Source organism: Stieleria maiorica (assembly GCF_008035925.1).
Classification (GTDB): Bacteria; Planctomycetota; Planctomycetia; order Pirellulales; family Pirellulaceae; genus Stieleria; species Stieleria maiorica.
Genome location: NZ_CP036264.1, coordinates 6,739,697 through 6,855,039, shown reverse-complemented (window position 1 = coordinate 6,855,039; position 115,343 = coordinate 6,739,697). Strand labels below are relative to the sequence as shown.

The 115,343-nt window shown below is 58.7% G+C and carries 91 protein-coding genes (1 of these 91 cut by a window edge); 40 read left to right on the top strand and 51 right to left on the bottom strand.

The genetic code is table 11. The annotated features are described in order from the left end of the window. Window positions 1-377: 377 nt before the first annotated feature. Window positions 378-1,742: an SGNH/GDSL hydrolase family protein gene (locus tag Mal15_RS23400; protein WP_147869979.1), complete on the bottom strand. Its 1,365-nt coding sequence runs from the start codon at window positions 1,740-1,742 to the stop codon at window positions 378-380. Between the two features lie 221 nt (window positions 1,743-1,963). Between Mal15_RS23400 and Mal15_RS23395 the strand changes: the two genes are divergently transcribed. From Mal15_RS23395 to Mal15_RS23380, 4 genes are all read left to right on the top strand, one after another. Continuing rightward, window positions 1,964-4,345 carry a DUF1592 domain-containing protein gene (locus Mal15_RS23395; protein WP_147869978.1) on the top strand — a complete coding sequence of 794 codons (2,382 nt, stop codon included), beginning with the start codon at window positions 1,964-1,966 and terminating at the stop codon, window positions 4,343-4,345. Continuing rightward, window positions 4,342-5,598, top strand: a complete 1,257-nt coding sequence (locus Mal15_RS23390; protein ID WP_147869977.1) for a DUF1552 domain-containing protein — start codon at window positions 4,342-4,344, stop codon at window positions 5,596-5,598. The genes Mal15_RS23395 and Mal15_RS23390 overlap by 4 nt, the downstream gene beginning before the upstream one ends. Window positions 5,599-5,616: 18 nt before the next feature. Continuing rightward, window positions 5,617-6,843: a two-component system sensor histidine kinase NtrB gene (locus Mal15_RS23385; RefSeq protein ID WP_147869976.1), complete on the top strand. Its 1,227-nt coding sequence runs from the start codon at window positions 5,617-5,619 to the stop codon at window positions 6,841-6,843. Window positions 6,844-7,058: 215 nt separating this feature from the next. Further along, the gene (locus tag Mal15_RS23380; protein WP_390623397.1) at window positions 7,059-8,447 is read left to right on the top strand and encodes a sigma-54-dependent transcriptional regulator; all 1,389 of its coding nucleotides are present in this window, start codon (window positions 7,059-7,061) and stop codon (window positions 8,445-8,447) included. A gap of 356 nt (window positions 8,448-8,803) precedes the next feature. Here Mal15_RS23380 and Mal15_RS23375 read toward each other — a convergent pair whose 3' ends face one another. Continuing rightward, window positions 8,804-9,430, bottom strand: coding sequence for a DUF3124 domain-containing protein (locus tag Mal15_RS23375; RefSeq protein ID WP_233902978.1), 627 nt, complete (start codon window positions 9,428-9,430; stop codon window positions 8,804-8,806). A gap of 180 nt (window positions 9,431-9,610) precedes the next feature. On the opposite strand from Mal15_RS23375, the gene Mal15_RS23370 reads away from it, so the two are divergent. After that, entirely contained in the window at window positions 9,611-10,198 is a 588-nt protein-coding gene (locus Mal15_RS23370; protein ID WP_233902977.1) for a peroxiredoxin family protein, read from the top strand. Between the two features lie 11 nt (window positions 10,199-10,209). Further along, on the top strand, window positions 10,210-10,521 hold the full coding sequence (gene sugE, locus Mal15_RS23365) for a quaternary ammonium compound efflux SMR transporter SugE (protein WP_147869973.1): 312 nt from the start codon (window positions 10,210-10,212) through the stop codon (window positions 10,519-10,521). A 15-nt stretch (window positions 10,522-10,536) separates the two neighbouring features. Here sugE and rnk read toward each other — a convergent pair whose 3' ends face one another. The 3 genes from rnk to Mal15_RS23350 all read right to left on the bottom strand — a co-directional run bounded on the left by rnk (window position 10,537) and on the right by Mal15_RS23350 (window position 11,785). Then, window positions 10,537-10,959: a nucleoside diphosphate kinase regulator gene (gene rnk / locus Mal15_RS23360; RefSeq protein WP_147869972.1), complete on the bottom strand. Its 423-nt coding sequence runs from the start codon at window positions 10,957-10,959 to the stop codon at window positions 10,537-10,539. A 196-nt stretch (window positions 10,960-11,155) separates the two neighbouring features. Continuing rightward, window positions 11,156-11,401, bottom strand: a complete 246-nt coding sequence (locus Mal15_RS23355; protein WP_147869971.1) for a hypothetical protein — start codon at window positions 11,399-11,401, stop codon at window positions 11,156-11,158. A gap of 171 nt (window positions 11,402-11,572) precedes the next feature. Further along, the gene (locus tag Mal15_RS23350) at window positions 11,573-11,785 is read right to left on the bottom strand and encodes a hypothetical protein (RefSeq protein WP_147869970.1); all 213 of its coding nucleotides are present in this window, start codon (window positions 11,783-11,785) and stop codon (window positions 11,573-11,575) included. Between the two features lie 193 nt (window positions 11,786-11,978). Between Mal15_RS23350 and Mal15_RS23345 the strand changes: the two genes are divergently transcribed. From Mal15_RS23345 to Mal15_RS23300, 10 genes are all read left to right on the top strand, one after another. Continuing rightward, window positions 11,979-12,248, top strand: coding sequence for a hypothetical protein (locus Mal15_RS23345; RefSeq protein WP_147869969.1), 270 nt, complete (start codon window positions 11,979-11,981; stop codon window positions 12,246-12,248). A gap of 142 nt (window positions 12,249-12,390) precedes the next feature. Then, complete coding sequence (locus tag Mal15_RS23340; protein ID WP_147869968.1) at window positions 12,391-12,870, top strand: hypothetical protein; 480 nt, start codon at window positions 12,391-12,393, stop codon at window positions 12,868-12,870. Window positions 12,871-13,566: 696 nt separating this feature from the next. After that, window positions 13,567-14,073: a hypothetical protein gene (locus Mal15_RS23335; protein ID WP_147869967.1), complete on the top strand. Its 507-nt coding sequence runs from the start codon at window positions 13,567-13,569 to the stop codon at window positions 14,071-14,073. 180 nt (window positions 14,074-14,253) lie between these two features. Beyond that, window positions 14,254-14,757 carry a hypothetical protein gene (locus Mal15_RS23330; protein WP_147869966.1) on the top strand — a complete coding sequence of 168 codons (504 nt, stop codon included), beginning with the start codon at window positions 14,254-14,256 and terminating at the stop codon, window positions 14,755-14,757. A gap of 310 nt (window positions 14,758-15,067) precedes the next feature. Then, window positions 15,068-15,649 carry a hypothetical protein gene (locus Mal15_RS23325; RefSeq protein WP_147869965.1) on the top strand — a complete coding sequence of 194 codons (582 nt, stop codon included), beginning with the start codon at window positions 15,068-15,070 and terminating at the stop codon, window positions 15,647-15,649. A 135-nt stretch (window positions 15,650-15,784) separates the two neighbouring features. After that, window positions 15,785-17,011, top strand: coding sequence for a caspase family protein (locus Mal15_RS23320; RefSeq protein ID WP_147869964.1), 1,227 nt, complete (start codon window positions 15,785-15,787; stop codon window positions 17,009-17,011). Then, on the top strand, window positions 17,008-18,861 hold the full coding sequence (locus Mal15_RS23315) for a hypothetical protein (RefSeq protein ID WP_147869963.1): 1,854 nt from the start codon (window positions 17,008-17,010) through the stop codon (window positions 18,859-18,861). Before Mal15_RS23320 ends, Mal15_RS23315 begins: the two co-directional genes overlap by 4 nt. A 24-nt stretch (window positions 18,862-18,885) precedes the next feature. Next, window positions 18,886-20,271, top strand: coding sequence for a hypothetical protein (locus Mal15_RS23310; RefSeq protein ID WP_147869962.1), 1,386 nt, complete (start codon window positions 18,886-18,888; stop codon window positions 20,269-20,271). Window position 20,272: 1 nt separating this feature from the next. After that, entirely contained in the window at window positions 20,273-22,690 is a 2,418-nt protein-coding gene (locus Mal15_RS23305; protein WP_233902976.1) for a caspase family protein, read from the top strand. Between the two features lie 113 nt (window positions 22,691-22,803). Next, the gene (locus Mal15_RS23300; RefSeq protein WP_147869960.1) at window positions 22,804-24,072 is read left to right on the top strand and encodes a hypothetical protein; all 1,269 of its coding nucleotides are present in this window, start codon (window positions 22,804-22,806) and stop codon (window positions 24,070-24,072) included. 163 nt (window positions 24,073-24,235) lie between these two features. Here the strand turns inward: Mal15_RS23300 and Mal15_RS23295 are convergent, their stop codons facing one another. From Mal15_RS23295 to Mal15_RS34740, 16 genes are all read right to left on the bottom strand, one after another. Further along, complete coding sequence (locus Mal15_RS23295) at window positions 24,236-27,487, bottom strand: WD40 repeat domain-containing serine/threonine protein kinase (RefSeq protein WP_147869959.1); 3,252 nt, start codon at window positions 27,485-27,487, stop codon at window positions 24,236-24,238. 27 nt (window positions 27,488-27,514) lie between these two features. After that, the gene (locus Mal15_RS23290) at window positions 27,515-28,105 is read right to left on the bottom strand and encodes an RNA polymerase sigma factor (RefSeq protein ID WP_147869958.1); all 591 of its coding nucleotides are present in this window, start codon (window positions 28,103-28,105) and stop codon (window positions 27,515-27,517) included. Window positions 28,106-28,367: 262 nt separating this feature from the next. Continuing rightward, a complete protein-coding gene (locus tag Mal15_RS23285) occupies window positions 28,368-29,504 on the bottom strand; it encodes a sodium ion-translocating decarboxylase subunit beta (RefSeq protein ID WP_167547005.1) in 1,137 nt (378 codons plus the stop codon). Between the two features lie 5 nt (window positions 29,505-29,509). Continuing rightward, entirely contained in the window at window positions 29,510-29,896 is a 387-nt protein-coding gene (locus tag Mal15_RS23280; RefSeq protein WP_147869957.1) for an OadG family protein, read from the bottom strand. A gap of 3 nt (window positions 29,897-29,899) precedes the next feature. After that, window positions 29,900-30,289 (bottom strand): biotin/lipoyl-containing protein, encoded by a 390-nt coding sequence (locus Mal15_RS23275; protein WP_147869956.1) that lies wholly within the window; start codon window positions 30,287-30,289, stop codon window positions 29,900-29,902. Next, window positions 30,286-31,839: an acyl-CoA carboxylase subunit beta gene (locus tag Mal15_RS23270; protein ID WP_147869955.1), complete on the bottom strand. Its 1,554-nt coding sequence runs from the start codon at window positions 31,837-31,839 to the stop codon at window positions 30,286-30,288. The genes Mal15_RS23275 and Mal15_RS23270 overlap by 4 nt, the downstream gene beginning before the upstream one ends. A gap of 83 nt (window positions 31,840-31,922) precedes the next feature. Continuing rightward, window positions 31,923-32,930 (bottom strand): methylmalonyl Co-A mutase-associated GTPase MeaB, encoded by a 1,008-nt coding sequence (meaB, locus tag Mal15_RS23265; RefSeq protein ID WP_147869954.1) that lies wholly within the window; start codon window positions 32,928-32,930, stop codon window positions 31,923-31,925. 12 nt (window positions 32,931-32,942) lie between these two features. Further along, a complete protein-coding gene (gene scpA, locus Mal15_RS23260) occupies window positions 32,943-35,144 on the bottom strand; it encodes a methylmalonyl-CoA mutase (RefSeq protein WP_147869953.1) in 2,202 nt (733 codons plus the stop codon). Then, the gene (locus Mal15_RS23255; RefSeq protein WP_147869952.1) at window positions 35,141-37,276 is read right to left on the bottom strand and encodes a methylmalonyl-CoA mutase family protein; all 2,136 of its coding nucleotides are present in this window, start codon (window positions 37,274-37,276) and stop codon (window positions 35,141-35,143) included. Before Mal15_RS23255 ends, scpA begins: the two co-directional genes overlap by 4 nt. A gap of 23 nt (window positions 37,277-37,299) precedes the next feature. Continuing rightward, window positions 37,300-37,713: a methylmalonyl-CoA epimerase gene (gene mce, locus Mal15_RS23250; RefSeq protein WP_147869951.1), complete on the bottom strand. Its 414-nt coding sequence runs from the start codon at window positions 37,711-37,713 to the stop codon at window positions 37,300-37,302. 16 nt (window positions 37,714-37,729) lie between these two features. After that, a complete protein-coding gene (locus Mal15_RS23245; protein ID WP_147869950.1) occupies window positions 37,730-39,241 on the bottom strand; it encodes an AarF/UbiB family protein in 1,512 nt (503 codons plus the stop codon). A 1-nt stretch (window position 39,242) separates the two neighbouring features. Further along, window positions 39,243-40,352, bottom strand: coding sequence for an alpha/beta fold hydrolase (locus Mal15_RS23240; RefSeq protein WP_199773720.1), 1,110 nt, complete (start codon window positions 40,350-40,352; stop codon window positions 39,243-39,245). A gap of 11 nt (window positions 40,353-40,363) precedes the next feature. After that, window positions 40,364-40,720, bottom strand: a complete 357-nt coding sequence (locus Mal15_RS23235; protein WP_147869949.1) for a hypothetical protein — start codon at window positions 40,718-40,720, stop codon at window positions 40,364-40,366. Between the two features lie 83 nt (window positions 40,721-40,803). After that, window positions 40,804-41,547: a 3-oxoacyl-ACP reductase family protein gene (locus Mal15_RS23230; protein WP_147869948.1), complete on the bottom strand. Its 744-nt coding sequence runs from the start codon at window positions 41,545-41,547 to the stop codon at window positions 40,804-40,806. Window positions 41,548-41,601: 54 nt separating this feature from the next. Continuing rightward, complete coding sequence (gene bktB / locus Mal15_RS23225) at window positions 41,602-42,783, bottom strand: beta-ketothiolase BktB (protein ID WP_147869947.1); 1,182 nt, start codon at window positions 42,781-42,783, stop codon at window positions 41,602-41,604. 180 nt (window positions 42,784-42,963) lie between these two features. Next, window positions 42,964-43,194, bottom strand: coding sequence for a hypothetical protein (locus tag Mal15_RS34740; RefSeq protein WP_147869946.1), 231 nt, complete (start codon window positions 43,192-43,194; stop codon window positions 42,964-42,966). 448 nt (window positions 43,195-43,642) lie between these two features. Between Mal15_RS34740 and Mal15_RS23215 the strand changes: the two genes are divergently transcribed. After that, entirely contained in the window at window positions 43,643-44,707 is a 1,065-nt protein-coding gene (locus Mal15_RS23215; protein WP_199773719.1) for an SDR family NAD(P)-dependent oxidoreductase, read from the top strand. Here the strand turns inward: Mal15_RS23215 and Mal15_RS23210 are convergent. Continuing rightward, window positions 44,704-45,201: a polyhydroxyalkanoate synthesis regulator DNA-binding domain-containing protein gene (locus Mal15_RS23210; RefSeq protein WP_167547004.1), complete on the bottom strand. Its 498-nt coding sequence runs from the start codon at window positions 45,199-45,201 to the stop codon at window positions 44,704-44,706. The two genes, Mal15_RS23215 and Mal15_RS23210, sit on opposite strands and share 4 nt — an antisense overlap. A gap of 133 nt (window positions 45,202-45,334) precedes the next feature. On the opposite strand from Mal15_RS23210, the gene Mal15_RS23205 reads away from it, so the two are divergent. The 6 genes from Mal15_RS23205 (at window position 45,335) to Mal15_RS23180 (ending at window position 52,256) form a co-directional block, all read left to right on the top strand. Next, the gene (locus tag Mal15_RS23205; RefSeq protein ID WP_147869944.1) at window positions 45,335-45,766 is read left to right on the top strand and encodes a hypothetical protein; all 432 of its coding nucleotides are present in this window, start codon (window positions 45,335-45,337) and stop codon (window positions 45,764-45,766) included. Window positions 45,767-45,971: 205 nt separating this feature from the next. After that, window positions 45,972-46,772 carry a biotin--[acetyl-CoA-carboxylase] ligase gene (locus Mal15_RS23200; protein WP_167547003.1) on the top strand — a complete coding sequence of 267 codons (801 nt, stop codon included), beginning with the start codon at window positions 45,972-45,974 and terminating at the stop codon, window positions 46,770-46,772. A gap of 62 nt (window positions 46,773-46,834) precedes the next feature. Beyond that, the gene (gene phaC / locus Mal15_RS23195) at window positions 46,835-48,247 is read left to right on the top strand and encodes a class III poly(R)-hydroxyalkanoic acid synthase subunit PhaC (protein ID WP_167547002.1); all 1,413 of its coding nucleotides are present in this window, start codon (window positions 46,835-46,837) and stop codon (window positions 48,245-48,247) included. 56 nt (window positions 48,248-48,303) lie between these two features. After that, window positions 48,304-49,836, top strand: coding sequence for an acyl-CoA carboxylase subunit beta (locus Mal15_RS23190; protein ID WP_147869941.1), 1,533 nt, complete (start codon window positions 48,304-48,306; stop codon window positions 49,834-49,836). Window positions 49,837-49,857: 21 nt separating this feature from the next. Beyond that, entirely contained in the window at window positions 49,858-51,855 is a 1,998-nt protein-coding gene (locus Mal15_RS23185; protein WP_147869940.1) for an acetyl-CoA carboxylase biotin carboxylase subunit, read from the top strand. 83 nt (window positions 51,856-51,938) lie between these two features. After that, complete coding sequence (locus Mal15_RS23180; RefSeq protein ID WP_147869939.1) at window positions 51,939-52,256, top strand: hypothetical protein; 318 nt, start codon at window positions 51,939-51,941, stop codon at window positions 52,254-52,256. 1,048 nt (window positions 52,257-53,304) lie between these two features. Here the strand turns inward: Mal15_RS23180 and Mal15_RS23175 are convergent. The 9 genes from Mal15_RS23175 to Mal15_RS23135 form a co-directional block, all read right to left on the bottom strand. Continuing rightward, window positions 53,305-53,571 (bottom strand): hypothetical protein, encoded by a 267-nt coding sequence (locus Mal15_RS23175; RefSeq protein ID WP_147869938.1) that lies wholly within the window; start codon window positions 53,569-53,571, stop codon window positions 53,305-53,307. Between the two features lie 12 nt (window positions 53,572-53,583). Then, window positions 53,584-54,189 (bottom strand): hypothetical protein, encoded by a 606-nt coding sequence (locus Mal15_RS23170; protein WP_147869937.1) that lies wholly within the window; start codon window positions 54,187-54,189, stop codon window positions 53,584-53,586. 137 nt (window positions 54,190-54,326) lie between these two features. Further along, window positions 54,327-54,917 carry a transglutaminase-like domain-containing protein gene (locus Mal15_RS23165; RefSeq protein ID WP_147869936.1) on the bottom strand — a complete coding sequence of 197 codons (591 nt, stop codon included), beginning with the start codon at window positions 54,915-54,917 and terminating at the stop codon, window positions 54,327-54,329. Between the two features lie 754 nt (window positions 54,918-55,671). Next, window positions 55,672-56,151, bottom strand: coding sequence for a hypothetical protein (locus Mal15_RS23160; protein WP_147869935.1), 480 nt, complete (start codon window positions 56,149-56,151; stop codon window positions 55,672-55,674). Between the two features lie 90 nt (window positions 56,152-56,241). Further along, a complete protein-coding gene (locus tag Mal15_RS23155; protein WP_147869934.1) occupies window positions 56,242-56,502 on the bottom strand; it encodes a hypothetical protein in 261 nt (86 codons plus the stop codon). Between the two features lie 16 nt (window positions 56,503-56,518). Beyond that, window positions 56,519-57,076, bottom strand: coding sequence for a leucine-rich repeat domain-containing protein (locus Mal15_RS23150; RefSeq protein ID WP_147869933.1), 558 nt, complete (start codon window positions 57,074-57,076; stop codon window positions 56,519-56,521). A gap of 620 nt (window positions 57,077-57,696) precedes the next feature. Beyond that, window positions 57,697-58,575 carry a hypothetical protein gene (locus Mal15_RS23145; RefSeq protein ID WP_147869932.1) on the bottom strand — a complete coding sequence of 293 codons (879 nt, stop codon included), beginning with the start codon at window positions 58,573-58,575 and terminating at the stop codon, window positions 57,697-57,699. Window positions 58,576-59,236: 661 nt separating this feature from the next. Further along, a complete protein-coding gene (locus Mal15_RS23140; protein WP_147869931.1) occupies window positions 59,237-59,632 on the bottom strand; it encodes a hypothetical protein in 396 nt (131 codons plus the stop codon). Window positions 59,633-61,040: 1,408 nt separating this feature from the next. Further along, window positions 61,041-62,582 (bottom strand): hypothetical protein, encoded by a 1,542-nt coding sequence (locus tag Mal15_RS23135; RefSeq protein WP_147867301.1) that lies wholly within the window; start codon window positions 62,580-62,582, stop codon window positions 61,041-61,043. A gap of 234 nt (window positions 62,583-62,816) precedes the next feature. On the opposite strand from Mal15_RS23135, the gene Mal15_RS23130 reads away from it, so the two are divergent. Then, a protein-coding gene (locus tag Mal15_RS23130; protein ID WP_147869930.1) for an IS3 family transposase occupies window positions 62,817-64,240 on the top strand; the annotation gives its coding sequence in 2 pieces (ribosomal slippage) (window positions 62,817-63,171 and window positions 63,171-64,240; 1,425 coding nt in all). 645 nt (window positions 64,241-64,885) lie between these two features. On the opposite strand, the gene Mal15_RS23125 is transcribed toward Mal15_RS23130, so the two are convergent. From Mal15_RS23125 to Mal15_RS23110, 4 genes are all read right to left on the bottom strand, one after another. After that, a complete protein-coding gene (locus Mal15_RS23125) occupies window positions 64,886-65,323 on the bottom strand; it encodes a DUF4279 domain-containing protein (protein WP_167547001.1) in 438 nt (145 codons plus the stop codon). Between the two features lie 1,132 nt (window positions 65,324-66,455). Beyond that, window positions 66,456-67,142, bottom strand: a complete 687-nt coding sequence (locus Mal15_RS23120) for a class I SAM-dependent methyltransferase (protein ID WP_147869928.1) — start codon at window positions 67,140-67,142, stop codon at window positions 66,456-66,458. 230 nt (window positions 67,143-67,372) lie between these two features. Continuing rightward, window positions 67,373-67,588 carry a hypothetical protein gene (locus tag Mal15_RS23115; RefSeq protein ID WP_147869927.1) on the bottom strand — a complete coding sequence of 72 codons (216 nt, stop codon included), beginning with the start codon at window positions 67,586-67,588 and terminating at the stop codon, window positions 67,373-67,375. 135 nt (window positions 67,589-67,723) lie between these two features. Further along, a complete protein-coding gene (locus tag Mal15_RS23110; protein WP_147869926.1) occupies window positions 67,724-68,242 on the bottom strand; it encodes a four helix bundle protein in 519 nt (172 codons plus the stop codon). A gap of 102 nt (window positions 68,243-68,344) precedes the next feature. Here Mal15_RS23110 and tnpA point away from each other — a divergent pair, with 102 nt between their 5' ends. The 4 genes from tnpA to Mal15_RS23090 all read left to right on the top strand — a co-directional run bounded on the left by tnpA (window position 68,345) and on the right by Mal15_RS23090 (window position 71,074). Then, window positions 68,345-68,710, top strand: a complete 366-nt coding sequence (tnpA, locus tag Mal15_RS23105; protein ID WP_147866581.1) for an IS66 family insertion sequence element accessory protein TnpA — start codon at window positions 68,345-68,347, stop codon at window positions 68,708-68,710. Further along, on the top strand, window positions 68,707-69,069 hold the full coding sequence (tnpB, locus tag Mal15_RS23100; protein WP_147869925.1) for an IS66 family insertion sequence element accessory protein TnpB: 363 nt from the start codon (window positions 68,707-68,709) through the stop codon (window positions 69,067-69,069). Before tnpA ends, tnpB begins: the two co-directional genes overlap by 4 nt. An 86-nt stretch (window positions 69,070-69,155) precedes the next feature. Then, window positions 69,156-70,784: an IS66 family transposase gene (tnpC, locus tag Mal15_RS23095; RefSeq protein WP_147869924.1), complete on the top strand. Its 1,629-nt coding sequence runs from the start codon at window positions 69,156-69,158 to the stop codon at window positions 70,782-70,784. Continuing rightward, window positions 70,784-71,074 (top strand): hypothetical protein, encoded by a 291-nt coding sequence (locus Mal15_RS23090; RefSeq protein WP_147866578.1) that lies wholly within the window; start codon window positions 70,784-70,786, stop codon window positions 71,072-71,074. Before tnpC ends, Mal15_RS23090 begins: the two co-directional genes overlap by 1 nt. Window positions 71,075-71,643: 569 nt before the next feature. Here Mal15_RS23090 and Mal15_RS23085 read toward each other — a convergent pair. The 5 genes from Mal15_RS23085 to Mal15_RS23065 form a co-directional block, all read right to left on the bottom strand. Next, on the bottom strand, window positions 71,644-72,243 hold the full coding sequence (locus Mal15_RS23085) for a hypothetical protein (protein ID WP_147869923.1): 600 nt from the start codon (window positions 72,241-72,243) through the stop codon (window positions 71,644-71,646). Between the two features lie 132 nt (window positions 72,244-72,375). After that, window positions 72,376-72,819: an SMI1/KNR4 family protein gene (locus Mal15_RS23080; protein ID WP_147869922.1), complete on the bottom strand. Its 444-nt coding sequence runs from the start codon at window positions 72,817-72,819 to the stop codon at window positions 72,376-72,378. A 119-nt stretch (window positions 72,820-72,938) separates the two neighbouring features. Continuing rightward, window positions 72,939-73,343, bottom strand: a complete 405-nt coding sequence (locus Mal15_RS23075) for an SMI1/KNR4 family protein (RefSeq protein WP_147869921.1) — start codon at window positions 73,341-73,343, stop codon at window positions 72,939-72,941. A gap of 136 nt (window positions 73,344-73,479) precedes the next feature. After that, entirely contained in the window at window positions 73,480-74,307 is an 828-nt protein-coding gene (locus tag Mal15_RS23070) for a hypothetical protein (protein WP_147869920.1), read from the bottom strand. Window positions 74,308-74,425: 118 nt separating this feature from the next. Then, window positions 74,426-75,103 carry a hypothetical protein gene (locus Mal15_RS23065; protein ID WP_147869919.1) on the bottom strand — a complete coding sequence of 226 codons (678 nt, stop codon included), beginning with the start codon at window positions 75,101-75,103 and terminating at the stop codon, window positions 74,426-74,428. A gap of 720 nt (window positions 75,104-75,823) precedes the next feature. On the opposite strand from Mal15_RS23065, the gene Mal15_RS23060 reads away from it, so the two are divergent. The 5 genes from Mal15_RS23060 (at window position 75,824) to Mal15_RS23040 (ending at window position 84,811) form a co-directional block, all read left to right on the top strand. Continuing rightward, window positions 75,824-77,488, top strand: coding sequence for an integron integrase (locus Mal15_RS23060; RefSeq protein ID WP_147869918.1), 1,665 nt, complete (start codon window positions 75,824-75,826; stop codon window positions 77,486-77,488). A 398-nt stretch (window positions 77,489-77,886) separates the two neighbouring features. Beyond that, the gene (locus Mal15_RS23055; RefSeq protein ID WP_233902975.1) at window positions 77,887-78,450 is read left to right on the top strand and encodes a sigma-70 family RNA polymerase sigma factor; all 564 of its coding nucleotides are present in this window, start codon (window positions 77,887-77,889) and stop codon (window positions 78,448-78,450) included. Then, a complete protein-coding gene (locus Mal15_RS23050) occupies window positions 78,447-80,108 on the top strand; it encodes a LamG-like jellyroll fold domain-containing protein (RefSeq protein ID WP_147869916.1) in 1,662 nt (553 codons plus the stop codon). The genes Mal15_RS23055 and Mal15_RS23050 overlap by 4 nt, the downstream gene beginning before the upstream one ends. A 10-nt stretch (window positions 80,109-80,118) precedes the next feature. Further along, on the top strand, window positions 80,119-83,127 hold the full coding sequence (locus tag Mal15_RS23045; RefSeq protein ID WP_147869915.1) for a PSD1 and planctomycete cytochrome C domain-containing protein: 3,009 nt from the start codon (window positions 80,119-80,121) through the stop codon (window positions 83,125-83,127). Between the two features lie 277 nt (window positions 83,128-83,404). Beyond that, window positions 83,405-84,811 carry a DUF1501 domain-containing protein gene (locus Mal15_RS23040; RefSeq protein WP_147869914.1) on the top strand — a complete coding sequence of 469 codons (1,407 nt, stop codon included), beginning with the start codon at window positions 83,405-83,407 and terminating at the stop codon, window positions 84,809-84,811. 313 nt (window positions 84,812-85,124) lie between these two features. On the opposite strand, the gene Mal15_RS23035 is transcribed toward Mal15_RS23040, so the two are convergent. Beyond that, window positions 85,125-87,719 carry a sodium:solute symporter family transporter gene (locus Mal15_RS23035; protein ID WP_147869913.1) on the bottom strand — a complete coding sequence of 865 codons (2,595 nt, stop codon included), beginning with the start codon at window positions 87,717-87,719 and terminating at the stop codon, window positions 85,125-85,127. Between the two features lie 59 nt (window positions 87,720-87,778). Here Mal15_RS23035 and Mal15_RS23030 point away from each other — a divergent pair, with 59 nt between their 5' ends. The 4 genes from Mal15_RS23030 (at window position 87,779) to Mal15_RS23015 (ending at window position 91,848) form a co-directional block, all read left to right on the top strand. After that, window positions 87,779-88,441 (top strand): Uma2 family endonuclease, encoded by a 663-nt coding sequence (locus tag Mal15_RS23030; protein ID WP_147869912.1) that lies wholly within the window; start codon window positions 87,779-87,781, stop codon window positions 88,439-88,441. A 351-nt stretch (window positions 88,442-88,792) separates the two neighbouring features. Then, a complete protein-coding gene (locus tag Mal15_RS23025; RefSeq protein WP_147869911.1) occupies window positions 88,793-90,184 on the top strand; it encodes a sulfatase family protein in 1,392 nt (463 codons plus the stop codon). A 181-nt stretch (window positions 90,185-90,365) separates the two neighbouring features. Beyond that, on the top strand, window positions 90,366-91,211 hold the full coding sequence (locus Mal15_RS23020; protein ID WP_147869910.1) for a fumarylacetoacetate hydrolase family protein: 846 nt from the start codon (window positions 90,366-90,368) through the stop codon (window positions 91,209-91,211). Window positions 91,212-91,386: 175 nt separating this feature from the next. Then, window positions 91,387-91,848: a DUF1569 domain-containing protein gene (locus Mal15_RS23015; RefSeq protein WP_147869909.1), complete on the top strand. Its 462-nt coding sequence runs from the start codon at window positions 91,387-91,389 to the stop codon at window positions 91,846-91,848. 11 nt (window positions 91,849-91,859) lie between these two features. Here Mal15_RS23015 and Mal15_RS23010 read toward each other — a convergent pair whose 3' ends face one another. After that, a complete protein-coding gene (locus Mal15_RS23010; RefSeq protein ID WP_233902974.1) occupies window positions 91,860-93,389 on the bottom strand; it encodes a glycoside hydrolase family protein in 1,530 nt (509 codons plus the stop codon). Between the two features lie 326 nt (window positions 93,390-93,715). Between Mal15_RS23010 and Mal15_RS23005 the strand changes: the two genes are divergently transcribed. Beyond that, on the top strand, window positions 93,716-94,747 hold the full coding sequence (locus Mal15_RS23005) for an NAD(P)H-dependent flavin oxidoreductase (protein ID WP_147869908.1): 1,032 nt from the start codon (window positions 93,716-93,718) through the stop codon (window positions 94,745-94,747). Window positions 94,748-94,780: 33 nt separating this feature from the next. On the opposite strand, the gene Mal15_RS23000 is transcribed toward Mal15_RS23005, so the two are convergent. From Mal15_RS23000 to Mal15_RS22980, 5 genes are all read right to left on the bottom strand, one after another. Further along, the gene (locus tag Mal15_RS23000; protein WP_147869907.1) at window positions 94,781-96,403 is read right to left on the bottom strand and encodes a cation:proton antiporter domain-containing protein; all 1,623 of its coding nucleotides are present in this window, start codon (window positions 96,401-96,403) and stop codon (window positions 94,781-94,783) included. A gap of 345 nt (window positions 96,404-96,748) precedes the next feature. After that, the gene (locus Mal15_RS22995) at window positions 96,749-98,650 is read right to left on the bottom strand and encodes an adenylate/guanylate cyclase domain-containing protein (protein ID WP_147869906.1); all 1,902 of its coding nucleotides are present in this window, start codon (window positions 98,648-98,650) and stop codon (window positions 96,749-96,751) included. 222 nt (window positions 98,651-98,872) lie between these two features. Further along, entirely contained in the window at window positions 98,873-100,489 is a 1,617-nt protein-coding gene (locus Mal15_RS22990; RefSeq protein ID WP_147869905.1) for a PQQ-dependent sugar dehydrogenase, read from the bottom strand. Between the two features lie 307 nt (window positions 100,490-100,796). Next, window positions 100,797-103,088, bottom strand: coding sequence for a hypothetical protein (locus Mal15_RS22985; RefSeq protein ID WP_147869904.1), 2,292 nt, complete (start codon window positions 103,086-103,088; stop codon window positions 100,797-100,799). A gap of 180 nt (window positions 103,089-103,268) precedes the next feature. After that, on the bottom strand, window positions 103,269-105,533 hold the full coding sequence (locus Mal15_RS22980) for a leucine-rich repeat domain-containing protein (protein ID WP_147869903.1): 2,265 nt from the start codon (window positions 105,531-105,533) through the stop codon (window positions 103,269-103,271). A gap of 292 nt (window positions 105,534-105,825) precedes the next feature. Here Mal15_RS22980 and pyk point away from each other — a divergent pair, with 292 nt between their 5' ends. Continuing rightward, window positions 105,826-107,265 carry a pyruvate kinase gene (gene pyk, locus Mal15_RS22975; protein WP_147869902.1) on the top strand — a complete coding sequence of 480 codons (1,440 nt, stop codon included), beginning with the start codon at window positions 105,826-105,828 and terminating at the stop codon, window positions 107,263-107,265. 43 nt (window positions 107,266-107,308) lie between these two features. Here the strand turns inward: pyk and Mal15_RS22970 are convergent, their stop codons facing one another. The 4 genes from Mal15_RS22970 to Mal15_RS22955 are packed head-to-tail and all read right to left on the bottom strand — an operon-like array spanning window position 107,309 to window position 113,580. Beyond that, the gene (locus Mal15_RS22970) at window positions 107,309-110,665 is read right to left on the bottom strand and encodes an efflux RND transporter permease subunit (RefSeq protein WP_147869901.1); all 3,357 of its coding nucleotides are present in this window, start codon (window positions 110,663-110,665) and stop codon (window positions 107,309-107,311) included. Then, window positions 110,652-111,839 carry an efflux RND transporter periplasmic adaptor subunit gene (locus tag Mal15_RS22965; RefSeq protein WP_147869900.1) on the bottom strand — a complete coding sequence of 396 codons (1,188 nt, stop codon included), beginning with the start codon at window positions 111,837-111,839 and terminating at the stop codon, window positions 110,652-110,654. Before Mal15_RS22965 ends, Mal15_RS22970 begins: the two co-directional genes overlap by 14 nt. After that, window positions 111,824-113,047 carry an FAD-dependent oxidoreductase gene (locus Mal15_RS22960; protein WP_167546999.1) on the bottom strand — a complete coding sequence of 408 codons (1,224 nt, stop codon included), beginning with the start codon at window positions 113,045-113,047 and terminating at the stop codon, window positions 111,824-111,826. The genes Mal15_RS22965 and Mal15_RS22960 overlap by 16 nt, the downstream gene beginning before the upstream one ends. Then, window positions 113,044-113,580 (bottom strand): rhodanese-like domain-containing protein, encoded by a 537-nt coding sequence (locus tag Mal15_RS22955; protein WP_147869899.1) that lies wholly within the window; start codon window positions 113,578-113,580, stop codon window positions 113,044-113,046. The genes Mal15_RS22960 and Mal15_RS22955 overlap by 4 nt, the downstream gene beginning before the upstream one ends. Window positions 113,581-114,151: 571 nt before the next feature. On the opposite strand from Mal15_RS22955, the gene Mal15_RS22950 reads away from it, so the two are divergent. Beyond that, window positions 114,152-115,343, top strand: partial view of a hypothetical protein gene (locus Mal15_RS22950; protein WP_147869898.1) — the 5' portion only. 341 nt of this gene lie beyond the right edge of the window; the window shows 1,192 of its 1,533 coding nt (coding positions 1-1,192); its start codon is at window positions 114,152-114,154; its stop codon lies off the right edge, out of view.

Genomic DNA, 115,343 nt, shown 5'->3' with positions numbered 1-115,343 from the left:
TAATCTTTATTTAAGCAAACCGTGAATCGCGGATGGCAGTCTGTTGGGGCAATCGCAGGTAACCTTAATGCACCTCGGTTGCTAGTCACGCCCACCGATTAAAGCGATTTGGCGTCTTAGTGCCAGAGAACGCCGTCCACAGAGGGGATGCACCACCCTTCGCAACGGCATCGATCGGGGCCAGTGCGGATCGATGATAAGAAGGCGGAGGTCGCCAGCATTCACTCCGGCGACGACAGCTCTTTCGCGACCGGTAGCACTCTGTTCCGCGACGGCCCGGAAGGGACCGTCGTACAGTGTGTCTTTGCGACGGCCCGGAAGGGACCGTCGTACAGTGTGTCTTTGCGACGGCCCGGAAGGGACCGTCGTACTATAGTTTATTGGACAGGATGCAATTCTATGGTGTGGGTCACGGGCTGCATCGCGTCGGCGATCGCGTCGGCCAGTGGCCGGCGAATCGCCTCGGTTTGCGCCACAGCGGCATCAAAGTCCGCCTTTCCTTCTTGCCCATGGAAGACTTTCTTCACTTGCTGCGTCTCATAGGCTTGTTTTTTTGCCACGGCATCATCGACGCGATCAAAGGCATCACCAAAAGGATTCTCGGGAAAGTCCCAGGCGAGATTGATGCCTGCGGCGAGCTCCTCGGCGGTGTAAGTCTTTGTCTCCGCCCCCCACTTCACCTGCCAACCTGTCCCGGCTGGGACATTCGCTTTCAGCAAGAAGCGGTTCAGGTCATCAGCAAACGGCACCAACGTCATTCCTGAGCGAATGGAGTTGTGATCATTCAGATCACCGCGGGCGCAGAACGGGTAACGTGAACTGGTGATCGTCAACATGTGGTTTTTATAGGAATCCACCAGATGCCCCTCGGTCGCCGTGGCCTTGCCCAGACCAGGATCGACCGTGATGGTTCCGATCTGCCCGTCCAGCCCCATCGCACGCAACATCGCCCACGCCATGATCACGTGTCCGGCCCAACCGGGGTGAATGCCGTCTTGCCCGGCGACCAGGTAGGGCTTTTCAGGCGTCGCCTGATGCTGCGCGGGCGCGAAAACCTGTGCCTGGAACATCGGCCAAAAAATGTCGGCGAATCGGACCTGGTGCTCCTGGGCAACATCGATCGCGATGTCACGCAGGGCGCACAAATGCAGGTTGTGCTGCTGCAACGTACCGGATCGGCTTTTCACCCAACTGGCGATCTTGCCCGCGCACCCCGGTGACCCGACGACCACGCGCACGTCATGCTCTTTAAACTGACTCACGATCGCCGAGTAATGGTCTTCATACCATCGGCCGTTGGTGACATCAAACGGCCGATAGCGTGAATCGTTCATACCATAGGCGAGTGTTGCAACGGTGGGTTGAAATGTCAGACAGTCCTTTTCCATGCGACGCAGGAAACCGTCTGTTTTCTCACCACTCCAACCATATTGCCTGGCCGTGACTCGCAATTGAGGCACGCAAACGGTCAGGTAGGTTTCGATGATCCGCGAGTACATTTTCTGTTCGGTGATCGAATCACCACAGACCGCCAACCGATCTCCCTCGCGGAGCAACAGATCACCGACCGGCGGTGCCAGACTCGGATTGAATGAAACGAACGCCTCATGATCAGGCTTGGTCTCATACAGGTACGGTCCGAGCGTCTTTGTCGGAGCGTGTTGCCCGACCGCGGGGCGATGAAATGTGGCGGTGATCAAGGCGATAAACAGTAGTGTCCAAGTCGGGCGATACAGATGCATGGCTGCGTTAATGTTAGGTGGGACAGAATCGATCAATGCGTGAGACGCAAGTATAGCCACCGCCGCTCGCCCCCCGCAGTCTGGTTCGCTCCACCAAAGCCTGCTCCGCAACCGCCGAGATCGTCACCTGGCCCAGGTTTTATTCGCCTGTCGAAACTGGAGTATGATGTGCGATCTGCGACTCAATTCTCGGAAGAACCAATTCCTGATAGCCCCTCCCCATGAAACCAATACAGGTAGCCGTCGCGTTTCTCGCCTGGTCACTGATTGTCGGCATGGCACTCGGTGAAACGCCGACGGACCAGGGTGAAACGCCGGCCGTCCTGTCCACGTTCATCGACACCTATTGCATCGATTGCCATCGCGGCGACGATCCCGAAGGCGGTTTGGGATTGGATGCTTTGGACTTTAACCTCTCCGACCCGGAAACCGCGCGGCGTTGGATCGGTGTGCACGATCGCGTGTCTGGCGGAGAGATGCCGCCACCGGAGGAAACCCAGCCGGCCGGGGAACGATCCACAGCATTTTTGGCCGCGTTGTCGAGCCGATTGATGGAGGCAGAATCCGATCGCCGTGATGTGGTCCTACGCCGACTCAATCGCCACGAGTACCAAAACACGGTTCGGGATCTATTTCACACCGCGGTGACGATCAACGGGTTGCCGGAGGATTCGTCGACCGACGGTTTCGACACGGTCGGTGAAGGGCTGGCGGTGTCGGCCGAAGCGATGGCGGCCTACTTGGACGCGGCCGATCAAGTGCTGGACGCCGTCTTCGGAAGCGAGCAACCGCCCCAGCAGATTCGTCATGAAACGAACTTGCTGGACCAAGTCGACTGGCGGGGACGGCCGCAGTTGGACAACCAGATCGGGAAGATGTTTCGCCGCACCGAGGACGGACTGGTGATCTTTCAATCGGGTTATTGCCCCACCAACCTGGTGAATTTCGCCCGCTTGCGGGCTCCCGCCGGGACCTATCGTGGCACGCTTCGAGTCCGTGCGGTGCAAAGTGACCAACCGGTCACGCTGCGAATTTATGGGGGCGACACGATCGTCAATCGTGGTGAACGTCATCTGGTCGGCTACTACGACGTGCCGCCGGGCCGATGGACGACGATCCAGTTCACCGATCGATTGGTCGAAGCCGGGGGGACGTTCCAGCCCAAGTGCTACGGCACACGCGACACGCGCAAAGACGCCGACACCTGGTCCGAGCCGGGCATCGAGATCGGCGACATCGTGATCGAAGGCCCCTTGGAAAGCTGGCCGCCGCCCGGACGGATCCACCTGCTCGGCGAGTTGGATCTTCAAACGGCCGACCAAGACGATGCCCGCACGATCATCGGACGCTTATTGCCCCGCGCGTTTCGCCGACCGGTCCAGTCCAGCGAAGCCGATGCCTACGTCAATTTATTCGCATCGGCCGTCGCCGCCGGGCGGTCCTTTGAATCCGCCTTGCGAGTCAGTTTGAAGGCGATCCTGTGCTCACCCGACTTCCTGTTTCGTAACGAACCGGGCGCCTCGCAGATCAGCCCGCATGCGTTGGCGACGCGGCTGTCCTATTTCCTGTGCAGCACGATGCCCGATGACGAATTGACAGGGTTGGCAATCGACGGATCGCTTCGCCGGCCCGACGTGCTGCGACAGCAGGTGGAGCGGTTGCTGGACTCCCCCCGATCGTCTGCCTTTACGAAAAACTTCACCGGCCAATGGCTCGACCTGCGCGACATCGATTTCACCGAACCGGACGCGAACCTGTACCCGGAGTTTGACGAGTTGCTGCGGATCTCGATGGTGCAGGAGACCGAAATGTTTTTCGATGAAATCCTGCGAGAGAACCTCAGCCTGGTCAACTTCGTGGACTCCGACTTCACGTTTCTCAACGGTCGTCTGGCCCGTCACTATGGCATCGACGGCGTCGACGGCCAGGCGTTTCGCAAAGTTTCCTTGCCGCCTGACGGTTTGCGTGGGGGGCTGTTGACGCACGCAAGTGTTTTGAAGGTGACCGCCAATGGGACGTACACGTCGCCGGTGCTGCGCGGCGTTTGGATCCTGGAAAATATCTTGGGGCAACCCACATCACCGCCTCCGGACAACGTGGGGTCGGTCGAGCCAGACATCCGCGGCGCGACCACCATACGAGAACAACTGGCCAAACACCGGGACATCCCTTCGTGCGCCGCCTGTCATCGCCAGATTGATCCGCCGGGATTCGTGCTGGAGTGTTTCGACCCGATCGGGGGTTACCGCGATCGCTACCGAACGATGTCAACGGAAGGACAACGACCGGGGATCAAGCAGGCACCGTTCACCTACGCCTGGGTGCGTTATCGGATCGGATTGCCCGTTGATGCGACCGCACAGATGGACGACGGGCGATCGATCGACGACATCCGAGAATTCAAAAAGGTTCTCGCCGCCGCCCCCGACCAGTTGGCACGCAATCTGACCGTTAAACTGATGACGTATGCCCTGGGGCGTAAGGTCGGTTTTTCGGACCGGGCGACGGTCGACCAGATCGTGCGTCAAACGCGTCAACACGACTACGGTTTCCGCTCGCTGATCCATGCGATCGTTCAACACCCCGCCTTTCAAAAACCATGACACGATTTCAACGCAGAACGCTGCTCCGCGGTTGCGGCGTGGCGTTGGCCCTGCCGTTCTTTGAATCCACCGCTTCGGCCTCGAAGACGATCGCCCGGCGACGACGCATCGTCGCGATCGACATCGGACTGGGTCTGCATGCCCCCAACATCATCCCACAACAGGCCGGACGTGATTATGAATTGCCGACGTACCTGAAGTTGTTGGCGGAGTTTCGTGACCAATTCACCGTGATCTCCGGGGCGTCGCATCCCGAAGTCGGTGGCGGACACGCTTCTTACAAATCCTATCTGACCTGTGCCCCGCATCCCAACAGCGCGGGTTTTCGCAACACGATTTCGCTGGACCAGTTGGCGGCGGCCGAATTCGGCAGTGAAACACGCTTCGCATCGTTGTCGCTTAGCAGTTCCGGCCCGGGGCTCTCCTGGTCGCGTAGCGGCGTGGAGATCCCCACGTTGACGCGTCCGTCGGTTGTGTTTCGCAAACTGTTTCTGGCGGGCAAGGCCGATGAACAAGCACTTCAGATGCAGCGGTTGCAAGACGGACAAAGCGTTTTGGACGTCGTAATGGACCAAACGCGTCGGCTGCAACGAAGCCTGACCTCGCGCGACCGTGAAAAGCTGGACCAGTATTTCGAAGCCGTCCGCGAAGCCGAACGGCGATTGGCCAAAGCGGAAGCTTGGCAACAAAAGCCCAAGTCGACGGTCGATGTCGATCCGCCACGTGACGAGCCGGACAGCAAAAGGATCGTCCAGTGCATGCGGCTGATGTACGACGTCATGCACTTGGCGATCCAAACCGATTCGACACGCTTCCTGACCTACAACATCGCCGGGATGAACGCGGTTCCGGTCATCCCCGGTGTCGACGCCGACTATCACAACCTGTCACACCACGGCAAAGACCCAGACAAGATCGCTCAATTGACGCTGATCGAGTCGGCCTTGATCGAGGAGTTTCGCGGTTTCCTTGCCAAATTGCAGGCCAGCAGCGAGGCGGAAGGATCGCTGCTTGATTCGACCATGGTGCTGTTCGGATCGAACTTGGGAAATGCCAGCAGCCACGACACCAAGAACATGCCGATGCTGTTGGCCGGCGGCGGATTCCGTCATGGCCAACACCTGGCGTTTGACCGCAACAACAACTACCCGCTGCCCAATTTATTTGTTTCCATGCTGCAACGTTTGGGCATGGAAACCGATCGCTTCGGGACCGGGCACGGCACAATGACCGGGCTGGATCCGATCGGGTGACAACGAAGAGCAAACGCATTGAAGGATCCCAAACCCCACCCGCTTGATCCCCCGCTTCCGCGCCGCGGCCAGCCGATCCCGGCGGAATACTTCCGGGCGATCGCCGACTGCACCTACGACTGGGAAGCGTGGCACGACGCGCAGGGCGAACTGCTGTGGGTCAACCCGGCCGTCGAACGATTCACGGGCTATTCGGCCGCGGAATGTTTGCAGATGGACGACTATCCGCTGCCCTTGTTTGACCCGCAGGACCAAGCCCGGCTGGCCGGCTATTTGAAAGAGATGGCCGAGGGCAGTACAGGCAACCACATCGAGTTCAAAGTCGCACGCCGCGACGGGACCAGCCGCTGGGTCGCCGTGTCGTGGCAACCGATGACCGACCAAGCCGGCCGATCACTCGGGTTTCGCGTCAGCATCCGCGACATCGAAGACCGTCGTGCGATGCGCGAGCAACTGCGACTGCACAACGAGCATCTGGAACAACTGGTCCAGGAACGCACCGCGCAGGTGGCGGAGTTGGAAAAGCACCGCGCGAAAATGCAGCAGCTTGCCGCACTCGGTGAGTTGGCCGCCGGGGTCGCCCACGAGATCAACAATCCGTTGGCCGGTATCCGCAACGCGTTGTTATTGATCAAACGAAAACTGCCGCCGGAGATCGGGCACGCCGACAAGTTCGAAATGATCGACCGCGAGATCGATCGGATCAGCGGTATCACGCACCAGATGTACCAGCTGTACCGCCCCAGCCGACAAGCCGCCACACAGTTTTCGATTCGGCGGACGATCGACGTGGTCGTCTCACTCGCACGCCCGCTAGCGCGAAAGACCAACGTCGCCACGAAAGTCGACTGCACGACATTGCAGGCCATCGCGGGCCTGGATCCGGATGAAGTCGTGTTGCGCGAAGGCGAATTGAAACAGGTGCTGTTGAATCTGGTGCACAACGCGATTCAGGCGTCACAGCCCGGGCAATCGGTCGTGATCAGCGCCGAGACCGACGCCGACTCGCTGACCGTCACCGTCACCGACCAGGGGTGTGGGATCTCCCTCGAGCACATCGACCAGATTTTTGACCCGTTCTTCAGCACCAAGACCGAAACGGTCGGCCAAGGCATGGGGCTCGGGTTGTCGGTCACGCACAGTCTGGTCGAGGCCATGAAGGGAACGATTGATGTCGTCAGCGCCCCCGGCCAAGGCAGTCGCTTTCGCGTGCGGCTGCCGAGACGCTTGGACGACAAGACCTAGTGCTTTGTCAATTGCGCTTGCGCGAACCGGCTGATGTCAAATGTATATCAGCCGTTTGGCGCTAGCCTACGGGCCCATACATGATGAAAACGACGCTTGACTTAGCGGGGTAGGGCGAACGCCTGCACACCAACACCTGGGTCCATGCCATTCATTGGTGCCTCCCTTTTCGCCGCCTGACGCGTTCCGGTTTTCGTGAGTTCCGCTAAGATTCGTTGATGAGCCAGCCCAAACATCGCATCCTGATCGCCGACGACGAACCGCTGTATCGCAACACGACGGCCGAACTACTTCGCGACGAAGGGTACGAATGCGTCTGCGTGGAAAATGCCGATGACGCGATCACCGTCCTGGCAGAACATGCGTTTGATCTGATCCTGACGGACCTGAACATGCCCGGCAACTTCCAGCTGGAGCTTCTGAAACAGGGGCGAACGACCTATTCGCATGTTCCGATGATCGTCGTGACCGGTGTGCCCTCGGTCCCGAGTGCGATCGAGAGTGTTCGTCTTGGGATCGCCGACTACCTGCTGAAACCCGTCAAGTTCGACGAACTGTTGGCGGCGATCGACCGGGCCATCCGCGGGCGACCGGCTACGCCCACGCCATCGGCCGGTACCGTCAGTGCCGCCGAGTCAAACACACGCGGCGGCACCATCATCGGCCAAAGTGCTCCGATGCTGGAAGTCCTGGACATCGTCGACCGCGTCGCGGCAAGCAACACCAACGTGCTGATCACCGGTGAAAGCGGAACCGGCAAGGAGGTCATTGCCAAGGCGATTCACGATGGAAGCGGCCGCCGCGAACACGCGTTTCAAATCGTTGATTGCACCGCGATCCCGGAATCGTTGTTCGAGTCCGTCTTATTCGGTCACGTCAAGGGATCCTTTACCGGAGCGATCAAAGACCAACAGGGATTGCTGCGTCACTGCGACGGGGGGACGGCATTCTTTGACGAACTCGGCGAGTTACCGGCCGCCTCGCAGGCGAAATTGTTGCGGGTGATCCAAGAACAAACCTTCACACCGGTCGGTGAAAACAAATCGATCAAAGTCGACACGCGTTTCATCGGCGCGACCAACCGCGATCTGCACGCCGAAGTCGACGCGGGACGGTTTCGCCAAGACTTGTATTATCGGCTGGCTGTGATTCACATCGAATTGAGCCCGCTGCGTCAGCGGGGCAACGACGTTCTGCTGCTGGCCGAGCATTTTTTGAAACAATTGCGGCCCAAGGGATCGACCCTGAACCGTTTCTCTGCCGAAACACTGGAGTGCTTTCGACGCTACCACTGGCCGGGAAACATTCGCGAACTTCGCAACGTCGTCGAACGCGCCGTGACCCTGGCCCGCGGTGATCAGATCGAAGTCGCGGACCTGCCTGCTCAGATCCTTGATTGTGAACCGTCGCTGACCGGTGAAGCTGAGTTGGCCGAAATCTCCCGCGATGAAGCCCTCGATCATGCCGATCGGGCTTATCTATCTGCGCTGCTGAAAAAACACGAAGGCGTCATCGCCAGGGCGGCGCGACAGGCCGGGCTGTCACGCCAGGGGTTGAACAAGTTGCTCAAGCGACACCAGATCAGCGCCGACGAGTTTCGCTAGTGCCGCGTTTTTTTGGTATCTCATAGGTATCAAGCGATGAAGCAACCCTCCCTTCCAGTGCGTTGGTGTCTACACAAATCGGTCCGCAATTTAGAGCATGGCTCCCCTCTCCCTAAAACAGATCGCGCAAACAGAATTTGATCGCGGAAGGATGATGACCGCGATCGGTTTTGGGGAGAGGGGAGCCATTGTACGTTGTGTTGACTGTACGTTGTGTTGACATCAATGCTTCCAAAGTGGGTTTCGTCTTAACTTGATGCCTATGGGGTCGAGCGCAGCGAGGGGAGGGTGTCTTCTATGGCTTCGCATTTTCTGTACCTGTCCGCTTTTCGATTGGCTGTGAAAACAAACGCGCCTCATTGATCTGCCGCAACCGGCGCGATCTCTCGAATCGCCGTGCCCGCGCGGGCGAATGAAATCCCTTGCTGGCCCTCGGTGTCAATCATGACGGCTTCGATGATCGGTTCTGAAACGCGTTGTTGGGCCACCCAATCGACCAGGAAGTTCGCGCCACTGCCGCCCGAACTGTCATCTCGCTCGATCAAGAACTCCGTCGTTCCCAGCGGCGCCAGTGTGAGCGGTTGCTTCAGGTACGACTTCACCTGCTGTCCCCGTGTGTCAAAATAACGCACGCTGCGGACGACGATTTCACGTTCGTCACTCGTGTTGCGAATACTCAGCGTGATCGTCAACAAATGCGGGTTCCCGTCCTCGTGATACACGTGGGAATACGCCGGGACGTAGACGACTTGCCCGGACGTGGCCGCCAGCGGAACTTGTTCCGCATCGTCGACGTCAGCAATCGAACCGTTTGGTTGGGGGAATTGGTAACGCAGCGAATCCTCAAATTGATCCATGCGTTTGCCCATGTACACCGCATAGAGCAACAGCGGCAGAAAAAACACCACGACGGCCACGCCGATGAAGACCTTGAATTGGAACATGAAGGAGTCGACTTCTTCGGCGGTGATCTTCTTGGACATGCTATCGGCGTTTGATGCGATGGAATGGTTTTTCGTCGGACGTCTTGTGTCGGAAATGGATCTTCCGGTGGCGGACAGGAGCTCGGTTTGGCGATCTCCGCAAATCACGGCGTTTGTTTCCGTTGCAAGACAGACTCGCCCTGTTCCAATTCGATAACACTGAGGTATAAGATGATCCCGATGATTCGGCAACTAGGTTTCGGTTGCGTCGTTCTCTCGCTGGCAATCGCGGTTCCGGCGATGGCCCAATCGCAGACGCCGAAGGGCGTGGAAATGGCCAAGCGGGCGCTCGCCGAGGGAGAAACGGCCAAGGACTTCCGGTTGCAAGCGATTGCCGGCGAGCTGTCGGGCCCCGTGCAGCTGAGCCGGGTGAATGCGAAGGGCCCGGTCGTGATCGTCGTCTTGCGCGGATTTCCAGGGTCGCAATGTCCCGCGTGCACCGCCCAGGTCGGCGACTTTGTCAAGAACGCCGAACGATTTGCGGCCAAAAACGCGCGGGTTCTGCTGATCTATCCCGGTCCGCGATCGCAGCTGGACCGGCATGCCGACGATTTCCTGCATGGCACGACGTTGCCCCAACCGCTAACCTTCCTGCTTGATCCGGGCTATTCGTTTACCGATGCCTACGGATTGCGATGGGACGCTCCGAACGAGACGGCGTATCCGTCGACGATCGTCCTGGATGAATCGGGCAAGATCACTTACGTCAAGATCAGCGAAACACACCGCGGTCGATCAACGGCCGACGAGATACTAAAAACCCTATAGCGTCATTATTCATGGCATGGATCTATTTGCTGATCGCCGGCTGTTTAGAAATCGGCTGGGCGATCGGATTAAAGTACACCGATGGCTGGTCACGTTTTTGGCCCAGTCTGGCGACCATCGTGACGATGGTCGCCAGCTTCTATTGCTTGGCGCTCGCGGTCAAAGAAATTCCGATCGGTACCAGCTACGCGATCTGGACCGGGATCGGTGCGGTCGGCACGGCCACCTTGGGAATCGTGCTGTTCGCCGAACCCGCGTCCGCAACGCGGATCGCGTGCATGGGATTGATCGTCGCCGGAATCGTGGGCTTGAAATTGGCGTAGGCCGGTAAGGAGGCACTACGAAGGGCACGCGGCGATGCCGTCACGTTCGGGTTGGTACAACAATTCTTCGACGCGCCAGCAGCCCTTTCCGCTGGGCACCTTCCAACGCACCAAATCGCCGACGCGATAGCCCAAGATCGCCGTCCCCAGCGGGGCCAGGATCGATAGCTTGCTGTCCACAATGTTGGCTTCGTCTGGATACACCAACGTGAACGTTTCGACTTCGTCGGTCTTCATGTCCTTTAGCCGAACGATCGAGTTCATCGTGATCACGTCGCCGGGAACCTCCTCCGGGGCGACGATCGACGCGCGGTCCAGTTCACCACGCAGGTCGTTCAGGTAGGGCTTGTTGCGAAACACCGCCGCCAACGTGCTTTTGAACAAGTCCTCCAGACGTTCACGATCTTTGTTGGTGATGATGATTCTTTTCTTGGGCATGACGATAATGATCTCGACAGAAAGGGATGGGGGAAACCTGCATTGGTCGGCAGACCAGTGGCTCGCTGGACAGTTCCAGTTTGACGTAGGGACGCGTGTTAGAGCGTGGAAAGCGCTGAGGACCAGCCTTCTGGCGAAGGCTGCTACAGTTGCACAGCGATTCCCGATGTCTCTCGAACAACGTGGCGCTGTCCGACTACGCGAGCGTCCTCAGCAAGATCGCAAGACAAAACAATGCGATCAAAGCGAGTTGTCCGAACAACATCTGGTGACGCGGCTCGATGGCGAAAGGTTCGTCGGTCGGCGGCCGATCGCCCCGCAGATCGTCAACTCGTGTGTGATCCCTCCGCGTGTAGACGACGGACTCGTGACGAACCGATTTTTCTGGGTTGCGCATCAACATCGTTTTGACTTCCGGCAATAAGGAAAGACGAGGCACCATCGTGGCATCACATGAGTGAGAAGCAATCGCTATGCCAATCACGGTCTCCCGCTCACCCGGAAAACTCCGGACGTCGTTTACAATTCAACGTAGCGACCTTCGCCAGAAGGCTGGTCCCCAGCGCTTTCCACGCTCTGGCGAGCGTCGCGACATTCGAGCGGCGCAAGCCAGCTATCCTGCATCGAGGTCCTGCGAGCGGTCGCCCGCAACCGCCTCCCGCAGACGTTCCAACACTTCGGTCGGGCTCAGCCCCTGATGGATGCACACGTAGCGCAGCGACTTGCCGGCGCAACTGGTGTCCAACCGCATCGCGTTAAACACGCGCGTCGTTTCCGGATGCTCAATGATCCATTCGGGGATGCTGGTGTCGAGATCACAATTCATCAACGGATTGTAGCACGACCACGGGAGAATCCGGACGCCTCGAATTTCGAGTCACGTACCGGAAACCGGGGTTTCCGCTTCGTCAACTGGAGTTGACGGATTTGCCCTCTCCAACCGCGATCCATCCGGGATCGACGCCACTGGCCCGTCGCTTGCACGTGTGTTGCGATTGACCCACACCGAGGCAACGACAATGTTTCACGCACTCATCGCCAACACACATTCCAAATCCAAACCGCCGAATCCGGCGGTGACCGCGACGCCATCTTTTGATCCGGCGACGACACGCACGAGTTTCGAATCCGAGGATCGCAACGATCGCCTGCTCAGCCAAGAGGAGCGGCGCATCGTGATGTGGTTGCTGCCGCTACTGATCTTATCGATTTCCCCTCCGATCCTGCTGGTCGTTTTGCATTGGTTCTTCCCGCACGTGATGTTGCTGGACACCGTCCAGGGGCCATGACCCGTATCGATTCAGCTTGCCCCAAAGATTTTTCGCCAGAATCCTTGGCTTCGTGAAATGATCTCGCATCAGGTCGTCTTTCTTTGGCAATGGCGTCAGCCATGACGCCAACGACTTCACCCCCAAGACCAAGGACAAGACGATGAACATTGCCAAGAAGATCACTTTGGGCCTGCTGATGATCGCTCCCGCCGCCGCGGCACGAGCGGAGTATCCGATTCACAGCCCGTCGCCACGATCGATTCACCGCACGGTTCAATCCGTTCCGGCCTATCGGCTGGCCCGGCCCCAGATCACCACCGGCACCCGCATCACGATGTTCGCCAACTTTTTGCAACAAGATCCCGGCGTCGTGTTGCTGGAAATCGGCGGCACCACGACCCGTTGCGAATTGCTCGAGTGGTGTTCCAGCTCGGTCACCGTGCAACTGCCCAGTTTTGGCGTCGCGGGCCCCCAAGATGCTGGGATCCGGATCGTGCTTCCCAATGGCCGAGTGGCGAAATCCGTGTCCGTGATGCTGGTCCCCCAGCCCAGCATGATCGTTCACGAGGAAACGATTCCCCAGCCGATGCCCACCGCAGACACGCCGAAGCCGGCGATCTACGCCGATTCGGAAGAGTAGTGTCAGCCGAAACGCTCGGTTTTGCCCTCGTTCCAAGGCTCCGCCTTGAAACGCACTGCAGGTGTGGCTCCCGCCACACACACACTCCGCGCAACCAGAGGCGGAGCCTCTGGAAATCCCCGTTCCCAGGCGGAGCCCGGGAACGAGGCATGAAACCGAACCATCAAGAATGAGCGAATGCCTTACCGGCATCCGCTTTTCTGGTGTCTCTCGTTATCCCTCGTTGCCCCTCGTTCCAAGGCTCCGCCTTGGAACGCACTGCAGGTGTGGCTCCCGCCACACACACACTCCGCGCAACCAGAGGCGGAGCCTCTGGAAATCCCCGTTCCCAGGCGGAGCCCGGGAACGAGGCGTGAAACCGAACCATCACGAAAGAGCGGATGCCTTACCGGCATCCGCTTTTCTGGTGTCTCTCGTTATCCCTCGTTGCCCCTCGTTCCAAGGCTCCGCCTTGGAACGCACTGCAGGTGTGGCTCCAGCCACACACACACTCCGTGCAACCAGAGGCGGAGCCTCTGAAAATGCCCGTTCCCAGGCGGAGCCCGGGAACGAGGCGTGAAACCGAACCATCACGAAAGAGCGGATGCCGAAATTCTTTTCCATTTGCTGAAACACTCAGACCGCATCCCGTCTTTCCCTTGCATCGGCCGCTGAGCCAATTGTCACATTTCCACCCCGTTTTCGAGGACCTAGCAGATGAATCTCACCGTCAAAACCACCTTCGCCGCTTTGTTGATGACCGCCGGAATGATCGGATCGGCCCATGCCGACCAGCCGACCGATGGCTACTCGACGCTGGCCGATTGGACCCGGCAAATCTCTCGGGCGATGGAGCGCCCCGTTCAGTCCCAACCGGCCTATTCGCTGAGCCGACCGGAAGTGGTCAGCGGGACTCGGATGACCGTCTTTGCGGGATTCCTGGAACACCAGACGGGCGTGGTTCTGTTGGAGGTCGGTGGCACCGTCGCCCAGTGCCGAATCGTTGATTGGCGATCGAATTCGGTCACGTTCTACCTTCCCATGCTGGGCATGGCAGGAGGGCGTGATGCGAAGCTTCGAGTCGTCAAACCCGGCGGTCGCATCGCCAAAACGCTCGACGTCCGGCTGGTGCCACAACCGGAGATCGTGATCCACGGTGAAACGGTGGGCCAACCGGGCCCCGTCGCGGGATACGTCGGCGTGGCGACCTACGCCGGACACTGAACCGACCACCAGACCGCCAGACGATCGAGACCGCCAACGGGACCGTTGGCGGTTTTTTGCTGCGCACCGAACGAAAAGAAATTTCAAAAAGAGTGAAACGAAACCGGTCGCAAACGTCTTTCTTTGATAACCGCGTCACAACGACGCTCGAATCGAAACGACACCCAATGAGAAAACACAATGACCAGCCCACAAAAAATCGCTTTGACCGTCCTGATGTTCCTCCCGGGCGCTGCTGCCTTGGGGGAGTCTCCCCAGCCGAGCAGCGGCCCCACGGCCGTCTACCGCATGGTGCAATCTGCTCCGGCCTATCAGCTGCGTCGACCGCAAATCACCACCGGTGCCCGCATCAGCCTGTTCGCCAATTTCCTCCAGCACGATCCGGGCGTGGTTCTGCTGGACGTCGCGGGCACGACCTCCCAGTGTGACGTGCTGCAATGGAAGCCGAATTCGGTCACCGTGCAGCTGCCTCGATTGGGACTGGACGCACCGACCGACGCGAGGTTGCGGATCGTCAAACCCGACGGTCGTGTCGCCAAAACCATGGCGGTTCAACTGATCGCACAACCCGAAATCGTCGTGCATCAAGAAACGATCGCCCAACCGATGCCTGCCGTGGGAAGCGCCGAATCGGCCGTGTACGCCCAGCCCACCAGCGGCGGGATCACGTTCTACAGCGAATGATCCATCGCATACACGACAACCCTCCGACAAGGGCATCACAAACGTGATGCCCTTTTATTGTTTACTGAAACACTTTCACACAAACGCGTCTTTATCGAGCAGTGGCCAATCGGCCGAGACATTTCAAGACTCGATAAAAAGGTGTGTTGTGATGAACGAGCTCCTAAAACCTCCCTGGCTGGCCCTGCTGCTTTCTGCAGGAATCGTTGGCATGGCCAATGCGGGGCATCCCTGTGTGCGGCGACCGTGCGTCCGACTTCCCTGCCGCCCGCTTCCAACCGCTTGTGTCAATTGCTCTCGAACGCCCTGCGTGTGCATCTTCGTTGCTCCGGCGAATTCGCGATTGGCGCTGAAGGTGGATGTGACCGTGTTGCACGACACTCGACCGAGTCGTCTCAATGCGCCGCTCAACACACCCATCGACGGGGATTCGTCGCAGCATGGCTCCGGTGCCGGCGTGTTGCAAAATCCGGTGGGCCCCGATGGCTGCAGACCGAATCTCCCGTCCCCGGACTCGTCTTGGGATGGACGGAGCATTCCGGGGCCTTCGTGGCATGTGCCGCTCGGGCGACCCGACGTCGTCAGCGGGGCGCGAATGACGGTGCTGGCGAACTATCTCCAGCACGTGCCGGGGACGGTCCACTTGATCGTGGCCGGCACCACGTCATCGTGTCGCATCGCCGCCTGGAGCGACACCTCGGTCACCGTTGACCTGCCGAATCTGGGTCTGCGAGGGACGATGGATGCGGTGATTCGAGTGGTCCGGCCCGACGGACGCGTCGCCAAAACGGTCCCCGTGAATCTGATTCCGGCACCGACCGTGATCATGCACCACGGGGACGCGGTGCAACGGGTTTCGCACACCGTCGGGGCAGGGATCTACGCCGACTGATCACAGAAAGCCGCGATTTTCAAAGCCGCCGGCGCTGCCGGTGGCTGCGTGAAAATGACGCGGACGTGATTCGACCAAAACATCGAAACGCTCCGGCTATACTATCGAGAACCACCCCAGAAGACCTGCCCCATCATGCTTCGAATCCACCCGCTGTTTCTCGCACTGCTACCGGCGTTGCTGCCGGTCGTGACGTCGGCCCAACAACCAATCGAATCGACAGGGCGCTTGCACGCGATCCTGATCGGCGTGGACGATTACTATCGATCAACCGGTTTGAATTACGCCGGTTCGGACGTCCGATTGCTCAAGGAGACGCTGCAAACGCATTGCCGATGTGACAGCGTCTACGTGATGACGCAGCAGGGTTCGCCGCGGGACCAACCCGATTTTGCCAAGGTGCTCGGCGCCCTGCGAGACGAATTGCATCTGGCCAACAATGGCAACTACGACTCGCTGCTGGTTTTTTTCGCCGGGCACGGTTTGATTCATCCCGACGACGGCAGTCTGTTCCTTGCCCCCGGCGATTTTATTCCCGGCTTGGAGAAACAAACCTGCATCCCGATCGCCCTGGTCCGCGAGTTGTTGGCCCACTGCGATCACATCCGACGCAAAATACTGATCCTGGACAGCTGCCACGCCGGATCGAAAACCGACGACCGAGAGGAGTTGCGGTCTCAGCCCACCGGCGGCGATATCGCCCGGCAACTTGGAAACCCCGGCGGGTTGATCACGTTTGCCAGCTGCCGCAGCGAGCAGTCCAGTATCGAATGGCCACAACGACGACACGGACTGGTGACGTTTTGGATGTGTGTCGGACTGAGCGGATGGGCCGACCAAGAAATCGATGGCCGGCGAGACGGACAAATCCAGGTTGGGGAACTTCACCAGTTCGTCAGCGAAATGGTCGCGTCAACGCTCGACCTGTTCGCATTGCGAAAAGGTGTGCGTCATCCACAACAGCCCGACCTGATCGCCCCGGCATCGGAGCACCAAACGGTGATCGCTTCGGTCGACCATGATTCCGATTCCCAAGCGATCACGTCCTCGCTCGAAAAAGCCTCGCGCCTGATTAAGCTACTCCGGCCCGAAGACGCGATCGTAGAACTTGAGAATGCGATGAAACTGAAACCTTGGGATCCCGAGATTTGTGCTTGGAAGGCGAAGGCCCATCTGCATTTTTATGAAAAATCGAAACGAAGCGAACACCTGGAGACAGCGTTGGCGGATCTGGACACCGCGATCTTGCTGACCGAGTACCTGATCGAAAACCGAGGACGCCGCGAACTTTCATCGGATCTTCGGCAATACGAGATCCGACGCGAAGTGCTGATCGCCGATTATCCGAGGGTTGCACGATGATCCGGTCAGCCGCGTCAAAGTTTCTGGCTTGTTGCATCGTCGCCACCTTCCTAAGTGGCGGCGGTGCGTTCCGCGGCTGCCTGGCCGACGACTTGCGTTTGTGCCTGATCGATGCAGCCGATCGCGACGCCGCGGCGGACGATTTAAGTGTATCGCTCGTCCGTTCCTTCAGCCGCTGTGGTTTTTCCGTCGTTCGAGAATCCGTGCCGCGACGACTAGCTCGACAAGCGATGTCGGCCGAACGATTCGTAATTTATGTCCGAGGCCACGTGGCGATCAGCGAGGCAGACTGCCATCTCCACACCGATCAAACAGGAACCACCGTCTCGCTGGGCGAAATCGTCCGCTTGCTCAATCGCGTCGATCCGCCACCGAAACATGTGATCATTGTGGGCGACCTGAAATCCGACACCGATGCGGCAGAGCTTTACACCTGTTTGTCCACGTTGGTTTCTCGATCTGCTGTACCGATCGATTTTGTTGCACCACTAACCTCAGGCGACGATCAAGACGTGGGTCGGTCGGCGATGGAAACGCTCCACCGCGCCACCACTTCGCTGCGACTGCCCGATGCAGACGGGAACGGGGAACTGTCGGTCGGCGAACTCGTACGGTTTTTCGTCGCCGAGTCTGGAAGCCCGGAAAGGATTCTCAGCGTCGCATCGCCGACATCGTCCGACAACCGAACGGTGATTCGATACCAGACCGCCGACCTGGAACACGCGTTGGAAGACATCGCCGACGAAGTTGCGCGATATTGCCATCACGCTTCGATCGATCATGTCGTCGTGCTGCCGTTTCTATTGGCGGCCGGGAACGAGGTTCGGTCCAGCCAGCTGGGACGCTACTTGTCCGACCGTGTCCGGCGCCACCTTGTTTACAAGCATCATCTCGATGCCTGTCCGGAAGAACGTGAGGTGATCGAAACCCTTCGAACCTCGCGAATCCGCACCCGCGAAATCGTCCGTCGCGCCGGAGAGGTTTCCCAGGCACTGCTACCTGAATCCCAAGACCGCGGCGTGGTCGTGTTCGGACGGATCGGCGGTCTCGTTCCATCGGGCGCAGACTTCACCGGAATTCACGGGCTGCAACTGCGACTGGTCACACTCTCACACGGGAAACCGCAACGGGCACTGCAATTGGATGTCGATTCGATCCGGCTGAAGCCCGGACACTCGGACATGGTTTCCCCGCGCCAGCGGATTGCGATGTCGCGTCTGGAAGGTCTGAATGATGACTCGCTGGCCGTGCATCCGATGACCGATCCGTCCTTTCGACCCCGCATCTACCTGGCGGTCGACGGAAAACGTGTCGACCACGAGTACATCAACCAGGATTCTCGCATGTCGGTCCGCGTGGATCCGAACACCAGCTACGAGATCGTCGTCGACAACCAAGGCGGTGAGGCGTTTTTTCTGCGGTTGTTGGTCGATGGAAAAAACACGATTCCCGAGCGACCCTATGACAACTCGTTCGGCAGCAGCACCGAGCGACGCCCGGGCATCCTGGTCAGTCTGCCGGAGGCGAGATGTTGGTACGTGGCTAAGAACGCGATTCATACCTTCAAGGGATTTTACAATGACGTCGACAGCGGCAGCGGCCAAGCGGTCGCGTACGGGTTTCGGGTCACCGACCAATTGGACGACGACGCCTACGACAACTTGGACACCGGCGTGATCACCGCCGCGATCTACAAACCGGTTGCCAAATCCAGGTCGTCGATGGGGGCGATTCCCCAGTTCGCGACCGAACTGGGGCAACGAATCGAGGCACCGATCGCTCCCTACCAAGGCGAACAAGCTCCCCAGGATGAACCGTCGGATATCGTTTATATTGACTATGGGTTTTGAGGTCGTTTCATCGTTTCCAGCATCATGCATTTCAACACTCCATTAAAGCGTCTCTTTGGGCGTCCCACCTTTTGTGCGTGGATCATCATCACATTGGCGGCCATCGTCGCCGGGTTTGATGGCACAGCGGTCCAGGCACAAACCCGCCATGCGATCGTCTTTGCACCGGGGCAATACCCATCGCTGCCGGGCGCGACCTACCATGCTCTCGCCGCCAAGGGACTTCCGCGACAGCTGGAACGCTGTGGTTTCCAGCGTCAGCAGATGCGGATCCTGACCGGCCCCGCAGCGACCCAAAAAGGCCTCGACGACGCGATCGAAGATGCGATCTTGTCGGTTTCCCCGGGGGACATTGTGGTGCTGATCGCCCAGTCGTACGGCATTCATTCCGGCGGAGCGGATTATCTGGCAAGTTACGCGACCGAACTGGCTGCCGACGGAAGCATCGCCGGCGAAGCGATCGACGTTGCGGCGTTGGTTCGCAATCTGGCGGACATCACCGACACCCAACAAATGATCCTGATCGATGGGCATAGCCACGGCGTGGGGATTCCGGAGGAAGCGGCGGCCAGATTCGGCCGCGCGTTGCCGGTCCCTGCGGCCGGTCAAGTGATCGCCGTGGGTCGCGAAGGCAAATTGATCACTCGTGGCAAAGTGACATTGACCGCGTTCAGTTGGTCCTTGTTCGACGGCCTTGACTCACACGCCGATCGGGATCGCAGCGGAACCGTCTCGGCGCAGGAATTGACGCGTTATGCATCGGACTTTGCCGCCGATGCCCGTGTTTCGGCTCCTCGGATCGCCGGCAAACTGTCCGGCAATGAAAGTCTGTTTCTGGTGACGTCGCCGGAACAAACACGCTATGCCGATCAACTGAACCTGCAGGCACGGCGTCTGGCCGCCGAGGCCATGCAAGCCTTGCACTTGGAACTCGATGCAAAGGCGGCAATCAATCTTCTTGACCGAGCCAAACGGCTCTGCCGCGACGACCAAATCGAAGCGTCGATCGACGACTCCCTGCTCTCGGCCGACGTCTTGTACCGAGGGTTTGACGCGGTCTTTGCCCCATCGGTCAAACCTGAGCGATCGTGGCAATTGATCATCGAAAAACCCACCCGGTTCTATGTCGCGTTGAATCCCGTTCCCGTGGCAACCTTGGAGATCGGGACGGTGGTCCGGATCGACCGCAGACAAGGCACCTGGCTGGAGGTCGAATCGGTTCGCCGTCCCGTGGTCGATGGCGGAACGTTGCGTTTTGCCGATGTGAGCCTGCCCCCGGATGGATTTGTGCGGACGAGCGATTTCCGCGGGGCCAGCTCGCAAGTCGTTCCCAGTGAATACCTGAAGAACCAACTGGTCAGGATCCAATCGCCCGCCGGGACACTCGGTACCAATGCGTCAGAAGAATAAGATGACTCGCCCCACCACATCCATCGGAAACGAAGTCATGCGAATAATTACCTTCACCTTTGCGTTCAGCTGCATTGTCGCACTGCCCCACGTTCCGGCCGATGCCCAGTGGCAAGGGATCGCGCGGGGGATCGCCCAGCAAGCGATGTCCAACGCGCAGCCGCGTCCGAGTTCCTATCGACCGCAGACGACCAGTCGCCCCGTGACGCCGTCACAAACGATCAATCGGCAGGGAACGACCGCATCGACGTCTCCGGCGTCGTCGGGGCGTGGGACGACCGGCGCCACAAATCAGCCATCTCAATCGGCGGCCCCCACGAAGTATTCTGCGTTGATCGTCGCCACGCGGGACTATTCCCAGGCCGGCGAACTGCCCTCGCTCTCAGGAACCAACCGCGACGCCGAACTGATCGCCGCGGCGCTCCGCCGGGGTGGTTACAACGAAGACGACATCACGTTGATCTACGACGATGCGCAATCCGAATCGCTGCGTCCGACCAGCGTGAACATCGAAAAACAGTTCTTCGAGTTCCTTTCCCGAGCCGATGCCGGCGTCGCAACGATCTTCTTTATCGGCCACGGCATCACGCACGAGGGTAAGAGCTACTACTGCGCGCAAGACACCAACGACGACTCTCTGGCCGACCCCAACCCGGATGCCGCCGGTCTGATTTCGATCAACGCCCTGGCCAACGTCTTCGCCAAACCCGCCAACTGTGCCGCGGAAAACAAATTGATCGTCGTCGATGCCTGCCGAAACGCCGCGTCGGACCAGTATCGCGGACTGGTGTCGTCGCTTTCCACGATCGAAGACGTCGCCGATGATGTCTGGATTCTCAGCAGTTGCAGCGAAGGCCAACGATCGTGGATCAGCAATGAGATCGTCCAGGGCGAACGGCACCCCGTCTTCACCTACTATTTGGCACAGGGTTTGGAAGGCGCCGCCGACCTGTTGGGCGATCATGACGGACGGGTCGGACTGTTCGAATTGTTCACCTATGCGTTTGTCAAGACAAGCGAAACGGTCGACGCCTTCGAGACAAAACCGGGAACCCGACCCATCCGCCAAACGCCAGAACTGTTCGGACTGGCACCGCCGTTCGAACTGGCCACGGTCAGTAACTTGGTCGCACGCCGCACGCTGACCACCGGCGACATGCAAGCCGAAGCAAGACGCTCGGCCGATCAGATCGCCGATGACATGCTTGTTAACCTGCGAATGTCCGAAGCCTTGTTTCGACAACAAATCTCCGTCGATCGATCGGACGAAGAGTTCGCACGGTTGCAAAATACACAGCGCGGGTATCTGAACTACTTGCTAGGAAATCGAATCCGGGCGGCGTTGGAAATCAACGCCGACTGTCGGCTCGCGCACTTGGCTCGTGGCATCACCTATCGACAAGCCGGCCTGTTCGCCGAAGCATTGGACGGATTCAATCGTGGCGATGAGAACTTTAACTTGTTCGTCGTTTCCGATGACCAGAGTTTGAACCGACACTTCGTCAGCGATGACCAGGGGAATCGCCTGGTCGACGCCAATGGGGTTCCCGTCCCGAAAATCAAACGTGAGACCGACGTGACACGAGTGGAGGTGTTCGGCGAACCGGGAAGCGGTCCGGCGGCCACGATCGCGCGCGAATCCAAAATCAAAATCGTTGACGTCCGTGATGTCGATGGCCAGCAATGGTTGCGTTTTGATTCGCTCAACGATGAACCGATCGGTCCCTATTGGATCAGCCGCGACCTGGTCCACTGGCTGCCCGACGCCGTCGACGTCTACACGCCCAGCACCGTGATGCGACCGATGGGCGCAAGCGTCTCCGGGGTCGCCAATCGGTTTGATTACGCGGCCAATCAAATGTCTCAGTTGGCTGATAATCTGGAACTCCCGGCACGCGGGCTCGAGCAAATCGCTGTACCACTGAGGGTACCGGGACAGCAGATTCGCGCCGCCGGCCGAAATCTCGGCCAGGGGATCGACCAGTTCAACTCCGGGATGTCCAGGGCGTCTGGGCTGTTGAATTCGATTCCCGGAGTCTACGTCCCTTCGTTCGGCATTCCCAACTACCCGCGACGGATGGCGGACACAGCCGCTTACTACGCGGACATTCCGGCGTCGATTGCGTCGGTCGCTGCCGGCAAGGCCCGGATTCCGGCGGGCTACGTCCGCCGTGGCGGCAGCTATGTCCAGATGCCTTCCAACTACATCCACCGCGTTCAAGGCTGGTCCGGCCAGGCGGTCAAGTACGAATCGGGGCATCGTGAACAGGTCAAGATGGAGCAGAAACGCAAGAAGCTGGAAAACAACGGGCACCTCGGCCCCGTCAAAGCGACGCCGATCCGAATCGCCGAATTGCCCTGGTTGTTCGACCGCGACTCGGAGGACGAAAAAGAAAACAAAAAGTCCACAGATTCCTGAAACGATTCGCGTTGCGTCTGTCTTTCACTCGTTGGACAACGCCACGTTGTCCAGCAAGAGAACGTCGCCGCCATTGGGGGGCGTCGTAATGGACACACGCTTTTGGAAATGAAATGGCAACCCAACACTTCTCACGAATTCTGATCGGTTTGCTCGCGACGCTCTGGAGCGTCCCGTGCCGGGCGGATCGGGCCGGAAATCTGATCAGCGAGATCAACGACAAGGCGGCGTCGGTCGCCCGCGAACTGCAACAACAGGGATCGCGAGTCGTCGGCGTCTTGAAGTTCGAGGTTCGCGACCAGCACCGGAGGTCGGTCCGCGGCGACGATACGCTCAGCAGCGAATGCGGCGACTGGTTGGAAACCGCCTTGCGACGGTACTCCTCCGATGGCAACTTGCAGATCGTCGAAAACGCCAGCGATGTGGCCAGCAAAACGGCCGGGGCGAATCACCGTTCCGAAGCCGGACGGCAACGGTTGTTCGCGGCAAACTATCGCTTACCCGATGGGCAACCGGTCAAGGTGGACACGTTCGTGACCGGCCGCATCGTCGTTCGGCAAGACTTGGCCAGCGTCCGTGTGATCCTGCAATCGGTCCACGATCGCCGCCAGCGCCCCCTGTATTCGCTGGACGATTTTGACGCCAACACCAAGATGTGCATTCTGAATCAGTTGGGCGTGCCCTACCACATTCGTGACAGCGGATCGGCCGACCAGGTGCATTTGAACGCCCTGGAAACGCTCCGTGATCCCGAACGCAACCATCCTGCGAAACGCAATCCGCTGATCTCCTTTGAAGTGTTCTATGACGGAAACCCCGTGCCGCCGCGGATCGTCGATGGTATGGCCGTGCTGCCCGAACCGCGACAAGGCCAACACGTTTGGCTGAAATTGAAACGTCTGGACCAATCCGACAGAACCTTTGCGGCGGTCGTCAAAGTCAACGGCGAGAACGTGTTGTGGCGAAAACGCCTGGTCGATTTCGCGGGTCCCAAGTACGTGCTACACAAAGGCGACCCCGCCATCATGATCAAAGGGTTTCAGAAAGATGACGGCCAAGCCGACGCGTTCCAGATCGCCTCGGCCGCACGATCGCGTGAACTGGAATCGGTTTACGGCGCGGATGTCGGCACGATCTCGATCACGGTTTTCCAGCAGGGCGAACCGGAAGATGCGATCGCCCCTGAACTTCAAAGCCTGGCGATCGGCCAAGCGGACAGCGAATCCGCCACGATCACGCCGGACAAGTACGTCACCCGCGGCGTCATCCAGGCTGGATCGCGCGCCACCACCCAACGCGTCCGCCTGGTCGACCCGATCCCCTGGGACCCGACGCCCATTCTGTCCTGCGTCTTGCATTATTACCAACCCGGCGACAGGTAATCACTGGGAGAGATGCGATCAGCGGATGGTTGTACGACGTCCTTTCTAGGTCGTCGCATCGAGTCCCACGGACGACGGCCCGGAAGGGCCATCGTACTCACAAACACGATCGTCCTGAGCTAGTCGCCGAAAGGCTAGACACCAACGCTCACACTGTTTCTGCCTAGTACTCCAGCGCGCGAATCGATCCGTCCTCGCAACCGACGAACAACCGTGATCCGGCGTCATCGGCCGCGATCGCCGTCGGTGCTTTGCCGGACACGGGGATCGACCCTCGCTGTGTCATCGTCGGCCGGGTCCGTGGATCCCAAAACCGCAGTCGCCCCGGTTCTTCCGACGAGACCAATGTGTGGCTTCGGTCGACAAAGGCCAGTGACGTGATGTACGTGTTTTGCTCTGACGTGGAACGCGAGATCACGTTGCCGTCGAAATCCGACAAGATCAATTGCCCCGAGTCGTTCGCCACGGCAATCTGTGTGGCGTCATCGGAGACGGCCATGGCGACAACGGGAAACGGAAACTCGATCGAATGCCCGACGCCCGTTTTCGGATCACCGATCCAAACTTCCGATTGATCATCGATCCCATAGCGATCGACCAGGCCAAACAACCGATTCGCGGTTTTGCAATAGCGCAAATCGAGCAGTGCAAGCTCGGTTTGCCAGACGGGGCTGCGCTGCCCGGAACGCAACATCATCAATCGATAATCGGTCGTGGCGACGGCGATCCCTTCGGGCGTCGCGGCGATCGACTCGGTCGACAGTTCCTCGTCGGTCAATGGCATCGCGTCGGGCAAGGCCTCGGTCGATCGGCAGGTGAAAACCGATTCGCCCGAGGCCCAAGCAATCAGCCCTTCGTGATCGACATCCATCGCATTGATGGAATCACCGCCGGGTGAGTTCCAGACCTGCAGACGGCGACCGGTTTGCGGATCCCAGCGGGCGATCTGGCCGGCCAAATCAGACGACACCAATTGCTCCGTGGCGGAATCAAAAACGAGCCGTCCGATCACACGATCCGATGGATCGGCGTCGGCGACCAGGTAAGGCGGCTCCATCGACCGGTTTAGATCCCAAACTTCGGTCGCTTGATTGCGTCGCCCCACCCACAACCGATCGGAATCCTCAAAGGCCAACGACAGCACCTCGGCTCCACACTGCGCGACAAACAACATGCGTCCGGATTCGAAATCCCAAACGCGAACGGTCTGGTCATAGCTCCCCGCGGCCAGCAAGCTGCCGTCGGAAGAGAAAGCGATACAACTGCCTTTCTCGGAAAACGCGCCCTCTAGTTCTCGGGTGACGCTAATCCCGCTGTCGGAAACCGACCATTGACGCACCATCCGACGTGCTCCGGTGGAGACCAACACGGCCGGTTGCCAAGGGTGAAACGCCAGTGCATTGGCGTCCTCCGACATCGTCACACCAGCTTCCTGCCAGCCCGGGATCGCACGCACTCGGATTTCCCCCGTCGGCTCCCGGGCACAGCTCGCGACCAGACTTTCATCGGCATTGATTGACATGCCGATCAGCGAACCGTTCTCTGTGCCCCTGTGCACTGTCGTCGCAGAGCCCGCAGCCGGCCACCGGCGGATCGCGCCGTCGCTGTGTGCCGTCAAAAACTGGTCGTTGCCCAAGAACTCAATCGCATTGGTATCCCCCACGGCGACCGACGACTCGCTCGCATCGAGCGTTCGGACTTTCTGCCACGAATCCGTCGCCCAAACCGACGCGACATCGTCTTGTCCGGAAGTCCCTATCCATTTGCCGTCGGGGTGAAAGCGGATGCAAGTCACCGCTTCGGTATGAGCGTCGATCGGTTTGGCATCCGCCGGGGCGTCGAGCGGTTGAACGATAAGCTTGCCCTGCGAGGTGCCGAAGACGGCAATGGAGGAATCGGGCGAGACCGCCATCGCGGTAACATCCCTCGCCTCGGAAAACACGGTCCGTTTCTGATCGCAGTAACGCTTCAAGACGTGCCAAAAGACACTGCGCAGCTCGGGCCGACAGATCGATTTATCCTCCAGATACACGATCGCTTTGGTCGGATCTTGAGGAGCGAGATCGGCGGCACGTCTGAGTTGCAGCGCGAACGCGGATCGATGGCTTTGGTCCAGCGTCTCTTCGAGCGCGGATTGTTTCTGCTGCAACTCGGATTGTTGCCGGCGGAGAACGATGTTCAGTCCGACGACGATCGGCAGCGCGATCAGCAACGAGACGATAAACAGCGATCCGAAGGTCGTGGCCAGCGGGTTACGTTTTGCGCTCTTGCGCCAGCGATCCCAAAGTGACGGCACACGTGATTGAACCGGCAGGCCGGCCACAAATCGCCGCAGGTCGTCGGACAACTCGGCGGCCGTCGCGAACCGTCGCCCGGGTTCCTTTTGCAGACAACGCAGACAGATCGCTTCGAGATCGCGGTCGATTCCAGGCTTCAAGGCGTTCGGCCGGACCGGTTCGGTGCTGCGAACTTTTTCCAGCACGGTCAGCACGCTACCTTGGAACACCGGTTGCCCGACCAAGCAGTGGTACATGATCGCGCCCAGGGAGTAGATGTCCGTCGCAGGCGTCAATTGCGTGGACCCTTCGGCTTGCTCGGGTGACATGTACGCCGGGGTGCCCATCGGAACCCCGGTGATCGTCTTCGACTCGGCATCATCCAAACGTTTGGCCAACCCGAAGTCCGCGATTTTCGGAGTCCCGTTTTCGGTGATCAAGATGTTGTCGGGCTTCAAATCGCGATGCAAAACGGACCGTTTGTGGGCATAGTGGACGGCGTCGGCGATCGTTGCCAACAGCCGTGCCGTTTCGATCGGCGAAAGCGGTCGGCGACGCATGCGTTCGGCCAATGTGCCGCCGGCAACGAATTCGAACGCGCAATACAAGATCCCATCCGCCTCACCGAATTCAAAGATCTGCACGATGTTGGCGTGCTGCAGGTGCGCCGCGGCGGCCGCTTCGACTTGAAACCGCGAACGATCCTCGGGCCGCCATTCACGCTGCGGCGCGATCACTTTCAACGCCACCTGGCGTCGGACTCTTGGGTCAAAGGCCCGGTACACGACCCCCATCCCGCCGTGTCCCAACATGTGATGATCTTGATAGTGCGGAATCCGCGTCGGGTCCGCCGAGCGCCCGCCGGGGCCGGCGGAACCATGCCGAATCGGTGGCGGTGAATGTTGCCCCTTCGGCGCGGAAGGATCAGGGGCGGATTGATCTGGGATTGGGCGAACAATCGTTTCGTCCAGCCCCTCGTACAATAAACGCACCAACGGATCCGGCTGCACCTCCAGATCGTCGATACGCTGTCCGCAGGCGTCGCACTCAGCCAGATGCTTTTCCAGATCATCGATCTCGCCGGATGAGAGACGCCCCGACTTGAATCGTTGCAGGACTGCGTCGTCAGGATGAATCATGCAAGTCTGCCGAAACCGGTGGCATCGCTAGTCGTCCAAAAGCCCTTCGCCCAACTCTCGCAACCGGCTCAGCACTCTGGACTGAGCGATTCGCACGGCGTTGGCGGTCAACCCGAGTTCCTCGCCGACCTCCTTGGCCTTTCGGTTTTCCAGGAACACCATCCGAAACGCTGACATCGTTTGCGGCGAGAAATCGGGTTCGGCCAGAGAAAGCAACCGTTCGCAAAGGCGTTGTTGGTATTCCTGGTCCCACAACTGGCTCAACTGGCTGTTCGGATCGGCAAGCTGTTTGGCCATTTCGCCGACCTGCTCGCTGCCGGCACCCTGTCCCAGGCGTTGCTTTTCTCGCCAAGCGACCGTCAGCCGGTTCGCGACGACGTTCTTCAGCCACAGCCGAAATGCACCAGTATTGCCGTTGTGCTCGAATGCGGGCAGCTTCTCCGCCAGCTTTTCCATCACACTCTGCTGCACGTCATCGGCATCGTTTTGATTCAATCCGCGGCGGATCAACCAGCCCCGAATGATCGGCGAATAAAGATCGCAAAATCGCTGCCACGCCGCCTCGTCGGCGGAATCACGAAGCCGCTGAAGCAGGCTGACGGAGGTGGGGCCGGACATGAAAAAACACTCTCGTAGGGACGACGTTGCCCCGCCGATTATAAAACAGATTCAAGCCAGCTGCCATCGCCGAACGCTGCGCTGGGCAACGGAACCCGTCTCCGAAAGAACTGGCAGAATGATGGGAAGGCAGAATGATGATGATGCCGGTCATGAACCAAGCAGATACGTCCCAAGCCCCATCGTTTTGCCCCCATCGTTTTGCCCCCATCGTTTTGCCCCATCATTCTGCCCCGTATCATTCTGCCTTCCCCCACCCCTTCTACGACGCCAACTGCGACCACAACACTCCGGCGGCGATCGCCGAACCGATCACGCCGGCGACGTTGGGAGCCATGGCATGCATCAACAGATAGTTCCCGGGGTCTTCTTCCTGGCCGACCAATTGCACGACGCGGGCCGAACCAGGGACCGCCGACACGCCGGCCGCGCCCACCAGCGGGTTGATCTTCTCCTTCAAGAACAGGTTCATGAACTTGGCGAACAACACGCCGCATCCGGTTGCCACGGCGAACGACGCGGCACCGAGCACAAAGATCAGGATCGACTCACCCTTCAGGAAGTACTGCGCGGTCGTGCTGGCACCGACACAAAAGCCCAACAAGATCGTGACGATGTCGATCATCGCCGTCCGCGCCGTCAACGACAATCGATCCGTAACCGTGCATTCTTTTAAAAGGTTCCCGAAGAACAACATTCCCATCAGCACGATCGAACCGGGTGCCAACAGCGTGCAGATCAGAAACGCGACGATCGGAAACATGATCAGTTCCTGACGCGCGACCTTGCGCGAGGGCTTCATCCGAATCAGACGCTCATTTTTGGTCGTCAACAGCCGCATGATCGGCGGCTGGATGACCGGCACCAGAGCCATGTAGGAATAAGCCGCGATCGCGATGGCTCCCAATAACTCGGGCGCCAGGTTGGACGCCAAGAAAATCGCGGTCGGACCGTCGGCCCCGCCGATGATCCCGATCGCCCCGGCTTGTTGCGGCGTAAACGCCAGACACAACGCTCCCAGGTAGGTCAGGAACACGCCGACCTGGGCCGCGGCGCCCAACAGCACCAGCTTCGGATTGGACAGCATCGTGGAAAAATCGGTCATCGCGCCGATCCCCAAAAAGATCAACGGCGGGTAAATCTCTTTTTCGACGCCAAAGTAGAGGAACCGCAGCACGCTGTCTTCGGCGAACACCAACGGCACACCGGATTCGGTCGGCATGTTACCGACAATGATTCCGAAACCGATCGGGATCAACAGCAAGGGTTCGTAGCGTTTGGTGATGGCCAGGTAGATGAAGCCCAGGGCGATCACCATCATCACCACGTTGCCTGCTTCGAGCCCCGCAAAGGCCGTCGTCTCGTAAAGCTGGACCACTTTTTGGCTCAAGTATTCCATGGCACTCACTTACGGTCTCGATGTTCGATACGATGCGACAGGTGATGCTTCATCCGTCCCTCCAGGGACCAAGCATATTCGCCGGCTCCCAATCCACGGATCTTGACGATCCGGTGTGGGTGATCCAGCGCCGCGGCGACGGCGGCGGCGATGACGACCAGAACCTCTTCGGGCAACTCGTCATCGCGTGCGGCCGGTGTGGCGGCCGGCTGGGATTCGATGAACGGGGCGACCAGACGCGGCAAGACGGTGATGAAGACGACGATCAACACGAGCGCCGAAAACACGACCACGATGCCCATGATGGCCATCGGAATCCCGTGCTCCTCGGTCAACGGGGCCAGCGAGAAGTCGATCAGCCGCTTGCTTTCTTCTTGGGCCAGCAACAACATCACTTACTCCAGTACGACCAGAGTTTGCCCTTCGGCGACCGAATCACCGACAGCCACGTCAATGCTCTTGACCGTTCCGTCGACCGGTGCGGTGATCTGGTTTTCCATCTTCATCGCTTCCAAGATGGCCATGCCCTGTCCACGCTTGACCGCGTCGCCGGGTTTGACCAGGATGGCCCGGATGGCCCCCGCCATCGGGCTGGTCACCGCGCCGCTGACGCTGGGCTGCGGGGGCTTGGCCGCGGACTCGCGGGCGATCGCCGGAGCCGGCGCGCTGCCGACCGGTTGCACCGGTGCTGGTTGCATCGGGGCGTGATACGTGTCCGCGTCGCTGAGATCCTCCACGGTGACGTCATACGATTTATTCCCGACGGTGATGCGTAATCTTTTCATAGCGGAATCAAACCATGCTTCTTAGGAGGACGGGTTTCGCTTTTGTTCAGCGTGTTTTGGAGGGCGAGTGAGACGACGGCTCGGGTTTGCGCCGGGGCGATCACATCGGTGATCATGCCATGCGACGCCGCCAGGTACGGCGACGCGAATCGGTCGCGGTATTCTTGGATGAACTTCTCGCGGAGCGCCGTTTTGTCTTCGGCTTCGGCCAACTCTTTTCGGTACAGCACGTTGACGGCGCCCTCGGCTCCCATCACCGCGATTTCCGCGGTCGGCCACGCGAACACCATGTCGGCTTTCAAATCACGACTGCACATCGCAAGGTACGATCCGCCGTAGGCCTTGCGCGTGATGACGGTGATCTTGGGAACCGTCGCCGACGCATAAGCGAACAACATTTTCGCACCGTGACGAATGATGCCGCCTTGCTCCTGCGCCACGCCGGGCAGAAAACCGGGGACGTCCACCAAAGTCAACAAAGGAATGTTGAACGCATTGCAAAAGCGAATGAACCGTGCCCCTTTGTCCGATGCATCGATGTCCAATGTGCCCGCTTTCACGTTGGGTTGGTTGGCGATGATGCCCACGACCACGCCATCGACCCGCGCGAAACCGACAATCAGGTTGGGTGCGAAACCACGGTGGACTTCCAAAAAACAATCTCGATCGACGATCCGCTCGATCACGGCGTACATGTCCATCGGGTCCTTGATGTTCTCCGGAATCACGTCGTTCATCGATGGATCCGGGTCCAAACAAAGCTCGTCGCTCAATCGGTGCGGAGGGTTTTCGGCGTTGTTCTGGGGCAGATAAGACAGCAACTGTTGAACGATCTGCATCGCATGCCGGTCATCGTCGGCGACAAAGTGGACGTTGCCGCTGATGCTGGCGTTCGCCGACGCGCTGCCGATCTCTTCCATCGTGCAGTCGACGCCCGTGGCCGCCTTGATGACCTGGGGACCGCAGATGAACATGTTGGCGTTTTCACGCGTCATCACCAAAAAATCCATCAACGCCGGCGAATAAGCCGCTCCGCCGGCGCAGTTCCCGGCGATCACCCCGATCTGCGGGACACAGCCCGAAAGCATCACGTTGCGATAAAAGACCTGCCCGTAACCCGATAGCGAATCGACGGCTTCCTGGATCCGGGCGCCCCCGGAATCGTTGATCGCCACAAACGGCATCCCGCTTTCCAGGGCGTAATCCATCATGTCGCAGATTTTTTTGCTATGCCGCATCCCCAATGCCCCGCCGCCGACGGTTGCGTCCTGGCTGAACGAGGCCGCGGGCCGGCCGTTGACGCGTCCCACGCCGGTGACCACACCGTCACAGGGCATCGACTTTTTCTCCATGCCGAATTCATGGCAGGAATGGTCGACGTGCATGCCCCATTCCTGAAAGGTATCGGCGTCGAAAAACAGGTCCAGCCGCTCGCGTGCCGACAGCATTCCCTTGTCGCGGCGTTTGGCATGCCGGCTTTCCCCGCCGCCGCTGCGCAGCGTCCGGCGACGTTCTTCCAGCCCGGTCAAAAACTCTTTTCGAATACTCATGGCATTGCAGTGGTGTGTAACGGGGACGAGTCACCACGGAGGTGCTCGGCCGCATTCCGGTACCAAAAATTCAACGAAACGCCTTAGCGATCTTGCAAACCGAACGCTTCCAAGATCTTGCTGGCCGCGACTTCGGGAGGCAGGTTGCCGTCCAGCACGTCGGCTTCCAGAGAGTCACGAATGCGACGCACCCCCGGGTGCTCGCGCAGGGCTTGCTTCATTCGCTCTTCGATGATCGCCCACAACCATCGGACTTGTTGTCGACGTCGCTTGGCCGCCAATTCGCCACCGGCTTTCATCGCCGTGTAGCGTTCTTCGATGGCTTGCCAAACCTCGTCGACATGTTTGTTGTGCAGTGCGCTGCAGGTCAACACCTGTGGCGGGTTGTCTTGTTTTCCCAGGATTGAATGGATCGCCATCTCGTATTGATGCGCGGCCACCTCGGCCGCTTTGCGGGTCGCATCGTCGGCCTTGTTCACCGCAATCACATCCACCAATTCCAACAGCCCGCGTTTGATCCCCTGCAGGTCGTCTCCGGCGCCGGGCAACATCAACGCCAAAAAGCAATCCGTCATTTCCGCGACCATCGTCTCGGACTGTCCGACGCCGACGGTTTCGATCAACAACACTTCGTATCCGGCCGCTTCGCACACCAGCATGCTTTCGCGGGTCTTGCCGGCCACGCCACCGAGCGTTCCCGCCGACGGTGAAGGGCGGATGTAGGCACCGGGTTCGGCCGCCAACCGCCCCATGCGTGTCTTGTCGCCCAGGATGCTGCCGCCGCTGATGCCGCTCGATGGATCCACGGCCAACACCGCGACGCGTTTTCCCTGGGCGGTCAACTGCAATCCGAGTGATTCGATGAACGTGCTCTTGCCGACACCGGGGGCGCCGGTGATGCCCACGCGGATCGCATCGCCGGTGTGCGGCAACAGTCGTGTCAACAACGCCTCGGCCTGGCGTTGATGCGCGGCGTTGCTGGATTCGATCAGCGTCAATGCCCTCGGCAACACGGTGATATCACAGGCCCGCACGCCATCAAAGTAATCCTCCGTCGTCAACTGACGGCGTCGTGGAACATCACGCTTCATGCCCAATTCCGTTCACGCATCTTGAGTTTCGATTGTTTCATCGACCGAGAACCCCAGCCGATCGGCGAGATCGCGCACCACGCGGATCGCCGCATCGCTGATAACCGTCCCCGGTCCGAACACTTCCGCTGCACCGGCTTCGTACAACGCCTCGCGATCCTCCGGCGGGATCACTCCGCCGGCCACGATCATGATGTCTTCTCGCCCCAGATCCGCGAGCGCCTTACGCAGTTCCGGCACCAACGTCAGGTGACCGGCCGCGAGCGAACTGACGCCGACCAGGTGCACGTCGTTTTCGACCGCTTGGCGGGCGGTTTCGGCGGGCGTTCGAAACAGCGGTCCGATGTCGACATCAAAGCCCAGATCGGCGAACGCGCTGGCGATCACTTTTTGGCCGCGGTCGTGCCCGTCCTGTCCCATCTTGGCGACCAAAATCCGAGGCCGCCGGCCTTCGCTGCGTTCGAACGCTTCGACGATTTGACGGACTTCCGTTGTCATCGATTCACTCTCCAATGCCGCGGCATACACGCCGCGAACGGATTGAACGGGCGCCTGGTAGCGATTGTAAACCTTTTCGAGCGCCGCGCTAATCTCGCCGACCGTCGCTTTGGCACGGGCCGCATTGACAGCCAACTCCAACAGGTTGCCCTTTTCACTGCGCGCCGCTTCGGTCAACGCATCCAATGCCGCTTCGACGACAGACGAATCCCGCTCGGCACGCAGTTGTTTCAATCCCGCGATCTGTGATTTTCGCACCGCGGAGTTATCGACGTGCAACACACGCATCTCGTCCTCGGTCGGCGGTCGGTACTTGTTGACGCCGATCAACGTTTGCTGTCCCGAATCGATTCGCGCTTGCGTCCGCGCCGACGCTTCTTCGATCCGCATCTTGGGAATCCCCGCCTGAATCGCCTCGGTCATGCCGCCCAGTTCTTCGATTTCGACCAGGTGCTCCCAAACGCGCTGCGCCAAATCGTGCGTCAAACGTTCGACGTAATAGCTGCCCGCCCAGGGATCGACGACGTTGCACGTGTCGGTTTCTTGTTGCAGGAACAATTGCGTGTTGCGCGCGATCCGGGCCGAGAAGTCGGTCGGCAGGGCAAGTGCTTCATCGAGCGCGTTGGTGTGCAATGATTGCGTGTGCCCGTGCGCCGCCGCCATCGCTTCGATACACGTCCGCGTCACGTTATTGTAGACATCCTGAGCGGTCAAACTCCATCCGCTGGTCTGGCTGTGGGTCCGCAGCGACAAGCTCTTGGGGTTTTTGGGATTAAACTGCTTGATCAGTTTGGCCCAAATCATGCGAGCGGCGCGCATCTTGGCGATCTCCATGAAGTAATTCATGCCGATCGCCCAAAAGAACGACAGTCGCGGGCAAAAGGCATCGACGTCCAGTCCCGCGGAGATCCCCGTGCGGACGTACTCCAGCCCGTCGGCCAACGTGTAAGCCAATTCCAAGTCGGCCGTCGCCCCGGCCTCCTGCATGTGATAACCGCTGATGCTGATGCTGTTGAATTTTGGCATCCGCTGGCTGGTGTATTCAAAGATCGCGGCGATGATCTTCATGCTCGGCGCGGGCGGATAGATGTACGTGTTGCGAACCATGAACTCCTTCAAAATGTCGTTCTGGATCGTCCCGGCCAACTGCTCCGGTTTCACGCCCTGTTCTTCCGCGGCGACGATGTAAAGCGCCATGATCGGCAGCACCGCACCGTTCATGGTCATCGACACACTCATCCGGTCCAGCGGAATTCCATCGAACAGCGTCCGCATGTCATGGATGCTGTCGATCGCCACGCCGGCCATGCCGACATCGCCCGAGACGCGTGGATGATCTGAATCGTAACCGCGGTGCGTGGCCAGGTCGAAGGCGATACTTAAACCCATCTGCCCGGCCGCCAGGTTACGACGATAAAACGCGTTGGACTCCTTTGCCGTGGAAAACCCTGCGTACTGACGCACCGTCCAAGGGCGCTGCACGTACATCGTCGCATAGGGGCCGCGTAAGAACGGTGCGATCCCCGGCATGGTGTCCAAGTGATCCAGCCCGGCACGATCGGCCGACGTGTACAGCGGCTTGACCGGGATCTGTTCCGGCGTTTGCCACTGCAGTTGTTCGGTGCGTCCATCGACTTTCGCTTGCCAGTCGTCCAAGCCACCGGAAGCGTGCTGTTTACTTTGGAACGGGATCTCGGAAAAGTTTGGGATCGTCATCGCGCCAGCTCTCCTTCGTCAATCACACCGACTTTTGCCAACAGGCTGCGGAGTGTTTCAAGCACATTGCAACGCATGAAGATAAAGCGGTCGACGCCCGCATCTCGCCACGCTTGTTCGTTGTCACCGGGGAATCCGGCCAGCACGACCGCATCCGCCCCGGCCGCCTTCAGTTTGCCCGCTGCCGCGGGGACCACGTCGGGGTACAGTTTGTCCGAGGAACAAATAACCGCGATCGTTGCACCGGATGACTCAAACGCCGCAGCCGCCGCTTCCGCATCTTCAAAACCCTCGCTGCCGACGACCTCGAAGCCGCCCGCTTCAAAGAAGTTGGTCGACCAGGTTGCCCGGCCGCTGTAGTGCGACACCGGGCCGAAGCATGCCAGGAACACACGTGGACGTTGTCCGTGCGTTTCCCGCCAGGCATCGCTGGCATCACGCAGCTGGTCAAAGGGTTCGGCCAAACGCTGCGGCGTGATGGCTCCCATCGATGCCGTTTCGCCTTGGTGGAATCCGAGACCGCTGGCCAATTGCCCGAGCGTCGCGCCGGCCGACGCGGCCATGACCACTGCGGCGACCCGATCATCGGCGACCGCAAGCGACGCGGTTTCATCGCTCGCCGGGCGAGCACCTCGCACCCGCGTGGCCGCTGCCTCGGCAAGGGCTTTCAAATCCCGAGCCGCGCGGACGAGGGGTTCTTCGTCGACATTGGGGAACTCACTAACGCCCGTGATCCCACGTTTTCGCGTCGCAATGTCCTTGGCCCGGACCGCGGCCGTTGCAGCGATCTCTTTCGCGACCCATCCGCCGGCGAGCGCCGCCGCCATGCCACCCTGACGCTCGGTCTCCTGAAAGATCTCCCACGCCTTGCCCGCCAGGTCGGTGGTCAATTGGTCCAAGAACCAACTGCCGCCGGCCGGGTCGATCACGCGATGCAGGTGCGATTCCTCTTGCAGCACCAGCGCGGTGTTGCGAGCGACGCGGCGACTGAATTCGTTGGGCAAACCGGCGACGCAATCAAACGGCACCGACGTGATCGTGTCCGCCCCACCGATGCCGCCTGCAAACACCGCCACGCAGTTGCGGAGCAGGTTGACAGACGCGTCATGCTTGGTCAGCACCCGGTTGCCCGTCCGCGTTTGAATCCGCATCGCCCAAGCATCTTCCGACGCCCCGCTGGATTCCAACACGCGTGACCACAGCCATCGCGCCGCACGCAGTTTGGCGACCGCCCGAAAATGCTCGGTGCCCAGGCTGATGCGAAACAGGATCTGTTTGGCCGCCGTGTCGACGTCCATCCCGCGGTCGGTCATCGCCCGCAAGTACTCGACGCCCGTTGCCAATGCGAAGGCGATGTCCTGGGCCGCACTCGCGCCGGCGTCGTGGAAGGGTGACGTGTCGACGCCGACTGCGGTGACTTGTGGGTAATGTTTTGACGTCCAATCCGCCAGATCCGCCAACAACAACAACGCCGACGGTGTCTCGGTCGGTAATTGTCCCCGTCGGGCCAGTTCCGCCAGCGGGTCCGCGTTGAACGCACCACGCGCCTCTCGGGGCGGCACACCACGGCGCTGCCACAGGGCGACCAAGGTCGCCGCGGCGGGGACAAACGCCGCACCGGAATCCAAGGCGACAGTAATCATGTCCAACTGAACATCACCGAGCAACTTGTCCAGATCGTCGACGCAGTAGACCATCACCCCGCCGCGCCCGGTGCCTGTGTCACTGACCGAAGCATCGGGATCCAACCCGCAGCGGGCTGCATCGTCAAGTCGGATTTGGATGGACGTCACGCCCCCGGCCAAATCCTCCAAGATCGCTTGGTTACCTTCGGTCAGGCAGGGATCGCAAAACTCTTGACGCAGGTCCCAACCTGATTGCGTCGATCCGAGCGGACTCCCGCCACGCACCCGCGTCGCCAAACCGGGAAAGCCCATCGGATCGTCTTGGCCGGACTCGTCGCGACGACTGTAGATCGGCTGGATAGAAAGGTCGTCGTAGGTTTTTGAAACGAGTTTCTTTTCAAACGGCGACCCCGCCAACGCCTTTTCGACCACCTGGCGCCACTGGTCATAGTCGACCGCAGGGAAGTCGTCTTGAACTCTCAGTTCGCGGGGAAACGTAACCGTCATTGTCCTTGCTCTCGGGTTTCAGTTTACGCGTGGTCGGCAGATTCGCAAAGCTCGGTCAGCACACCGCCGGAACTCTTGGGATGCAAGAACGCGATCTGCATCTGGTGCGATCCTTCGCGCGGCTTCTCATCGATCATTCGCAATCCCGATTCACGCAGTTCCGCGATTCGCGCCGTGATGTCGTCGACGGTGTAGGCCAGATGGTGCAATCCCTCGCCGCGTTTCTCGATGAACTTGGCGACCGTGCTGTCCTCGCTGGTCGGCTCCAGCAGTTCCAGCCGAACATCGCCGGCCCGGAAAAATGCGACACGCACCTTTTGGCTCGGCACATCCTCCAGCCCTTCGAATTCCAACCCGAGGGCGTCTTCGTAAAAGGGCTTGTGGTCGTCGATCGATCGGACCGCGATGCCGATATGATTCAAAGACTTGACGGCCATTGTTTTCGTCCGTTCGTTAAAGGGGGATGTTCAAATTGTTTGATGATCTGCCTTGGCAACTCTCGATCGCGTCGAGGGCATGTCCCGAAAGGAAACTGGCAAATGCGGCGGGAGCACCGAGCATCGCTTGGGTTATATCGAAATTGGAAAGTCGCGTGGCAAAACTTCGCGAGAAAGGAGGGTGCAACCAACGCTGGGGCAATTCGATCGCAAAGTGACGCAAGAATTCGGTGTTCAGCGTCCGGTCCAGGATGCCCGTCCGTTCCCCCACATCCGTCACGACGCCTTCGAGTGCGAGCAACGATTTGCGGAACAGCATCAATTCGTCGCTGACCCGTAACTTGGCGTGTTGGACTGCTTCGTCCAGCATGCCGACCATCCAGCTCAATCCGGGAAATTGTCCGCGGCGAACACTGCAGACCCATTTATCGGCCACCGTTGTGAGCGCGGATGCGTCGGCCGGCTGCTGCACCGCCAACTCGGCCATCCGAGCGGCGACCGCGCGGGCGTCCAGCAGGATCGCTGAAAGACAAAGCTGGACCACCGTCCGCCGCACCTCGGCCCCCAAGCGTCCGACCAGACTCCAATCCAGAATCCCCAGACGCCCTTCATCGGTCAGAAACAGGTTGCCCGCGTGCGGGTCGCCGTGAAAGATCGGATGATCGCTTTTGGAAAAGATCGGCCCGGCAATCAACGCTTCGCCGACAAGCGTGGCGAGCTGTCGTTTTTCACGCTTCCCAAACAATCCATGATCGGTCACCTTGCCGCCGCTCAGCCGTTCCATGCTGGTCACGCGTTTGGTGCAGTGTTCAAGCAGCCTGGGGATCTGCACGCGAGGCTGATCGGCGAAGAAGGCTCTGGCTTCCACCAAATGCCGTTGTTCGTTTTCCAACTGCACCTCATCCAGCAACCGGACATGGGCTTGCGTGAACGCGTCGCGATAATCCAGCTGTGGGATCTGCAATTCGTCGCAGCGTCGATCCAATTGTCCACCGACTTGCACCAGCAAATTCAACTCACGATCAAGTTGTTCCTCGATTCCGGGCTTCAGCACCTTCATGACGCCGCCCTCGGCCGTCGATCCGACCGTCCGATCGAATGGAACGACCACCGCCACGCTGGCTTCGGCGATCGCCGGCCCGAGCATGATGCCCAGTCGATCGGTCGGCCCGAGTTCCTGCACGACCGCTTGCTCGACTTGCTGCTGGGAAACCGCCGGCGGCAGACTTTCCAACTCACTTAAATAGCCGCGCAGCTCCAACGGCAACCGTTTGTCGCGGGCCAGGATCTGGCCGACCTTGTGCAGCACCGGCGAGCTTCGCGCCAGAATGCCCAACCGCTGGGAAAACGACGCCGTTGCGGGCAGTTTCGCTTGCCCGCGCAGAATCGCGCGCTGTTGCTGTTCCGGCAAACCGCCCAAAAACAGCCCCAACCCCTCCCGAATCGGTCGCGCGAAATGCGCGTGTTCGGGAGGCAAGATCGACTGGAAGGCGGCTTCATCGAGTAGGAATTCCCAGCGGGGCGTCATCTCAGGTCCCCGATCGTTCGGCGAGCCAAGCTTCGATGTGCGGCCAGGTGTTTTTCTCGGCACCGCGTCCGGCCATGATGCCGATGTGGCCGCCCCGCACCCGCAGCACTTCCTTGTCCTCACTGCCCACCGCGTCCATCACCGCCTCGGACTGACAGGGCGGCGTGATGTGATCGGCTTCGGCGATCACGTTCAACAGGTTGGCTTTCAGCTTCTTCAAATCCACCGTTTCCCCACGCAACTGCATCGTGCCCTTCATCAATTTGTTCTCTTTGTAAAACTCGTTGATCAATTGCTTGTACGCACCGCCGGCCATCGGGATGATGTCGCGGACCCAGGTGTTCATGGCGTGCCAGGCTTCCACCGTGCCGGGGTTTTCGATCTTGTCCCACAGCATGCTGTAGCTGCCGAAGTAGTTTTCGATCGGTTTGAGCATCTTGGCACCCGTATCGATCATCTCGCCGGGGACGTTGCCCAGTTTTTCGACGATCGTGTTGGCATTGAACGCGGGGTTGCTGGACCAACGCGTGAACCCACCGGCTTCTTGATCGCTGAAATCCAGCGGCGCCGTCAGTAACAACAGATTCTTCAGCCCATCATCCGGTCGCAGCGCGGCGTACATCGTGCTGATCAGTGCGCCCAAGCACCACCCCAACATGCTGAACTCCTGGGCACCCGAGACGCTTTTGAACTTGCGAATCGCGCGCGGCAAGTACTCCAACACGTAATCGTCAAAGCACATGTTCTTGTCTTCGGGACCGGGTTCGCCCCAGTCCAACAGATACAGTTCGTATCCGTGCCGCAGCATGTACTCGACAAAACTGTGTCCCGGCCGCAGGTCCAACACGTGCGGCCGGTTCATGATGGCGAACACCATGAACAACGGCACCGGCTTGCGATCCTGCTCGGGCACGACGGGGACATAATGATAAAGTTTGGCCTTGTTCAGCGTCCAAACGACCTCCTTGGGTGTTTGCGCGATCTTGGCATCGGTGGTCAGCATGCGATTGAACCGGTCAAGATTCTCGGCGGCCCGGTGCCAGTTTTGACAAAGCTCGGTGAATGAAGGCATGCCGGCATCCACCGCTTGGGGCGATTCTTTCGTGGTCATTACAATCCCCTTCAGTTGGTAGGTTGCGTGTTGTCGGATTTCGACGGTTCGCTCAATCGCGCGTCGAGGTCATCCAACCGCATTTCGATGTTGGTCAGCCGCTCGGCCAGACGTGTGATGTCATCGCGCGTGGGCATGTTCAGTTGGGCCATGGCCTGAGCGAGGGCGGATTCCATGGCTTTGCGGAACGGCCCGGACGTCGTCAACCAGGCGTCCAACATGGCGCCGGTCGATTCGGCATAGGCTTCGGTGTTGACGAAATCCGTCATGATTTTCGACCACGATTCCATGTTGGAATCGCGCATTTGTTTCAGCATGCCCGTGGGATCGAAGGGATCGAATGTTTGATTGTCTTTGGATTGCGACATCGCTTCTTCTCTAGCTCCTGTATTCGCTGCGCTAATAAAACCGCTTCGATCGCGGCACCTGATGGGCACACTCGCGGCCGGCGTTACATGAAGGCACCGCCGTTGACGTTGATCTGTTGCCCCGTGATGTAGTCACCGTCGGCGACCAGGAAGGTCACCGCATGGGCGATTTCTTCAGGGTGGGCAAAACGTCCCATCGGAATCCCGCCGCGGATCTTGGCTTGAATCACCGGCGGCACCGCTTCGAACATGTCCGTGTCGGTGTACCCCGGCGCGATCGCGTTGACCGTGATCCCCGAATGCACCAGCTCCGCAGCAGCCGTTCGCGTGAACGCGATGATGCCCCCCTTGCTGGCGCTATAGTTGGCTTGGCCGATCGCCGGCACTTGACCGTTCATCGAGCTGATGTTGACGATCCGGCCATAGCTTTGCGACGTCATGATCGGGATCGCCGCCGACGTGCAGAAAAAGCAGCCGCCCAGGTTGGTTTGGATCACTTCCATCCATTGCTGGTCAGTCATCCGCGGCAACATCGCATCGCGAGTGATCCCGGCATTATTGACCAGAATGTCCAAATGAGTGAACTCGTCGGCGACCTTTTGCACCATCGCCCGCGCTTCGGCCGCGTCACCGATGTTGGCTTGCGCCAAAAGGCAGGTCCCACCGCCGCGGCTGATTTCATCGGCCACCTCCTGAGCCTTGGCCTCGTTGCTGGAAAAATTGATCGCGACCCGAGCCCCCTCGCGTGCCAACTCCAACGCGATCGCGCGACCGATTCCTCGTGACCCGCCGGTGATTAACGCGGTTCTTCCGTCGACCCTTCCCATCGTTGTCTGCTCCGTTTGAATGGCTGTGTTGAGTGAATGTTTGCCGTCACGCGGTTAAATGTGTTCAAAGATCGCGGCGATCCCCTGGCCGCCGCCGATGCACATCGTCACCAAGGCTCGTTTCTTCCCCGTGCGATTGAGTTCATAGAGCGCCTTGATCACCAGGATCGCACCGGTCGCGCCGATCGGGTGCCCCAGCGAGATGCCGCTGCCGTTGGGATTGGTGCGGTCCATCGGCAAGTCCAATTCGCGACAGACCGCCAGCGCTTGGGCCGCGAACGCTTCGTTGACTTCAAACACGTCGATGTCGTCCAGTCCAAAGCCGGTCTTTTCGAGCAGTTTGCGAACCGCCGGCACCGGCCCCATCCCCATGTACTTGGGATCCACCCCGGCATAGGCATAGTCGACGAGCCGGCCCATCGGTTTCAATCCGCGACTTTCGGCAACTTCTCGGTCGGCCAACACCAAGGCGGCGGCGGCGTCGTTGATGCTGGATGCATTCCCGGGCGTCACCGTGCCCTCGCGATCAAACACCGTGGGCAGTCGCGCCAGTTTTTCCGTCGTCACGCCGTAACGCACCGTTTCGTCGACCTCAAAAGGAACGACATCACGTTTGACCTTGATGTCGATCGGGACGATTTGAGCTTTGAAGTAGCCGTGGTCGATCGCGGCGCCCGCACGTCGGTGGCTTTCCACGGCCAGCTCGTCTTGATCTTCCCGCGTGATGCCGTACTTCTTGGCAACGTTTTCAGCGGTGACGCCCATGTGACAATCATCAAAGGGGTCGCTGAGCGCACCGACCATCATGTCGACCATCGCCGTGTCATTCATCCGCGCACCGAACCGCATCGCGGCCGAACTGTACGGCGAACGACTCATGTTCTCCGCACCGCCGGCGACCGTCACCTCGGCGTCACCTAACATGATCGCGTGGGCCGCCGTGATCACCGCTTGCAACCCGCTGCCGCAAAGCCGGTTCAGGGTCAACGCGGGTGTCTCATGCGGCAACCCGCCGTTGATCGCCGCGACGCGGGCCAGGTAATGATCGTGGGCATCGGTATGGATGATGTTGCCGAACACCACATGCCCGACGTCATTCGGCTTGATGCCCGAACGCTTCACCGCTTCCTTGACACACTTGGCGGCCAAGTCGCACGGCGGTGTGTCTTTCAAGCTGCCGCCGTAGCCTCCGATCGGGGTTCGCACGCCACTGAGTACCACCACTTCACGCGTCATCTCGCTGGCTCTCCTCTACAACACGTTCTTTAATACTGCACCTTGAGATTTCGCAACGACTGCGGGAACAAGGATGCTTGATTGGCCACCACAGATGATTCATCGTCGTGGTGGTAGAGGCGTCAGCTTAAGCAAACGCTATACCAATCATGGGGGTCGCGAGGCGTCCCAATGTCGAAATCAGCGACGGGCAATTACAAAAACAACAACCGTCAACAAACGCGCAACCAAGCGCAATTGCGTGCCCCATCGCACCAACCTTTCCAGCGCAACAGCAATGCGCCGGTCGACGCCTTTCCATTGAACTGTGCGTCTGCGCAACGCTTTCAATACCAATACGTCTCGTTCGTGCGTAATCGCCCGATTGAAGCGGCAATCCACGCCAGCGGGAAGCGTCAGCGAGCGGCCCACGCCCCCCTTGTTCCCGGGCTCCCGCCTGGGAACACACGGTCCCCGAGGCTCCGCCTCGAGTCACAGCTGGCATGTGGCGGAGCCACATCGGAAGCGCGTTCCAAGGCGGAGCCTTGGAACGAGGTGACATGCCAGCGGGAAGCGTCAGCGAGCGGCCCGTCAATCAACTCCACCACCAGCAACGCGCCACTGGCTCACGCCACGTGCCGGCATCCTTTCCCGCTTGCGCCACCCGACCGATCCCCGCAGTGAGCGGAATGCCACGCCCGAGTGTGCATTCGCACACTTTTGACGCGATTGCGCTAGCGAAAAAACGTGTTTTAACGGCATTTCTTCGACGGTACGAGTTTTGCATAGCAACTAAATGCTGCACCTGCAGCAATCGGGCGTTGTCCCGGCCCACGGGCCCGGCAATCGCACGTTCACTCAGTTTTTCGGAGGCATTCCCATGTTACCAACCGACGGCAACGTGCTTGATTCGATGCTTCAATGCATGCGTCAAGCCACGGAAGCCAACCTCAGGTTGCAGCAAGATCTGCTGCGGAGTTGGACGCGCTATTGGCCCGGCTTCACAGCTCGGCCCGTCGCCCCAATGACCACATCGACCAACCCCAACGAAAACGGAATGTCAACGATGATTACCAAAGCACCCGAACTCGACCAGCAAGAAGCTCCCCAGCTTCCATCGAGCGTTTACAAGAACATCCGCGAAAAGGTCGCCGTCGTGACCGGTGCCGCCAGCGGGATCGGCGAAGCGGTGGCGCGTGAATTGGCCAACCGCGGCGCCAAAGCGGTGATGCTGGTCGACCGCAGCGACGCCGTCCAAGAATTGGCCAAATCGATCAACCAGGCGTCCGGTCGAGAAGTCGCCGAAGCCAAATTGGGTGACACGACTGACGAAGCGTTCCGCAAACGCGTCTTCAACGAAGCAGCGGAAAAACACGGCATTGTCACGATCTGTGTGCCGGCCGCGGGGATCACGCGTGACGCCTTGTCAGTAACGATCAACAAAGAAACCGGTCGCGCCCAGATCTATCCCACCGAAACGTTCCGACAAGTCACCGAGGTGAACTTGATCGCTCCGATCTATTGGGGCATCGAAATGGTCGCGCGGATCGCTGAAGACCGCCGCCAACGTGGTCTGAAACGATGGGATCCCGAAGAAACGATCCAGGGCGTCGTCGTGTTCCTCGGTTCGGTTTCTTCGCAAGGCAACAAGGGACAGATCTCTTACGCCGTTGCCAAAGCGGGCCTGGAAGGTGCCGCCGCGACGTTGACCAAAGAAGCGATTTTCCACGGTGTCCGCTGTGGCATCATCCACCCCGGATTCACCGACACGCCGATGGCCCGAGCGCTCGGACAAGATTTTTTGGACAAGAACGTTTTGCCGTACACCCAACTGAGACGTCTGATCAAACCGGAGGAAATCGCCGACGCGATCTGCTTCATGATTTCCAACTCGGCGGTCAGCGGTGAACTGTGGGCGGACGCCGGCTGGCACGGACCGGCTTAGTCGTCGCCCGCTTCGAGTTGTTCGATCCGCTCTTCGAGTTGTTTCACGCGTTGCGACAGTTGAGCGGATTCGGACGACGCCGATTGCTGCGGATCGGGCTTGGGTGAAGTCGACACGTTGTCCAACCAGCCCTTGATCCATTGCATCGGGGCCAGCGACGCGGCGGCCGGATTTTGTCGTCGCAAGTAATCAAGGTAGTCCAACGAATGACGAAAATAATCGCCCAATAGGCCCGACATCAAGTCGTTGGACCGGAGAACAAAATGCAACATTTCCGAGGGGAAAAGCGAGATTTTATCAGGGTGACGCTCCATGATGATCTGAATCAGAACCGATTGCGTCATGTCCTCACCGGACTGACTGTCGCGGATTTCCACCGTGTGACCGCTGATCACCATCTGTTCGATGTCTTTCAGCGACACATACGTACTGGTGTGACTCGCATAGTAGCGGCGATTGGGATATCGCTTGATCAAGATGGGATGGTCGGCCATGAGAACCATGATCCTCCGGACAGCAAAGCCACTTTCGAACGTGCAGCAATCGTCAACGCTGCAAGAGTGCGTGTCGGCTCACGATCCGACAAACAACCATTAGGAACCAACGCTTAAATGAGGAGCGAATGCAATGACGACGAAAACAGAAACGAACGTGTACGATCAAGTGTTTGAAAACATGAAAAAGGCCGCCGATGCCGGACTCAAGATGCAACAGGAAGCCATCGCCCAATGGACTGCATTATGGCCCGGTGTCGCCTCGCCGCAATCCGTTTGGGTTGACAAAGTACGTGAATTCCAAAAGCAATGGGGCGAAGTCGTTTCGGAATTGGCGCATCGACATCGCGCCACCCTGGATCAACAGTATGATGCAGCAGTGGAATCGTTCGAAGAAGCCTTGCAGATCGGCGAATCGACCGACCCACAAGAGTTTCGCAAACGCACCGAACAGTTTTTTCGCAAAACGCTCGACTGCATGCGCGAAGCCAGCGAAGCACAGATGAAAGAGTACCAAGAAGCGATGGCGAAATTGAGTGAGCTGGTCACCAAGGCCGGGTCGTAGCCCAATACCGCGAAGTAAAACGCTGCGGGGACGCCCGGACGCTCGCGCGAACCGGCTGATGTCAAACGAATGTCAGCCGTATGGCGCTAGCCTACGGGCCTCCAGCGGAGCAATACGCCGCTTGACTTAAGCGGAAATGGGGTTGTAGCCACCACGCCGAATGACGGCCCGAATTTCGCAGGAACCGAAACGCGAAGGAAAAGCGATGCATCGTGTGACCATGACACCGGACGTAGCCTTTACGGACGCCGACTTGGATCAATTGCCCAAGTCGACGTTCGTTCGGCAGGTCGACTTTCACCGCACGATTGATTCCACCAACCGGCGAGCGCTCGAAATTGCTCGCGGCGGCTCGCTCGACGGCCCCCTGCTTGTTCTGGCCGAATCACAGACCGATGGTCGTGGCCGCGGAACAAACCGCTGGTGGGCGCGGCCCGGTGCGTTGACGTTTACACTGCTGATCGACAGCAATCTGCCCCAGCGGCGATTCCCCCAGGCCTCGCTGACGGTCGGGCTGGCCGTGTGCGAGGCGATCGAGGAAGTCCACCAGCGTTCGGACATGCAACTCAAATGGCCCAACGACGTTTACTGCCGGCAACGCAAGTTGAGCGGTATTCTGATCGAATTGCCGTTGAGCAATCCGGGATTGCTGGCCATCGGTATCGGGATCAACATCAACAATTCGCTCGGGGACGCTCCCGCGGAGTTGCAAGCGACGGCAACCGCCCTGTGTGACGTCGCCGGGCACAGGTTTGAATTGACCGAGGTCCTGACCGGGGTGCTGAATCGATTGCAGTATCGGCTGGAGTGCATCGGTCGGCACGACGACGAACTACGAACCAAGTGGCGTGAACGATGTTTACTGACCGATCGCAACGTCCAAGTCGACTTGGGAACACGGAAAGTTGCAGGGCGATGCCGAGGCATCGACGACGACGGTGCTCTGGTCATCGAAACCCCTGCCGGATTAGAACCCTGTTTCGCAGGGTCGGTGACCCTGTTCTAAAACGCCACGCCCTGCAACCGCCACGCAGGTGCAAACCCAACGAGACGCCGTTCGAATCATGCATGAATGACCCCGTCCGCGAACCCGATGCGAGCGCAAGAATACCGCCGCCGCTGGTGCGGTGTTGGACCGACGCCGTGAAACAGGCGGCCGAGAAAGCGCGCGCGATGCAACCCGCCGCGGATTCCAATGGCGATCCGAAACGCCACCGACGCCGGTGGTTCAACCGGTGGGGCCAAGCCACCGAAACCTACCTCCGCAGCCCCGAATTCTTGCAGGTCCTGAAACAACACATCGACACCCTGATCGCCACCAAGCGTGACGGCCATTCCAACCGATCAGCCGCCGACATCAACAACAGCAGCTTGCCCGAGGATGTTCGCGCTCTGGCGGCCAACTTTCGGCGGCTGCTGCCACAGGGGACGAAGACCCAACGCACTGCGATCGCCGCGGAGTCAGACCGCAACGTTCCGCCACATCCAAAGGGTCCGCCGGACAAGGCTCCGAAGTGGGCGACGTCGTTCGATGTCGTGCATGAAGAACCGCAGATGAGACTGCTGCACTTTTCCCCCTCGCGCATTCAATACGCCCAGCCGGTGCTGGTTTGCTTCGCGCTGGTCAATCGGCCCTACATTTTGGATCTGAAAGAAAACCGCAGCGTCGTCCGGCGTCTGCTCGACCGCGGTCTAGATGTGTACGTGATCGACTGGGCCGCCCCCGGCGATGCGGATGCTTCCTTGCGACTGGATGATTACATCGGCTCGATCCTGGACAACACCGTCAACGTGGTGTGCGAGCAATCGAACGCGTCGCAACTGAGTCTGCTGGGGTACTGCATGGGCGGGACGATGACTGCGATGTACACCGCGCTGCATCCCGAACGGATCAAGAATCTGATTCTGATGGCGACGCCGATCGATTTCGACGGCCACAACGGATTGCTGAATCTGTGGGCACGCCGCGAAACGTTTGACGTCGATGGACTGATCGACGCATTTGGCAACTGCCCCGGCGAATTCCTGCAGTTCGTTTTCCAGCTGATGAAACCTGTCCAAAACTTTGCCGAGAAACAACTGTCGTACCTGGAAAACGCCGGCGACGCGGCGTTTTTGGATGACTTTGAAACGATCGAGCGCTGGTCCAACGATACGATCCCGGTGGCCGGCGAGACGTTTCGCGATTTCGTGTCCATGCTGTATCAACAGAACCGATTGGTAAATGACCAAATGGTCCTGGCCGGCGAATCAATCCATTTGGCATCGATCACCTGTCCGATCCTGCTGTTGGTCGCCCAGCGGGACCACTTGGTGCCGCCAGAGTCGACCCTGGCGATCCAAAACCATGTCGCCTCGCAAGACATCACCACACTCTCGATCCCCGCCGGCCACATCGGTCTGGCGGTCGGCTCCCGGGCGCAACAAAAGCTCTGGCCGAAGGCGACGGACTGGATCGCAAACCACTCAACGGAACGATAACCCCAGGAACCGCGAGCGTCTTCACCGGCGCTGGCCGCAATTGAAAGAGAATCATCATGCAGGAGATCGTCAAGCGACTCGAAGAAATGCGCAAGGCGGCCGTGTTGGGCGGCGGCCAACGAAGGATCGACGCGCAGCACAAAAAGGGCAAACTGACCGCACGGGAGCGGATCGAACTGTTGTTGGATCCGGGCATGTTCGAAGAATGGGACATGTTCGTCGAACATCGCTGCAAAGATTTCGGGATGGACCAACAGAGCATCCCCGGCGACGGCGTCGTGACCGGCTACGGCACGATCAACGGACGTGTCGTGTTCGTCTTCAGCCAAGACTTCACCGTCTTCGGGGGATCGTTGTCCGAAGCCCACGCCGAAAAGATCTGCAAGGTGATGGACCATGCGATCAAAGTCGGTGCTCCGGTGATCGGCATCAATGATTCCGGCGGGGCACGAATCCAGGAAGGCGTCGCGTCACTGGGCGGCTACGCCGATGTCTTCCAACGCAATGTCCTGGCCTCTGGCGTCGTACCGCAGATCTCGTTGGTGATGGGCCCCTGTGCCGGCGGCGCGGTTTATTCGCCGGCGATGACCGATTTCATCTTCATGGTCAAAGACAGTTCGTACATGTTCGTGACCGGACCGGATGTGGTCAAAACCGTCACGCACGAAGAAGTCACGCACGAACAGCTCGGCGGCGCTGTGACTCACTCGACCGTCTCCGGTGTTGCCGACCGCGCGTTCGAAAACGACGTCGAAGCCCTGGCGATGGTGCGGCGGTTCATGAACTACTTGCCGGCCAACAATCGCACCCCCGCTCCGCATCGCCCCACCCCCGATCCGTCCGACCGTGTCGAACCCTCGCTCGACACGCTGGTGCCCGATTCGCCGACGATGCCCTACGACATGAAGGAGCTGATCCTCAAGATCGTCGACGACACCGACTTCTTTGAACTACAGCCCGAACACGCCAAAAACATCGTCGTCGGGTTGGCCCGGATGGACGGCTACCCGATCGGCATTGTCGCCAACCAACCGCTGGTGTTGGCCGGCTGCCTGGACATCAAATCGTCGATCAAGGCTGCACGCTTCGTCCGCTTCTGCGACGCCTTCAACATCCCGCTGTTGACGCTGGTTGACGTCCCCGGTTTCATGCCCGGCACGGCCCAGGAATACGGCGGGATCATCAAACACGGCGCCAAACTGCTGTTCGCCTATGCCGAAGCGACCGTCCCCAAAGTCACCCTGATCACCCGCAAGGCCTACGGCGGTGCCTATGACGTGATGTCGTCCAAGCACCTCCGCGGCGATGTCAATCTGGCCTGGCCGAGTGCGGAAATCGCGGTGATGGGTCCCAAAGGGGCCGTCGAAATCATCTTTCGCAAGGATTTGGACAATCCCGAAAAGATCGCCGAACTGACCGAAGAGTACCGCGTCAAGTTCGCCAACCCGTTCATCGCCGGTCGCCGTGGTTTCATCGATGACGTCGTGATGCCGCGGATGACCCGCAAGCGTATTTGTCGATCGCTGGCCATGTTGCGCAGCAAGAAACTGGAAAACCCCTGGCGGAAGCACGGAAACATACCGCTCTAGAGATTGGTCAAATCAAGAAACATGTTCAACAAAATTCTGATCGCAAATCGTGGCGAGATCGCTTGCCGCGTCATCAAGACGGCCCGCAAGATGGGGATCGAAACGGTCTCGGTTTATTCCGAAGCCGATCGTGATGCGCTGCACGTCTCCATGGCCGACCAAGCCGTTCCGATCGGGCCGCCACCGTCGGCGGAAAGCTATCTGGTGATCGACAAACTGATCGCTGCCTGTCGCGACTCCGGCGCCCAGGCGGTTCACCCGGGTTATGGATTTGTGTCCGAGAACGCCGCTTTCGCGCAGCAGTTGGCGGAAGCCGGGATCACGTTCATCGGTCCCAACGTCCACGCGATCAAAAACATGGGCGACAAGATCACGTCCAAGAAACTGGCCCACGACGCCGGCGTCAATACCGTCCCGGGGCACGCCGACATCATCGCTTCGCCCGACGCTGCTGTCGCGATCGCCCAGGACATCGGCTACCCGGTGATGATCAAAGCCAGCGCCGGGGGAGGCGGCAAGGGGATGCGGATCGCCCGCAACGACGACGAGTGCCGCGACGGATTCCAGCGGGCCAGCGGTGAAGCAAAAACCTCCTTCGGCGACGACCGTGTGTTCATCGAAAAATTCATCGAACAACCGCGACACATCGAGATCCAGGTGATCGCCGACCGATACGGCAACGTCATCCACCTGGGCGAACGCGAATGTTCGCTCCAACGACGTCACCAAAAGGTCATCGAAGAAGCCCCCTCGCCCTTCTTGGACGCCAAGACACGCGCGGCGATGGGCGACCAGGCGGTGGCGCTGGCCCGCGCGGTCCAGTACGAATCGGCCGGGACGGTGGAATTCATCGTCGACAACGACCGCAATTTCTACTTCTTGGAAATGAACACCCGGTTGCAAGTCGAACACCCGGTGACCGAATACGTGACGGGGCTGGACCTGGTCGAATTGATGATCCGCGTCGCGGCCGGCGAGGAGTTACCGCTGTCCCAGTCGGACGTCAGTCTGCGTGGGTCGGCGATCGAGGCCAGGGTGTATGCGGAGGATCCGTTGCGTGGTTTTCTGCCCTCGATCGGACGGCTGGTGCGCTACAGCCCGCCGCCGGAAAACGAGCTCGTTCGCGTCGATACCGGTGTCTATGAAGGCGCCGAAATCTCGATGCACTACGATCCGATGATCGCCAAACTGATCACCTACGGAACGACGCGTGATATCGCCATCGCCCACATGCGCGAGGCGCTCAATGAGTTCTATATCCGCGGCGTGTCGCACAACATCAGCTTTCTGGCGGCGTTGATCGAACACCCGCGATTCCGCTCGGGGATGATCAGCACCAATCTGATCGCCGAAGAGTACCCCGATGGATTCCAACCGTCGGATTTGGTGCACGAGAATCCCGCTTTGCTGATCGTGGTCGCGGCGGCCATCCATCGCCGCTACATGGACCGGGCCGCCGGGATCAGTGGCCAATTGCCTGGTTATGAACGAAGCATCCCCGACAACTGGGTCATCGTGCTCAATGGCGAGCAGTCGCCGGTCGTGATGCGACCCTGTCCCGACGGCCATGAGGTCACCTACGGCACCGACACCTACCGCGTGATCAGCGACTGGCAATTCGGCAAGCCTTTGTTCAAAGGCACCGTCAACGGCGAAACCGTCTGCATTCAAGTCGAACGCCGCAACATGCATTACAGCCTGTTCCACTGGGGTTCCCAGATCGACATCATGGTCCTGACGCCGCGGGCGGCGGACCTGCTCGCCTGCATGCCGGTCAAAGAGCCGCCAGACATGAGCCGTTTTTTGCTCTCGCCGATGCCCGGCCTGTTGACGCAGCTGAGAGTCGAAGAGGGGATCGAGGTCCACGCCGGACAGGACCTGGCGGTGATCGAAGCGATGAAGATGGAAAACGTGCTCCGCGCCGAACGCCAGGGACGCGTCGCCAAGGTCCTGGCCAACATCGGCGATACACTGGCCGTTGATCAACCGATCTTGGAATTCGAATCACCGGGCGGCTAACGCAAGCTGGCCCCGTGGCTGACAGAATGAAGGCAGACTATGTCCCTTCGTGTGATTCGTCTCTTATTGTGGGTGATTGTTAAATGCTAAAAGCGCTTATTGTCGGTGGCAGTGTCGGATTATTTGTTGGCGTGCTGATCGGCACGGTTGGAGGGACTTCCATGCTAGTGGAAGTCATCATGCAAATGGTCTTCTGCACCATCGGCGGACTTGGCGTCGGCGTCTGTTTCCACGTGTTGACTCGAAAGAAAGACGAGGATGAAACCTTCCTCCCTTCGTCGACCGACCTTGCCGAACCCCAAACGGAAAAGAGCAATCGACTCATTTGGCTCATTCCGCTGGCCTCGGTTCTCGCCGCGCTCGTCAAGGGCTTTATGGTCGGCGCTAGATTGGGGCAGTGATCGATCACGCGAATCGACACCCACATTTCGGGCAAATGCGCGACGTCCTCGCCAATTCTCGACGACACGATGGGCACGCGTGCACGTTCTGCTCCAGACGCTCTTTTTCAGCTAATCTTTCCTTGTTGTTGTTCCAGAACACGGCATAAGCAATCGCAAATGGCCACCCCACAGTAAGGAGAACGACCGCTGTCAATCCCCACATCACCACGGAGCCAATGAATCCCCAGAACGTCTTGTTCTTCGACACGCTCGATGGTGAGTTTCGAGAATCAGCCTCGGCCGGGTTTCCAGGAGCTTGATATGGATTTTGCACTGGTTCAGAGCCTTTGTTTACTATCAGTTTGAGCACCGCCGCCTCCCGAATCACATCCGACCGCAACGAACAGTAAGATCGCGAGTATTCGGCAAGCATGCATTTGATCGAGTTCAACGCCTGCTTTAGACGTTCATCAGGAAGTACACAACGCCGTTCGTCTGGTCAACAAAGATTATCACAAGTCCGGATCAACAGGAGCATTCCGACGGGCAGTCATCATCGTAGCCAAAATTCCCAACTTTCGGCCGACGTTTCGGACGCCGGTTCGTCTCGCCCGACCGATGCCAATGATTATTTCGTTATCACGAATTACGAGCACCAAGTTAGCATCTCCGAGCCGCACCGATGTTCTGTTGGTCGCTCAATCTCCATCTCCTCTTCCGGGCGTGGCTCGACTTTGCGATGAACATCGTAGGCTTGATCGCCAAGGCAGCGTTGCCAAGCGACAATCGTTGCCCCGCCTCTTTGCGAGACCACCCAATTCACACTGGCTCCCCTCGCCCCCAAAAACCGGCGAGCTTCAGCGATCCGGTTTTCGGGGGAGAGAGGCCGGGGGTGAGGGGGATTGCCAGGTATCGAAGACGCCTATCGAGCAGGGAAAACCTGACGGCGCACCCAGCCGAAGTGCAGAGTCTCGGTAAGCACCGTCATGATGCCCGAGGATGACATCCCCGTCAGCCTCCGCGTCTTCGTTTGATCGTTTTGCTCGTCTGGTCACACAATGAAAATTCACGTCGAGAACACACGACGCATTGAGCGTTCGATGACGCACGCACCGGCGATACTGATCGCTAACACCAAGACGGCAACATCAATGTTGCCGCTGAACTGCAAATGAGTCGAGTCGAGAATCCAACCTGCGAGCCGCTGGGTGTTCATGACCATCGAAGCGAAGACCACGCCAGAAACAATGCGTGTTCCTACGTGGAGCGCTCGGTTTCTGGGGGGCGCAGAATTCTGGATGATCGCGAACCCTACCACAATCGAGACCAGCAATTCGATCGCCGATCAAAGGCGAGGATGACGGATTTTCGGGTGTGGAACCAAACGACGTAGGTCATTCAGCAGTTTCTTTGCAGCGGCATTGTCGTCAAACCCATACAACGCTACTGAAGCTTGTCCGGTCCGGGGATCGATCACGGGCATGTAGAAATTGTGGCATTTCCAACAAATCGAAACACTAAAAATCACCGTGCCGTCACGGTAGAAGCGAAGGCCATAGGTGGGCACGTGACAGAATGCGCCGTTCGGCTGAAAACGGAGTGATCGCCAATCGTCAGCGATTCGTTTGGCGTCCTTGCCTTTGACCACCGTCGAGGCGTGTGCCGTGACGGAGATCTCAGGTGATGGAATCGTGGCGGTCCCATCGGGCACGACCGGTGACGCTGGCCGAACGAGAAACGTTTCGGTTTCCGGATCGGAAGGATCGTCTTCTGGATCGGAGAATGAAAACGCAAGAATGTCGACACGGTCAACGACGGGAAGATCCGTCGTGTGAGCCGCCTGCAGCAGACGGGCGAGCGCTTCAAAACGCGGAACACCCGCAGCGTCGTCTGCACAACAATCAAGAATGCAGACCCAGGTGAAGATCGCGAGGAATCGCAGTGCGAGCATGGATCATCGGTCTGAGAATAAGGAGTGACGCGTCAGCGATCAAAGGCCAGGAACAGACTCGATTTCGCCAGATTCATCTTCGATCAGAATCCTAAAAAGAAACCCAGTATCCCATTCTGCGGCGCCCTCGGACTAGCTCACGTTGGTTCGGCAAAGCAATCGGGCAAGTCGCTGCAGAGTTCCGAGACGTCATTGTACTTTGACAGACATTCGACGACCACCGGCAGCGGGTCACTGAATACTTGCTCAATCGTCCGCTCGCCATTCTGCTGGGGCACAAACGCAAGGTGTTCGCGGGGTGGATCGAAGCTGGTGGACAGGCCGGGCCGATTGCCCCGCGGATCCACCCGATACCAGCCAAACTCCTCCAGCCAAACCGCGTTCAATCCATGTAAACAGAATCCAGATTTCGATTGGTCGTCGGCCAAACGCTGATAGGCAAAGCCGCAAGGAATGTTGATTGCACGCAGCATCGCGGCCAGCAAATGACTCTTTGCGTAACAAAGCCCGGTTCGATGCCGCAAGACGTCGGACGCGATCATTGTCACGCGGCGATCCCCGAAATCGCCACTGTGGCGAATCTCGTCGCGAACCCATTGAAAACAGCGAGAGGCTGCCGTCAGGGGCGCCGCATCGCCCGCGAGACCCGTCGCGAGTTTCCGAATCGCCGGATCCGCACAGTCGACGATCGAGGTTGGTCTCAGATAGTTTTCCAAATTGCTTTTCATTGAAAAACGTGCAGTGGTTCAAAACATTCGGAACACGGGATCTCGGCCCAAATCTTCGACGTCAACCCATGTGGCGTGACGAATGGATGACAGACCAATTTGACAGTTGCGATGCCGGCCACGCAATGCCCAAGGCCTCAAAGGTCAGGGCTTGAATCGTTGCGGCTGGGCGTCTCACGGCTCGGCTTCACTGCGCAGGTTCACGGCCTTGCTATCTTGCCTTCCAGCGTGGCACGTAAGGCGTGGTCCCTAGTAAGATAAATGTCGCTGATCGACCATCAACATCGAGTAACCATTCCGACTCGATTTCGTTGTCCGTGTCGGGGACGGAAAGCTTCCCACGGCAGGTTCCCCCCGGGCATCGCCGAACAATGCGGCGGAACGGTCGCCTGATTGGATGGCCGTCAAGCGTGTCGATGAAGAGTGATTCGATCATCCCGTCGCGCAGTCGATCAGGCGGCTGTGGGAATTCACTCTGCACAGAGCTACCATCGGCGTCCGTGTACACAAACGGTTCGTCTGACTCTTCATTGTATTGAATCCGTGCTGCAAGTCACAGCGGAATCATCTGCGTTCGTCTGTGTTCCGCGATCCCGCAGCATTAACCTCAGATGAGCACGAATCGCACACCGGAAATTGCGGCACCCAGCGAGCGTGAACGTCCGCCGCTACCGGGGGCCGACGCGTTGATTCTCCATTTGCGAACGCGTGATGCCGTACTCCGTTGGACGGCATGGTGATCCGCGATCAGGTTCTACAGGAATTCGTGCTTGTACATCGCCCATACGATCGTGAGCAGCGCGCCCAGCGCAATCACGGAAAGCGATAGTTGCAGTTTCCTTCCTGCTGCCATGAATGAAGAACGGTGAATGGCAGGAACGATGATGGCCAAAATGAATCCTCCAAAACCACCGCAAACAGTCCCCGCAAAGTCGCCATGATCGTGAAGAAAACCCGTAAGCCATCCCACAAACGCGAAATAGGCGATTGCGAACACACCATACGCGAAGCCTAACTCCGGAGATGCGATACCGGAAAACGTCTCGCTGTGCGAATCGCCGATGACTTTGGAGCCGCGAAAACGAATCGCAATGCCGTTGGCCATCACGAATCCGGCACCGCCTGCAATCGCACTGCCGACATCTTCCTGTTGACCGCCGTGCAGCCAAGCAAGGAGCGTTCCCGCAATCGCACATGCCCCGGTGGCAAGCAAGATGTAGAAGGCCTGCTTCATTGAGTGATGTTAATACGAGTGCTTCTTGCTGGAACACCGTGCGACGCATCGACAACCTCGAGGCACGGAGGTTCTCACCATTCCTTGCTGTCAAACATTATGGCAAACGAATCGGAAGGAGTGGTGGTCAAAAAATGGGATGGCAAAAAAGATGACGCCGGTTTGTCGCTGGCTTTTGAGATGAACGTAGCCGCAAACAACGTCTGCATCAGTAACGACGCGATCGAAAACTGCGGGCGGTTGCTGCGTTTCATCGACCCCAACTCTCATCGCCGCAGCGGCGTACATCACCAAGGACGCGAGGATGACTTTCCACTTCAAGAACCACGACTCGGGCGACTCGTCCTGCATCGCATCGTCCTGTATTCTACTCGTATCCGTCGAGCCCCAATTCGTCATGTATCACGTAGATCTCGGGACGCAACTCCTTAAGCCGGTCTACGCCGGATTGCGTCACCTGGGTACCCGATAAGACAACACCGAGTTTAAACTTTACCGATGCCAATAATTCCATCCCGTCATCAGAAATGGAGGTATCGTCGAAGAGAATGGCGTTCAGGCGCCCAATCTTGGATAGATGTGGCAATCCTGCATCAGTGATTTGGGTTCCATCCAAGTGAAGCACAACTATCTCGTCAACACCATCGAGAAAGCGAAGGTCTTCATCAGCCACATTGGAGTCAGAGCAATAGAGAGTTTCCAAAACGGAAAAGCGATCGGGAATCTGCGAAGTGATTCGGTCTTCTATGGTGATCCATGTAACCGTAAAGTCATCCTTAATTGTTGGATCGGAACCGCCAAAGGCCGCGATTTCACCGATCAGCTGTTGATGGGCACGCCAATCGCGAGTTTGCCGCTCAACCAACACGAACAAGATTGATGAGATCGCCACGAATGCCAGTGCGGCCTTCAAGCTGAAACGCAATCTTCACCTCTTCAATTGCAGAACGAAAGGCGATCTATCCGGGCACGGGACGTGCCGGGATAGATCATGCGTTGAAGTTTTTCGGCTCGACTTGGCCGGCTTCGGGTCGACCGCTATTAGAATAGATGCAGTTGCCGCATGCCAGCGTTGGCGTTTGATTCGGATGCGGTTTAGGGGGTCGGTTTCGTCTCGTAGGAAAAAAACTCTCGGACAGCACGACGCGTGCCAGCGGGGAAGCCATGCGCCGTTGGCTTACTCGATGGGCCACGTGAGATCAGGACGTTGACCAAAACACAACGCGGATAACCTGCGGCCACGAGATTCAAGAAGCCGGCGCGAGCTGGATTCCCCCGCCCCCCGACGATCGACGCGATGGCCGGTCAGATGAACTTCAACGCAGGCCGCTCATTCGACATCGAAGCCTGCCTCCCATTGATGGGTAGCAATAGATCCACGCGCCCAAGATGAAGGCAGCGGGGGGAGATCAAAATGCTGAGACGCAGCGAGCGCAGAGGATGACACGCTCAATTCCGCATCTCTGCGTCCTCTGCGACTCTGCGATTCAAAATCACCTGCGAATCGTGTCACCCAACGCTGGAAACGATCTCTACGTGTTGCGTCTATCGTGTCGCGATCAGTGACAACCGGATCGTGTCGGTCGATGAGCAAGGCGTGACCGACAGCGACGGCCGTTGGCTCTGACGTCGCCAGCTTGCCGTGTCAATCAGAGCAAAACCCAATCGGGTTTTTCGCCGACTCCGAGCTTCTTGAACAGAAAATTTGAGCATCGGCTCTTCCGCCGGAGTGGACGCTACCCTTCGGCTGCAAACAGAGATCAGAGAGAGACACCGCTCGTCATTCACGCGATGTAAAATTCTTATTGTTTTTTTGCTTTCCTGCACTGGGATCCAGCGCAACACCGCGTGCCCCCGCGAGCCAAAGTGTGGCTGCAAGAACGAATGCAATTCGTTTGATTCCGGCAACGCGGGCGGTTCGACCATTTCCTCGATCACGAATATGTCGTTTGGCCCTTGGTCGGGCATGTCCGCAGTTGCATGAATTAAGTCGCGAATGTGCATCGAGCCAATTCGTCCAATCAAGACACATGAATCACAATCATAGACATCGACAAGTGGTGTGGTATCGACATCCATGCATTGCGGTGGGTCAATGTCAAACACGCCTGGGTACAGTTTTGCGTTCTCCGTACGGAGCTGTTCTTCGTCTCGTTGGAAACGACGATTCGCACGCGACTGCGAGAGAAATCCAACAAGCCAACACGGCAGTGCTGTTAAGAAAAAGACAGGGTGACCAGAAGCGATTCCGCCGCCAACGGATCCAATGAATCCAGCCAGCGAGATTTCGCCGACCATTGTCATGTTGCCCCCGCCGCTCCACGGAATGCTACGGTGGAAACCGAACACACGGCCAAGTGAGGCATGGATCGAAAGCAAAACCGCAGCGACAGAGATCAAGGTGCCAGCGATGCGTTCGCCCATCGAGCATCACCTATTGCAAATAACGGACGTCGTCACCGCGTCGGCGTGATCGACCTGATTTTAAAACAAACTCGACTCGCCGACTGCGGTGCACCACTTGGTTCACGCGGATCGGCCACGACGACAGCTTGAACCATCGTCACTGGTGGCCAGTGTACTCGACCGGAATCGCCGAGGAAAATCGAGTCTCCAAACAGCAGTCGGCGCATCAGGCGTCGGCTGTCAGCGTTGCATTCGACAGGCGTCGGCTTGTCGAATTCGGCCGAGTCGACCGTGCACCAAGTGAGACAAGAATCACGCAAAGACGCCAAGCCGCAAAGAAGCGGGGGCAAAGCTTTGCGGCTTGGCGACTTTGCGTGAGGCCCTTCCAGCAAGTATGTCAGCGCACCTGTCGAACCATGACTTCAGGAGCGAATAACAGGAAACAGAGGTCTGATGAATCCCGGTGCCCGCAAGCTCGGGTACTGGCATTAGCGTTCATCGGTGTTCATTAGCGGTGCCAAAACGCCGAAAACACCAACCGCTAATCCAAGCGAATGAACGCTAATCTCGGAACCCGTTTCAAGCAGCCGAGAGCGTGAACGTTAGCGATATGCGTGCGGCGGCGGGTGATCGACCACTTCAATAACCACGACTCCGCCGCTCCGTCATCATCGCATGGTTATTTGACGTTGCCCCAGCTTGTTTGGATTTTCAACAGAAACGACGTCAGGATGTCGACCAGCTTTCCGATATCCGTGCGACATTGCTCCGTATCCTGTCCGCCGACGGCCAAAATCCCCATCTTGTCAATTCGTGTATCTAGCTTCGTATCGCTGGAGATTGGAATAGACAGGTGCCTTTGCGTCCCATGCTCGCGTGCAACTCTTTCGGTACAGCGAATTGGTGCACAATCATCTGCCATTCCGAGTTGCCGCGCAATCGCCTTTTCCAGCCGCAAACGATCGGCGTAATAGTCTTCGGAAATCACAGTTGTCTCGGGAAAGGCTTCACAGAGACGTTTAACAAGCATGTCGAAGTCAAGCTCCGTGTCAGACGTTCCAGAAACGAAAGGCATTGGTTTCGCCCTGTTTGAGTCAAATAACGTCACGCGTCACCCGGTACGCGCGGAAAATGTTCAACTTCGAGACCGCCCAACTCGCGTACTCGGGTGCACGCGATTGTTACCCGATTCAGTATCAGCCAAGCGTTGCCGATGAGCAATCAGCTCGAATTTACCATCCGTCGTCGATATGTACACGAGCCGATCATTGATTCTCCGAATGCGGACATCCGTTTCGTGGTTTGGGTTCATGCATATCGCAGAGCAACCGGGAGCCTCCAAGTAAAATTGAGCATTTGCGCAAACTACGAGCCTTGGAAGAAGCTTGTATGAGACAAACGTGGCCGTCGAAGCGAGTCCTGTTAATGCAACCAGTGACAAAGCGTCATCCGTCATCGATGTTGGATGTAAAAGCAGGTAGACAGTCATAACCGCAACACAAAACAAAACTGCAGTTGCTATCAGTGGCAATCGCTGAACAGAATGTCGTCGCCAGCGTTTGCCTCGAAAAACAGTGATCAACGTCGCCTCGTGAAATCGCTCGGTTTTCATCAGCGATTCGTACTACGTTTGAACCAATTCGGGTAACGAAATGCGATCTATCCGGGCACGTCTCGTGCCCGGATAGATCGTGCGTTGAAGTTTGTCGGCTCGACTTGGCCGGGTTCGGGTCGACCGCAATTAGAATAGCTGCAGTTGCCGCGTGCCAGTGTTGGCGTTTGATTCGGGTGCGGTTTCGGGGGCCGGTTTCGTCTCGTAGTCAACAAAGAACCTCTCGGACCGCCCGACGCGTGCCAGCGGGGAAGCCATGCGCCGTTGGCTTACTCGATGGGCCACGTGAGATCAGGACGTCGACCAAAACACAACGCGGATGACCTGCGGCCAGGAGATTCAAGAAGCTGGCGCGAGCTTGATTCCCCCGCCCCCCCGACGATCGACGCGATGGCCGGTCAGATGAACTTCAACGCTGGCCGCTCATTCGACATCGAAGCCTGCCTCCCGTTGATGGGTAGCAATAGATCCACGCGCCCAAGATGAAGGCAGCGGGGGGAGATTAAAACGCTGAGGCGCAGAGAGCGCAGAGGATGACACGCTCAATTTCGCACCTCTGCGTCCTCTGCGACTCTGCGATTCAAAATCACCTGCGAATCGTGTCACCCAACGCTGGAAACGATCTCTACGTTTTGTGTCTATCGTGTCGCGATCAGTGACAACCGGATCGTGTCGGTCGATGAGCAAGGTGTGACCGACAGCGACGGCCGTTGGCTCTGGCGTCGCCAGCTTGCCGTGCCGATCAGAGCAAAACCCAATCGGGTTTCCCGCCGACTCCGAGCTTCTTGAACAGAGAATTTGAGCATCGGCTCTTCCGCCGGAGTGCCCCTCTGTATAACAAACCCGTGAAAGCTTGTTTTGACAACAAAGATTAAGCGCTCAATTCGAGGAGTTCGGTGTCGCGAAGTTTCAGAGCCGTCGTCATAAGTTTCTGCCCTTTTTGTGTTATTCGATAGTAGAACGTGCCTGAAACTTTTCGGATCAATCCGTGTGCGCGAAGCAACCGTAGCAACCGAGTGATACGCCCAGCCGCCCGCTTCCGCTCTTTGTCATTACGATTGACATGTGGAAAGAGCCTTGACCGTAGGTCTTTATTGCGGAACCCTTGCAAGAGGAACGTCCCTTCCTGCAGAACCGAGAACATGCGAACTTCGTCCGGTTCGATCGGGCGTAGCCCCCGATATGGTCGTCCCTGACGGAAAATCCGGCGACTTACTGGATCAAGTATCTTGTGCGCGGGAGATGATTCTCCTACGACAGCGAGTGCCTCAAGATAGCGCTCATTCGCGGCGTGACATATTTCCACACGCCGTGCAACGTCGGCGACGCTCTTTCGCATCGGAAACCATGCAACAACAACTTCGCCGCCACGGGTCGCTTTTCTTCGAACGTTGAAGCGTCTCGGATTGTTAATCGTGGTTTCGATTCTCAGTACGCTGCCCGCCTTGTCGTACATTTTGATCGAGTTCTCATCGACCCAGTGTTTTATCCTTACTCCTTCCACACGATGCTTCACATCGCTTGTCACTTCCCCGTTGAAATCACGATGAAAGCGACGGCCCATAAATCGCATCACATCGCGACAGCCGAAGTGCTGAACTGCATGATTGACAAGAGCAGGGTAGATCGCATTAAGTGAAGCCTCATTCGCAAACATCACATCAGTCGCGTATTCACTTTCGCGCATGGTCCAGTAATACGCGGGGAACTTCAGCTGACTTTTCAGTTTGAGCCAGGGATTGAACCGACGGGCCAACGCATTCAGGAACTGTACCCAGTTTCGCTTGTGAAGATCGTCAATCATCTGCTGGGCCTTGGCAAGGTCATCAATATGGGTAAAGCAATTGCCCTGTTTGTTGTAGCCGATGCCAGCCTTATCCAGTCGACCTGCAAGGTATTCACGCCCGTTCAAACAAACCTGGATAGTCATGGGAAGCCAAGTCTGAAGTCGGACGTGCATCAGGCCAAATTCCCGGTCGACGAAGTAGAAATAGAGGAACAAGCATTTCCTTCGGGCATGCGCCAATTCAAGACGTTTTCCTTTCGGATCTTTATGAAGCTCGTAGGTTTGGCACGATTCCACACATGACAAAACGCAAACTAATCCTTGCTGAATGGAGTCTTGCTCCATGATGCTTCGCGCGCAGTCTTCTTTGGAAATGGATGAAGACGTTAAGTATCGGAACGGCCGGCCATGCGCTTCAGCGTATTCAGCGGCGTGTTCCTTGATTCTGTCTGAGATGCGTTGGACGAAACCGCCGAAATGTTTGTAGAGGACGCCATGTACGTTCAAATACTTATCCATCCCGTCCAAGTAACTCAACGCACGTATGGTCCCACGAAAAAGGATCCGGTCGAATCCCGACAAAACACCGATGATGCGTTGATCGTGTCGTTCGATGAATCGTTCCATGTCACCCTCCCAGCGTAAAACGCCAACCATGTAAATAGCAAGGATTGCGGAAGGTGCCGCAGATTGCAACCATTTGGCCGCTCCTTGAACACCCGAGCAATGCCTGGGAAAATCCCCCGGCATTCTGAACGGTCATGGAGGCCGGATCGTTTGGTTGCGGCCGAAGGCTGCGACGTGCCAACATGCGTGAGACAACTTTGAGTTTTTCAGAGTTGAGGGCACGGAGCATTTTGCATGACCGAGAACGCTGACAAAAAAGTTGAGAAAAATCCTGAGGTGACTGAGAAAGCGAGCCGTCGTCGCTTTACTGCCGAGTACAAACGCCGCATCGCGCTCGAGGCCGAACGGTGTACCGAGCCTGGTGAAATCGGAGCCCTGCTGCGACGCGAAGGGCTTTACTCGTCAGTGGTAGGACGCTGGCGTCGTCAACTTCGGGAAGAACCATTGTCATCATCGAAAAAATCCAATCGAGCAGCATCACCCAAAAAGGCGTCAGCGGCAAAGGAACTCGCTGATCTGAGGCGTGAGAATGAACGCTTGAAAGAGAAACTCCGTCAGGCGGAGTTGATCATTGACGTCCAAAAAAAAGTCTCGGAGATGATGCAGACGCGATCACCCGAGAAGACAGACTGAAAGCAGCCGAAGGGCTTAGCAAACGCGTCGGCGTCGCCGCCGCGTGTCGGGCACTGAACGTTTCCAGAGCGACGTTTTACCGTCGTCGTGATCCCGATCGGCCATCGAGCCCGAGGCCTGCACCTGCTCGAACGCTATCAGCGGATGAACGAAAGGCGGTGCTTGATCAACTCGTCAGTGAACGTTTCGCTGATCAGTCACCGCGGCAGGTCTATTCGAAGTTGCTTGATGAAGGCGATTACCTGTGCAGCGTGCGAACGATGTATCGGATCCTCGCCGAGAACCAGAGTTCTCGCGAGCGGCGGAATCAACTGAAACACCCCAACTATCAAAAGCCGGAACTGTTGGCGAGCGGACCCAATGAGGTTTGGTCTTGGGACATCACCAAGCTGAAGGGTCCCGAAACATGGACCTATTATTACCTTTACGTCATCCTGGACATCTACAGTCGCTGCGTCGTCGGCTGGATGCTGGCGCATCGTGAAGCCGCCGATCTGGCCACCCAGCTCATTGAAACGACGATTGAAAAACAAGGCGTCCAATCCGACCAATTGATCCTTCACAGCGACCGTGAGCCTTCGATGACATCCCATTCCGTGGCCGAATTACTCACTTCGCTGGGCGTCACAAAGTCACACAGCTGCCCCCACGTTTCCAACGACAACCCGTTCTCGGAAAGCCAATTTAAAACGATGAAGTATCGTCCTGAATTCCCAAAGCGATTTGGGTGCTATGAAGATGCACTTGGGTTCTGCCGAGACTTTTTCAGCTGGTACAACGACGAGCATTACCACAGCGGCATCGGCCTACTCACACCATCATCGTTACACTACGGACAAGCCGAAGAGATCCTTGCACAGCGACAGGAAACGCTTCGAGAGGCGTGGCAAAAGAATCCTGAGCGATTCGTGGGCGGCGTCCCAACTCCTGCGAGTCTTCCCAAGGCCGTCTGGATCAACGCTCCAAAACGGGAAAGAGAAAGAAAAATCGGAGCCCCTGAAGCGAATTGCCCCGGAGCTCCATAAGAGACGTCATTGACGCACCCTCGATCCGGCTATCCCTTGGACGGTTGCGTCCCCGCAGAGCCATCTTCCGTTTCACCGGACGAATCGACGATACCACAAGAAACATCATTGAACACCCGAGCCATGCCTAAAAAAATCCCGGGGGTTCGGGGGCTGGCCCCCGCGTACGCTGGGCTGCCCTGCTAACAAGTATCCAAAAGTTGTCTCAATGTCGTTGACACATTCCGTCCGCCGAAAAGAAGGTACTGAGTATCATTGCCAAACACAGCCCAAGGACAAAACCGAAGCAATATCCCACGGGGAGAAGAATAAGAGCAAGAGTCGTGTATCCCATCCAGTAGCTCAGTGAGCGCAATATGGCGGGGGTAATCAGCATTGACCACGACACAACGGCATCGTTCCAGTGCCCAGAGTCACGCCAAAACCTAGGGAGCCAAAGTCGTCGCGGAGTTTCAACATCGGGTAATCGAAACGGTTCGATACTTGGTTTTTCTTCGCGGATGTCGTTTCGGTTTTGCGACATCTTAGATTCGCCTCGATACCATTATCGACGAACGGCAGCGATCACCCAGTCGCGGCGAACGATTTTTCATTGGTAAAAATGACGACTCCGCGACTTGGGTGCATCGCATGGTTCCCCGCGATCTAGTCGCCGCCATCATCCGATGCGTCGAAGTACACGTCAAACCAGATTTCTAGATCCAATGCAGCAAGTTTAGATGACTGGGCCGGTAAAAGCGACGGTCCGCCCTGACCTGAAGCAGACACCCAGTAGCACATAACGTCCGCGATTCCGCCAGATTCTCGAATCCATGCCAACGCGTCTGTCTTCGCATCGATCTGGTCGAGTATGAAGTCAATATGGCGTCGAACGTCGCGGGAATCAATTTCGGATTGCGAAGTCAAAAACCATCCAGCCGGAAGGCTCTTCCAGCCCTCGGGACGAATTTGGAATTCTTGTGTCTTCGAGGGCGTGACACCGATGTATTCGGTAAACCGATCAGGTGGGACGTCACCCGTGAAGACGCGCAACGTGGCATATGTTTCAACGCACGTTGCGTATTCGTCATCATACAGCGTCAATTCGAATTTCTCGCGGAGTGGGAGAGGCCAGCTATCTTCAGTCGGGGAACGACCGCCGTAACCGGGCACGAACGGAAGGCTTTGATTTCAGTTGCCGCGTGAATGAGTGCTCCGGTTCACGGCTTTGTTATGTCGTGGCGTTTTATGAGCGACTGCCAGCCGCGTTGATCACAAGATAGTTGGTACTCGTCTGGAGATTCAGCTAAGGAAACAAGTGAAATCTTATGCGTTTAGTGACCATATCGTAATAACGACGGCACCGCCCAAAATGCCAATAAGTAGGGACGCACCAATTGCCAAACTGACGGAGTTCGGAGTCACCCGGTTTTCTTTGTCCCTTGCTCGAGTAAGGGTAAAGCACAACAAAAGCAAGAAAAATGGCCCAAAAATGACTAGAGCCGGTAGGAATGGATTATTCATGCGTTTTTCCCAGTGACGGAGGTAAGAACTACAGGTGATTCGGTCAAAGCTTGCAAATATTGGAAGAATTTGACGCGATCAATGAAGCGACATAACGTTGAAATTCACGGGGATCGCGCGGGCGATGTTCAAACGGCCAAGTAAACTAGCTCGCGATCTCCCGTGCAATTTTCTGGTTACCCGCATTGTGGGACGAGGATTTGACGATGCACAAAGACTGCAGTGTACCACCCGGCGATGCCTAAGACGACTGCGAGTCAGCAGTGAGTAGATCGATCGAGATTTGCAAACAAGAAGGACAAACGCAATAACGCTGATCAATGGTTGCATATACGCCATCCGCGATGTGGTCGCCGCACAATGCACAATCGGATAATCGAAGGTTAGTATTCGGCGGTTTGTATGGGTTGCCAACGTGTTCGGACGCGATCGCGACGGAGTCATCGTGTAATGCAATCGAATCACGAAGTTTTGAGATGCACAGCGAGCATGCCATGAACTCGCTTGGGCCTTCGATGAAAGGACCGGTGTCGAAGTGCGACGAGTCACAGATTGAGCATCTGCGTGGCGGGTTTGCACTGAATGCGTTCTGGACGAATTTGCGAACGATGTTCAGCATGATTCAGTCGGGTAACGATAGGGTTCAGCGGGGCCGCGCGAATGACTCACCACTTCGTTGGACTTGGATCGCGGCCTCCGTTGCAACCGGTGGTTACCCGTTCGGTTTGGTAGCCGCAACCATGAAACGCTGCGTACGCGTCGAGGGCAAAGCGTTCGTGTAGTCCATCAGTCCCACAAAGTCGATGCGGAAACCGATTTGTTCGAGCAAGTATGGAACAGTCGCAGTAGTTCGGCAAGCAGCGAGTGGAAGCGTGTCCACAAGGCCGTCCCATCTGCCAGACCAGTCATGGCGGTCAAAAAGACCGTCCAACACGACAACTGTACCACCCGGGCGGAGCCAAAAATGCCAGTTTCGAAATGCGGCAAGTGGATCGAATAGGCAATTTGCAAGTTGCCGCGAGGCAATCATGTCGAAAGACCCCGCGTCGAAGTGCGATTGATCATCCGCGTGGTCGCAGAAGCCCCGAACGGTCGACACGCACTTCAGGTCGGGCTTCGAGTCAAGCAACTTGCTCATCGTTGCGCATGGTTCGAGAGCGGTGATGCGAAGACCGGAAACGCGAACTAACGCCAGACACAACGCACCGGTGCCACTACCAGCGTCGAGAACAGTCATGCCGTCAAAAAATGCGATGCAGCGATTGAGATCAGCAACACAAGCGTCGTGATCCGCAGAGGTCATTGCATTGACCCATGCGTCGTATTTCGACGCCTCCTCGGCGTCGCAAGTCGCAAGGTAGCGCTTTCGCGATTCCTGTTGAGTGCCACGATACGTCATGGATGCAATTCAGTCGGGTAACGGTAACGATCACGTGGTCGCCGCGAACGACTCACCACTTCAATAAACTCAACTCGGCGGCTCACGTGCATCGTCTGGTTCGCCCTCTGATTCCATCGCGGATTTTGAGTTCGTGTTCGCGGCCACCCAAGCCCAATACTCGTTTGCAGCCATTTCCGTTGACGGCCGGGTATCCGGATGCTGCCAACTGACCTGCTCATCAATGAACCCTAATTGGCCTTCCATTGGTATCGATAGACCACCCGATAACGACGCGTGCCATCGCGAGCAATCCGACACGTCGACAAACTCATCGAATTCAGTGAAATCATGATCGTCGCCATTCGCGATTCGGCAGTTGAAGTCCTGGCAAAACGCAATGTACTCAAGTATCCGCGTTGCGTGTGCGTCACCGCGACTGCGAATCCGAAGATCGAAGTCTGCAAACCAAGTTCCCTGATGAGGAAACGCATTGCTCAATTGGGCAACCAGCAAGCCGCTGTGCCACAAAGTTGCGTTCAAAGCCGGCGGAGCAACCCAAGTTGACACTTGATCAATTTCCATTGGGCGAACGATTGCCGTCACCTGGGACGGACGATTGATTTTCCATTGGTAAAACCTCGCAAGCCGTCCTCAGGTGCACGGCCTGGTTCTGGCTTCATGCCTTCGTCGTACTTGTACTCAGCATCGCGGTACTCGTAATCGACTCCAGCATTGTACTCCGTAGGCAGTTCGGCAACGACATCACCGCGAGCGATCAATCGCGTCAACATCGACACGATTCGATGCAGCGTCCGTTTCAATTCGGTGTGACGCTGGTCGTCAATGCCATCCGTTACAGCGAGAATGTCCTGGATCGCAACACATTCCAAAGCCGAACCGCGAGCGATGTCGAGAAAGCGACTTCGATCTTTGAGGCTTCGTTTGCCGTTGCCCTCGGCAATGTTCAGCGGAATCGACTGTGCCGCGCGAAGCCACTGATCGCGTGCATGACGATGGCAGCCGTTCAAATCCTTGGCGACCGCAAACGATGAAGCGACGTATTCGATCGAGAGGCGGTAAACGTCAAGTCGATCGTGATCGAAGATGGGTTCGGTCATTGGTGCCCCGATTCGAGTAGGAGTACGAGGTAAGCGTTCTATCTGCCCATGTTGACCGGCTGGTTAGCGTGAGGGGTTTCTTTCCACTTTCAGGAGAAACCCATGCCGCAGTTCCCCAACCCTCAACTCGCACAGCAGTGGCGTGACCGCATCGAACGGTTCGCCCAATCCGGCCTGACCGTCACTGATTTCTGTGATCGCGAAGGCTATTCGGTCGCCTCCTTCTATCAGTGGCGACGGAAGTTGCGATCCTGCGTTCCCGATCGTCCAACAGGCCCCCGCGATCGAGCGGCCTCGTTCGTCGCGGTTGAGCTTCTGCCCGCCGCGATGGAAGCGGCTCAACCGACCGGCCTGAAGATTGAATTGCCTGGCGGGGCTGTTGCTCGACTCGACCGGAACGCCACCGACGAGCAGCAACGCAGGCTGATCAAGAACATCGTCGAGGCACTCAGCGAGGTGGCATCGTGATCGCACTTGCGCCCACTACGCGGATCTTTGTCTACACCGAGGCGACCGATATGAGGAAGAGTTTCAATGGCTTGTCCGGACTCGTCAAAGAACATTTCCAGGTCGACTTGTTCTCCGGGCATCTGTTCGTCTTTTTCAACCGTCGGCGCGACTATGTCAAGATTTTGATGTGGGACTGCGACGGCCTGGCTCTCTGGTCCAAGCGACTCGAAAGTGGAAGCTTCGAAAAGATTGTCTCCAAAGAGCATGGCAGCTTCGAGATCGACTCGGCCGGCCTGGTCATGATGCTCCGCGGTGTGCAGATCGAAGGATCACAACGGCGCAAACGCTACTCGATCGACCGCCCTGAAGCGGCGTGAGTTAGCCGAGCAAATCTTTTTAAAAAGCATCAACGCAAGGCCCAACAGAGCCTTGCGTTTTTTGTTTTGATGGCGATAACAACTGCATGGCTGCTTCGGAAAACAATGACGACCTGCAGAGCGCATTGAGGCTCAACGCTGAGCTGATCGAAACGGTTGAGCGACTGCAGAAAGCCAACGAACAACTCCGCGAAGAACTGAACCTCTATCGCAGCAAGTTGTTCGGCAGATCTTCTGAGCGGCACGTCGAAGATGACTCGCAGTTGCATCTGTTCGACTTAGGTGTTCAGCAAGCCGAGAATGACGATGTCGAAGACGGTGAAGCAATCCGGCCACGTCGGCGTCGTCGCAAGAAGAAGTCCGAGAAGCTACCGGATCATCTCAAACGCAAAGTCATCGAGGCGGACGTTCCGGCCGAACAGCGAAGCTGTCTGTGCTGTGGTGAAGAGATGCCGATTGTGGGCACCGACATCAGCAATCGATTGGATTTCATCCCGGCAGAGTTTTTCGTCTGGGAGATCCATCGCCACAAACGAGCCTGCTGCAAGTGCAAAGAATCGATCGCTCAGGTGCCCGCCGGTGAGGAACCCTGCGGACTGACAACGCCGATCCCCGGCAGCGATTATGGCTTCGGTGTTTACACGCAACTGATCGTCAACAAGTTCGCCGATCATCTTCCGCTCTATCGCGGAGAAGACATCTTCGCCCGCGCCGGGATGCTGATCCCTCGCAACACACAGTTTGGGATGCTGGCGAACATCGCGGCATTGGCCGATGTGTTGGTGGAACTGATGAAGTCGCGAATCGTTTCAGGCGATGTGCTGGGTGTCGATGATACGTCGGTTCGCCTGCAGGACATCAGCTTGCCGGGCAAGATGCGGACTGCACGATTCTGGCTGTATCGAGGCGGGGAGGATCATCCGTATAACGTGTTCGACTTCACGGAAAGCCGGGGACGCGACGGCCCGGCAAAATTCCTTCGTGATTTTCACGGCCACGCGGTGGTCGATGCTTATGGAGTCAACGACGGAGTCTATCTTGGAGCACAGGATCAGATCTTTGCCGCGTGCTGCAATGCGCACGCACGTCGAAAGTTCGTCGAAGCCAGACCGAACGACCCGGTCGCCGCTGCGCGGGCACTGGCGTTTTACCGTGGCCTGTACAAGGTTGAAGATCGCGTGCGAGAAGCTTCGGCGGCCGACCGACTGGAACTGCGTCAGAACGAGTCGGTGCCGATCATGAACGACCTTCATGACTGGTTGCTGCAGATGAACGGTGATCGACGAGTGCTTCCGAAGAGCTCGATCGGCAAGGCGGTGCGTTATGCGTTGAATCAGTGGGATGAGTTGTCGGTGTTCCTTGGCGACGGCGCGATCCCGATTGACAACAATGCGACGGAAAACGAACTTCGCCGCTTGACGATCGGTCGAAAGAACTGGTTGTTCGTCGGATCAAACCGAGGAGGCCGAGTGGCGGCGACGATGTATAGTCTTGTGTCTTCGGCGGCACGGCATCACTTGGATGTTTGGGCCTACGTGGACGATTGTCTTCGTCAGTTGGCAAGTGGCAGCACAGATTACGAACGCCTGCTTCCCGACGTGTGGCGCAAGGAACACCCGGAGTCGATCCGTCCCTACCGCGACGCCGAGCAGAAGACGCGACGCCTGACCACACAGCAACGTCGAGTGCGTCGCCGTGAGGCGAGGGTGGCGTGATGACGAAACTGACCGAGCGAATTCAACTGACGCGTGAACATCGTGACTTGATCCTGAAGTACGGCTATGTATCGGGCCGCTTAGAGGCGTCACTACGACGCTGGCCGAAAGAACAAGCGATTCGCCGAGTGGGAATGACTCGGGTAGAGCTGCAGTGGCTAATCGGCGACCTGAGCCACTCGTGCGTCAAAGGCAAAGCGGGTTCTGATGTTGAAGCGGTCGCTGACCTGTGCGACCACCTTGAGTACGCCCAGCAAACCGGCGACGGGGACCTGGACATGATGTGGTGAACTGCATCAGGTCACTTCCGTTAGGGCGCACCCGAAATCAGACGTGATGGCGAGCAAGGCTATCGCCAGCTTCAGGGGTCTTCTGACCGTGGGTTACCAGCGATGAGACCGCGAAAGCGTTTTGATCTCTCGTGGCCCGTGGTGGATCGATAGACGCCTGACTCCCTCGTGACATGCGATGCGTGATCCAGTGGGTTTTTCTTTTAGTAAAAGACCGAATCCCTTGACCGCACTTCTCGCCGCCCCTTGGGAGTCGAGCGGAAGTAGAGCTCAGAGACACCCCAGTGAGATCAAAACGCAGCATCAACGGCAGCGCCGATGAACTGCGTGCTAGAGACGCAGGAAGCGGCTGTCACGGAATTTACGTGCCGGCGATTGGCCGCCGGCAGCTTCCCCCGCCACCAAGGCCACCCTGGGCAGATAGAACGCTTACCCTGAGTACGAGTTCGATGTATTCAATGCCAGAACGATACGGATCACGTGGTCGCCGCGAACGATCAACCACTTCAAAAAACTCAACTCGGCGACTCACGTGCATCCGCTGGTTCGTCGTGCCCCAGCTAAGGCGATCAAACCGACGGTAGAGCAAAGATCTCGTCAAGTAGGTTGAGGTAGTTTAGGTATAGCGAGCGGCTCGCAGCAACCATAAAAGTGAGAACCAGTCCACAAGTTATCCGGACGGCTGCCAACATAGCCGGCCTGCTACCGAGAAGAAAATGCCGCCCAGCACGATACGAATACCACGCGAATAGCCAGCAGGGAACAACGACAATCACATGTGCCGCGTGTAGCGCCCAAAGAAACTCGCCATTCAGGAACCAGGAGGTTACATAGAGATGTGCAATTGGCAGCAAACCTGCGAGCTGAACTCCAATACGAGTGACGGTTACAGCCAGCAAGCAAACGAGCAAAACCAGGGCGAGCACCGACGGTATCGCAAGCGTCATACCAGCAGTCATCAGTTCACGTGTTTGAAGCGAAAATAGCCGCTCCAACGATTCCCTCAATCGTCCAGGCCAGCCAATCCCCAAAAGCCAGTCAGCGGTGTCCATTGCCAGGAGATCAAGCGAGATGGACGCTGAAAATGCAATCACAATGGCAAGTGGCGCAACCAATAGATCCAAAATGCGAAACTGAAAACGCTGGCTTTCGTGATTGAGCGCTGGCAAAAAAAAGTCTCGCTGAGTGTCACTGCCGCAAGTCGACGAACGACCGGGATCAGCGGGCGGCGGGAGTTGACATTGATCTCATGAGAAACCGCACCACCGCCGCTCCGTTGCATCCCATGGTTCGCCGCCATCCTATCGAAGTCCGAGATACACACGGAGTATATCAGCAAAGAACGGGGCAAGAGTATCGTGGATCTTGATCGGTTGTGAGTCTTCGTCGGCATTGTAGTGATCGAACTCGTAGACGGGTGAGTCGTCGGATCCCAGACAATCCATCGCAAAGATCGCACGAATGTCGTCAACCGCAAAAACGATGCGAGGCGTTACAATAATTGGTGGCTCGCCATCAAGCGGATCAATCTCGGCGATTGTGTTAGCGCGGATCTGGCTGAGGGGCAGAATCATGCCAGTGTTGATGAGGCGATCAGAATCGAACGACATCAACCTGCGATAGTAGCCAGGGAACTTGATGCCGAGTCTTGATTCGATGGCGTCAAATTCCCCATCTGCACACCCGCGATGTCCAGGTAGGTCGCGAAACATTTCGAGAACGGCATTGTCCGTAAACGTGCTCATTTCGGGGGCGGATTATCGATACGCTTGGTCGGCGAACGTCACCAATCACCCGGCGGCGACGAGAGACTGTCAATTGGAAAACGGCTGACTTCGCCGCTCGGGTGCATTGGATTGTTCTGTCACGTTTTCGGGAGATCGCCAAAGTCATCAGCGACCAATTCGACGTCGCCGGTCTCGTGATCCCACCAGTATACCGAATGCTGCAATGAGTCTGATTCATCGGGCATCGGTATCAGCACAAGCAAATCACCTCCGCCGTTTGCGCCAATTGCCACGGCGTCGGGCGGAAATCCAGTCCAATCCTTTCGTGCTGTGGTTGTTTCGCGATCAATGCTGCCGCACGTTCGCTGGATGCGTTTACGATCGGACGCGTCGAGAAATGGAAACAAATTGAAGTCATCGATTCGAGTCCGGACGGAGCCACCGTTCATTTCCGACATTGCTGCCACGAAGGACGCCGGGAATCGCACACCGAGTTTGTTCTCGGTTTTTGTGATCCATTTTGAGTCGACGGGAAACGGCATTGGAATGACGATTCATCAATGACAGAACGGTAGTGATCAGCGGGGACGGGCGAACGACCTGCAAGCAAACGAGAAAACGGACCACCCGTCCTCCGTTGCATCACATGGTTATCGGATATTGTGATTTCACGCACTGTCACCAACTACGAAGATCTGACATTCGAACGATCGATTGTCGCCGCTTGTTTGAAAGACGAGGAATCGCCATCCCCTTCATTTCCGCAATCGCAATCACAATTGAATGCTCAAGTGAAATATGATCGAGCACTGACATAAATTCCCAGCGTGAATTACGGATTGAAATCGAACCTGGAAGCAATTTATCGAAAGCCGACTGGTCACTATCATCTACTGCTAGAATCAGTTCTTGGAGCGATGTAGACATCTTCAATGGTCGTTCACGAATCTCCTGTATTGCGTGCTCGTAGGGCGAGGCATTTACTCCGCCCAATTTTGCCATCAGTAGCATGAGAAGACGCTGATAAAGCTCATCGATATTCCCCCCGTAGTACATTGGTCCCATTTCATGAGAGTGGAACTGCGCAACGGCATGCAAGGCGTCGAAGTCTTCTGCAACGAGACAGGCGATGATCGTCGGTCCGATGCTCTCCCTATCGATATCTAGTGAATGCCGATTTTCCGGTGCAAACCGTTTCCAACTCTGAATTGTGGCTATCGTTTCCAATTCGTTGAATTTGCAATTCTCCGCGAAAATCTTCGCATTGTCCTCCGTCCACCATTCCGTCGTATGCAATGAGACGATCGGGGCAATTGATTCTGTGAGGAGTTCCGAAATGGATGAATCGGTGGTATCGAACCCGAGTTGCTTCAGTGCTGTATAGGATAAAGCAACGTAGGGAAGCTCTGCCTTTCCGCCTTCGACCTTACCTTGACGAATCTGCTTTTCAAAAGATTCAAGCTCAATAAGTGCGTCGAGCACTGATTCGTCGAGTTTCCATCCCATCGGAGTGTATCTTTCCTTTTCCGATAACGTCCGGGATCAGCGGGCGGCGGGAGTTGACATTGATCTCACCAAAAATCGCACCACCGCCGCTCCGTTGCATCCCATGGTTCTGCCCGTTTTAATCGTCGATGTCGCATTCAACAGTTTCGTTAGAGCCTATTGAGTAGACGTCGCGAAAAATGAATTCGCAAAACTTGCTCGTCTCTGGAGCGTGGTCGGTTATATCGTACTCCAGATGGACCGTCGTAATGTCAAAGTGATCGTCGTAGGTTTCGTAATCATGCGTTGGCTCAATTCCCAGTGTTCGAAAGTGGCCTCTGATCTCTGAGATCTCTTGGCTTTCCGACAGGTTGTGCGAAAGGCCGATTTCGATTCGTTGATCTCTCTTCGATACGGAAAGTGCACGATTTCCGTCTCGGGCGGAGACAATCAGTGTTGCGGGATCTTTCTTCGAGTTAACGATACGATCGATAACTGTCGGCAGTCGTTCATAGACATTCGTTTTGATTCGAAGCGGCTGCTTGGGGATTAAAAATAGGAGGCCGGCCAAAGTAAGTGATATGCCAGCCAAACTAGCCAAGGCAGGCCAAGCGGACGGCGATACCACCATCGGATCAGTCATCCCATCAAACTGAACTTCCGATATGGTGATTACGAATTCGTTTTCTCCGAGTTCGTCATGCGACTCGCTCGCCCGAGCTCGTCGCAGCTGCCACGCCGAATATGCGTGCAAGGCAGAAAATGCGAAAAGCGGCAAGATACCGACGGAGGTCCAGATCCAAAGAAAAAGCTTCAACTACAAATGCCTCCTGGCAGAACGGCAGCGATATGCGGGCGGCGGCGGGTGACTCAACCACTGCGTGAACGGCGACCACCGCCGCTCCGTATCATCGCATGGTTATCGCGATTTTTGTGCGGTGTGATGCGGTTCGCAGCATTGGTTAGGGAAATCGTGTCCACGCTGTCCATTGTACGGCAGAAAGTAGGATCACGACGGGGACGTTTATCAATAGCCATCGCTTTCGACGTGGCCAGCAAAGCAGTAGTCCAGCTGCGCAAATTGAAAGCGTGGTGGTGATCAGTTGCATGGGCAAGAACGCACCATCAGGAGGCGGACGCAATCGCGACACCGGAATTGCCGGTAAGAATAAGAACAGAAACAGCACCCAACCGGCGGATATCCACACAGGCCATGTCGAACGCCGGGTCGATACTTCTTGCGTCGGGCGGTCTGGATTGTGTGTCGGTTCGTATGGGTTGGTTTCAATTGGAGCGAGAACTCTTATTGCGATAACTTGTTTATTACCCGGTCTCGCAGGGCGGGGGTCTTATCTGCCGCCTTATCCCCGGGTCGATAAGATTTCGGCGGTCTTATCCCCGGCTCGGCGATAAGTGATCTTCAAATTATCCTGTTTTCTGAAAAGATTGCAACCCATTGGGGTTGACCCCGCCCCTCCACAGCGAGAGGCTGTTCTGCAGCGGGTTTAACAACCAGTTTCGCGGAGGGGGCGGGCCGATGGCGATTCAAAAGAGTGGCGGAGGGCAGCGGACCGGGAAGCAAGCGGGCCAGAAGCCGGACTGGGCGTTGATTTGGCGTCAAAAGCTGGCAGTCTTTCACGGTACCGGCGGCGATTCGAACTGGCGTTTTGGCCAATCCGAAGTGATCGAATTTCTGATCGACCAGAAAAAGAAGGGCGCGCCGGCTTGGAAACGTTTGAAGGTTGCTGAGGCGCTTTCGGATTATCAGAAACGCTTTCATCGAGACAGCGGCGAGCGGCTGGATCGCATTGTGGCTCAACTGCGCTACAAAGCCAGTTGCGAGCGACAGGCGGAGCTTTCAGGCCCCGAGATCAAAGAGTTGGTCGGGGAGATTGATACCAAGGAAGCTCCGGTGATCCAGCAAATGCGCCGGACGATGCGATTGAACAAACTGGCATGGAACACCGAAAAGGCGTACATCGGCAAACTCTGCGATTTCTTTTCGTATCGCGGACTTTGGAAATCCGTCAAGGACGCCGACGCGAGCACTCAATGGGGCTTGGGCGAGATCGGTGCGGTGGACGTCGAGGAGTTCTTGACAGACATGGCGGTCGATCGAAACGTCGCTGAGTCAACACAAGATCAAGCTTTCTACGCAATCCTTTACCTGTTTGAGCATGTCTTGAAACGCGACCTCAAGTGCGTCGACGCGATCCGGTCCACCAAACCCCAACGCATCCCCGTGGTGATGAGCCACGAGGAAGTCGCGTCGCTGCTTGGGGAGCTTCGCGGTGTGTATCTGTTGATGGCACAGTTGATGTACGGCGCCGGGCTGCGGTTGAGTGAATGTTTGAGCCTGCGCGTGAAGGACTTGGATTTCGACCAAAAGATGATCATCGTCTGCGATTCAAAGGGGAAAAAGGATCGCCGCGTGCCGCTGCCGGAGGCTGCGGCGCCCGCGTTGCGTCGTCAATTGAAGTCGCGAAAGGTGCTGCACGAGCGCGACTTGGACGAGGGTGCCGCGTCGGTGTATTTGCCCAGGGCGATCGATCGTAAGTATCCCAACGCGCACAAGGAATTACGTTGGCAATATCTGTTTGCATCGCGCCAACGGTCCAGGAACCCACGCAGTGGTCGACTGCATCGACACCACATGCACGAAGACACGTTTCCTGCGCAATTGAAGGAAGCGGTCGAGCGCGCCGGGATACTGAAACGCATCACGTCGCACGCGTTTCGCCACAGCTTCGCGACTCATCTATTGAAAGACAACACGGACATTCGCGACGTGCAAGAATTGCTGGGGCACAAGGACATCTCAACGACGATGATCTATCTGCATTGCCTGAATGATGCGGAAAAGGAGATCGTTAGCCCGCTCGATCGGCTGCAGGAGAGACAAGAAACAAGCACCGATACGACGAAAATGGAAGCAATCGATCCTCCGAACGCTGAGCCGCTTCCGGCCGGCGATGTGGAGCCATCAAGACCGGACCATTCGGTAGGCTGCGAGACGCATGAGAGAGGCTCGGTGGGAAACGTGGCGCCGTCGTTTCCACCCGAAAATGAGCCGCCCGGTGCGCAAACGGAGAATGTTTCAAGTCGGGCGCGAGCGATGATTGGAGCGGTCTGGGCGTCCTTGCACAGGATGCTTCACCGGCCCCGAGGTCATGGATTCTTCGCGCGGCTCGTCAAGCATTGACGTGACCGTGGTCGTCGGCGTAAGAGGCGTGGAGGGTGCGGCAGACGAAGACGAGAGGGTGGGCAGAATGATGGGGCGGGCGACCGGGGACGTTGGGGTGGTTGGTGTTGGGTCGGGGGTTGCTGACGGGGGCGTTAGGGGTGGATGATGCGCGGTCGGGGGTGAACAGTTGAGGGTGTCCGGTGCCCCGCGGGGCGGTCAGGGGGAACAGCTGGGACAGCGGTTTTACACTTGCCGTTTGAGGGTGGTGGGGGTTGATGGCGGAGGTGCCCGCGGGGCGGTCAGGGGGAACAGCTGGGACAGCGGTTCTACACTGCTGGGGCGTGGTTTTAGGGAAGAATCGTTTCGATTCTTGTTAACCTGCGGGTCTTTCGTGGCATTTAGCTACCATGGACCCCGTGAACCAACCTCCCGACGACGATTCCGCCCAACCTACTCCGCTGGGTGATTCCGCCTTCGTCGCACTGCTGACCGAATGCCAGCTCCCCCTGCGTCTGTACATCAGTGCGCTGCTGCCTGGCGACCCGGCCGCCGGGGATGTGATCCAACAGGCGAACGCGAAAATCTGGGAAAAACGCGGTGATTTCGAGGCCGGGACCAATTTCAAAGCCTGGACGATGGCCGTCGCCCGGTTCGAGGTCCTGAATCACCGCAAACGACAAGCCCGCGACAGCCGACTGCGGTTCTCGGACGAATTGGAAGAGACGATCGCGACGGAATTGGCCGAGGTCAACGACGATTTGGCCGAGCGGCAAGCGGCCCTTCGCGAGTGCATGCAGTCGCTCAAGCCGGCCAGCCGCGACCTGCTGATGCGCCGCTACGCCTCGCAGCAATCCCTGGCCGAATTTGCCGACCAGCTCGGCCGCTCGGTCGGCGGCATCAAAGTGACCCTTCACCGGCTGCGCACCTCGCTGGGCGATTGCATCCAGCGGCGACTGGCCGCCACGGGAGATCGCCAATGACTCCGAATGAACAAGCCACATTGTTGGATGCACTTCTGGACGGTGACATCAGCGAAGCCGATTTCCTGAGACTGGAAGCCGAACTGATCGTCGATCCGGAGGTCCGCAAGACGTACTACCGGCGTCTGGAAATGGACCTGTTGCTCGCCGAACTGGCGTCGGAAGGGCAACGCCCATCACCCGATCACTCCGCCGCCGCGACGGATCAACGGTCCGGCCGCCTGCGCCGCTGGGCCGGTGTCGTGGTCGCGATCGCGGCCGCGTTGGTCTTCATCGTGGCGATGCTTCATAGCGCCGCAGATCGCGAGATAGCAGAGCGGGACAATGAAAACCCGCCCGCGCAAATCCGCTCGGAAAACGAACCCTCGGCGACGGGATTCGCGGTCTTGAGCGGCCAGACCGACGCGGTCTGGGAAGGCGACCCGATCGACAACGGCGGACTGTTGCCGCAAGGTGAACTGCACCTCGTTTCCGGTTTGGTCCATGTTGAATTGTTCAGCGGCGTCCAAATGGTGATCCGCGGCGATGCGGTGTTTTCGATCGATTCGCCGATGCAAGTCAGCATGCAGCGGGGCAGCGCACGGGCGCACGTGCCCGAGCCCGCCCAAGGGTTCCGTTTGAAAACCGGCGCAGGCGAAGTCATCGATCTGGGAACCGAGTTCGCGGTCGAAGTCGACGAGATGCGTTCGAGCGTGAAAGTGGTCGACGGCGAAGTGGAGTTGCGGCCGAGTGATTCCGGCACCCGGCGGCTGCGTGTCGGTGAAGGCGTCGAACTGGCTGCTAACGGCACGGTGACCCGGGAATCGGCCGACGACATCTCACTGGTCGGACCGGCCGCGTTTCAAGACGCGTTGGCCCGGCGTCAATCGAGTCACTTTCGCCAGTGGCAGCTGGCCACGGAAATGCTTCGCAACGATCCGCGGCTGATGGCGCATTACCTGGTCGATCCCGACCAAGGCTGGTCGCGGCAATTGGTCAATCGGGCATCGTCCGCCGGCCGGGTCAACGGCACTGTGATCGCCGGTGATGGCGCGGTGGTCGCCGCGACGCGCACCCAAGACCGCTGGGGTCGCGACGGCGGTGCGTTGGATTTCAGCCGCATGGGCAGCCGGGTCCGCGTTGTCGTCCCCGGTGAACATCGTGGGTTGACGCTGATGTGCTGGGTCAAAATCAACAGCCTGGACCGCTGGTACAACTCGCTGTTTCTGACCGACGGCCACGAAGAACGCGAGCCGCATTGGCAGATCATGAATGACGGCCGCATGTTCTTTTCGGTCAAGCCACCGAACATGGACGATTGGACGCAAGCCGAACGCGAGCGCCAAGTGTTTTATTCGCCGCCGTTCTGGGACCCTTCGATGAGCGGCCAGTGGACGATGCTGGCAACGGTTTACGACGTCGATCAGCAACTGGTGACGCACTCTGTCAACGGAGAACCGATCAGCCGCCAATCGATCCCGGAAAAGTTGCTCGTCGAACAGATCAAGATCGGCTCCGCGTCGATTTGCAATTGGAGCGAACCGATGTATCGCAGCGATGCGACGTTTGTCGTCCGCAACTTGAACGGCAGTGTGGACGAGTTCGCGCTTTTCTCCGGCGCGCTTTCTGCTACCGAAATTTTAAACCTGTATCACGTTGGAAACCCGAATGAGCGATAGGGACACCGGAATGAAATTGAGTCTTGCCCAAGGACGATCGAGTGATCGCCGAAACGGGGTCGACGGTGGCGGGTGTCTGTCACAGGCGGCGGGGATGGGTGCTGGGGCCGCTCGCTTACGCTTCCCGCTGGCAGGGATGGTATTGCTGGTGGTGGGGTTGATGGCGGGGACGGTTCGGGCAGATGAACCGGCCGCGACGGAATGGGACGCGGATCCGGCGATCGCGGCCGAACGTGACTTTACGCTCAAAGTCCTGCCGCTGCTGACGGACAAATGCTTGGGATGCCACGGCGGAGAAGAAGACGACATCAAGGGTGACTTTAGCGTGCTCAACCGCGACGCTCTGCTGCGCGGCGGCGAGTCGGAAGAACCCTCCATCGTTCCGGGGCACCCCGACCAGGGCACGCTGATCGAAGCGATCGCCTGGGAAGGATTGGAGATGCCGCCCAAGGAAAACGATCGCTTGACGGAGGAACAAGTCGATCTGTTCCGGCGCTGGATCAAGAGTGGCGCCCCCTGGCCGGACGAAGAAACGCAACAACGTTACCGCGACGAAGAACGGACCAAGAAAGAAACCAAAGACGGCGTGCTGTTCACCACCAGCGGCGGAACGAGCCAACAATGGACCGATCGCCGCTACCAGAAAGAAGATCTCTGGGCTTGGGAACCACTGAAGTCCACGTCGCAGTTGTTGCCCGAAGGCACGTCGGCAAATGAAGCGATCGATTACTTCGTGGACCGAAAACTGCAGCAGGCGGAATTGGAACCCGCCCCGCAAGCCGAACCGCGAGACCTGTTGCGCCGCGCGACATTGGATTTGACCGGATTGCCGCCGACGCCCGCCGAAGTCGACGCGTTCGTCAAAGCATGGGAAGAAGACGCCGATGCGGCGTGGGCCGCGACGATCGATCGGCTGCTGGCCAGCCCGCGTTACGGTGAACGCTGGGGACGCCACTGGTTGGACATCACCCGCTACGCCGACACCGGTGGCATGTCGAACGATTTCGAGCGTTCCAACATGTGGCGTTATCGCGATTACGTGATCAGGGCGTTCAACGAAGACAAACCGTACAACGAGTTCGTCGTCGAGCAGCTGGCCGGAGACGAATTGGCCGACCAATCGGTTCGAGCCCGCAGCGGTGGGGACGAAAAGGTCGTCCAAGAAACTCGTCTGAACGGCGATTACACGGCCGAAGAAGCCGAGTGGCTGGTCGCGACCGGCTTCCTGCGGCTGGGCCCCTGGGACAACGCGATGATCGACGCCGACGAGGCGCGTCAGATTTACTTGGACGACCTGGTCAACATCACCGGGCAGACGTTCTTGTCGACCACGATGCGTTGCTGTAAGTGCCACGACCACAAATTCGATCCGATCCCGACGCGCGACTACTATCGCATGTACGCGGCGTTTTCGACCACACACATGGCCGAACGCAACGTGCCGTTATTGCCCGAAGAGTCCACCGAAGGATTCGAAAGCGGCCGCGAGCACGTCCAAAAGATGCTGGACTTTGCCGTGTCGGAGAAAAACAAACTGGTCGAAAAACGCGAAGCCGCGGCCAAGAAATGGTTCGACGAACACGGATTGCCGTACAAGAACGAGAATCAGCGAAAGGATCTGCCGGACGAAGAAAAGCCTGAACGACACGTCGGTTTGGATTACGTCGAACAAGGCCAATTGAAGGTCCGCGAGCAAGACGAGTGGATCTGGAATCGTCGTCTGGAACGCTACCAGCCGATGGCGCAGAGCGTCTACAACGCCGCCTATGCCGAAATGGCTTGGAACGGCGCCCGCAAACTGCGGATCGGCAAACCGAAAAAGGACACGAAGTCGGTCGTCAACCACATCCTTGTCGGCGGTGCGTTGACGGCACTCGGCGACCAGGTCTTGCCGGGCGTGCTGAGCGCGGTCGGGTTGCCGGCTCCCTCATCGGCCGATTCGGCTGCCGAAGATCCGTTCCTGTTGACCCCGGATGTCGACGGACGTCGACTGGGACTGGCCAAATGGATCGCGCATCCGGACAACGCCTTGGCACTGCGTTCGATCGTCAATCGAATCTGGCAGTACCATTTCGGAGTCGGTTTGGCCGCCAACGGGAACAACTTTGGCGCCAAGGGCGACAAGCCCTCGCACCCCGAGTTGCTGGATTTCCTGGCGTCGGACTTCGTCGAGAACGGTTGGACGATCAAGCGGATGCATCGCACGATCATGCTGTCGGACGCCTACCGCCGATCCACGGTCCCGACCGCCGGTGACAGGCTGGAAGAAGTCGACCCGAACAACCGATTGCTGTCGCATTTCCCACGCCGTCGATTGAGTGCCGAGGAGCTGCGTGATTCGGTGCTGGCGATCACCGGCGAGCTTCGACACTGCGACGGAGGTGTGCCGATCAAGCCGGAGATCAACATGGAGGTGGCGTTGCAACCGAGAATGATCCAGTTCTCGCTCGCCCCCTCCTACCAACCATCGCCGCAGGCCGACCAGCGGAACCGGCGAACGATCTATGCCTATCACGTCCGCGGGATGGCCGATCCGTTCACCGAATTATTCAACCAGCCGAACCCGAACGAGTCGTGTGAGTTGCGAGAATCCGCCTCGGTGACGCCGCAGGTGTTCACATTGATGAACAGTGCGACGATGACCGACCGTTCGATCGCTTTTGCACTGCGGCTGGAAAAGGAACGCGATCAACTTTCCGCACAGATCGATCGGGCGTTTCGATTGACGTTTGGACGCGGCGCAACCCAAGACGAGCAACAGCAACTGACGCGTTACGTGAAAGAGATGCAGACCTATCACCGGTCGGTCGAACCGGCTCCGGTCGAGTATCCGAGCAGCATCACGCGTTCGTTGGTGGAAGAGTTTTCGGGCAAGGTGTTCAAATACGAAGAGATTTTGCCGGTGTTCGAGAATTACCAGTACGATCTAAAAGCCGCCGATGTGTCACCCGAGACGCGGGCGCTGGCAGACATGTGCCTGCTGTTATGGAACACGAACGAGTTTATGTATGTGGAGTAAGTATGCCAGCACGTGGCGTCAGCCATCCCACTTGTTCCCAGGCTCCGCCTGGGAACACAAGGAACCAGGAGGCTCCGCCTCACGTTTTGACGGCAGGTGTGGCTGGAGCCACACAGACATCCCGTTCCAAGGCGGAGCCTAGGAACGAGTTTGATTACGGGCCGGTCGCTCACGCGTCCCGCTGGCATCAATGCAAACACGGGCTGAACTCACTTGACCTTTCACTTTGATCCGAAACACAGACCAGACAGATTCTCATAGCACAGGAAAACGGCAGATGACTACCAAGCTCAATCGTCGCGACGCGTTATTCGGACTCGGTGCTTCCCTGGGTTCGGTCGCCTTTTCGGCGATGCTCCAAGGCGAAGACGCGGCGCAGGCCTCCGCGGGCAATTCACCACTGTCACCCAAAACGCCGATGATGCCGGCCAAGGCCAAGAACGTCATCATGCTGTTCATGGAAGGCGGGCCGGGCCAGATGGACACGTTCGACCCCAAGCCGGAATTGACCCGGCTGCACAAGACCGAGTCGAAGCTGAAGGCAGGCCAGGAACAGGGATTCAAATTCTTTGTCGGCAGCCCGTTCGGGTTCAACAAGGTCGGCGACACCGGCATCGAGATGTGCGACCAGTGGAAGTACCTGTCGGATCCCTACGTCGCGAACGAATTGTGCAACTATCGCGGTTGCCAAGCCGAATCGCTCAATCACCCCGAAGCGTTGTTCCACATGAACACCGGCAGCCGCTTGGGCGGTGACCCCGCGGTCGGTGCCTGGGCGACGTACGGTTTGGGCACGGAAAACCAGAACCTGCCGGGCTACGTCGTGATGACCGAATTGGCGTTGCCACAGGGCGGTCCGACGAACTGGAGTAACGGGTTCTTGCCACCCTATTACCAGGGCACGCGGTTACGTCCGGAAGGATCGCCGATCCTGGACCTTGCTCCACAGGATTTCAAATCGCGCGATCACCAACGGCGAGCACTGGACGAACTGGCGCGGCTGAACAAGGCGCATTTGGATTCGCTCGGTGCGGCGGATCAAAAACTGAGTGCCCGGATGCAAAGCTATGAGCTCGCGTTCCGAATGCAAACCGAAGTCCCCGGCGTGATCGATTTGAGCAAAGAATCGCAAGACACCGTCTCGATGTACGGCATGGATGATCCGGAAACGGAGACGTTCGGACGCCAGTGTTTGATGGCGCGGCGGTTGGTCGAAAGCGGTGTTCGTTTCGTCCAGATCTTTAGCGGCGGTTGGGACAGCCACGATTATCTGGAACGCGGCCACTCGTCTCGGATCAAGAGTGTCGACAAGCCGATGGCGGCGCTGATTCGCGATCTGAAGCAGCGTGGCATGCTGGAAGACACGTTGGTGATCTGGACGGGAGAGTTCGGTCGCACGCCGGACAACAACAAGCGTGGCGGCGTGTACTCGCTCGGACGCGGTCACAACAACATGGCGATGACGATGTTGATGGCCGGCGGCGGCGTGAAACCGGGCGTCGTCGGCGGGACGGACGAACTGGGTTCGTCGGCGGTCGAGTGCGTGCACCCGATTCGCGACTTCCACGTGACGCTGTTGCATCTGTTGGGACTGGACGACAACAAGCTGACCTACTTCCACGGCGGCCGTTTCAAACAGCTCAGCCAATTCGGCGGCGAAATCATCCCGGAACTGATCGCCTGAGGTGGCTGGTTGTGGAAGAGGCTTCCAGACTCGTCAATCCTGCCACTTGTCCCCGGCGCCGTCGGGGGAGCGAGAGGCCGGGCGTGCTTTTTTAGTCTTTCCCGAAATGGGGTAAGAAGATTTCGGGGGTAAGAAGATGTTGAAATGCAGTCTCCCTTCGACTGGGGCAATTTTCCTACCTCCAAAATCTTCCTACCTCTCCAGCCAGCCAGGGTGTTATGTCGAATCGATCGGAACGACGGGAGGGATGGCAGAATGATTCGGGGCAGAATGATGGGGTGCGCGTAGACTGGGACGGGTGCGGAATAGCGGTTCACGCCGCTTCGCCCAGGGTGTGGATCGTCAGCCCGGCCAGATCCTTGTCGGCTTGCGGCAGAAGCAGGCTGGCGCCGTAGCCGGCGACGACACAGGTGCTGATCCCGGTTGCCGTGTACAGGTATCCGTTGAGTGGCGTGAATCGCCACAGGCAGAACATGACCGACGCGCCCAGCAGGGCGCCGATCATCGCGCCGCTTCCGTTGGCGCGGGTTGTCAAAGCACCCAAGATGAACAGGCCGCCGAGCACGCCCATGAACAATCCGATCACGGCGATGAAGGTGTCGAACAACGATTTGATGTTCGGGTCGACAAAGATCAGCCCCAGCAACGTGCCGGCGACGCCCATCAAGAACGTCAACACGCGGGCGGCCGTCAGGTAACCGGCTTCGCTGCTGCAAACCTGTTGCGGTCTCAGGAAGTCGGTGACGATTGCCGTGGCGGTCGAATTCATGCTGGTCGATACGGTCGATTGTGCGGCGGCAAAGACGCCGGCGACGATCAACCCGGCCAACCCGATCGGCATCTCGCGGGCGATGAACAGTGGAAAGACCTGGTCGGTGGTGATCGTCGGATCCAGTTTTTCGGGATGCGATTGATAAAACGCAAACAGGGCGACGCCGATCCCGAAAAACAAGATCGTTGCGGGAATCGTCAACACGGCGTTGGTCCAGATCGACCGCGCCGCCAATCGCTGCGTCTCGGTCGTCATGTAACGTTGCACGACCGCTTGGTCGGCGGTGTACGAGGACAGGTTTTGCCCGATCGCACCGATGATGACCACCCACAACGCGGTGCGGCCCGACGTCGCGTCGAAATGTAAGTTGGCGACATTGACCTTGTCCGCCCGGGTCACCGATTCGACGAACCCTCCGAATCCGCCTTCGCATCCCGACACCAACAACACGATCGCGACCACGGCCCCGCCCAGCAAGACCACGGTCTGGATCGTGTCGGTCCAGATCACCGCTTCGACGCCTCCCATCGTGCAGTACAGAATGCTCAGGATGCCCATTAGCAGCACGGATTGAGACGGCGTCAGTGGCGTGGCGACGGCCAGCGCCAGTCCCGTCAGCGACATCACCACCGCCATGCGAAACAAATGGAACAGTGCAAAGCTGGCGCTGCCGAACATCCGCACCCGGCGGCTGAATCGCTTTTCCAAATACTCGTACGCGCTCGTCGCATCGATGCGCCGAAAGAACGGCAGGGCCACGAAAACGGCCACCACCGCGACCACCGGAATCATGAAGTTGCCGATCGCGTAGACACAATCCTGGGCGAAGGCTTTGGAGGGGACTCCGGTAAAGGTCAATGAACTGAGCATCGTCGCAAAAATGCTGCACCCGGCGGCCCACCAGGGGATTCTCTTGCCGCCGCGAAAGTAGTCGTCGGTGTTCTTGTTCTTGTTGGCAAAGTAGACACCGACACCGACCATCGCGATCAGGTATCCGAACAACACGACGTAGTTCAAACCGCCGAAGCCATGCGTGGACGTGACCGGCGTCACGCGATACACGCTGGGTGTTCGAACCCGCGGACGGACTTCGCCGCTGGCGACGATGATTGAATCATCCAACTCGACCGCGATCGTCGTGACCTGATTGATCGGCGTCGGCCCGGCGCTTGTCCATGTGTCGGTGATGGTGTGGTAGGCGAGTGCCTGGCGAATGAATCCGGGATGATCGTCCTTGAGTTCGTCGGCACGGCCGAACAATTCGCCGTCGTCGCCGCCGAGCACAAACAGGTGACTTTGGCCAAATCCGATTGCCGTTCCGGCCATCACGCTGCGCGGTGCGTCGCTCCGTTTCCGCCACGCTTGAGTCGATGGCGAATACTCCCAGACGTCTTTCAAAAACTCGGTCTGATCGCCCTCCTGGCGACGACCACTGATGACGTACACGCAACTCTCGAATCCGTTGTGCTGGCTGACGGTCAGATTCAGCGCCCGCGTTTTCCCTGGACAATCGGGAAGCGATCGCCACTGAAATGATTCTGGGGAGTCCTTTAGTGACAGATCGAGCGACCAAAGTTGATTCATGGCCGACGACAACGCCGAATCACTTTGCCCGCCGGCGACGTAGACCACGCTGCCGATGATCGTCGCCGCACCGAAGGCGCACGGTGTTGGCAACGGCGGGTAGTCGATCGTTTCGATCTGTTTTGATTGGGGTTTCCAACGCAACAGAAAACAGTCGCGAAACGTTTGCTCGGAATCGCTGCCGCCCAGGCACAGCACACCTTCGGGCGTCGAAACGGCGGCCCCATACGCGAGCGGCCGGGGCAACGTCCCGGCTTCGGTCCAGTGCAACGTCCCCTGATCCTTGGTGGCCACAAACACACGGTCGTGCCAAACTTTTTCGTTCTCCCAGACCGGTGCGGGAAAATTGGCTCCACCGGCAACGATCAGCACTTCGTCGGCCGCCTGCGGGTCCGCGGCGGCGATCGGGTGAACCCCGACGAACGGGCCGGCAAACCCCAAGGCGTCGGGCAGTGCCGGCAATTCCTCCCACTTCAATTGAACCGCGTCTTCCCCAGGCAGGGTCGGCGGCAACATGGACAGGAAGAGCAAAACTGCGGCAATGCGATTCATTCGATTGGCAAATTTGGCGGGTCGCGTGATAAACTGTGGGCGAGGAGATTACCACGAAAATGCTTGACGAATCCAATCTCGAATCAATTTTTGCGAGCCCCGAGCTGCCGAAGATCGCCGAAGTGATCAATTCGAAATTGGCCACCGAGCGAAAGGCGCGCGAAGCGTTTCGGCGTGAATTGCCGCCCAGTGTGAAGGCAGAGTTTATCGCCGGTGAAGTGGTGATGCACTCACCGGCCAAGGCAAAGCACCTGAGAGTGACGCGACGGTTGCTCAAATTGCTCGACACCTTCGCACATCGGAACGGGCTCGGCGAAGTCTTTTCTGAAAAAGCGTTGATCTGCCTGACCCGCAACGATTACGAACCCGACCTCGTTTTCTTTGGCAAGGACAAAGCCGCGACCTTCGGCCCCGACCACATGCAGTTTCCGGCGCCGGATTTTGTCGTCGAGGTATTATCCGAAAGCACCGTGTCGCGTGATCAGGGCGTCAAGTTCCAGGACTACGCCCAGCACGGCATCGCCGAGTACTGGATCATCGATTGCGACGAGCGGACGATCGAACAGTACGTCCTGCGGGAAGGCGAAAGTGGTTACCATCTGGCCCAAAAGTTGGCGGGTGGATCGATCGAATCGAGGGTGGTCGCCGGGTTCGCGATTCCAATCGCCGCGGTCTTCGAAGACCAAGCGAATGCGGCGGCCCTGGCACAGCTTTGCGATTAGGATTGTGCTGTGGGATGGGCTTCCGGGCTCGTCGAGGCGGACGTCCGTTTGTTCAGCCGTTGCGGAATCGGGTAAGAAGATTTCGGAGGTAAGAAAATGACGAACGACGCCATCGATTCGACCTCCCAAATCTTCCTACCTCCCAAATCTTCCTACCTCCCAAATCTTCCTACCTCCCAAATCTTCCTACCTCTCGGCGTCTCCACAGCTGCGTATCAGGTCAGTGAGACTCAGGGGAGGGATGGCAGAATGATCCGGGGCAGAATGATGGTGGTGTGTGCCGGCATAGCCGATTCGCGTTAGACTATCACATCCCGCGGATCATTCGTTGTCTCCCACAAAGTGTTTTTCATGCGAGCGATTGTTTATTTGTTGCTAACGAGTGCGTTGACCTTTTCCATCGCACCGGCAACTTGGTCACAAGACGTTGAAAAGACGGTCTCCGAAAACTCTGGCGAGTCATCGCAACGCCCCAACGTTTTGATCATCTACGGTGACGATCAAGGTTCGATTGACATGGGTTGCTTCGGCGTCAAAGACTTGCTGACGCCCAACATGGACCGCTTGGCATCACAAGGATTAAAACTCACCCAAATGTATTCCGCCGCACCGGTCTGTTCGGCCAGCCGCGTCGGGCTGTTGACGGGACGTTATCCCGCACGTGCCGGGCAACCGGGCAACGGGGACTTGAAGACGGAAGAAATCACGATCGCCGAAACGTTCCGTCGGTCCGGATACGCGACCGGACATGTCGGCAAATGGCACCTCGGACGCACCGACACCATCAATCCGGCCGGCCAGGGATTCGATCGCTGGTTTGGTCACCTGGAAGGCTGCATCGATAACTTTTCGCACTTCTTTTATTGGTCGGGACCGAATCGCCATGATCTGTGGGACAACGGGACGGAGGTGCATCGGCCGGGCGAGTACTTTCCACAACTGATGGTCGATCGTTGCAAACAGTTCATCGGTGGCCAAACCGGTGATGGCCCCAACGCAAAACCCTGGCTGCTGTACTGGGCTTTCAACGCGCCGCACTATCCCTACCAGGGCACGCCGGAGTGGTTAGAACACTACCGTGATTTGCCGACACCGCGGCGTGAATACTGCGCGTTCGTTTCGACGATGGACCAGTACATCGGCATGGTGCTGGACTATCTGGACGAGCGGGGTTTGGCCGACAACACGATCGTGATTTACCAACCCGACCACGGACACAGCACCGAAACGCGGGCGTTTGGCGGCGGCGGCAATGCCGGCCCGTACCGCGGCGCAAAGTTTTCACTGTTCGAAGGCGGCATCCGCGTGCCCAGTGTGGTCCGCTTTCCGGGTCGGTTGCCCGCCGGTGAATCGCGCGACCAGTTCATGACCTCCTGTGACTGGTTCCCCACCCTCGCGCAGTGGTGTGGCGTCGAATTGCCGGAGGCGAAACTGGACGGCGTGTCGATGGCGGACGTCTTGGTCAACGACGCGGCGGCGCCACGCGAACAGTTCTATTGGCAGATGGGCGGCGGCCGCTCGCCACAGTGGGCCGTGCGCCGTGGCAATTGGAAACTGATCGGAAATCCGCGTGACACGACCCTGCCGCAAACCAAACAAATCCGCGGTGGCCAATTGAACGAGAAGTTGTTCCTGGCGGATCTGAGTCGCGATCCCGGCGAGCAACAGAATTTGGCCGGCGAGCGGAGCGATCTGGTGATCGAGTTGATGAAGCTGCGTGAAGAGATGGTTTCTGGTTTCTAGCGATCCCGCTATTTTTGCCGACGCTACGTGGGCGTCGAATTGGCTTCGGGAGGGGAGGGAGGCCCGTCTTGCGTCCGTGTTGACGAAAACCTTCCACCGGTCGCCGGGTTGGCAACCAGGCGTGAACAGTGCAGGATGATCTCGCTGCCCCACCCCTTTCTGCTTTAACGATCATTGCCCCATGCCCCTCTGTCGCATCCCAGGTCCTGACGGACGCCCCGAGTACGCGTTTTATCACAGCGGCAAGGTTTGCCCGTTGCGTTTGGTGATGGACACCGCGCCATCAGAAGCGGAATTGTTCGGTTTGCGGGCGAGTGGTCTGCCCGATCCAGACACCGTCGCCGCAGAACACTGGTCGCCAGCGCCCGAGGTGCTGTTGCCCCCGGTTCCGACGCCTGAAAAAGTGATTTGCATCGGGCTGAATTATCGCGATCACGCGATCGAAACGAATTCACCGATCCCGTCCGAGCCGGTCGTGTTCAGCAAATTCAGCACGGCGGTCATTGGGCACGGCCAAGCGATCCAGTTGCCGTCGATCTCCCAGAAGGTCGACTATGAGGCCGAATTGGTTGTGGTGATCGGACGTGAGGGACGCGACATTCCCGTGGCGGATGCCATGCAGCATGTCTATGGCTACACCTGTGGGCACGACGTCTCGGCACGCGATTGGCAAAAGGGTCGCCCGGGCGGCCAGTGGTTGCTGGGCAAGACGTTCGACACCTTCGCCCCGCTGGGCCCCTGTGTGGTGACGACCGAAGAGCTGCCCGACCCGTCAAACGTGCGGGTGCAAATGGAGTTGAACGGCGAAGTCGTCCAGGACAGCACGACGGCACAGTTGATTTTTGATATTCCCACGACGATCGCGCACCTGTCCAAATTCGTCACGCTGAAACCCGGCGACGTGATCTTCACCGGCACTCCACCCGGCGTCGGCGATGCCAAGGACCCACCGGTGTACCTGCGACCGGGCGACCGATGCAGCGTGATCGTGGACGGCATCGGAACGCTGACGAACACGTGCCAGTAGCGCTGGCGAAATCAACCCCCGTCCCGAATGGCACGGGCTTAAGCCAATACGTTGAGCCGTAGGCGCTAGCCTCGGGCCTTACCGCCGTGTTAAAGACGCATCAAGGCCCGCGGCTAGCGCCGTCGGCTCACTAAGCCCCTGCCATTCACCCCCGTCCCCATTTTTGTATCCTGCTATGGCCGCTGAACACCGCAAGCTCCGTTTTGGTTCGATGGAAGAGGCGATGGCGGAGGCCGAGCGACTGGCCGCTTCAACCACGCGAACCACGGGCCAGTTTTCGCTCGGGCAAATCCTGGAACACTTGGCCCGCACCTTGGAGGTCGCGTTGCACCAGCGCGCGATGCCGCCGGCGGCGCTGCCGATGCGACTGCTGTCGCGTCTGATCCGTCCGATGGTGCTGCGAAAGGCCAGTACCGGGTTCAAGCTGCCATCCAAGGCACAAAACGTGCTCTGGCCCAGCGAGGCCGTTTCGACCGAAGACGGACTTGAGCATCTTCGCCAAGCGTACCGGAAATTCATGTCGGCCGATCAAATCCCCAAACATGTGTTCTTTGGAAACATGACGCGGCAACAGCACGAGGCGCTGCAGTGCCGACACTTCGAGGGCCATCTGGGGTTTGTTCACCCGGTGTCCTGAGCGCGTCGCATTTATCCGGACGAAGCCGCATCGGTGAATTGCATGGCGAACAGGTCGGCATCCTTCATCGCGAAGCGGAGTCGCACGGGGCGTCCGGCCAGGGGCGAGACATCGGGGCCGGAATTCCAGGTCACGATTCGATCGATCTCGTTGCCGATCTGCTCGCGTGATTCGGCAAGCGTGAAGCCCGGGATCGGTTGACCGCTCGCGTCTTGGATCTCCACGCGAATATCGCCCGCGGCCGAGGTCGCGAAATTGATTGCCAGGCGTGATCCGGCGAACGTCAATGGTTTGGTGATCAATTCGCCGCCGTGGTAATCGGCTTGTGCGGACGCGAAACCATCCAGCCGCATCGAATAGCGTCGCAGATGTGCCGTCGGCTGGGCATAGTCTTGATTCAAATACACCGACATCTCCGTCGGCCCGGTCTGGACCACGTTCAATGCCGGATAGTTGGTCCGCGACACCCAATTGCGGGCGCCGATTCCCGGACGCACAAAACTGCTCAGGAACGTACGGTTGTAGTAATCACGTCCCGGTCGTGCGGTCATCAGGATCGCATCGGACGTGTCCTTGAAATAACGTGGGTTCACGTCAATCGCCCGAGCTTGATCGTCGGTCAAGACCTGTCGTCGCGGCATAAAGCGGGCCGCTATCGACACGTACAGATGCGGGGCGCGGAAATACGGGTGTGTTTGGTTTGTGTACAAGTGCTCGATCGGCGCCTGGTCACCCCGATGGCGATAGCCCATCACCACGGGCGGCGACCAATGAACAAAGTCGTCGCTGACGCTGCGTGCGATGCGACGGATCTTGTCCTGGAACACACGAAAGAAACAAACGTACTGTTGCTCGGCCGCCGACCAAAACGCCAGATTCTGGGAATCGAAGAAGTGCGGAAACGGAACCTGATCGCTGGGAATCACGGGCGCGTCCTGTAATCTGCGCCACCGTGTGCCGTCGGCCGAGACCCAGGCGACCAAGCCGCTCTTGACCGTCCCGCCGAGGGCCTTGTAGCGTTCCTCTTGTCGAACGCCGGGCCGAGTGTCCAACATCGGGCTGAAGTTGTGCGTGACCGGCGCCGCGTCGGACAAGACCACGTTGTTCTGCCGCGTCCCCTTGACTTCGAACAGCCCCAAGTCGGGTTTGGTCCAAGTGACACCATCGGTGGATTCGGCATAGCAAGTTGTCTCGCTGCGGTTCCCATCCTGACCGGCGACACCGAGCCCACGGTAGTACAATCGCAATCGGTCGCCGTCGCGAATCACGGTGGCATAACCGCAAAAACCGCCTTCCCAGGGTTCGTCGAACGACAGCACCTGACCTTCATCGCGGGGGCGATGCAGAACCAAATTGACATCGTTAAGCGACTGGATCAATTCGTCGTCGACGAACAACTCGCGACGCGAACCGATCGGGACGACTTCGGGCGATCCGTCGGCGGCAAACGAGCGGTTTTTAGTCGATCCGACCGCGACGGCGAGGGTGCCGGCGGCGGCCGATTGCAGCCAGCGGCGTCGAGAGAGCGAATTCAGGTTCATCGATGTTCCTTGACGTGATTCGAGTGGATACACAGTCTACACTTAGCGGCCAGCGCAAAGTGCTTCGGCTGAGATCGCCCCGATCGTCGTGCGGTGTTGCTGCAAAGCGGCAACAGGGAGTCGCCTAAAGGCCAATACCGCTAAGTTAGGCGTTGTTTCCTGCGGGGAGGGCCCGTAGGCTCGCGCCAAACGGCTGATCACCGTCCGACATCAGCCGGTTCGCGCCAGCGTCCGGGCTTCTCCCTCGGCCTTAACTTAGCGGTATTGGCCGAAAGGCTAGACACCAGCGCGTCCTTTCCATTCCACATCAACGCAAGGATAACGTGATGCCCTCCACCGAAATGCTTCGGACTCCGATCTGTGACCTGCTGGGTTGTCGCTATCCGATCTTGCAGGCGGGCATGGGAGGCGTCGCGCGTGCGGAGCTGGTCGCGGCGGTGTCGGCCGCGGGCGGCTTTGGATGTCTGGGCATGGTCCGCGAATCGCCGCAGCGGATTCGTCAACAGATCGACGAGGTGCGATCGCGGACCGACAAACCGTTCGGGGTCAATTTGATTCCTGCGGCGACGGATCCGGAACTGTTTCGACTGGAACTGGACGCTTGCTTGCAAGCCGGTGTGCACACGATGGTTTACTTTTGGGACGTCGTCCCCGATGCGATCCAGCGAGCCAAGCAGGCCGGGTGCCGGGTCGTGTATCAGGTCGGCGATACCGAGCAGGCGATCAAGGCGGAGGCTGCCGGAGCGGACGCGATCATTGCCCAAGGCGTCGAAGGAGGTGGGCACATTCATGGGTCAGTGACGTCGTTGGTGTTGCTGCCCCAGGTCGTCGATGCGGTCTCGATTCCCGTGATCGGTTCGGGCGGCTTCGGTTCCGGTCGCTCGCTGGTCGCCGCGCTGGCCTTGGGCGCCCAGGGGATTCATTGCGGCACCGTGTTGTTGGCCACACAGGAATCGTTCGCCCATGACGTTCACAAACAACGGATCGTCAGCGCCGATGCGACCGACACGCTGCACACCGATGCGTTCGCGATCAATTGGCCGCCGCACAGCCCGGTGCGCGTGATCAAGAACGAAAGCACGGTAGAGTACGAGCACGACCCGTTCGGGCACTGCGCCGAAGACATGCCGCGAGAACAAATCGCCGAAGAGGAAGGGCGTCCGGTCTATCGGATGAGCACCGATTCGCCCTTGAAATCGATGACGGGCGAGTTAGAAAAGCTGGCGATGTTCGGCGGCCAAGTGGCCGGGCAGGTGACCGCGATCGAGTCCGCGGCAACGGTGATCGGGCGAATCGTCAGCGACGCCGAAACGGTTCTGGGCCGATTCGCGGATCGGGGCGAGCTGGGAGAGAGTTGAGGGTAAGAAGATTTTGGGATGCTCTTAGCGGCTTCATTCGCGATGTTCCAATTGATTCAGTTCCCGTAGCAGCGCCAGGGAGGCCTCGTTTTCTTCGGTCACGACGACATCGGCACCGCTTCGAACCAGCTTGGCGACGCTGGCTTGGTAGCGGCAGCGGACGAGCAGTTTGCCGCGTCGATTGAGTTTGCGGATCGCGCGGACCACGCCGATCGCAACCTGATCGTTGGGGACGCACACGACGACGACGGACGCGTGGGCGACTTCGGCCCGCTGAAGGATTTGGGGATCAATGGCATCACCGGCAACGGTGCGAAATCCGAGTTGAGAAAATGGATGCAGATTGACGGGGCTGAGGTCGACCAGACAAACATCTTTGCCCATCGTTTCCAGTTGCGATGCGATTCGCGAGCCGATCGGGCCGGCACCAATGATGGTCGCCAGTCGCGTGAGCAGCGTGTCCGCGACTTCAGCCGGCTCCGATTCGACTTGACTGGCTTCATCGCGGACCAAACGTAAACCGAATTGCAGGAGCGAAGGCGTCAGAACCAGTGATCCCACGGCGATCGCGACGACACGCTGGTAATCGAGTTCACTTAACACACCCGATTCGACTCCCAACAACACCAAGACGAACGCGAATTCACCGACATGGGCCAGACCGATCCCCATCCCCAAGGCACGTTGCAACGTCATTCCGGTCAGCATCAGCGCCGCCATCGCGGCCAACGTCTTTAGCACAATGACCATGCCCAGGGCGGCCAACATGGTCAAGGGTTCTCGCCAGATCAACGCCGGGTCAAAAATCAATCCGAGTCCGACGAAAAAGACAGCGGCAAAGGTTTCGCGAAACGGCAGCACCAGCGCGTCGATCTGCTTGGTCCAGCGGTTGCCGTTGAAGATCAACCCCGCCGCGAACGCGCCTACCGCCGCCGGCAGACCGAGCCGATACGCCGCCAGCGTCACGCCGCCGAGCGAAACGACCGTGAATAAGATGACCAGTTCGGGACTTCGGTAACCCGCCAACAACGGGATCATCCAATGGGACAGCACGTAACGCAGCCCGATCACCGCCAACACGAACAACAGCGATACCGTCGCCAGCAACACGTACTGGTCGACCCCCGGCGCGTCCCCCTCGCCGGTCAACAGCGGAACCATCAATAGCAGCGGAATCAAAGCGGCGTCCTGAAACAGCAGGATGCCGATGGCGCTGCGACCGTGCGGCCGTTGCGATTGCCCCCATTCGGTGAGCGCTTTGAAGACCAGCACCGTCGAACTGAAGGCGACGGCCGACGCGATCAACACCGCCGGTCGCCAGCCCATCCCCAAGGTGACCAAGACCGCCGTGACGGGAACGGCGACCAGCGACATCTGGGTCGCGCCGCCGATAAACAACTTGGCCCCCAATCGCTTCAGGTCATCGAGTGAAAACTCCAGCCCGATCGAAAACAACAGCAGAAATACACCGGCCTCGGTGAAGTGTTCCAGCTGATGAGATTCGTCGAGCACCCAGCCGAGAACGCCTTGGCCGAGCAGCGCGCCGACCACCAGATAGCCGAGCAACACCGAGACCTGCAACCGGCGACAGACCAAACCGGCTAGCAAACCTGCGGTCAGGATGAACAGCAGGTCGTGAATAAGCGTTTGCGTCATCGCCTTTGGCAGAATTGGATGGCCCGCCTGGTGCAGAACAAGGGCTATTGCCCATTGTACTCTGCCAACCAAGCCGTCAATTGGCGGCGAGGATCACGGGATTGCGCAACGAGTGCAGAGGCGAAACGCGACGAATCCAAATGATCTGGCCGATTGGGTCGGAGGTGGTCGGTGGATGGGTGTACGACGTCCTTTCTAGGTCGTCGCGCTGAGCCCCACGGGCGACGGCCCGGAAGGGCCATCGTACGTGCAAGAAAAGCATCGCCCTAAGCTGGACGGTCCCTCCAGGCGATCCACCAGCGGTTCCTGATCGCTTTTTCGCGAAATGCAAGTTGATCCGACAGCCTACTTTTGCGTCAATTCCAACACCGCGTTGAAATCTTGTGACGGTTGGTTCAGTTCCGCCCGGACCCTCCGCCGCAAGTCGCGACTGGGAGCGTCTTGCGGGTAGTCCGCGACCAGGGATTCGATGCGTGTCGCGGAGTCGGTCAGCCGACGTTGCTCGAAATCATCGAGTGCTTGCTCGTACTCTCGTTTGAGTCGTTGCCATTGATCGTCGGCTCGCAGCGTGATCTCGTAGACATCGATGCAGTGTTCGATTCCGACGACCGATAACTTGGCCAAGCGGCGGGACTGATCGATGCATCCGGCCGCCCGCACCGTGGATTCACCCGCCAAGCAGGCGACACCGAGCTGCTTGGTCGCCGACTGCAAGCGTGAACTCAGATTGACGGTGTTGCCCAGCGGGCCGTATTGAAACTTTTGTCGCGATCCGACATTGCCGACCAGCGCCAGTCCCGTATTGATCCCGATGCCGGCGCCGAATTTTTGTGGCAGAACGTTGCCCCATCGGCTCCGCAGTTCCTCGATCGCTGCCAACATCCGTTTGGCGCACGCGATCGCTCGCAGGGCGTGATCTTGTTGGTCGCCGGGGGCGCCCCACATCGCGAACACTTCATCCCCCATGTAGTTGACCAGCACGCCATCGGAATCGATCACGCACTGGCTGAGCTCGGTCATCACGTCATTGATCCACTCGATCGCTTTTCGCGGTCCCAGTTTCTCCGTCACGCTGCTGAACTTTCGAATGTCACAAAACAGCGCCGTCACATCAATTTCCTTCGCTTCCATCAGTTGCGGGTCGGAAATGAGTTGGTCGGCGACTTTGGGCGAAAAGAACTCGGCCAGCGAATTGCGGATCCGTTCTTGGTTTCTGCGAGCCAGGCCGCCGGCCAGCGCGCCGGCCAGGATCTCGATCAGTGTCGCCTCCATATCGCTGATGCCACTGGAGAACGAACCGGTTGCACAAATGGTTCGATCGCCGTAGATGACGCCGATCACTTGATGGTCTGCATTCAGGATCGGCGAGGCGACGGCGCACTGGACGCTTTGCAGCGAGGGCGCGAAGCGGTCGTCGTCGCCGGCTGGATTCGCCCGGTCAGTCCATCCCGTCTTGGGTTGATGGATGACCGTCAAACAGGTCTCGCTGACACGTCTCAACAACGTCGTGCTGATCGGTCCACGATGCCCTCCCAGCAAATTGTCCCCCCGCGTGTGCTGTGCCACCTGGAACCAACCGCCGTCTAATTCCGACTCGACCGGCAGCTGGTCCAGTTCCGCCGTCTCGCCGCGCAACAAGACCACGGTCCGATCCAGGTCCACCATCTCCGCTGCGGCACTGGCACATTTCTGAAAAAACGCGTTGCTGCCGACCGATTCCTGAACGACCTGCAACGCCAACTGCAACATCTTGTTGACCTCCTGCCCCTCGGACTGGGCAAACTGCCCGATCGCGACGGTGTGTTCGACGTAAGGTTGTGCCCCGGGGACCATCGGCACGCTCTCCAGGCTGCGATAGCTGGCCGACCCCAACCCCGACGCATCAACGGCCTCGATCTGCAACGTCAATCGGCTACCGAGCTCGACCACCGCTTCCTCCTCGAAGCGACGTGATTGTCCCGGCATGATGTCCTCCGCGTCGACGATCACGACCGGGCAGTGATCGTGCAAGTTCGTCAGCTGGAACGAAAACGATTCGTCCAGCGACACCCGCATCCACTGCCGCGACATTTCCTTTTGCCGCGAATCCGCCACCACGAGCCGCGTTTCCTTGGCCGTGCGATGCAGTGCAACCGGCGGCGGATCACCTTTCCGCGGATCCCGTCGGCCGATCACCACCGGCTCGTCAACGAACACCTCGCTGATCCGCAATCCGGCATGGTAGGTGGCGAGACGAAGCTGGGACATGGAAAGAACGAGCAAACAAGCTCGGGTAGAAGAGACTGGTCAAAAAATGGGATGGTCAAGAAATAAGAGACGAGAAAGTGGGGGCCAGCAAGTTTGCTCGTGATGAGACGCAAGCGACGGGACTCTCCCCCCGTTGCAAACGATCGGTCCAGCCGAGTGGATACCGTGGATCTGTTTTCCCATTTTTTGACCATCCCATATTTTGCCCGTCTCTCCACGACCCTACCGGCGACGGATTTGCACCAGCGAACCGCTGTCGCGTTGGAATTTATCATCGACGACCCAGGCGTTGCGCAGCAAGACGTACAGCGAGCCGTCGGCGGAAAACCGCAGGTCCACCGGGCGTCGCAATCCGCTGGCAAACGTCTCGGGCTTTCCACCGGCATCGGCGTCGATGGTGTGGACCCAGCCGTGCACAAAGTCGGCAAAGAAGTAGCGACCGGCAAACGTTTTGCCCACCGCATCGGGGGCAAAGTCGCCTCCGGAAATCGAAGCTTCGGGGTAGCGGTGGATCGGCCCGGTATAACCTTGCTTGTCGATCGGGCCGTGATCGTATTTCGGCCACCCGTAATTGGTTCCCGCGACGCCCGGATTGATCTCTTCGAATTTCCCGCCGACGTCGTTGATCAACATTCGCCCGGTCCGGCGGTCGATGGCAAAGGTGAACGGGTTGCGACAACCGAGTGCCCAGATCGATCGATACTTGCCTTGGGTGGTGTTGACGAAGGGGTTGTCCGGCGGGATCGAACCGTCGTCCATCAAGCACAGGATTTTGCCTTGCAACGCGTGCATGTCCTGGGCGGGTTGCTTCGCCGTCTGCTCGCCGATGGCGATGTACAGTTTGCCATCGGGGCCGAAGTGCAGCGCGCCGCCTTGATGACCGGCCGGAACGTTGCCCCCGAATTTGCTCTGGTCGTCGCCGGCGATCAGGATCTGTTCGCTGGCGGGGTCGGCGACATCACCGTGCACACGAAACCGGCTGACGCGGTGATGCGTGTACGGTTGGTCGACGACGTAGCAGACGTACAACCAGTTCGAAGCCGGAAAGTCGGGGTGGACGGTCACGCCGATCAGTCCGCGTTCCCAGTGGTGTTCGACGTCCAAGGTCAGCATCGGCTGTGTCAGAAGCTTGCCGTCCTTGACGACCCGCACACGACCGTCTTGTTCGCAGACGAGCACGCGTCCGTCGTCGAGTACTTCCATCGCGGTCGCGCCGGAGAGACCGGTGACGAGTGTTTGGATCTGGAAACCGGCGGGGATCTGGATGGGGCCGACGGTCGCCGAACCGAATTTGTTGCCGACTCCGGTGCGAAGTGTTTCCAGGTAGGCGATCAGATCGGTGAATTGCTGTTCGGATAGGTGCTTGGCGAGATCGTCCGGCATCGTGCTGGTCGCACTCGGTTTAATCGATTCGATGTCGCTGCGGGCGATCGTCCATTGTTTCCCGGCCGAATCATCCAGCGTCACGTGCCGCGCGTCTTCACCGGTGATCACACCGGAGCGGACTTCGCCGGCGGTGGTCAACACGACGCTGGTTTCGTAGCCTTGGACGATCTGACGCGAAGGTTCGAGCAGTGATTCGATCAAGTGAATCCGATCGAACTTGCCGCCGATCTTGGACAGATCCGGGCCGACTCGGCCTCCCGAGGTGCCGACGCGATGGCAGGTTCTGCAGCGGGTGGTCCGCTGGTCGTCGAACAATGCTTTGCCGCGGGCGACATCACCGGCGTGCGTCATCGCATAGCCGGCAAGTTCCGCCCCCGATGGCGGGTCCGCTGGCGAATCCGTCGACCCGAACGCGAAGACCAGGCAAAAGAGGGGAAGCGTGAGACGTTGCATCGTTGATCCCGTGGACGGTCGATTCGGCGCAGCAGTGTCGCGACACCCTTGCACTGAATATACGAAATCCGATCGCGTGACGCTCGCCCTTCGTGCTTGGGCTATTCGCCTGTCGTAGCTGAGGGTGCCGCGGAAAAGGGGTCAGGTACGAATGGCCCGAAGGGTGCTTCGCATTTTTGGTACCTGCCCCCTTTTCCGCTCTGACGTAGCGACGCTCGCCAGAGCGTGGATTATGTCAAGGACCACCTTCTGGCGAAGGTAGCTACGATTGACCGACGATCATCCAACCGCCCAATGCGTCGTCGTCCTAGCGGTGGCTCTGGGCTCGGGTCGTCGATGCGGCCACCGCGGCGGGGACCCACGGCGTGCCAGCGCGGTAGACGCGTTGGTGATACATCGCCAGCGATCGTAGCGCGTGGCCTTTGGGACCGATGCTCCAATCGTGATCCAGATCCGCCCCCATGGAACGGAGCAGGAACGCGACCGCAGCGACCAGACGTCGGTCTTGTAACTGGTCATCGGGCGTGACGGTCAGCAACCATTCGACGATGTGACCGGTCGTTTGAATCTTTCGATCGACGTTTCCGTTGTCCGCACGGCCTTCCAACCAATTCGTGCTCATCGATCCGTCGCGGTTTTGCAGCGAGTAGGCGTAATCGATGAAGTCCTCGGTGAAGATCTCCGCACGCTTCCACTGCCCCGTGATCGGCTTGCCTTCGGCGCGACGTTTGCGAAGGGCGTGGGAGTATCCCATCAGTCGGTGGGTCCCGCCGCAAGCGCTGCCGACGATCGGTTGTTTAAGTTCCTCTTCGATCAGCCGCTCGAAGTCCCAGCGGGTGCCGTCGGCGGCAACCCATCGGCTGTCGGTGTCCAGATAGTGTGACAGCCCGATCAGGGTGAACGTCAGTTCTTCGCCCGCCTTGCAGGCCCGTTTCTCCGACTCGATCAATGCCGCGACGTCGTATTTAACTTTGCCGGCATACAGCGGATAGTCGGTGGGAACGTTGCACATGCCCAACACCGCCAGAAACTGTCCCTGGTGGCCTTGCAACCCGACTCCGCTCTTGGCCTGGATTCCGTTGGCATCATGGGTCAACAGGCGTTGCCCGCGACAATTATTGTTGCCAGCGATCCAGGCGATCGTGCTGTAGTGTTGACGTCCGACGGCCAACCGCGTGTCGGCACCGAACACCATCATCGAGTGCATCATGCCCCAATTGCTGCGTCCGTTGGCGATCTCGGGCCGTTCATAGAAATACGTCAGGATGCGTTCGATCCCGCGACGCATGTTGGCCACCGTTCGCGTCGGGGTGATTTCCGCCGCCGGGCGACCGGTGTAGTCCAGCGTCGGTGCGTCCTCGGACGCCGACAGGTCCCCGATCGAGACGGACTCGGAAGCGGTGTCTTGATCAGCGGTTCCTCGAGCTAGTTTGTCGGCGTTGTGTCGTTTCGCCGAGTCCGACTTTTCGCTCGACGAAGCACTCTCGACGATCTTGGACATCGGCTTGCGTTTGGGTAGCGGATCGCCCCCTCGGCTCGCACGTTCGGGTTCACGCGGATCCGACGGTTCGGTTTCCACGAGATCGGTCTGGCGGGTCGATGGCGGTGGCAGCAACGGCGTTTCATCGTCGTCCACATCACGCGTGTCCGCCACGGCCGATCGGGCCTCGTCCAACGACATCGATTGTCGCTGCGACGGTTTCGTCACCGCATCTTGAACGGGCCGCTGTGATTGCAATGTCGACGCATCGTCCGCGATCACTTCGTTTGCCACCGCATCGTTTGTCGCCGCAACGTTCTCCGGTGCAACGGTCGCCGGTTCGTTCATCACACCGGTTTCGGTCGATCGGGCGTTTGACTGGTCGGCGATCGGGTCTCGCAGCGGCGAGATCCGATTGATCGCGTCCCGCGCCACCCAGCCTCCCTCTGCCACGCCCGCGCTTGATACGCCCGAACTTGATATGGCGGGGCTGGATGCGTCCGGTGTCGGGTCGGCCACGCGAGTGGGTGAAGTTGCGGTGGAGTCGCCGGCACGATGCCCCGCGGCCCGATCCTGCCAAGGGCTGCCCGAGGGTAGCGCGGGCAGATTGCCGCTGTCCGGATTGCCGCTGTCCGGATTGCCGCTGTCCAGTTCGACCTCGCCGGGCGTTGGAACGGATGTTGTCGCCGGTTTCACCGCCGGCAATTTCGGCAATGCGCCGCGAAACCGATCCAAGGGGCTTGAAACGGTGGTTGCGGGCGTCGGTTTCAGTAAAGGCTGGTCCGGCGACCTCGCGGCGGATTTTGCAGGCAGCTCCGCCGAGGTCTTCACGGGCGGTGGCGATGCCTTCGTCGGCTCTTTGTCCGCGGTCGATTTGCCGGACGAGATGTCGGTCGCGGGCCGCTGTGTCCAAGCGGTGTCCGCCGAACGGACCTGGGGCGCAGGATTCGGAGCCGCATTCAACGGCGCGGTCAGCTGAATCGCCCCATCGGCCGCCGCAACTCCGGTCAAACCGAGGACCAATCCGGCGGCGAGTCCGGCGACGGTAGCGCGCAGTTGCCGCCGTTTGACGTGGGTGGGGGTGGGGTTCAGCTGAGGTCTCGTCAGGCGGGTCGGCACAAGCAGGCTCCATCGATAGCAGAGGGTTAGTGTCTGCTATCGGAAGCTATACGCTCGAAATTCACCTAGAAACGACACGCCCCATGACGAAGAAAAGCTCCGAGCTGTGGGTAAACTTTGCCGGCGGGCCAACTGCCATTATGGAAAAAATCGCGATTCCGACTCAAGCGACTGTCCGGGCTAGTAGCGTCGCAGAACCGCATCGGGATGTTGTTGCTCAAACCGCTGTTGCCCCTTGGCAGTGACGTGATTCGCATCCACATAGACATGTTTCAACTTGTTCAGGTCGTCCAGTTCGGTCAAGCCATCGTCGCTGACGGACGTTCCGTACAACCACAACCATTCGAGTTGTTCGAGTTTGCCGATCGAGGCCATGGCGATGTCATCCACATTCGATTTGGCCAACCCCAACTGTCGGATCTTCGGACTCGCATCGGCGAGCGCCGCCATCGCCCCCTCGGCGATTGTCGAGTTGCTCAAATGGAGTCGTTCGAGGGGCAGCGTACCAAGGTGCTTCAGATCGTCGGCCCGGACGGTGTTTCCTTCCAGACGGATTTCGACCAGTTCCTCCATCCCGTGAAGGTGCCGGAAGACGGCGGAATCGAGCCGCGGGTTGTCGCGCAAGGCCAAGTAGCTTAGTGAAGTCAGTTTGATGATTCCGTCGAAGGCTGCGTTGGTGATCTGAGGGCAATTGCCGAAGGTCAGCGACGTCAATTGTTGCTTGTCGCAAAACCCTCGGACCAGCGATCCGACTCCGTCATCGGTCAGGGTGGCCTTCTGGATCCAGAGCTTGGACAGTTTGGGGATCGCAAGCAGTGTGTCTTTGCAGCCGTCGGTGAGTCGGTTGGAGGTGACGGTCAGCAGTTCAAGGTGGGGGTGTTCCTTCAGCGCGGCAAGGCCCTGGTCGGTGACCGCGTCGGAATCGATGACCAGCCCCTTGATCGGCAACGTGGCGATCATGCGGACCTGTTGATCATTGCTGCCGATGCGGTTCATGTAGACGGTGTGGATGTCTTTCTCCCGGGCCAGCGTTTTGAGCGTGGCGTCGGTCAGAGCGATCCGCAAATGGACATTCTTTTTGCCGCCCGCGGTGGTGATGCTGTAGGGTTCGGCGGCGGCGAAGCCCTGGGAATCGATTCGCAGGGTGCGCAGCTTGGGGAGCAGCTTTTTCAATCGATCGGCGCCCTCTTGGGTCACATTGGTTCGGCGCAGGTTGACGTATCGCAGCTCGGATAGTTTCTTCAGGTGCAACAACCCGTCGTCGCTGATCGGTGCCTCGGTCACCGTCAGGTACTTCAACGACGTGACGTCGCCGAGTCGTTGGAGCACTTCGTCGGTGATCGGGGTTTGATAGGTCGATAGTGTTTGCAAGTCCAACCGACAGAGTTGTTCCCAGCCGGCGAGTGTCAATTCGGGCGACTGCATCAGAGACAGGTTGGTGGCGGGTTTGATTCGTCCCAGATACCTGCACTGGAGATCCGTCACCCCGGTTGCCGTCAAATGCAAATGGGTCAGCTGCGACAATTGATTGATGATCTGGATCGTTTCTTCGGTGACCTGTTGCGTCGAAAAACTGAAACTCGTCAGGTTTTGAAGTTCACCGATGGCCTGCAATCGTTCACGATCGATCGAGGCGAACCAGGAGAGCGAGGTGAGGCCGGGGATCGACTTGAGTTTTCGGATGCCATCGGCGGTGAAGGAGTCGTCACCGAGGTGCAGTCCGGACAGCGAAGGGAGGTGTCGAAGCTGTCCCAATCCGGCGTCCGTGACGGCGGTGCGACTGAATGACAAATCGGAAAGTCGGTTGCAATCGAACAGGTGTTTCAATCCGGCGTCGGTGATGCCATTGCCCGACAAACGGACCCGGCGAAGTTGCGGCAAAAATTTGAGCCAGAACAGGTCCTGGTCCCTGGCGATTTGGATGGTGTAAACCGTTCCGCGGGTGGACCGATGGACGTCCACGCCGGCAGCGATCAACGCTTCGATGGCATGCTCTTCCTTGGACATCTTCAAACGGCGCGATTCGGATGCGGCCAAATCCGCGACCGGATTGGAGGCGTCTTCGGCCAGCCGATCGAGAGCCGCCAGGGCCGCTTCGGTGCACTCGCTGTCACGGGTGATTTCGACGAGTGCCCGCACGCATCGTTCGGCGACGTTTCGATCCGCGCTGCCGGCGGTGTTCTCCAGGCGTGCGATCGCATCGCTGCCAGATTCGATCAGAAAACGATAGGCCGCTTGCCGCCGCGCGAACCTTGCGTGAGAAAGTTCCGCGATCGCCGCATCAAACGTCATCGCATCGGTGATCGGCGCCGCGGTTGAATGGGCCGGCGAATCAGACTCGGCGGCAGGTGCCTGGGGTCCGGACTGCGCCCAGGAAACCGAGCCCACCCATCCACTCGTCGACAACGCGACCAGTGCAGCGATCGAGCGAAGCCAATGATTCATTGAACCAACCCCAGAAAAGATGTCTGCCGGTGCGAAGCCGCGTGTGCGATCAAACGAACTGATTCAATATAGACAATCGCGGCGGCGGCGGGCCACGACGGGCACCGTGGCCCGGTGCGTCCGACGCGGTCCCTGTAATATTTCCCGTTTTCCAATGCCGATCTATGGCGCCCTAAATCCCCTGCAGGGCAGCGATTTCACCATCGCTGAAACCCGTGTTGCAGCGGGTCATCCGAGCGCCACACTAGACGTTGGTCTCGAAGCACGCTTGGTTCGCATGGAAATCATCACCATGGCTGACACACAACGCCCCTTTCGACACACGAAAATCGTCGCGACGATTGGTCCGGCAACCGAGACACTCGAAAAGTTGGAATCGTTGATCCGTGCCGGAGTCGACATCATCCGGCTGAACATGGCCCACGGCAGCGTCCAGTGGGTCGGAGAGATCATCGCGCGGGTTCGACAAGCCTCGCAAAACGTCGGTCGTCACGTCGCGATCATGATGGACGTCAAAGGACCTGAGGTGCGGACCGGCCCGGTCGATGCCCCGATCGAATTGAAGGTCGGTGACCGCTTGGAATTGCACACGCAACCGTTTGATGCCGTCGACGACGGTGTGCACCGCGTTTCGGTGAACTATCCCGACTTGCCGGCTGACGTCGCCGTCGGCGCGACGGTGCTGATCGACAGCGGACTGTTGCGAACCAAGGTTCTGGAAACGACCGATCACTTGGTCGTCTTGGAAGTGCTCACCCCTGGGACACTCGGCTCGCGTCGTCACATCAACCTGCCGGGCACGCGAATCAATCTACCCGCGCTGACGAAAAAAGACGAAGCCGATTTGTGTGCCGGTGTCGCCGCCGGCCTGGACTTCGTCGCGCTCTCCTTCGTACGCCAAGCCGCCGACATCGTGACGCTTCGAGAGTTTCTCGATGAACTTTCCAGTTGTGCCAAGATCATCGCCAAAATCGAAGATCAGGCGGGTGTCGAAAACATGGAGGAGATCATCCATGAATCCGACGGCGTGATGGTCGCTCGCGGTGATCTGGGGATCGAGATCGAATACCACAAACTGCCGCTCGTGCAAACCGAATTGGTCAACGCCTGTCAGGTCCAGGGCAAACCGGTGATCATCGCGACCCATCTGTTGGAATCGATGATCCAGTCTCCGATCCCCACCCGCGCCGAAATCTCGGATGTTTCCAACGCCATCCGTGAACAAGCCGACGCGATCATGTTGTCCGGGGAAACGACGATGGGGGCCTATCCGCTGGAATCGGTCGAGGTGCTCAAGAACATCGTTCAAAGCATCGAACCCTCGGTCGATGGACAAATCAATCGGCGGATTCGGTTGCACACGCCCAAGGCAAAGATGCTCCGATCCTCGGTCGTGTTGGCCAAAGAACTCGGCCGGGCCGGCGTGGTCGTGTTCACCCGTAGCGGATTCCTGGCCTATGTCCTCGGCGCGATGCGGGCGCAAGAAGTACCGATCTACGCCTTCACCGACATCCCGTCGACCTTTCATCAATTGATGTTGCCATGGGGCGTCGAGCCGTTTTTGATGGACTTTAGCGATGACCCCGAACGCACCATTCAAAACGCACTGGGGCGGTTGAAAGAGCGTGGCTGGTGCAGCCCCGGCGAGTGGCTGGTGGTGATCACCAACGCGTTGGCCGACGACAAGATCATCGACACGCTGCAGTTGCGGCAGGTCAACGGCGATTCGTGAGCCTCGATCGTGCACCATCGCACGTTCGATGCGCCAGATCGGCTCATTTCTGGTCGGGTCGTAGGGACTCTGTCGGACCGCGGTAGATCAACCAGTACGCGGCCGGGATCACGACCAAGGTGAACACGGTGGACGTCAGGATGCCAAAGATGATGGCCCAAGCCAATCCGGAAAACACCGGGTCCAGGGTGATCACCCAATTGGCCAGCAGGGTGGTGCCGGCGGTCAACAGGATCGGCCGGGTGCGGACGGCCACGCTGCGGACGATCGATTCCTCCAAGTCAAACCCTTCGGCCTGTGCCAGGTGAATGAAGTCGATCAGGACGACCGAGTTGCGGACCACGATCCCGGCCAAGGCGATCATGCCGATCATCGCCGTTGCCGTGACGAAGACCGGATTGGGGTGGCCGCCGATGGGTTGATTCATGATCAGATTCAGCCCCCAAAAACCTGGCATGATGCCGATCATGGACAACGGAATCGCCGACATGATCAACAACGGCAAGGTTCGCGAACCGGTTTGAAACATCAACACGACAAAGATCCCGACCAGCGCCGCACCGAAGGCCAACCCCAGATCGCGAAACACGTCCAGCGTGATGTCCCACTCGCCTTCGCCGGCCCATTGGACCTGGTAGCCATCGGGCACCGACCAAGGGACGCCGCCGCCGAGCGACAACCACGATCGACTCTCCAGCGGGCGCGGCGTCACCGCGGCATGCTCCGCGGCGGACATTCCGGTCCCCGCGGGCTGTCGATCCCACTGGACGTCCATGATCGCGTCGGCCGGCGGACGCCCGGCGACCTCGGCGTAGACGTACACGACCCGCCGCAGGTTCTTGTGATAGATCGATTGGTCTTCCAACGTTTCGCGGAACCGGCCCAGGGAACCGAGTTGGACGATTTGCCCTTGCTCTCCCTGAACATAAATCTCTTCCAAATCATCCAGCGCCGAACGACTCTCGGGGGGAAGCTTCAGCTCGATCCACAACGGTTCCACTTCATCGGGCAGATGCAAGACCGTCGCCCGGTTCCCGCTCAGCACCGTCGCGACCGTGTCGGCGATCGTTTGCGTGGAAATGCCCGACAGAGCCGCCTTGGGTTTATCGGTTTCGAACACGAATCGGATTTGGTCGTCTTCGGCGCTGACGTCCAGGTCGACCACACCGGGCTCGTGCGTCAGTCGCGCCATGACGTTGCGGGCGACGTGGATCTGTCGCGCGTACGTTCCGTCGGGCGGCCCGTACACTTCGGCCGTGATCGTGGACAACACCGGCGGGCCGGGAGGCACCTCGACCAGTTTGATGTTCGCGCCCATCGACCGGGCCAATTCGGTGACTTCATCACGGATGCGAAGCAGGATCTCGTGTGATTGCTGAGCCCGCTGCTCCTTGGCCAGCAGGTTCACGCGGATGTCGGCGACGTTGGGGCCTTGTCGCAGAAAGTAGTGTCGCACCAGACCGTTGAAATCCATCGGAGATGCCGTCCCGACGAACAATTCGTAATCGCTGACCTCGGCCAATCCGCCGATGAACCGCCCGATCCGTCGCGATACCACGTCGGTCCGTTCCAATGTGGTTCCCTCGGGCATGTCGATGACGATTTGGAATTCGTTTTTGTTGTCATAAGGCAACATCTTGACGGGCACCCAGCGAAACACGGGCGGGATCATCGCCATCGCAAACAGCAATGCGATGCCCAGCAAGACACCCCAGGCGTACAGGGGTCGGGACAGGATCGGCGCCAACACGATTCGGGACAACCGGTACAGCGGGCGGGTCGTCAGGTCATAGGCCTGGTCGGGATTCCCCGAGTCATCGATCTGTTTAAGCGACACCATCGCCAACCAGGGCGTGATCAGGAATGCGACGACGGTTGAAACGGTAACGGTCAGCGGAACGTTCAGCGCCATCGGCGCCATGTACGGGCCCATCATGCCGGTGATGAATGCCAACGGCAAAAAGCTGACGATGATGGCCAGTGTCGACAGGATCAACGCCGGGCGGACTTCCTGCACCGCACGCAGCACCGATTTGCGGGGCGGAAACAGCTTCATCGTGAAGTACCGTGCGATGTTTTCGACATCGGTGATCGGATCGTCGACTAACAGCCCCAGCGCCAGGATCAACGCGAACATGGTGACACGATTGATCGAATAGCCGACCATCAGATTGATAAACAGGGTCAAGCTGTAACAGACCGGGATCGCCAACGCGATCACCAGTGCCGGCCGCCAGCCCATCGTCAATCCGATCAACCCGACGACGGTCAGCACGGCGACGACCAACCCTTCGATCAGTTCGTTGACTTTCTCGTTGGCCGTTTCACCGTAGTCGCGGGTGATGCGAAAGTTCACTCCGCTGGGCAGATGCGTCCTCTCAAGATCCTTGAGTCTTGTTTCGACGGCATCAGCCACCCGAACCGCGTTGGAACCCTTGCGTTTGGCCACGGAGAGGTGGACGGCGGGGTACAGGTCGGTACGGTCTGCGTACCTGTCATCGGCCGCACCGAATCCGATCCAACTGTAATTGTCCGCTTCGGCCGGTCCGTCGATGACCGATGCGACATTCTTCAGGTACACCGGCCGACCGCCGGCGACGTTGACGACGATGTTCTGCAATTGATCGACGTCGCGGATGAAGGTTCCGGTTTCGACATTGAACTGAGTGTTCTGCTGCTCGAAGCTTCCGTTTCGCGCCGTCACGTTGCTGACCTGCAACGCCCGTGCGACTTGCAAGGGGGACGTGCGATGGGCGGCCAATCGCTGGGCGTCCAGGTTGACATGGACTCGACGGGGCCGTCCGCCGACGACTTCGACGCGGTTCGCATCGGGGATCGCCTGCAGTTGATGCTGAACCTCTTCGGCGATCCGGCGAAGCTCGTGGTCCCCGTAACGCTCGGGTTGGTCCGACCAAAGGGTTGCGATCACGATCGGCACGTCATCGACTTCGATCGGTTTGACGACCCAGGACTGAACGCCCGGTGGAATCTTATCGACCGACGAGTTGATCTTGTTATAGATTTTGACCAGTGAGTCCTCGCGGTCTTCGCCGACGTAGAATCGCACCGTGACCACACACTCGCCGGGCCGGGACACCGAATAGACGAATTCGACGCCGTCGATCTGGTGCAGCAGCTTTTCCAAGCGATCGGTGACCTGACGCTCCACCTCTTCGGCCGACAGCCCGGGCGCCGAGGCAAACACGTCGGCCATGGGCACGACGATTTGTGGTTCTTCTTCGCGCGGGGTCAAAAACAGTGCGGCGGTGCCCAGCAACAGGGAGACCAGGACCAACAGAATCGCGACGTCGCCGCGCAAGAAGAGTTCGACGATCCGCGTCATCAACGGCGTGTCGGCGGTGTGGTCAACCGCCTGGTTGTCATCGTCAGAGGGTGTCATCGGCTGGGCTCTCCTTCACTGGGCTCTCCTTCACTGGGCTCTCCTTCACTGGGCTCTCCTTCACTGGGCTCTCCTTGGCTGAGCCATCGACGTGCAACACCACTCGCTCGCCCGCTTCGACACCGCTGAGCACTTCCTGGCGGCCCGGCATGCCGAGCTGTCCGATCTTGACCAACCGCCGCTCGATGTTTCCGTCGGCGAGCACGACGTCGACAAAATCCAATTGCCCGACCTCGATCAACGCGTCGGTGTTCAAACACAGGTGCCGCCGCCGGCCGGCGGGAATCCGCAGTCGCCCGAACATCCCCTCGTAGAGTTCGTCGGATTTGGGCAGGCTGGCTTTGACCAAGAAGGACCGGCTGGGCGCGTCGGCTTGGGGGACGATTTCGTCGATCGTGGCGTCGAATTCACGATCCAGTGCGTCGACATAGACTGCCAAGTGATCACCGACACCGAGTTTGACGGCCAGATGTTCCATCACGGGGGCTTCCAGCCGCAACGAGGTCGCATCGTACAGCGTGAGGATCGGTTCGCCGGGTCGGGCGATGTCGCCGGGTTCGGCCGAGCGGTCGACGATCCGGCCGTCCTTGGCGGCATTGATCACGGTGTACGAAAGCATCGCCTCGGCCTCTTGGACCGCCTTGGTCGCCTGCAATTCGTTCGCACTGGCGACCTGCAAGTCACGCTTTGCCAAATCGAATTCGGATCGCGACAGCGCGTTCTGTTGCTGCAGCGTTTCCGCCCGCGCGAATGCTTTTTCGGCTTGCTCGCGGTTGGCGGTGGTGGCCTCGAGTGCCCGTTTGGCCTGGTCGAGCCGGGCTTCGTATTCTTTGCTGTCCAAACGGACCAGCTCTTGGCCCCGCTGGACCTGGTCGCCGGCGGTGACACGGATCTCGGTGATCGTCGCCAGCAGTTTCGCCGCGACGACGGTCCGGCTGGATGCCTTGAGCGTCCCGATCGCCTCTTCGATGTAAGGCTTTTCGATCTCGTGAACGATGTCGGTCGGCTGGTCGGTGTGCTTGGGAACCCCGCGGCCGGTCCAACCCGGTTGGACTTTGTCTTCGAACATGCCGGATAACCAGGCGATGGTCGCGACCAACAACAACAGCCCGCCGGCGACCATTCCGATTCGGCCAAAACTTGCCAGCCACCGACGAATCACATTGATCTGCATGACAAGGGCTCCTTTGATTGATCATCCTCGGTCGGAACAGGCGTGTGGCGGTGGCGTTCGGTTTCGAACTGGTACTGGCGGACAAACCGTTTGTCGATCCAGGTCTTCAACCACCAGCACCAACGGGCGTGAACGGTCAGTGGGCCGTATTGCAGGATCGCTTTCCCGTCACCGGTGTTCAGTAGCTTTAGAAAATCGCGTTGGGGTTCGAATTGCTGCAACGCTTCCCCGCGGAGAAACGCGTTGACGTTGTGCCACAAGATCGGACACTGCCGGACGGCATACACACCCGCCTTGGGTGAGGGCGCATCGACCACCGTGCCCGAATCGCCGACGGCAAATATTCGCTCGTCCGAAAGCGACTGCAGGGTTTTCGATGTGGCAATGAATCCGTGCGCGTCCGTTTGCAGGCCCAGGCGATCGAGCACCGGTGGGGCGGCCGCGCCGGTCGCCCAGATCACGCAGTCCGAGCCGAACCATTGGCCGTCGTCGGTCCGTAGAGCCGAATCGGTGACCTCCTCGACACGATGGCCGGGATGGACCGCAATCGAGCGTCGCCGCAGCAGACGCTCGATCATCCGCACGCTGCGTTCGGGCATCCCATCGGCCACGTGGTCGCTGCTGGTGAAGATTTCACTTTCGATCGGCCGCTTGCGATCGCTGGTTTGCCACCGCTGTTGCAAGCACAACGCAATTTCAACGCTCGCGACCCCGCCACCGACGACCGCCACCCGCAGCGGGCCGGTCGTCGCCGCCGCCGCGTCCTGCAATCGTGTCTCCAGCCGCTGCAGAAACGTCTGCATCGGTTTGATCGGGACCAACAGCTTTGAAGCCGAATGTTGCTGCCACCCGGCCGGCATCGATCCGACGCCGATCGAAAGCACGTCAAAGTGGATCGGGGCACGATCGCGGAAGTGCAATTCTCCTGCGGCAAGGTCGATCCCGTCGGTATCGGCAAGGATCAGTTCGGCGTTGGCTTGGTCGGCAAGCGCGGCCAGATCAATTCGCAGACAATCGTCGTGGAATTGACGCCCCAGCGTGCCGGGTAGCATCCCCGAGTAGGTCGCCGCCGGGAACGTGCTGACGCAGATCAATCGGCAACCGGGGATCGGGTCCTTGGCCCACTGTTTGACCAGGTGGGCATTGGTGTGGCCGACGCCCAGCAGAACGATGTGCTTCTGCTCGGCATTGGCCGGCGGCTGGTTCACTTTGTGACCTGTTCGTACTTCGAGGGAATTTTGTAACGATCGCTATAGGTGTGGACGCGATTGGTCGGCTTGCCATCCAGGGTCACCAAGGGCAACTCGGCATCGACCCATTTCAAGATGCTGCCCTTGTAGTTCTTGACTTTGACACCCTTGGCGGCGAGTTGCTTGGCATAAGCACCGCTGCGTCCGCCGACGGTGCAGTAGGGGATCACGGTACGGCCCTGGTACTGCTGGCGATCGGCTTCGAACTGCTTTTTGGTGATCGCACCGGGGATGATCGAGACGTTGACCTCGGCGTCCGAGCGGACGTCGACGACCACGAAATCCGGCGTCGGAGCTTCTTGGCCCGCTGCTTTTGCGTCGGCCGCGGCTCGCTGCTGTTTGTCCAGCAACGACTGCAGCTGGTCGGTGCTGATCGTTTCGATCTCCGGTCCGCCGAACAACCCGCCAAACTGGGCCGGAGCGGGTTGTGGCATCAGTGCCAGTGTCATAGCCGACAGAGCCAGAATTCCAAGCCAACCGTTGCGATTCATTTTTTTGTCCTCGGTTTCATGTGTTGCGGGGGCAGAGGGAGGCGGACGGTCTGGGATTCTCACGAACCAATACTCAATATATCGTGAGCTCGCGAGGTGTCAATTGCGTTTTCTCGTGTCCGTCCGCCAGAAAAATGCGGCATGCCGCGTGACGTCCTGCTGCGTTCGCGGGACGCGTCCGACTGACATGTTAACACCGGTCGTGCGGTTCGAGACCTCTGAGATAGCAGGCGTTGACGCTCTTCACTCTCTCTGGCAGGACTGTTTTTCTTTAAGGTGGTGCGTTCGGGGGGAGGGGCTCGGGAAATTGAAAAAGCCCACCGATGGCAGCGCGAACCCACGGATCCCCGACCGCACAACATCCGTCGGTTCGCTCTGCCATCCGTGGGGACTGACCGCCTTGTGATTCAGGCGGCCGGGGAAAGTCGTGAAAACCCTGTGCGCTGCACGCCTCGGAAACCGCACGACCTGGGCATGCATCGATATCGATCTCTGGGCCGGAGCAACCTTGTCGCCGGATTGTCGAATCTGATATAGGCGAATCGAAATTCCCCGCCGCAGCATCGATCCTGTGAAATCAGACCTTCCCGATCCAATCGAATCCACCCCCGTCGAAGTTCGGGTTGTCCGCGAACTCGGAAAAGGGCGTGCGGCGACGGCTCGGCTAGTCGACGCGACGTTTGCCGACGGCTCGACGCGGCGCGTGGTTGAAAAGGTGTTCTGCCCGGGCCTGTTGACGCGGACGATCTACCGACTGTGTTTTTTCGCCCCGTTTGCCTATCAATTCAATCGCGATGCGATCCTGGCGTGCTTCTTTCGCCGCCGAGTGGCGGCGGAGGTTCTGCGCCGGCATCAAGTGGACGCGGATGTTGCGATGCCACTGGTTGCGATGCCACTGGTTGCGATGCCACTGTATGTCCGCTTTGACGCCGCGGCGCCCGGGTGGGTGCTGGCGGCCGAGCACGTTGATGGTCGCGGTCTTCGGCCGGCCGCCCCGGGCGAGTCCGTCGGTGAGATCGATCAGTTGGTCGACGTGATGCGGCAAACCAGCGAAGCCTTGATCCGCAGTGGCCTGACAGGCAGCGGTTGGCAGGTCGATCCCCGGGCGATGGTTTCGACGGCCAATCTGTTGCGGCGTGGCGATCGGTACACGATCGTCGATCTTGAATCCGGCATCCCCGCGGTCTTGGTCCCCAAATATTGGCTGCTGGCCGCCAGCGCGCGAACGTTTCCTCCCTTTGATGATCTGGATGAAACTCGCTTGCGTTCGCAGACGTTCGATGCGGTGGCAGACGTGGAGGCGTTGATCCATCACACCTCGCGTTGGAAAGCGGCCGAACCCGCCCCGCTGCGACTGGCCAGCTGGAAGCGGCTGACCGGCAAGCTTCGACGTCGTGTCGGACGCTCGTTGCGTGCGGCGTGGCATCTGCTGTCCCGGCCGCGTTATCAAACCTACGTGGGGTTACGATACATTCGGCACGCGATCCGGCGTTGGGAACGCGAACAGCGGATCGGATCGGACGACGCGGCCGAACTGAGTCGTCAGGTCGATGCGCAGGAAGTGGCAACGTATGCGCGGGGGATGGCGTTGCATTTGGCGGTCAAGGCGTGTTCACCGTGGGTGGTGCCGGCGAAATATGGTGGCCTGCTCGCCGCGATCGCCACCGGCAATGTTTGGTTTTTGTTGCCGTGGTTGGTTTTGCCGTTGGCCCGCACGCTGGTGACGCTGTTGAGTTGGTTCTCGTCCGGTCGCAGCGTTCGGC

Coding starts and splice junctions, on each gene's coding strand:
- Mal15_RS23400 (WP_147869979.1), bottom strand. CDS start 1,742: ATGCATCTGTATCGCCCGACTTGGACACTACTGTTTATCGCCTTGATC.
- Mal15_RS23395 (WP_147869978.1), top strand. CDS start 1,964: ATGAAACCAATACAGGTAGCCGTCGCGTTTCTCGCCTGGTCACTGATT.
- Mal15_RS23390 (WP_147869977.1), top strand. CDS start 4,342: ATGACACGATTTCAACGCAGAACGCTGCTCCGCGGTTGCGGCGTGGCG.
- Mal15_RS23375 (WP_233902978.1), bottom strand. CDS start 9,430: ATGTCCAAGAAGATCACCGCCGAAGAAGTCGACTCCTTCATGTTCCAA.
- Mal15_RS23370 (WP_233902977.1), top strand. CDS start 9,611: ATGATTCGGCAACTAGGTTTCGGTTGCGTCGTTCTCTCGCTGGCAATC.
- sugE (WP_147869973.1), top strand. CDS start 10,210: ATGGCATGGATCTATTTGCTGATCGCCGGCTGTTTAGAAATCGGCTGG.
- rnk (WP_147869972.1), bottom strand. CDS start 10,959: ATGCCCAAGAAAAGAATCATCATCACCAACAAAGATCGTGAACGTCTG.
- Mal15_RS23355 (WP_147869971.1), bottom strand. CDS start 11,401: ATGGTGCCTCGTCTTTCCTTATTGCCGGAAGTCAAAACGATGTTGATG.
- Mal15_RS23350 (WP_147869970.1), bottom strand. CDS start 11,785: ATGAATTGTGATCTCGACACCAGCATCCCCGAATGGATCATTGAGCAT.
- Mal15_RS23345 (WP_147869969.1), top strand. CDS start 11,979: ATGTTTCACGCACTCATCGCCAACACACATTCCAAATCCAAACCGCCG.
- Mal15_RS23340 (WP_147869968.1), top strand. CDS start 12,391: ATGAACATTGCCAAGAAGATCACTTTGGGCCTGCTGATGATCGCTCCC.
- Mal15_RS23335 (WP_147869967.1), top strand. CDS start 13,567: ATGAATCTCACCGTCAAAACCACCTTCGCCGCTTTGTTGATGACCGCC.
- Mal15_RS23330 (WP_147869966.1), top strand. CDS start 14,254: ATGACCAGCCCACAAAAAATCGCTTTGACCGTCCTGATGTTCCTCCCG.
- Mal15_RS23320 (WP_147869964.1), top strand. CDS start 15,785: ATGCTTCGAATCCACCCGCTGTTTCTCGCACTGCTACCGGCGTTGCTG.
- Mal15_RS23315 (WP_147869963.1), top strand. CDS start 17,008: ATGATCCGGTCAGCCGCGTCAAAGTTTCTGGCTTGTTGCATCGTCGCC.
- Mal15_RS23310 (WP_147869962.1), top strand. CDS start 18,886: ATGCATTTCAACACTCCATTAAAGCGTCTCTTTGGGCGTCCCACCTTT.
- Mal15_RS23305 (WP_233902976.1), top strand. CDS start 20,273: ATGACTCGCCCCACCACATCCATCGGAAACGAAGTCATGCGAATAATT.
- Mal15_RS23300 (WP_147869960.1), top strand. CDS start 22,804: ATGGCAACCCAACACTTCTCACGAATTCTGATCGGTTTGCTCGCGACG.
- Mal15_RS23295 (WP_147869959.1), bottom strand. CDS start 27,487: ATGATTCATCCTGACGACGCAGTCCTGCAACGATTCAAGTCGGGGCGT.
- Mal15_RS23290 (WP_147869958.1), bottom strand. CDS start 28,105: ATGTCCGGCCCCACCTCCGTCAGCCTGCTTCAGCGGCTTCGTGATTCC.
- Mal15_RS23285 (WP_167547005.1), bottom strand. CDS start 29,504: ATGGAATACTTGAGCCAAAAAGTGGTCCAGCTTTACGAGACGACGGCC.
- Mal15_RS23280 (WP_147869957.1), bottom strand. CDS start 29,896: ATGTTGTTGCTGGCCCAAGAAGAAAGCAAGCGGCTGATCGACTTCTCG.
- Mal15_RS23275 (WP_147869956.1), bottom strand. CDS start 30,289: ATGAAAAGATTACGCATCACCGTCGGGAATAAATCGTATGACGTCACC.
- Mal15_RS23270 (WP_147869955.1), bottom strand. CDS start 31,839: ATGAGTATTCGAAAAGAGTTTTTGACCGGGCTGGAAGAACGTCGCCGG.
- meaB (WP_147869954.1), bottom strand. CDS start 32,930: ATGAAGCGTGATGTTCCACGACGCCGTCAGTTGACGACGGAGGATTAC.
- scpA (WP_147869953.1), bottom strand. CDS start 35,144: ATGACGATCCCAAACTTTTCCGAGATCCCGTTCCAAAGTAAACAGCAC.
- Mal15_RS23255 (WP_147869952.1), bottom strand. CDS start 37,276: ATGACGGTTACGTTTCCCCGCGAACTGAGAGTTCAAGACGACTTCCCT.
- mce (WP_147869951.1), bottom strand. CDS start 37,713: ATGGCCGTCAAGTCTTTGAATCATATCGGCATCGCGGTCCGATCGATC.
- Mal15_RS23245 (WP_147869950.1), bottom strand. CDS start 39,241: ATGACGCCCCGCTGGGAATTCCTACTCGATGAAGCCGCCTTCCAGTCG.
- Mal15_RS23240 (WP_199773720.1), bottom strand. CDS start 40,352: ATGACCACGAAAGAATCGCCCCAAGCGGTGGATGCCGGCATGCCTTCA.
- Mal15_RS23235 (WP_147869949.1), bottom strand. CDS start 40,720: ATGTCGCAATCCAAAGACAATCAAACATTCGATCCCTTCGATCCCACG.
- Mal15_RS23230 (WP_147869948.1), bottom strand. CDS start 41,547: ATGGGAAGGGTCGACGGAAGAACCGCGTTAATCACCGGCGGGTCACGA.
- bktB (WP_147869947.1), bottom strand. CDS start 42,783: ATGACGCGTGAAGTGGTGGTACTCAGTGGCGTGCGAACCCCGATCGGA.
- Mal15_RS23215 (WP_199773719.1), top strand. CDS start 43,643: ATGTTACCAACCGACGGCAACGTGCTTGATTCGATGCTTCAATGCATG.
- Mal15_RS23210 (WP_167547004.1), bottom strand. CDS start 45,201: ATGGCCGACCATCCCATCTTGATCAAGCGATATCCCAATCGCCGCTAC.
- Mal15_RS23205 (WP_147869944.1), top strand. CDS start 45,335: ATGACGACGAAAACAGAAACGAACGTGTACGATCAAGTGTTTGAAAAC.
- Mal15_RS23200 (WP_167547003.1), top strand. CDS start 45,972: ATGCATCGTGTGACCATGACACCGGACGTAGCCTTTACGGACGCCGAC.
- phaC (WP_167547002.1), top strand. CDS start 46,835: ATGAATGACCCCGTCCGCGAACCCGATGCGAGCGCAAGAATACCGCCG.
- Mal15_RS23190 (WP_147869941.1), top strand. CDS start 48,304: ATGCAGGAGATCGTCAAGCGACTCGAAGAAATGCGCAAGGCGGCCGTG.
- Mal15_RS23185 (WP_147869940.1), top strand. CDS start 49,858: ATGTTCAACAAAATTCTGATCGCAAATCGTGGCGAGATCGCTTGCCGC.
- Mal15_RS23180 (WP_147869939.1), top strand. CDS start 51,939: ATGCTAAAAGCGCTTATTGTCGGTGGCAGTGTCGGATTATTTGTTGGC.
- Mal15_RS23170 (WP_147869937.1), bottom strand. CDS start 54,189: ATGCTCGCACTGCGATTCCTCGCGATCTTCACCTGGGTCTGCATTCTT.
- Mal15_RS23165 (WP_147869936.1), bottom strand. CDS start 54,917: ATGAAAAGCAATTTGGAAAACTATCTGAGACCAACCTCGATCGTCGAC.
- Mal15_RS23160 (WP_147869935.1), bottom strand. CDS start 56,151: ATGAAGCAGGCCTTCTACATCTTGCTTGCCACCGGGGCATGTGCGATT.
- Mal15_RS23155 (WP_147869934.1), bottom strand. CDS start 56,502: ATGCAGGACGAGTCGCCCGAGTCGTGGTTCTTGAAGTGGAAAGTCATC.
- Mal15_RS23145 (WP_147869932.1), bottom strand. CDS start 58,575: ATGGGCGAACGCATCGCTGGCACCTTGATCTCTGTCGCTGCGGTTTTG.
- Mal15_RS23140 (WP_147869931.1), bottom strand. CDS start 59,632: ATGCCTTTCGTTTCTGGAACGTCTGACACGGAGCTTGACTTCGACATG.
- Mal15_RS23135 (WP_147867301.1), bottom strand. CDS start 62,582: ATGGAACGATTCATCGAACGACACGATCAACGCATCATCGGTGTTTTG.
- Mal15_RS23120 (WP_147869928.1), bottom strand. CDS start 67,142: ATGACGTATCGTGGCACTCAACAGGAATCGCGAAAGCGCTACCTTGCG.
- Mal15_RS23110 (WP_147869926.1), bottom strand. CDS start 68,242: ATGACCGAACCCATCTTCGATCACGATCGACTTGACGTTTACCGCCTC.
- tnpA (WP_147866581.1), top strand. CDS start 68,345: ATGCCGCAGTTCCCCAACCCTCAACTCGCACAGCAGTGGCGTGACCGC.
- tnpC (WP_147869924.1), top strand. CDS start 69,156: ATGGCTGCTTCGGAAAACAATGACGACCTGCAGAGCGCATTGAGGCTC.
- Mal15_RS23090 (WP_147866578.1), top strand. CDS start 70,784: ATGACGAAACTGACCGAGCGAATTCAACTGACGCGTGAACATCGTGAC.
- Mal15_RS23080 (WP_147869922.1), bottom strand. CDS start 72,819: ATGAGCACGTTTACGGACAATGCCGTTCTCGAAATGTTTCGCGACCTA.
- Mal15_RS23075 (WP_147869921.1), bottom strand. CDS start 73,343: ATGCCGTTTCCCGTCGACTCAAAATGGATCACAAAAACCGAGAACAAA.
- Mal15_RS23070 (WP_147869920.1), bottom strand. CDS start 74,307: ATGGGATGGAAACTCGACGAATCAGTGCTCGACGCACTTATTGAGCTT.
- Mal15_RS23060 (WP_147869918.1), top strand. CDS start 75,824: ATGGCGATTCAAAAGAGTGGCGGAGGGCAGCGGACCGGGAAGCAAGCG.
- Mal15_RS23050 (WP_147869916.1), top strand. CDS start 78,447: ATGACTCCGAATGAACAAGCCACATTGTTGGATGCACTTCTGGACGGT.
- Mal15_RS23045 (WP_147869915.1), top strand. CDS start 80,119: ATGAAATTGAGTCTTGCCCAAGGACGATCGAGTGATCGCCGAAACGGG.
- Mal15_RS23040 (WP_147869914.1), top strand. CDS start 83,405: ATGACTACCAAGCTCAATCGTCGCGACGCGTTATTCGGACTCGGTGCT.
- Mal15_RS23035 (WP_147869913.1), bottom strand. CDS start 87,719: ATGAATCGCATTGCCGCAGTTTTGCTCTTCCTGTCCATGTTGCCGCCG.
- Mal15_RS23030 (WP_147869912.1), top strand. CDS start 87,779: ATGCTTGACGAATCCAATCTCGAATCAATTTTTGCGAGCCCCGAGCTG.
- Mal15_RS23025 (WP_147869911.1), top strand. CDS start 88,793: ATGCGAGCGATTGTTTATTTGTTGCTAACGAGTGCGTTGACCTTTTCC.
- Mal15_RS23020 (WP_147869910.1), top strand. CDS start 90,366: ATGCCCCTCTGTCGCATCCCAGGTCCTGACGGACGCCCCGAGTACGCG.
- Mal15_RS23015 (WP_147869909.1), top strand. CDS start 91,387: ATGGCCGCTGAACACCGCAAGCTCCGTTTTGGTTCGATGGAAGAGGCG.
- Mal15_RS23010 (WP_233902974.1), bottom strand. CDS start 93,389: ATGAACCTGAATTCGCTCTCTCGACGCCGCTGGCTGCAATCGGCCGCC.
- Mal15_RS23005 (WP_147869908.1), top strand. CDS start 93,716: ATGCCCTCCACCGAAATGCTTCGGACTCCGATCTGTGACCTGCTGGGT.
- Mal15_RS23000 (WP_147869907.1), bottom strand. CDS start 96,403: ATGACGCAAACGCTTATTCACGACCTGCTGTTCATCCTGACCGCAGGT.
- Mal15_RS22995 (WP_147869906.1), bottom strand. CDS start 98,650: ATGTCCCAGCTTCGTCTCGCCACCTACCATGCCGGATTGCGGATCAGC.
- Mal15_RS22990 (WP_147869905.1), bottom strand. CDS start 100,489: ATGCAACGTCTCACGCTTCCCCTCTTTTGCCTGGTCTTCGCGTTCGGG.
- Mal15_RS22980 (WP_147869903.1), bottom strand. CDS start 105,533: ATGAATCATTGGCTTCGCTCGATCGCTGCACTGGTCGCGTTGTCGACG.
- pyk (WP_147869902.1), top strand. CDS start 105,826: ATGGCTGACACACAACGCCCCTTTCGACACACGAAAATCGTCGCGACG.
- Mal15_RS22970 (WP_147869901.1), bottom strand. CDS start 110,665: ATGACACCCTCTGACGATGACAACCAGGCGGTTGACCACACCGCCGAC.
- Mal15_RS22965 (WP_147869900.1), bottom strand. CDS start 111,839: ATGCAGATCAATGTGATTCGTCGGTGGCTGGCAAGTTTTGGCCGAATC.
- Mal15_RS22955 (WP_147869899.1), bottom strand. CDS start 113,580: ATGAATCGCAACGGTTGGCTTGGAATTCTGGCTCTGTCGGCTATGACA.